This window comes from Leifsonia sp. NPDC102414 (genome assembly GCF_044765685.1).
Classification (GTDB): Bacteria; Actinomycetota; Actinomycetes; order Actinomycetales; family Microbacteriaceae; genus Leifsonia.
Map to the genome: position 1 here is coordinate 786,569 of NZ_JBIWKN010000002.1, position 94,610 is coordinate 881,178.

The 94,610-nt window shown below is 69.7% G+C and carries 96 protein-coding genes and 1 tRNA gene; 46 read left to right on the forward strand and 51 right to left on the reverse strand.

The features are described 5' to 3' along the window. Positions 1-982: LPXTG cell wall anchor domain-containing protein (locus ACIRCZ_RS12250; protein ID WP_402853384.1), on the forward strand; the 982-nt coding region annotated here is incomplete at its 5' end. A gap of 24 nt (positions 983-1,006) precedes the next feature. Here the strand turns inward: ACIRCZ_RS12250 and ACIRCZ_RS12255 are convergent. The 7 genes from ACIRCZ_RS12255 to ACIRCZ_RS12285 form a co-directional block, all read right to left on the reverse strand. After that, positions 1,007-2,002, reverse strand: a complete 996-nt coding sequence (locus ACIRCZ_RS12255) for an ROK family protein (RefSeq protein WP_055896844.1) — start codon at positions 2,000-2,002, stop codon at positions 1,007-1,009. Next, entirely contained in the window at positions 1,999-2,751 is a 753-nt protein-coding gene (locus ACIRCZ_RS12260) for a copper homeostasis protein CutC (RefSeq protein ID WP_402853388.1), read from the reverse strand. Before ACIRCZ_RS12260 ends, ACIRCZ_RS12255 begins: the two co-directional genes overlap by 4 nt. Then, positions 2,748-3,770 (reverse strand): asparaginase, encoded by a 1,023-nt coding sequence (locus ACIRCZ_RS12265; RefSeq protein WP_402853391.1) that lies wholly within the window; start codon positions 3,768-3,770, stop codon positions 2,748-2,750. The genes ACIRCZ_RS12260 and ACIRCZ_RS12265 overlap by 4 nt, the downstream gene beginning before the upstream one ends. Next, entirely contained in the window at positions 3,763-4,701 is a 939-nt protein-coding gene (locus ACIRCZ_RS12270) for an amino acid ABC transporter permease (RefSeq protein WP_402853394.1), read from the reverse strand. The genes ACIRCZ_RS12265 and ACIRCZ_RS12270 overlap by 8 nt, the downstream gene beginning before the upstream one ends. Further along, entirely contained in the window at positions 4,698-5,342 is a 645-nt protein-coding gene (locus ACIRCZ_RS12275; RefSeq protein ID WP_402853397.1) for an amino acid ABC transporter permease, read from the reverse strand. The genes ACIRCZ_RS12270 and ACIRCZ_RS12275 overlap by 4 nt, the downstream gene beginning before the upstream one ends. A 159-nt stretch (positions 5,343-5,501) precedes the next feature. Beyond that, positions 5,502-6,446: a glutamate ABC transporter substrate-binding protein gene (locus tag ACIRCZ_RS12280; protein ID WP_055896832.1), complete on the reverse strand. Its 945-nt coding sequence runs from the start codon at positions 6,444-6,446 to the stop codon at positions 5,502-5,504. Positions 6,447-6,516: 70 nt separating this feature from the next. Further along, positions 6,517-7,245 (reverse strand): amino acid ABC transporter ATP-binding protein, encoded by a 729-nt coding sequence (locus tag ACIRCZ_RS12285; RefSeq protein ID WP_157480470.1) that lies wholly within the window; start codon positions 7,243-7,245, stop codon positions 6,517-6,519. Between the two features lie 204 nt (positions 7,246-7,449). Between ACIRCZ_RS12285 and ACIRCZ_RS12290 the strand changes: the two genes are divergently transcribed. Together ACIRCZ_RS12290 and ACIRCZ_RS12295 are read left to right on the forward strand one after the other, a co-directional pair. Continuing rightward, positions 7,450-8,631 carry an ROK family transcriptional regulator gene (locus tag ACIRCZ_RS12290; RefSeq protein ID WP_055896827.1) on the forward strand — a complete coding sequence of 394 codons (1,182 nt, stop codon included), beginning with the start codon at positions 7,450-7,452 and terminating at the stop codon, positions 8,629-8,631. Next, positions 8,628-9,536 carry a Gfo/Idh/MocA family protein gene (locus ACIRCZ_RS12295; protein WP_402853401.1) on the forward strand — a complete coding sequence of 303 codons (909 nt, stop codon included), beginning with the start codon at positions 8,628-8,630 and terminating at the stop codon, positions 9,534-9,536. Before ACIRCZ_RS12290 ends, ACIRCZ_RS12295 begins: the two co-directional genes overlap by 4 nt. Here the strand turns inward: ACIRCZ_RS12295 and ACIRCZ_RS12300 are convergent. Continuing rightward, positions 9,533-10,075, reverse strand: a complete 543-nt coding sequence (locus ACIRCZ_RS12300) for a pyridoxamine 5'-phosphate oxidase family protein (RefSeq protein ID WP_402853404.1) — start codon at positions 10,073-10,075, stop codon at positions 9,533-9,535. The genes ACIRCZ_RS12295 and ACIRCZ_RS12300 overlap by 4 nt on opposite strands. Positions 10,076-10,174: 99 nt before the next feature. Between ACIRCZ_RS12300 and ACIRCZ_RS12305 the strand changes: the two genes are divergently transcribed. Next, entirely contained in the window at positions 10,175-10,543 is a 369-nt protein-coding gene (locus ACIRCZ_RS12305) for an META domain-containing protein (RefSeq protein WP_402853407.1), read from the forward strand. A 22-nt stretch (positions 10,544-10,565) separates the two neighbouring features. On the opposite strand, the gene ACIRCZ_RS12310 is transcribed toward ACIRCZ_RS12305, so the two are convergent. From ACIRCZ_RS12310 to ACIRCZ_RS12345, 8 genes are all read right to left on the reverse strand, one after another. Next, entirely contained in the window at positions 10,566-10,829 is a 264-nt protein-coding gene (locus ACIRCZ_RS12310) for a hypothetical protein (protein WP_055896818.1), read from the reverse strand. 64 nt (positions 10,830-10,893) lie between these two features. Beyond that, positions 10,894-11,958: an NAD(P)/FAD-dependent oxidoreductase gene (locus ACIRCZ_RS12315; RefSeq protein WP_055896815.1), complete on the reverse strand. Its 1,065-nt coding sequence runs from the start codon at positions 11,956-11,958 to the stop codon at positions 10,894-10,896. Beyond that, positions 11,955-12,479, reverse strand: a complete 525-nt coding sequence (locus ACIRCZ_RS12320; protein ID WP_402853412.1) for an isoprenylcysteine carboxyl methyltransferase family protein — start codon at positions 12,477-12,479, stop codon at positions 11,955-11,957. The genes ACIRCZ_RS12315 and ACIRCZ_RS12320 overlap by 4 nt, the downstream gene beginning before the upstream one ends. Beyond that, positions 12,476-13,630: a type III polyketide synthase gene (locus tag ACIRCZ_RS12325; protein ID WP_402853415.1), complete on the reverse strand. Its 1,155-nt coding sequence runs from the start codon at positions 13,628-13,630 to the stop codon at positions 12,476-12,478. The genes ACIRCZ_RS12320 and ACIRCZ_RS12325 overlap by 4 nt, the downstream gene beginning before the upstream one ends. A 67-nt stretch (positions 13,631-13,697) precedes the next feature. Then, positions 13,698-14,495, reverse strand: a complete 798-nt coding sequence (locus tag ACIRCZ_RS12330; protein WP_402853418.1) for an ABC transporter ATP-binding protein — start codon at positions 14,493-14,495, stop codon at positions 13,698-13,700. An 87-nt stretch (positions 14,496-14,582) separates the two neighbouring features. After that, entirely contained in the window at positions 14,583-14,987 is a 405-nt protein-coding gene (locus tag ACIRCZ_RS12335; protein ID WP_402853421.1) for a RidA family protein, read from the reverse strand. Continuing rightward, a complete protein-coding gene (locus ACIRCZ_RS12340; RefSeq protein WP_402853424.1) occupies positions 14,980-15,792 on the reverse strand; it encodes an IclR family transcriptional regulator in 813 nt (270 codons plus the stop codon). The genes ACIRCZ_RS12335 and ACIRCZ_RS12340 overlap by 8 nt, the downstream gene beginning before the upstream one ends. Then, positions 15,774-16,859 (reverse strand): sugar kinase, encoded by a 1,086-nt coding sequence (locus tag ACIRCZ_RS12345; RefSeq protein WP_402853427.1) that lies wholly within the window; start codon positions 16,857-16,859, stop codon positions 15,774-15,776. Before ACIRCZ_RS12345 ends, ACIRCZ_RS12340 begins: the two co-directional genes overlap by 19 nt. Positions 16,860-16,924: 65 nt before the next feature. On the opposite strand from ACIRCZ_RS12345, the gene ACIRCZ_RS12350 reads away from it, so the two are divergent. The 4 genes from ACIRCZ_RS12350 to ACIRCZ_RS12365 are packed head-to-tail and all read left to right on the forward strand — an operon-like array spanning position 16,925 to position 21,123. Continuing rightward, a complete protein-coding gene (locus ACIRCZ_RS12350) occupies positions 16,925-18,190 on the forward strand; it encodes an alanine racemase (RefSeq protein ID WP_402853430.1) in 1,266 nt (421 codons plus the stop codon). 28 nt (positions 18,191-18,218) lie between these two features. After that, positions 18,219-18,884 (forward strand): bifunctional 4-hydroxy-2-oxoglutarate aldolase/2-dehydro-3-deoxy-phosphogluconate aldolase, encoded by a 666-nt coding sequence (locus ACIRCZ_RS12355; RefSeq protein ID WP_402853433.1) that lies wholly within the window; start codon positions 18,219-18,221, stop codon positions 18,882-18,884. Further along, the gene (locus ACIRCZ_RS12360) at positions 18,881-20,494 is read left to right on the forward strand and encodes an amidohydrolase family protein (protein WP_402853436.1); all 1,614 of its coding nucleotides are present in this window, start codon (positions 18,881-18,883) and stop codon (positions 20,492-20,494) included. Before ACIRCZ_RS12355 ends, ACIRCZ_RS12360 begins: the two co-directional genes overlap by 4 nt. Further along, positions 20,491-21,123, forward strand: coding sequence for an RBBP9/YdeN family alpha/beta hydrolase (locus ACIRCZ_RS12365; protein WP_402853439.1), 633 nt, complete (start codon positions 20,491-20,493; stop codon positions 21,121-21,123). Before ACIRCZ_RS12360 ends, ACIRCZ_RS12365 begins: the two co-directional genes overlap by 4 nt. A 3-nt stretch (positions 21,124-21,126) precedes the next feature. Here ACIRCZ_RS12365 and ACIRCZ_RS12370 read toward each other — a convergent pair whose 3' ends face one another. The 6 genes from ACIRCZ_RS12370 to ACIRCZ_RS12395 form a co-directional block, all read right to left on the reverse strand. Then, positions 21,127-22,287, reverse strand: a complete 1,161-nt coding sequence (locus ACIRCZ_RS12370) for a mannitol-1-phosphate 5-dehydrogenase (protein ID WP_402853442.1) — start codon at positions 22,285-22,287, stop codon at positions 21,127-21,129. A gap of 13 nt (positions 22,288-22,300) precedes the next feature. Beyond that, on the reverse strand, positions 22,301-22,738 hold the full coding sequence (locus ACIRCZ_RS12375) for a PTS sugar transporter subunit IIA (RefSeq protein ID WP_402853445.1): 438 nt from the start codon (positions 22,736-22,738) through the stop codon (positions 22,301-22,303). Further along, on the reverse strand, positions 22,735-24,348 hold the full coding sequence (locus tag ACIRCZ_RS12380) for a PTS mannitol transporter subunit IICB (RefSeq protein WP_055896790.1): 1,614 nt from the start codon (positions 24,346-24,348) through the stop codon (positions 22,735-22,737). Before ACIRCZ_RS12380 ends, ACIRCZ_RS12375 begins: the two co-directional genes overlap by 4 nt. A 24-nt stretch (positions 24,349-24,372) precedes the next feature. Continuing rightward, the gene (gene ptsP, locus ACIRCZ_RS12385) at positions 24,373-25,980 is read right to left on the reverse strand and encodes a phosphoenolpyruvate--protein phosphotransferase (protein ID WP_402853629.1); all 1,608 of its coding nucleotides are present in this window, start codon (positions 25,978-25,980) and stop codon (positions 24,373-24,375) included. An 80-nt stretch (positions 25,981-26,060) separates the two neighbouring features. Further along, complete coding sequence (locus ACIRCZ_RS12390; protein ID WP_055896787.1) at positions 26,061-26,327, reverse strand: HPr family phosphocarrier protein; 267 nt, start codon at positions 26,325-26,327, stop codon at positions 26,061-26,063. 45 nt (positions 26,328-26,372) lie between these two features. Beyond that, a complete protein-coding gene (locus ACIRCZ_RS12395) occupies positions 26,373-26,681 on the reverse strand; it encodes a PTS sugar transporter subunit IIB (protein WP_055896783.1) in 309 nt (102 codons plus the stop codon). Positions 26,682-26,846: 165 nt separating this feature from the next. Between ACIRCZ_RS12395 and ACIRCZ_RS12400 the strand changes: the two genes are divergently transcribed. Continuing rightward, positions 26,847-28,775, forward strand: a complete 1,929-nt coding sequence (locus ACIRCZ_RS12400; protein WP_402853450.1) for a BglG family transcription antiterminator — start codon at positions 26,847-26,849, stop codon at positions 28,773-28,775. Between the two features lie 108 nt (positions 28,776-28,883). Here the strand turns inward: ACIRCZ_RS12400 and ACIRCZ_RS12405 are convergent, their stop codons facing one another. From ACIRCZ_RS12405 to nucS, 4 genes are all read right to left on the reverse strand, one after another. After that, positions 28,884-29,294 carry a hypothetical protein gene (locus ACIRCZ_RS12405; protein ID WP_055896780.1) on the reverse strand — a complete coding sequence of 137 codons (411 nt, stop codon included), beginning with the start codon at positions 29,292-29,294 and terminating at the stop codon, positions 28,884-28,886. A gap of 98 nt (positions 29,295-29,392) precedes the next feature. Beyond that, positions 29,393-30,070: an HAD hydrolase-like protein gene (locus ACIRCZ_RS12410; RefSeq protein ID WP_402853453.1), complete on the reverse strand. Its 678-nt coding sequence runs from the start codon at positions 30,068-30,070 to the stop codon at positions 29,393-29,395. Positions 30,071-30,107: 37 nt separating this feature from the next. Continuing rightward, the gene (locus ACIRCZ_RS12415) at positions 30,108-30,530 is read right to left on the reverse strand and encodes an SseB family protein (protein ID WP_402853456.1); all 423 of its coding nucleotides are present in this window, start codon (positions 30,528-30,530) and stop codon (positions 30,108-30,110) included. Next, on the reverse strand, positions 30,530-31,225 hold the full coding sequence (gene nucS / locus ACIRCZ_RS12420) for an endonuclease NucS (RefSeq protein WP_402853459.1): 696 nt from the start codon (positions 31,223-31,225) through the stop codon (positions 30,530-30,532). The genes ACIRCZ_RS12415 and nucS overlap by 1 nt, the downstream gene beginning before the upstream one ends. 33 nt (positions 31,226-31,258) lie before the next feature. On the opposite strand from nucS, the gene ACIRCZ_RS12425 reads away from it, so the two are divergent. Continuing rightward, positions 31,259-32,338, forward strand: coding sequence for a lactonase family protein (locus ACIRCZ_RS12425; RefSeq protein WP_402853462.1), 1,080 nt, complete (start codon positions 31,259-31,261; stop codon positions 32,336-32,338). A gap of 46 nt (positions 32,339-32,384) precedes the next feature. Beyond that, the gene (locus tag ACIRCZ_RS12430; protein ID WP_402853465.1) at positions 32,385-32,684 is read left to right on the forward strand and encodes a hypothetical protein; all 300 of its coding nucleotides are present in this window, start codon (positions 32,385-32,387) and stop codon (positions 32,682-32,684) included. Between the two features lies 1 nt (position 32,685). On the opposite strand, the gene ACIRCZ_RS12435 is transcribed toward ACIRCZ_RS12430, so the two are convergent. After that, positions 32,686-34,080: an MFS transporter gene (locus ACIRCZ_RS12435; RefSeq protein WP_402853468.1), complete on the reverse strand. Its 1,395-nt coding sequence runs from the start codon at positions 34,078-34,080 to the stop codon at positions 32,686-32,688. 121 nt (positions 34,081-34,201) lie between these two features. Between ACIRCZ_RS12435 and ACIRCZ_RS12440 the strand changes: the two genes are divergently transcribed. Both ACIRCZ_RS12440 and ACIRCZ_RS12445 read left to right on the forward strand, forming a co-directional pair. Continuing rightward, complete coding sequence (locus tag ACIRCZ_RS12440; RefSeq protein WP_402853632.1) at positions 34,202-35,281, forward strand: LacI family DNA-binding transcriptional regulator; 1,080 nt, start codon at positions 34,202-34,204, stop codon at positions 35,279-35,281. 41 nt (positions 35,282-35,322) lie between these two features. Next, the gene (locus ACIRCZ_RS12445; RefSeq protein WP_055896762.1) at positions 35,323-36,531 is read left to right on the forward strand and encodes an amidohydrolase; all 1,209 of its coding nucleotides are present in this window, start codon (positions 35,323-35,325) and stop codon (positions 36,529-36,531) included. A 13-nt stretch (positions 36,532-36,544) separates the two neighbouring features. Here the strand turns inward: ACIRCZ_RS12445 and ACIRCZ_RS12450 are convergent, their stop codons facing one another. Both ACIRCZ_RS12450 and ACIRCZ_RS12455 read right to left on the reverse strand, forming a co-directional pair. Further along, the gene (locus tag ACIRCZ_RS12450) at positions 36,545-37,873 is read right to left on the reverse strand and encodes an MATE family efflux transporter (RefSeq protein WP_235500523.1); all 1,329 of its coding nucleotides are present in this window, start codon (positions 37,871-37,873) and stop codon (positions 36,545-36,547) included. A gap of 29 nt (positions 37,874-37,902) precedes the next feature. Next, positions 37,903-38,568 (reverse strand): SDR family oxidoreductase, encoded by a 666-nt coding sequence (locus tag ACIRCZ_RS12455; protein ID WP_082581499.1) that lies wholly within the window; start codon positions 38,566-38,568, stop codon positions 37,903-37,905. A gap of 92 nt (positions 38,569-38,660) precedes the next feature. On the opposite strand from ACIRCZ_RS12455, the gene ACIRCZ_RS12460 reads away from it, so the two are divergent. The 7 genes from ACIRCZ_RS12460 (at position 38,661) to ACIRCZ_RS12490 (ending at position 45,863) form a co-directional block, all read left to right on the forward strand. Continuing rightward, positions 38,661-39,584 carry an ABC transporter ATP-binding protein gene (locus ACIRCZ_RS12460; protein WP_055896758.1) on the forward strand — a complete coding sequence of 308 codons (924 nt, stop codon included), beginning with the start codon at positions 38,661-38,663 and terminating at the stop codon, positions 39,582-39,584. Next, positions 39,581-41,293, forward strand: a complete 1,713-nt coding sequence (locus ACIRCZ_RS12465) for an ABC transporter permease (protein ID WP_402853474.1) — start codon at positions 39,581-39,583, stop codon at positions 41,291-41,293. The genes ACIRCZ_RS12460 and ACIRCZ_RS12465 overlap by 4 nt, the downstream gene beginning before the upstream one ends. Positions 41,294-41,349: 56 nt before the next feature. Next, positions 41,350-41,820: a GbsR/MarR family transcriptional regulator gene (locus ACIRCZ_RS12470; protein WP_055896752.1), complete on the forward strand. Its 471-nt coding sequence runs from the start codon at positions 41,350-41,352 to the stop codon at positions 41,818-41,820. Positions 41,821-42,048: 228 nt separating this feature from the next. Then, on the forward strand, positions 42,049-42,288 hold the full coding sequence (locus tag ACIRCZ_RS12475; RefSeq protein ID WP_055896749.1) for a hypothetical protein: 240 nt from the start codon (positions 42,049-42,051) through the stop codon (positions 42,286-42,288). Between the two features lie 122 nt (positions 42,289-42,410). Continuing rightward, the gene (locus ACIRCZ_RS12480) at positions 42,411-42,818 is read left to right on the forward strand and encodes a hypothetical protein (protein ID WP_402853479.1); all 408 of its coding nucleotides are present in this window, start codon (positions 42,411-42,413) and stop codon (positions 42,816-42,818) included. A 9-nt stretch (positions 42,819-42,827) separates the two neighbouring features. Next, positions 42,828-44,798, forward strand: coding sequence for a M13 family metallopeptidase (locus tag ACIRCZ_RS12485; protein ID WP_402853482.1), 1,971 nt, complete (start codon positions 42,828-42,830; stop codon positions 44,796-44,798). 156 nt (positions 44,799-44,954) lie between these two features. Next, a complete protein-coding gene (locus tag ACIRCZ_RS12490; protein ID WP_055896740.1) occupies positions 44,955-45,863 on the forward strand; it encodes a serine hydrolase in 909 nt (302 codons plus the stop codon). Between the two features lie 3 nt (positions 45,864-45,866). On the opposite strand, the gene ACIRCZ_RS12495 is transcribed toward ACIRCZ_RS12490, so the two are convergent. From ACIRCZ_RS12495 to ACIRCZ_RS12505, 3 genes are read right to left on the reverse strand one after another with little or no spacing between them, the layout of a single operon-like run. Then, positions 45,867-46,928 carry an NAD-dependent epimerase/dehydratase family protein gene (locus tag ACIRCZ_RS12495; protein ID WP_402853486.1) on the reverse strand — a complete coding sequence of 354 codons (1,062 nt, stop codon included), beginning with the start codon at positions 46,926-46,928 and terminating at the stop codon, positions 45,867-45,869. Positions 46,929-46,948: 20 nt separating this feature from the next. After that, positions 46,949-49,510, reverse strand: coding sequence for a phosphatidylglycerol lysyltransferase domain-containing protein (locus tag ACIRCZ_RS12500; protein ID WP_402853489.1), 2,562 nt, complete (start codon positions 49,508-49,510; stop codon positions 46,949-46,951). An 11-nt stretch (positions 49,511-49,521) separates the two neighbouring features. After that, positions 49,522-50,808, reverse strand: a complete 1,287-nt coding sequence (locus ACIRCZ_RS12505) for an alpha/beta hydrolase (RefSeq protein WP_402853492.1) — start codon at positions 50,806-50,808, stop codon at positions 49,522-49,524. A gap of 105 nt (positions 50,809-50,913) precedes the next feature. Between ACIRCZ_RS12505 and ACIRCZ_RS12510 the strand changes: the two genes are divergently transcribed. Further along, positions 50,914-51,558 (forward strand): trimeric intracellular cation channel family protein, encoded by a 645-nt coding sequence (locus ACIRCZ_RS12510; protein WP_402853495.1) that lies wholly within the window; start codon positions 50,914-50,916, stop codon positions 51,556-51,558. Between the two features lie 59 nt (positions 51,559-51,617). Here the strand turns inward: ACIRCZ_RS12510 and ACIRCZ_RS12515 are convergent. The 4 genes from ACIRCZ_RS12515 to ACIRCZ_RS12530 form a co-directional block, all read right to left on the reverse strand. Continuing rightward, positions 51,618-51,692 (reverse strand) — tRNA-Gly (locus tag ACIRCZ_RS12515). A 67-nt stretch (positions 51,693-51,759) separates the two neighbouring features. After that, positions 51,760-53,148, reverse strand: coding sequence for a glycine--tRNA ligase (locus ACIRCZ_RS12520; protein ID WP_055896728.1), 1,389 nt, complete (start codon positions 53,146-53,148; stop codon positions 51,760-51,762). Between the two features lie 108 nt (positions 53,149-53,256). Continuing rightward, positions 53,257-53,865 (reverse strand): GNAT family N-acetyltransferase, encoded by a 609-nt coding sequence (locus tag ACIRCZ_RS12525; protein WP_055896726.1) that lies wholly within the window; start codon positions 53,863-53,865, stop codon positions 53,257-53,259. 23 nt (positions 53,866-53,888) lie between these two features. Further along, complete coding sequence (locus ACIRCZ_RS12530) at positions 53,889-55,190, reverse strand: glutamyl-tRNA reductase (RefSeq protein WP_402853500.1); 1,302 nt, start codon at positions 55,188-55,190, stop codon at positions 53,889-53,891. Between the two features lie 98 nt (positions 55,191-55,288). Here ACIRCZ_RS12530 and hemE point away from each other — a divergent pair, with 98 nt between their 5' ends. From hemE to hemL, 11 genes are all read left to right on the forward strand, one after another. Beyond that, positions 55,289-56,413 (forward strand): uroporphyrinogen decarboxylase, encoded by a 1,125-nt coding sequence (gene hemE / locus ACIRCZ_RS12535; RefSeq protein ID WP_402853503.1) that lies wholly within the window; start codon positions 55,289-55,291, stop codon positions 56,411-56,413. After that, positions 56,410-58,011, forward strand: a complete 1,602-nt coding sequence (locus ACIRCZ_RS12540) for a protoporphyrinogen/coproporphyrinogen oxidase (RefSeq protein WP_402853506.1) — start codon at positions 56,410-56,412, stop codon at positions 58,009-58,011. Before hemE ends, ACIRCZ_RS12540 begins: the two co-directional genes overlap by 4 nt. 15 nt (positions 58,012-58,026) lie before the next feature. Continuing rightward, positions 58,027-58,353, forward strand: coding sequence for a hypothetical protein (locus tag ACIRCZ_RS12545; protein WP_402853509.1), 327 nt, complete (start codon positions 58,027-58,029; stop codon positions 58,351-58,353). Positions 58,354-58,378: 25 nt separating this feature from the next. Further along, positions 58,379-58,789, forward strand: a complete 411-nt coding sequence (locus ACIRCZ_RS12550) for a phage holin family protein (RefSeq protein ID WP_402853512.1) — start codon at positions 58,379-58,381, stop codon at positions 58,787-58,789. Next, a complete protein-coding gene (locus ACIRCZ_RS12555; RefSeq protein WP_055896706.1) occupies positions 58,779-58,994 on the forward strand; it encodes a DUF3618 domain-containing protein in 216 nt (71 codons plus the stop codon). The genes ACIRCZ_RS12550 and ACIRCZ_RS12555 overlap by 11 nt, the downstream gene beginning before the upstream one ends. Before the next feature lie 51 nt (positions 58,995-59,045). Then, positions 59,046-59,792, forward strand: a complete 747-nt coding sequence (gene hemQ / locus ACIRCZ_RS12560; RefSeq protein ID WP_055896703.1) for a hydrogen peroxide-dependent heme synthase — start codon at positions 59,046-59,048, stop codon at positions 59,790-59,792. After that, positions 59,789-60,970, forward strand: coding sequence for a ferrochelatase (locus ACIRCZ_RS12565; RefSeq protein ID WP_402853516.1), 1,182 nt, complete (start codon positions 59,789-59,791; stop codon positions 60,968-60,970). Before hemQ ends, ACIRCZ_RS12565 begins: the two co-directional genes overlap by 4 nt. Next, a complete protein-coding gene (gene hemC / locus ACIRCZ_RS12570; protein WP_402853519.1) occupies positions 60,967-61,968 on the forward strand; it encodes a hydroxymethylbilane synthase in 1,002 nt (333 codons plus the stop codon). Before ACIRCZ_RS12565 ends, hemC begins: the two co-directional genes overlap by 4 nt. Beyond that, a complete protein-coding gene (locus ACIRCZ_RS12575; protein WP_402853522.1) occupies positions 61,965-62,765 on the forward strand; it encodes a uroporphyrinogen-III synthase in 801 nt (266 codons plus the stop codon). The genes hemC and ACIRCZ_RS12575 overlap by 4 nt, the downstream gene beginning before the upstream one ends. A gap of 128 nt (positions 62,766-62,893) precedes the next feature. Beyond that, positions 62,894-63,868 carry a porphobilinogen synthase gene (hemB, locus tag ACIRCZ_RS12580; RefSeq protein WP_402853635.1) on the forward strand — a complete coding sequence of 325 codons (975 nt, stop codon included), beginning with the start codon at positions 62,894-62,896 and terminating at the stop codon, positions 63,866-63,868. Further along, positions 63,865-65,205 (forward strand): glutamate-1-semialdehyde 2,1-aminomutase, encoded by a 1,341-nt coding sequence (gene hemL / locus ACIRCZ_RS12585; protein WP_055898787.1) that lies wholly within the window; start codon positions 63,865-63,867, stop codon positions 65,203-65,205. Before hemB ends, hemL begins: the two co-directional genes overlap by 4 nt. Positions 65,206-65,266: 61 nt before the next feature. Here the strand turns inward: hemL and ACIRCZ_RS12590 are convergent, their stop codons facing one another. The 6 genes from ACIRCZ_RS12590 to ACIRCZ_RS12615 form a co-directional block, all read right to left on the reverse strand. Further along, entirely contained in the window at positions 65,267-66,055 is a 789-nt protein-coding gene (locus tag ACIRCZ_RS12590; RefSeq protein ID WP_402853527.1) for an alpha/beta fold hydrolase, read from the reverse strand. 69 nt (positions 66,056-66,124) lie between these two features. Next, the gene (locus tag ACIRCZ_RS12595) at positions 66,125-66,361 is read right to left on the reverse strand and encodes a hypothetical protein (protein WP_055898784.1); all 237 of its coding nucleotides are present in this window, start codon (positions 66,359-66,361) and stop codon (positions 66,125-66,127) included. 100 nt (positions 66,362-66,461) lie between these two features. Then, complete coding sequence (locus ACIRCZ_RS12600; RefSeq protein ID WP_055896686.1) at positions 66,462-67,712, reverse strand: sugar ABC transporter permease; 1,251 nt, start codon at positions 67,710-67,712, stop codon at positions 66,462-66,464. Beyond that, the gene (locus tag ACIRCZ_RS12605; RefSeq protein ID WP_055898780.1) at positions 67,709-68,542 is read right to left on the reverse strand and encodes an ATP-binding cassette domain-containing protein; all 834 of its coding nucleotides are present in this window, start codon (positions 68,540-68,542) and stop codon (positions 67,709-67,711) included. Before ACIRCZ_RS12605 ends, ACIRCZ_RS12600 begins: the two co-directional genes overlap by 4 nt. A 129-nt stretch (positions 68,543-68,671) precedes the next feature. After that, positions 68,672-69,784 carry a sugar ABC transporter substrate-binding protein gene (locus tag ACIRCZ_RS12610; RefSeq protein ID WP_055896683.1) on the reverse strand — a complete coding sequence of 371 codons (1,113 nt, stop codon included), beginning with the start codon at positions 69,782-69,784 and terminating at the stop codon, positions 68,672-68,674. 148 nt (positions 69,785-69,932) lie between these two features. Further along, on the reverse strand, positions 69,933-71,114 hold the full coding sequence (locus ACIRCZ_RS12615; RefSeq protein ID WP_055896680.1) for an ROK family transcriptional regulator: 1,182 nt from the start codon (positions 71,112-71,114) through the stop codon (positions 69,933-69,935). Between the two features lie 122 nt (positions 71,115-71,236). Between ACIRCZ_RS12615 and ACIRCZ_RS12620 the strand changes: the two genes are divergently transcribed. Then, positions 71,237-71,623 carry a hypothetical protein gene (locus ACIRCZ_RS12620; RefSeq protein WP_055896678.1) on the forward strand — a complete coding sequence of 129 codons (387 nt, stop codon included), beginning with the start codon at positions 71,237-71,239 and terminating at the stop codon, positions 71,621-71,623. Positions 71,624-71,646: 23 nt separating this feature from the next. Here ACIRCZ_RS12620 and ACIRCZ_RS12625 read toward each other — a convergent pair whose 3' ends face one another. Beyond that, positions 71,647-72,027 (reverse strand): DUF1304 domain-containing protein, encoded by a 381-nt coding sequence (locus ACIRCZ_RS12625; RefSeq protein ID WP_055898777.1) that lies wholly within the window; start codon positions 72,025-72,027, stop codon positions 71,647-71,649. A 24-nt stretch (positions 72,028-72,051) separates the two neighbouring features. Between ACIRCZ_RS12625 and ACIRCZ_RS12630 the strand changes: the two genes are divergently transcribed. Continuing rightward, positions 72,052-73,272: an FAD-dependent oxidoreductase gene (locus ACIRCZ_RS12630; RefSeq protein WP_402853533.1), complete on the forward strand. Its 1,221-nt coding sequence runs from the start codon at positions 72,052-72,054 to the stop codon at positions 73,270-73,272. A 31-nt stretch (positions 73,273-73,303) separates the two neighbouring features. Here ACIRCZ_RS12630 and ACIRCZ_RS12635 read toward each other — a convergent pair whose 3' ends face one another. Genes ACIRCZ_RS12635 through ACIRCZ_RS12645 form a run of 3 tightly spaced genes read right to left on the reverse strand, consistent with a single transcriptional unit; the run spans position 73,304 to position 75,573 of the window. After that, positions 73,304-73,684, reverse strand: coding sequence for a DUF1304 domain-containing protein (locus tag ACIRCZ_RS12635; RefSeq protein WP_055896675.1), 381 nt, complete (start codon positions 73,682-73,684; stop codon positions 73,304-73,306). 36 nt (positions 73,685-73,720) lie between these two features. Continuing rightward, positions 73,721-74,743, reverse strand: coding sequence for an MDR family oxidoreductase (locus ACIRCZ_RS12640; RefSeq protein WP_402853536.1), 1,023 nt, complete (start codon positions 74,741-74,743; stop codon positions 73,721-73,723). A gap of 53 nt (positions 74,744-74,796) precedes the next feature. Then, positions 74,797-75,573: an isocitrate lyase/phosphoenolpyruvate mutase family protein gene (locus ACIRCZ_RS12645; RefSeq protein WP_402853539.1), complete on the reverse strand. Its 777-nt coding sequence runs from the start codon at positions 75,571-75,573 to the stop codon at positions 74,797-74,799. A 199-nt stretch (positions 75,574-75,772) separates the two neighbouring features. Here ACIRCZ_RS12645 and ACIRCZ_RS12650 point away from each other — a divergent pair, with 199 nt between their 5' ends. Then, on the forward strand, positions 75,773-77,308 hold the full coding sequence (locus ACIRCZ_RS12650) for an LssY C-terminal domain-containing protein (RefSeq protein ID WP_402853542.1): 1,536 nt from the start codon (positions 75,773-75,775) through the stop codon (positions 77,306-77,308). Here ACIRCZ_RS12650 and ACIRCZ_RS12655 read toward each other — a convergent pair. Continuing rightward, positions 77,301-78,881 carry a Na+/H+ antiporter gene (locus tag ACIRCZ_RS12655; RefSeq protein ID WP_402853544.1) on the reverse strand — a complete coding sequence of 527 codons (1,581 nt, stop codon included), beginning with the start codon at positions 78,879-78,881 and terminating at the stop codon, positions 77,301-77,303. The two genes, ACIRCZ_RS12650 and ACIRCZ_RS12655, sit on opposite strands and share 8 nt — an antisense overlap. 136 nt (positions 78,882-79,017) lie before the next feature. Continuing rightward, positions 79,018-79,923 (reverse strand): rhodanese-related sulfurtransferase, encoded by a 906-nt coding sequence (locus tag ACIRCZ_RS12660; RefSeq protein ID WP_402853547.1) that lies wholly within the window; start codon positions 79,921-79,923, stop codon positions 79,018-79,020. 93 nt (positions 79,924-80,016) lie between these two features. Here ACIRCZ_RS12660 and ACIRCZ_RS12665 point away from each other — a divergent pair, with 93 nt between their 5' ends. Together ACIRCZ_RS12665 and ACIRCZ_RS12670 are read left to right on the forward strand one after the other, a co-directional pair. Next, positions 80,017-80,811 (forward strand): polyprenol monophosphomannose synthase, encoded by a 795-nt coding sequence (locus tag ACIRCZ_RS12665; RefSeq protein WP_402853550.1) that lies wholly within the window; start codon positions 80,017-80,019, stop codon positions 80,809-80,811. Positions 80,812-80,830: 19 nt separating this feature from the next. After that, on the forward strand, positions 80,831-81,364 hold the full coding sequence (locus ACIRCZ_RS12670; protein WP_402853553.1) for a YbhB/YbcL family Raf kinase inhibitor-like protein: 534 nt from the start codon (positions 80,831-80,833) through the stop codon (positions 81,362-81,364). Positions 81,365-81,443: 79 nt separating this feature from the next. On the opposite strand, the gene ACIRCZ_RS12675 is transcribed toward ACIRCZ_RS12670, so the two are convergent. Next, positions 81,444-82,082 carry a LysE family translocator gene (locus tag ACIRCZ_RS12675; protein WP_402853556.1) on the reverse strand — a complete coding sequence of 213 codons (639 nt, stop codon included), beginning with the start codon at positions 82,080-82,082 and terminating at the stop codon, positions 81,444-81,446. A gap of 50 nt (positions 82,083-82,132) precedes the next feature. Between ACIRCZ_RS12675 and ACIRCZ_RS12680 the strand changes: the two genes are divergently transcribed. From ACIRCZ_RS12680 to ACIRCZ_RS12690, 3 genes are read left to right on the forward strand one after another with little or no spacing between them, the layout of a single operon-like run. Then, positions 82,133-83,698, forward strand: coding sequence for an MmgE/PrpD family protein (locus ACIRCZ_RS12680; protein ID WP_402853559.1), 1,566 nt, complete (start codon positions 82,133-82,135; stop codon positions 83,696-83,698). After that, the gene (prpB, locus tag ACIRCZ_RS12685) at positions 83,698-84,597 is read left to right on the forward strand and encodes a methylisocitrate lyase (RefSeq protein ID WP_402853562.1); all 900 of its coding nucleotides are present in this window, start codon (positions 83,698-83,700) and stop codon (positions 84,595-84,597) included. The genes ACIRCZ_RS12680 and prpB overlap by 1 nt, the downstream gene beginning before the upstream one ends. A gap of 33 nt (positions 84,598-84,630) precedes the next feature. Continuing rightward, positions 84,631-85,761 (forward strand): bifunctional 2-methylcitrate synthase/citrate synthase, encoded by a 1,131-nt coding sequence (locus ACIRCZ_RS12690; RefSeq protein ID WP_402853565.1) that lies wholly within the window; start codon positions 84,631-84,633, stop codon positions 85,759-85,761. Between the two features lie 21 nt (positions 85,762-85,782). Here ACIRCZ_RS12690 and ACIRCZ_RS12695 read toward each other — a convergent pair whose 3' ends face one another. After that, positions 85,783-86,970 (reverse strand): acetyl-CoA C-acetyltransferase, encoded by a 1,188-nt coding sequence (locus ACIRCZ_RS12695; RefSeq protein ID WP_402853568.1) that lies wholly within the window; start codon positions 86,968-86,970, stop codon positions 85,783-85,785. A gap of 195 nt (positions 86,971-87,165) precedes the next feature. Here ACIRCZ_RS12695 and ACIRCZ_RS12700 point away from each other — a divergent pair, with 195 nt between their 5' ends. Continuing rightward, positions 87,166-87,918 (forward strand): RadC family protein, encoded by a 753-nt coding sequence (locus tag ACIRCZ_RS12700; protein ID WP_162255981.1) that lies wholly within the window; start codon positions 87,166-87,168, stop codon positions 87,916-87,918. Here ACIRCZ_RS12700 and aspS read toward each other — a convergent pair. Beyond that, entirely contained in the window at positions 87,848-89,161 is a 1,314-nt protein-coding gene (gene aspS / locus ACIRCZ_RS12705) for an aspartate--tRNA(Asn) ligase (RefSeq protein WP_402853639.1), read from the reverse strand. The genes ACIRCZ_RS12700 and aspS overlap by 71 nt on opposite strands. A gap of 121 nt (positions 89,162-89,282) precedes the next feature. Between aspS and ACIRCZ_RS12710 the strand changes: the two genes are divergently transcribed. From ACIRCZ_RS12710 to ccsB, 5 genes are read left to right on the forward strand one after another with little or no spacing between them, the layout of a single operon-like run. Next, positions 89,283-90,065 carry a histidine phosphatase family protein gene (locus ACIRCZ_RS12710; RefSeq protein ID WP_402853573.1) on the forward strand — a complete coding sequence of 261 codons (783 nt, stop codon included), beginning with the start codon at positions 89,283-89,285 and terminating at the stop codon, positions 90,063-90,065. Beyond that, entirely contained in the window at positions 90,062-90,670 is a 609-nt protein-coding gene (locus ACIRCZ_RS12715) for a TlpA disulfide reductase family protein (RefSeq protein ID WP_055896641.1), read from the forward strand. Before ACIRCZ_RS12710 ends, ACIRCZ_RS12715 begins: the two co-directional genes overlap by 4 nt. A 1-nt stretch (position 90,671) precedes the next feature. After that, positions 90,672-91,412 carry a cytochrome c biogenesis CcdA family protein gene (locus ACIRCZ_RS12720; RefSeq protein WP_402853577.1) on the forward strand — a complete coding sequence of 247 codons (741 nt, stop codon included), beginning with the start codon at positions 90,672-90,674 and terminating at the stop codon, positions 91,410-91,412. Beyond that, positions 91,396-93,021 (forward strand): cytochrome c biogenesis protein ResB, encoded by a 1,626-nt coding sequence (locus tag ACIRCZ_RS12725; RefSeq protein WP_402853580.1) that lies wholly within the window; start codon positions 91,396-91,398, stop codon positions 93,019-93,021. The genes ACIRCZ_RS12720 and ACIRCZ_RS12725 overlap by 17 nt, the downstream gene beginning before the upstream one ends. A 9-nt stretch (positions 93,022-93,030) precedes the next feature. Further along, positions 93,031-94,101 (forward strand): c-type cytochrome biogenesis protein CcsB, encoded by a 1,071-nt coding sequence (gene ccsB / locus ACIRCZ_RS12730; protein WP_235500520.1) that lies wholly within the window; start codon positions 93,031-93,033, stop codon positions 94,099-94,101. The last annotated feature ends 509 nt before the right edge of the window (positions 94,102-94,610 follow it).

Sequence of the window (94,610 nt, forward strand, 5' to 3'; positions counted from 1 at the left end):
GACCGCTCCGGCAGCGGGAACCCCCGCGGGTTCTGGCGCGACGACGACGGGCGCGGACGGTATCGCGTCGGGCATCCAGGCGCCGATCGGCGCTGCTGTGCCGGTGACGGCCGGTGGCAACGCGGTCAGCGTCCTCGGCGACTCGACGTCGTCGGGTTCGAAGACGACTGCTCCTGCCGCCGGAACCTCGACGGGTTCTGGTGCGACCACCACCGGCGCGAACGGTATCGCGTCGGGCATCCAAGCGCCGATCGGCGCTGCCGTGCCGGTGACGGCCGGCGGCAACGCGGTCAGCGTTCTCGGTGACTCGACCTCGACTGGTTCGACCGCGACTGCTCCAGCAGCCGGGTCGAGCGGCGGCGGTTCCGCGCCGACGACCACGGGGGACAACGGGGTGCTCTCGGGCATCCAGCTCCCCATCGGCGCCGGCGTGCCGGTGACCGCTGGTGGGAATGCGGTGAGCGTTGTGGGCGACAGTTCGTCCAGCGGCGCCGCGACCACGGGTGGAAGCGCCGGGTCTGCGGGATCCCCGTCGACCAGCGGTGACGGTGGCCTGCTCGGGGGCATCCAGCTTCCGGTCGGGCTGGGCATCCCGATGACCGTCGGCGGCAACGCCATCAGCGTCATCGGTGACAGCGGCACCACCGGCGCCACCACGACGCCGACCACGCCGACGACGCCGACCACGCCGACGACGCCGACCACTCCGACGACGCCGACCACCCCGACGACACCGGCCAACCCCGGCACCCCGTCGACCCCCGGTGGCGGCACCGACGGCACCACCACAGCGGCCGACCCCGGCTCCGTCGCCGCCCTCGCCGACGGCGACGCAACGGCGGCCGGGATGCTCGCATCCACCGGCTCCGACGTCTCGGGTCTCGGGGCGCTCGCGGCACTGCTGGCGCTGCTGGGTGTCGTGCTGCTGTTCGCCCGCCGCAACCGTGAGGCTGCAGCGGTGCGGCACCACCGCATCCACTGAGCCCGGCGGGGTTCGAGGAGCTGCCTATTCGGCCAGAACGGGCCGCTTCTCGAACCTCTCGGCCCAGGATGCGGGCAGGTCGCTTCGGCCTGCAGCACGGAACGCGAGGATGGCGGCGCCGGTTCGTCCGGCGTCGCCTCCGAGCTCGCTGCGCACCACGAGCGGGCGCGAACGCCAGGCGAGGCCGTCGCTCATGCGCTCGGTGAGAGGGACCATGAGGGCGTCGCCTGCGCGGGAGAACCCGCCGCCGAGGACGATCACGCCTGGGTCCAGGAGGAGGGTCATGATGTTGAGGCCCTGAGCGAGCACGTCGACGGCTTGCGACCAGACGCGGTCGGCTGTCGGGTCCGTGCCCAGCCGCGCGACGATCTCGCGCGAGCTGAGGTCGCTCCCGCCCGCCGCCGCGTACCGTCGTGCCAGGCCGGCTCCCGACACGTACACCTCCAGGCAGCCGCGCTGGCCGCAGGTGCACTCCTCGCCGCCTGGGATGACCGGGATGTGGCCGAACTCGCCGGCGGCGCCAGTCGCGCCGGTCACCGTGCCGCCCGCTGTGATGAGCGCGGCCGCGACACCGGTGCCGATCGGGACGAGCACGAAGTCGTCGAAGCCGCGTGCGGCGCCGATCAGACGTTCGGCGATCCCGGCCGCACGCACGTCGTGGCCGAGGGCGACGGGCATGTCGAGGGCGGCACGGATGGTGTCCAGGAGGGGAACGTCCCGCCAGTCCAGGTTGGAGGCGTAGAGCACGATCCCGCGCTCCTCGTCAACGATGCCGGGGGTGACGACCCCGGCGCCGATCACGTCGCATCCCGCGTCGGCGGCCAGGTCGCGCAGGTCGTGGAACAGCGAGACCAGGGCCGCCACCACGTCTGCGGACGGGGTGGGCCTGGTCAGCTCGGCGACCGCGTCGCCCGATGCGGACACGACGGCGCCCTTCATGGCGGTGCCGCCGAGGTCGACGGCGAGAACGGCACGATCGCGGACGACCCCGGCGACAGGCTCAGCAGTGGATGCGCTCATGCCGCCACCCGCGCAAGCTCCGCCACCACAGCGGCCACGGCGGCGGAGGACGTCACCATGCGGTACCCGGAGTCGTACACGCTCGGCTCTGCGCCGGCGGCACGGGCAGCGCTCGGCTGCGCTTCGCCGGCCCGGAGGTGCACCTCTGTCACACCGGTGCGGCGCACCAGCTCGGCCACGTTCGCGGCGCGGACGCCGCCACCGGCGAGGATCGTCACCCGGCCGCGCGACCGCACCACCAGCTCGGCGAGCTTCTCCGAGCCGTCGGCGGCGGTCGTCACGCCGCCAGAGGTGAGCACCCTGTCGATTCCGAGTCCGATGAGGTCGTCCAGCGCCGCAGGGAGGTCAGGGGTCTGGTCGAACGCCTTGTGGAACGTGACGGGTGCGTCGCCGCATGCCGCGCGCAGGCGCGAGGCGGCTGCGACGTCGATCGTGCTGTCCGGACGGAGTGCGCCGATCACGAAGCCGAGCGGCACACCGGCGGGGTTGGGCAGCTCGCGGATCGCGCGGATGTCGTCGGCCATCGCCGCCACCTCGGGCTCGCTGTAGACGAAGTCGCCTCCGCGCTGGCGCACCAGCACGTTGACCCCCATTGCGGTCACCTGACGGAGCGCCGCCGCGACCGTGCCGAGCGACGGCGTGATGCCGCCCTCGCTGAGGGCAGCGCACAGTTCGATGCGATCGGCTCCTCCGCGTTCGGCGGCTGCGACGCCGTCGAGGTCGTCCAGGCAGATTTCGAGCAGGGTCACGCGACGCGCTCCAGCGCCGCCGCCAGGTCGCTGCCGACGCCGATCGAGCCGACAGGCACGCCTCCGCCGAGCACGGGCAGGGCGGTGAGCGTCGTCGCGCCGGAGATGTCGGTGCCGAGGGCTTCCAGCACGCGCAGGGCGAGCAGGGTGGTGGCGCGCGGGCTGCCGTCGACGATCTTCATCGAGACGGCCGTGCCGTCGGCCGCTGCGACGCCGATGACACCCTCAGCGCCTCCCTTGGCAAGCGCGCCGGGCACGGTCTCCATCAGGGTCGAGTTCTGGTGGCCGGAGCCGCCGACGTAGAACGGGTGCTCCCGCATCGCGGCCGCGACCTGCGCGGCGGGGGTGCCCGGCTCTGCCTGCACGAGCGCGCGGAAGGACTGGGCGACGCCGCGCACGGTCGTTCCGAAGAGCGGAGCGCCGCAGCCGTCGATCGCGTCCCACTCCACGGGGACCCCTGTCAGCTCGGCCATCGTGGCGCGGACGTGCTGCTGCAGGGGATGCGCGGTGTCCAGGTAGTCGTGTGTCGACCAGCCGTTCACGGCGCAGGCCAGCAGCATCGCGGCGTGCTTGCCCGAGCAGTTCATCCGCACGCGAGCGCGCGGCTCGCCGGCGCGGACCAGCCGCTCGAACGTGCCCTCGTCTTCCGGACGGTCGACGGGGCAGCCGAGCGCCGATTCGTCGAGGCCGGCGCGCTCGAGGATCCCGCGCACGACCCGCACGTGTTCGTCCTCTCCCGTGTGACTGCCGGCGGCGATGGCCAGCTCTTCGCCCGCGAGCGGGGCGCCTGCGGTGAGGCACGCCAGCGCCTGCAGCGGCTTGACCGTCGAGCGGGGCAGGATGACCGCATCCGGAGTGCCGAGCTCGAGCACGGTGGCGCCGGACGGGTCGACGGCGACGAGGCTGCCGAAGTGGCGGCTCTCGATCAGGCCGGAGCGCGTGACAGTGGCCAGCTCGGCGAGCGAGGCGACGGCTGGGGCGACTGCAGGGGTGGCAGCGGGGGCGGGTGACTCAGACATTCGCGGCTTTCGTATCGATGGCGGGGAGGCCGGGCAGCGCCGGCTGGGTCGAAGGGCGTCGGCGGGAGCCGCGTTGCAGACGAGACGCCAGAGCGGAGAGGCTGCCGTTGACCACCAGGTAGATGACCGTCACGGCGATGTAGGTCGGGATCAGCAGGTGCAGGAACGACGCGAGCACCTGACCACGGTAGAGCAGCTCGGTGAAGGCCACGATGTAGCCGAGCGACGTGTCCTTCAGCAGGCTGACGAGCTGGGTGATGAGCGACGGGGCCACATTGCGGAAGGCCTGCGGGAGCACCACGAAGCGCATGGCCTGGGCCCCGCGCATCCCGAGGCTGAGTGCCGCCTCGCGCTGGCCGCGCGGGAGGCTGCCGACGCCGGCGCGCACGATCTCGGCGAAGACGGCGGAGTTGGCGATGGTCAGCGGCACGACCAGCTTCCACAGGGTCGGCAGGTTGATGCCGATCTGGGGGAGGCCGAACAGCATCAGGTAGATCATCAGCAGCACGGGGATGGTGCGCGCGATCTCGATGTACGCGGAGCAGATCCAGCGCAGCCAGCGCTGGTTGCTCATCCGACCGAGGCCGAGGAGCACGCCGAGTGCGCCGCCGAGGACGGCGACGATGGCAGCGGCTTCGAGCGTTCCGAGGAGGCCGACCAGCAGGTACTGCCAGATCGCCCAGTCGGTGAACGGCTGCCAGCGCTCCGGCGCGAACTGCCCGTGCGATGCGAACTGCCAGAGGCCGATGCCGATGACGACGATGAAGACGACGCTGCTGACGACGGAGCCGATCAGGATGTTCCTGCGGCCGCGCGGCCCCGGCTGGTCGTAGATGAACGAGGCGGCGTACGTGCGCTTCTTCCCGCGCTTGGCGCGAGCTGCTCGGGCGGGCCTGGCCGCCGGGCGGTCGGGGATGAGCTGATCCGTCATCGGACGATCGCCACCTTTCGTTCGACCCAGCCGGCCGCGAGGCCGATCGCGAGCGCGATGGCCATGTAGATGAGGCCGGCGCCGGAGAAGATCAGGATGGGCTGCGCGGCGATGAGGTTGATCTTGTTGACCTCTGCGGTGAGCTCGACGACGCCGATCGCAGCGGCGAGAGCCGTGTTCATCGCGAGCGCGATCATCACGTTCCCGATCGGCTGCACGACGGCGCGCAGCGCCTGGGGGATGACCACGAACCGCAGCGACTGCGCCAGCGTGAAGCCGAGAGCTCTGGATGCTTCGACCTGGCCGACCGAGACCGTGTTGACGCCGGAGCGCACGGCTTCTGCGACGTACGCGGCCTCGTAGACGGTGAGCACGATGATGGCGGTGGGGGTCAGGGGGAGGAGGAGGCCGGCGTCCGGGAGTGCGAACACGGCGAGCAGCAGCAGCGCGAGCAGCGGGACGTTGATGAAGAACTGCACGTACAGGAAGGCTGCTGCGCGCAGGATCGAGATGGGGCTGACCCGCGCGACCGTCACGAGAACGCCGAGCACGATCGAGCAGACACCGGCGATGAGCGCCATCATCAGCGTCGTGCCGAGCGCCTGGACGATCGGTCCGAGGTTGTCGATCAGGGGATTCATTGCTCACTCACTGCACGTGGCTACGGGAAGGGGAGATGGTGGGGTGGTGCGAAGGACCTGTTGGTCGGGATGCGCGCGGGCATGTGTGGTCGCGCCGCGCGCATCCCGAGTCGAAGGAGCCCCGAGCCGGGGGAGCAGGGGGCTCCGGTCATGGGCCGGTCAGGAACCGGGGACGGAACCGATCTCCGGCGGGGTCGGGATGGCGGAGTCTGTCACGGTGCCGAGCGTGGTCTTCCACGCCTTGCCCCACTGGCCGCCCTTCTGGATGGTCTTCAGCCAGTCGTTGATGAACGACTTGAAGTCCGAGTCGCCGTGCTGGAGGCCGATGCCGTACGGCTCCTTGGTGAACGGCTCGCCGACGACCTTGATCTGCTTCTCGCTGGCAGCGTCGCTGGCCAGGAGGGTGTAGTCCTGCACGTATGCGTCGCCGCGGCCCTGGATGAGCGCCTGCACGGCGGCGGGGTCGGTCGCGAACGCGGTGACCTTCGCCTTCGGGGCGACCTTCGGCACCTCGGTGACGGCGGGCGTGTTGGCTCCGACGATGACGTTCTTGCCGTCGATGTCCTTGACGCTCTTGATCGTGGTGTTGTCGCTCTTGACGGCGACGGCCAGGCCGGACTCGAAGTACGGGCCGGCGAAGTCGATCTGCGTCGCGCGCTCCTCGGTGATCGTGTACGTGTTGAAGACCACGTCGACGGTGCCGTTCTGCAGCATCGCCTCACGCGTCTCCGACGCCGGGGGCACGATCTCCACGTTCGGCTTGCCCAGGATGTACGTGGCGAGCAGCTTGGCGAGGTCGGCGTCGAAGCCGGTCACCTGGTCGGGGTTCGTCGGGTCCTGCTGCGACAGCAGCGGTGCGTCGAGAGCTTCGGCGACGATCAGCTTGCCGCGCTTCTTGATCTTCTCCATCGTGGAGCCGGGGATGATGAGCGAGGCCTTCGCGACAGGGGCGTCGGTGAAGGGCGAGTCGGCGCTGGACGAGCTGGAGCTCGCGCTCGAGCCGGGGAGGCTGGTGGTGCCGGAGCAGCCGGTGACGACGAGCGTCACGGCGGCCAGCAGGATTCCGGCGGCCGTTGCCTTCCTGCGGGTAATGCTGCGGATCATGTGGTGCGTCCTTTCCAATGGGGGCGATCGGGGATGCGATCGGGTGGTGCAGGGCGAAGCCTTCCGTTCGCTAGTGCGAGAGGACGGAAGCGAGGAACGACTTGGCGCGCTCGGAGCGCGGCGAGTCGAAGAATTCGGCTGGGGTGGCCTGCTCGACGATCTGACCGCGGTCCATGAAGACCACGCGATCGGCGGCGCGGCGGGCGAAGCCCATCTCGTGCGTGACGACGATCATCGTCATGCCCTCCTTGGCGAGCGAGGTCATCACGTCCAGCACCTCGCCGACCATCTCGGGGTCGAGGGCGCTCGTCGGCTCGTCGAAGAGCATGACCTTGGGGTGCATGGCGAGGGCTCGCGCGATGGCGGCGCGCTGCTGCTGGCCGCCGGAGAGCTGGGCGGGGTGGGCGTGCGCCTTGTCGGCGATGCCGACGCGGTCGAGCAGGACCATCGCCTCCTTCTCCGCTTCCGCCTTCTTCGTGCCGCGCACCTTGATCGGGGCGAGCGTCACGTTGTCGAGGATCGTGCGGTGGGCGAAGAGGTTGAACGACTGGAAGACCATGCCGACGTCCGCGCGGAGGCGGGCGAGGCCGGCGCCCTCGACGGGGAGCAGTTCGCCGTCGACGCGGATCTCGCCGGAGTCGATGGTTTCGAGGCGGTTGATCGAGCGGCACAGCGTCGACTTGCCAGAGCCGGACGGGCCGACCACGACCACGACCTCCTGGGGGTGCACGTCCAGGTCGATGTTCTGGAGAACGTGCAGCTCGCCGAAGTGCTTGTCGACGGCGCGCAGGCTCACCATGAGCTGCTGGTCGGTTGCTGCGGTCATGCGGGTTCCTCGCGTCGTCATTGATCTGGCCTGGTCGAGCGGCCGGTGGTCCGGGTTGCGGAAAGCGTACTAAGTGAACCTAGTTTTGCGCAATATTGGAATTACTTAATGCGAAATCGAAGAAAGTCGGTACAGTATCCTCAACTCACACGTGTTCAGAGGAGAGCGAGCTGCGCCATGACCAGCACCATCGACGCACACCAGCTCCACGGCTCGAACGCCGGGGCGATCCTCGACCTGATTCGTTCTGGACACTCGCGCTCCCGCGCCGAGATCGCCCGCAGCACCGGGCTGTCGCCGTCCACGGTCGCCCAGCGCATCGACGCCCTGATCGCCTCCGGCTACATCCGTGAGGCGGGGGAGGGCGTCTCCCAGGGCGGCCGCCGCCCGCGCACCCTCGAAGTCGACCCGAGCAGCGGTGTCGTCTGCTCCGTCGACCTCGGCTCCCACCATGCCACGTTCGGCCTCATCGACCTCTCCGGGCGTCTCATCGCCGTGCGCAACGAGAACATGGACATCGGCCAGGGACCGCAGCGCATCCTGCGCTGGATCATGACCGTCGCCGACGCGCTCGTCGCCGAGCACGCCGAAGCGGGCCAGCGCCTGCGCGGCTACGGGATCGGCCTGCCTGGCCCCGTCGACTCCACGACCGGCCGCATGGTTTCGCCGTCGAGGATGCCAGGCTGGAACGGCGTGGACGTCGCCGCGGCCATGACAGAGCTGAGTGGCCTTCCCGCCGCCACGGACAACGACGCCAACCTGATGGCGCTCGGCGAGCACGACGCCCTCGGCGACGACGTGCAGCACCTCGTCTTCGTCAAGGCCGGATCGAGCATCGGCTGCGGCGTGATCGCGCTCGGCGGGCTCTACCACGGCTACCACGGCATGGCGGGGGACATCAGCCACGTCAGCGTGCCTGGCGCACCACCCGTGCTGTGCTCTTGCGGTCGCACCGGCTGCCTGGATGCGGTGGCGGGGGGAGCAGCGATCGTGCAGGCCCTGCGCGACGCCGGGGTGGAGGTCGCTGACACGAGCGAGGTGCTCGCGCTGGCCAGGGATGCGCATCCACTGGCCACCCAGATGCTGCGCGAAGCAGGCAGCAGGGTCGGCGGCGTGCTCGCGACGATCATGAACTTCTTCAACCCGCAGCGGCTCGTGCTCGGAGGGATCCTCGGCGAGGCGGAGGCGTTCGTCGCCGGCGTGCGCTCGGCGATCTACTTCGAGTGCCTGCCGATGGTGACGGACAACCTCGACATCGCCGTGTCGGTGACGAAGGACAGGGCGGGCATCCGCGGTGCAGGGCGGCTGGTGCTGGACAAGCTGTTCGACGCCGCCGAGATCAACCGCGTGGTGCGGTGAGCCACCCATCGCACGGTGTCGCGATCGTCGGCGCAGGGCGGATGGCGGAGGCGCACGCCCGTGGCTGGCTCGCGCTCGGCGTCCGGGTGCGCGCCGTGGTGTCGCCGCGTCGCCGCCCGTCGCTGCCTGCCGCACCGGATGCGCGCTGGGACACCACCCTCGACGAAGCGCTGACCGATCCTGCCGTCACCATCGTGTCGGTCTGCACCCCGACCCCGACGCATGCAGAGCTCGCGATCCGCGCGCTGGAGGCGGGCAGGAACGTGCTGCTGGAGAAGCCGATCGCGCTGACCGTCGAGGATGCGCGCGCCGTCGCCGCTGCCGCCGACCGCGCGCCCGGCGTGCTGATGGTGGCGCAGGTCGTGCGGTTCTTCCCCGCGTACGCTGAGCTCGCCGAGCGGGTGGCCGCCGGAGGGATCGGGCGGGTGCGCGCGCTGCGCGCCACGCGGCTCACGTCGTCGCCGCACCGGCCGGACTGGCTCGCGGACGAGGAGCAGTCCGGTGGCATGGTGGTCGACTTCGCGATCCACGACTTCGACCAGGCCAACCTGCACTTCGGGGAGCCGGTGGCGGTGACGGCCGTGCGAACCCCTGGCGGATACGGAGCGCCCGTGACGACCACGATCGAGTACCGCGACGGCGGGGTGGCGACCGTGCTCAGCGTCGCCGACCTGCCGGAGGGCTTCGCCTTCAGCACCAGCCTCGACCTGGTCGGCACGGACGGCGTGGATGCGCTGCAGCCGGCCGAGGGCGAGCCGTTCGTCGCGCAGGCGCGCTACTTCCTCGACTGCGTCACAGAGGGCAGCCCGCCGGACCGCTGCCCGACGAGCGCCGCCGTGGATGCGCTCAGGGTCGCGCTGGCGGCGCGGAAGTCGCTGCGCGCATCCACGAGGGTCGTGCTCTAGAGCTCGACGGTCTTGTTCTCGCCGATGTCCGGCGGCGTGTGGGTGACGGCCGCCTTGGCGATCTTGAACACCTTGACGATGCCGGGCTCGTGCGACGCCCAGAACTCCGCCGACTCCGCGCTGACGTGCAGGAGCGCGACGGCTGGATCGTCCTTGCCCTCCGGGAACCACGCCTCCATCGACGGGCTCCACAGCTCGTCCACCTTGTCTCTGTCGTGGACGAGCTCGGCCGTGCCGGCCAGCGACAGGTAGCCCTTTCCCGTGTCGTACGAGACGTTCACCTGGGGATGCGCGTGGATGTCGGCGACCTTCGGGCTCGGGTCCTGGGTGAAGAACCACAGGTCGCCGTCGAACTCGGCCTTCTGGGTGGCGAGCGGCCGGGAGTGCAGGGCGCCGGACGCGGTCTGCGTGGTGAGGAGCGCCACGCGGGACGCCGAGATGAGGCCGGAGATGGTGGCGAGGTCGTCGTCGTGGGTGCTCGTGCTGTCTGTGCTCGTGCTGTCTGTGCTCGTGCTGTCTGTGCTCGTGCTGTCTGTCATTGCCGTCACGCTACCCTCGCGTCGGCGGGATGCAATCGGATGTCGAAATGAGATTATGCATGCATTCCGGTCGTGACCGATCGCCGCTAGGTTTTAGCCATGAAGACCGCCAGGCTCGTCCGCCCCGCCATCGCCATCGCTGCCGCCGTCGTGCTGGCGGCCCTCTCCGGATGCTCGTCGTCCGGGTCGTCCTTCACCGGTTCCTGGGGTGAGGACACCGCTGGACAGCCGTCGCTCACCATCGAGTCGGACGGAACGTTCCACGGAAACGACGGCTGCAACGACATGAGCGGCAAGGGCACGATCTCGGGAGACACCTTCACGTTCGGGCCGTTCGCCTCCACCCTGAAGGCCTGCGAGGGCGTCACGCCGTGGCTCAACCTCGCACACACCGCCAAGGTCGACGGCGACACCCTCACGGTCTACAAGAACGGCGGCGACAAGCTCGGAACCCTCGCTAAGCGCTGACGCACTGGCGCGCTCCCGGCGGCTAAAAGCCGATCGGGCGGCCAGGCGGGAGCGGATCGTCGCGGCCCGTGAACGGGACGCCGTCGTTGTAGATCGCCTCGCGCCGCCCGATCTCGGTGAGGAGCGCCTTATTGAGCATCTCCGACCAGCTGCTGTCCTTCTCCTCGAACGACGTCGAGCGGTAGACGGCCCGTGCCCGGCTGCGCAGCTCCTCCGGGAGATAGAACGTGATCGTCGTGCGGCGCGACAGCCCGCTGCCCTGGACGGGCTGGTTCGCTTCACCCATCTGGCTCCCGGGACATACCGCATCTGATCACTGAACGTGTCACATACTACGGCACACGCCCTCGCTACCGCGACAGCCGTTCGACGATGGAACCGAAAAGCTGGGGGCGGGCGGTGGCGGCAGGCACGATCCTGCCGCGCATCGGCGAGCGGGCCGCCGTCACCAGGCCGGACGTGAGCATGCGGAAGTCGCGCGTCGTCGTCCGCCACGCCCGCTCGTACCGCGCAGGGTCCGCGGCCACCACCGCAGCGACCGCGGCGCGTGCCTGGGCGAAGCCGACGCGCATCCCCTCGCCGGTGAGGGCGTCCACATAGCCGGAGGCGTCTCCGGCCAGCAGCAGGCGGCCGGCGGTGCGCGCCTTCGTGCGCTGCAGCAGCGGGCCGGCCCCGCGCACGGAGCTGACCGCCTCAACGCCGCGCAGCCGCTCGGCGAGCTGCGGGATGCGCGCGAGTGCCGCATCCTGGTCGAGCGGCCGATGGCCGAGCACGGCGACGCCGACGAGGTTGTCGTCCACCGGGGTCACGTACGCCTCGACGTCCGCCGCCCAGTGCACCTCGACGAGGTCCGTCCACGGCGCGATCGCGTAGTGGCGGCGCACCCCGAAGCGGCGGCGCGCATCCCGCTGCGGGCGGCCGTCGAGACCGGCGAGACGGCGGAGCGGGGAGTGAAGTCCGTCTGCCGCGATCAGCCACGGGGCCGTGCGTCTGCCACCCGTGGGATGCGCGGCGTCCGTCGCGAGGATCACCGACACCTCGTCCGTCCCGTTCTCCAGCCCGACGACGCGCGCCCGCTCGACGGTCGCCCCGAGTTCGCGCGCCCGCGTCGCGAGCGCCTGCTGCAGTGTGGTCCGGCGCACGCCGCGCCCCGGCCGCTCCGAGAACTGGTGCTCCACCCGCCTCGTGCCGTCCAGGTAGGCGATCCCGGCCAGCGGATGCCCGGCAGGGTCGACCCCCATCACGTGCAGGGCGGCGAGCGCGCCGGGCATCAAGCCCTCACCGCACGCCTTGTCGATCGGGTCGTCCCTGGCTTCGATCACCAGCACGGCTATCCCGGCCAGCCGCGCCTCGATCGCGCACGCCAGTCCCACCGGGCCTGCCCCGACGACGATCAGGCCGGGCGCGGCGTTCATGCTCGCGCTGGCTCCACCGACGCCAGCGCGCGGTTCTCGCAGGGGATGCGCACCGCCAGCAGCAGCACGGCGTTCAGCACCGTGAACGCGATGGCCGTGATCCACGCGGTGTGCACGAGCGGGAGCGCGAACCCCTCCACCACCACCGCGATGTAGTTCGGGTGCTTCAGCCAGCGGTACGGCCCGCGCGTGACGAGCGGCAGGTCGCGCACGATGATGACGCGGGTGTTCCAGCGTGGTCCGAGGGCGGCGATGCACCACCAGCGCAGGCCCTGGCTGGCCAGCACGAGCACCAGCATCGGCCACCCCAGCCACGGGATGAACGGACGGCCGCCCCACCACACCTCGGCCAGGCAGGCCAGTAGCAGCCCGGTGTGCAGCGCCACCATCGGCGGGAAGTGCCCCTTGCCGTATTCGACGCCGCCGCGCGCGAACGACCAGGCCGCGTTGCGCGACGACACGATCAGCTCGGCGATGCGCTCGCCGCCGGTGGCGAGCACCAGGATCGTGTACAGGATCACGCGGCGGTGCCCATCGCCGTGCCGTCGTCCTCCGGGTCGAGAGCCGCGCCGTCGAGAGCCGCGCGGTCGTGCGACTCCGCGCTCCCGTCCGCCCAGTGCAGCAGCACCAGTTCGGCGGTCACGCCTGGGCCGAGCGCGAAGAGCAGGCCGTTCGTGCCCGGCGCCTGGTGCGCATCCATCAGCTCGGCGAGCACGTGCAGCACCGCGGCAGACGACAGGTTGCCGACCCGTGCCAGCGAGCGCCAGCTCGCGTCGAGGGCGCCGTCCGGCAGGTCGAGTGCCCTGGCGAACGCTTCGAGCACCTTCGGGCCGCCCGGGTGCGCCGCCCAGGCTCCGACGTCGGCGATCGTCAGGTCGTGCGCGGCCAGGAGTCCTTCTGCATCGGAGGCGAAGTTGCGGTCGATGACCTCGGGCACGCCGGCGCTGAGCACGATGCGGAAGCCGGTGCCTCCGATGTCCCAGCCGATCACATCCGCGGTGTCGGGGTAGATGCGGCTGCGGGTGTCGACGATCTCCGGGCCGGGGAGGCCGAGCTGCTTGGCGCGGTTGTCGCCGACCATGATCACCGCTGCCGCCCCATCGCCGAACAGGCCGCTCGCGACGATGTTCGCCATCGAGTCGTCGCTGGCCTGCACGGTGAGCGAGCAGAGCTCGACCGAGAGCAGCACGGCGACTTCGTTCGGGTGGCCGGTGAGGTAGTCGTGGACGCGGGCGATCCCGGCTGCGCCGGCGACGCAGCCCAGCCCGAAGCTCGGCAGCCGTTTGACGTCGGTGCGCAGGCCGAGCCGCTGCACCAGCTGCGCGTCGATCGACGGCGCGGCGATGCCGGTCACCGAGGTGAAGAGGAGGAAGTCCACGTCCGTCGGCTGCAGGCCGGCCGCAGCGAGCGCACCGGTGAGGGCGCGCTCGGCGAGGGTGGTGCCCTCGGCGATGAAGAAGTCGTTGGACTCCTGGAACGACGCGATCGAACTGTACTGTTCGAGCGGCATCACGAGATTGCGCGTCTCCACCCCACTGGATGCGTGGATGCGACGCATGACCGCCTGACGCCCTGGATCGGCGGTGATCATCGCGAGCAGAGCCGCGGTGATCTCGCCCTGGCTGTAACTCCGGTCGGGCACGACCGGAGCCACCGACACGATGCGGCTCACATGCGAAACGTACCACCGTGCGACGGCGGCGCGACCCCGGCGGGGACGATTCCCATGTTGGCCGGTCTCAGCCCCTGTTCCTCGCGGTTCTGACGGCCCAGCGGCCGTCGGTGCGGGTCAGCTCCAGCGGGTAGTCGAGCGTCTCGGAGATGAGCTCGCTGGTGAGCACGTCGTCGGCGGCGCCCTGCGCGACGATGCGGCCGTCGCGGAGCAGCATGGCGTGCGTCGTGGTCGCGGGAAGCTCCTCGAGGTGGTGCGTCACCAGCACGCTCGCCAGGTCGGGATGCTGGGCGCGCAGCCCGTCGATCCGGTCGAGCAGGTGCTCCCTGGCCGCGATGTCGAGCCCGGTGCTCGGCTCGTCCAGCAGCAGCAGGTGCGGGTCGGGCAGGAGGGCGCGGGCGATGAGGGCGCGGCCGCGCTCGCCCTGCGAGAGGACGGGCCAGACCGCGTCGGCGAGGTCGTGCATCCCGAGCAACTGGATGAGCTCGTCCGCTCTGCGCTCCTGCTCCTCGGTCGGCTCCCAGCGCATCATGCGCTCTGTGGTGCCGGTGGCTCCGGTGAGCACCACGTCTCGCACGGTCAGGGGCGAGCGCACCTCGTGCCGCGGGTTGACGTGACCGATCAGGCCGCGCAGCTCGCGCAGGTCGACGCGCCCGAGGCGGCGGCCGAGCACCTCCACTGTTCCCCTGGTGGGATGCACGACGGCGCCGAGCATGCTGAGGATCGTGCTCTTGCCTGCGCCGTTCGAGCCGATCAGCGCCCAGTGCTCTCCGGCGTGCACGCGCATCCCGATCCCGTCGAGGATCGTCCGTCCTCCGCGCACGAAGCCGACACCGTCCACCTGCAGCACCACGCGCTCTTCCACGCGTCTATCGTTCCATGCCCCGGCGGACCCCGATCGGCGCGAGCCGGGATTTGTGCACGCGAAGCGGGGAGCGGCGAGGGGCCAGGGTCAGGCGAGGACGGCGAGCGCGTCGATCTCGACGAGCATCTCGGCGCGGGGGAGGCCGGTGAAGACGGTGGTGCGGGCGGGGAGGACGCCGGATGCGACGCGCGGCGTGACGAACGCGCCGAATGCCTCGTTCATGATCGCGAAGTCCTCGCGCTTGGTCAGGTAGACGCGGAGCATCATCACGTCGTCGAAGGTCGCGCCTCCCGCGGCGAGGATCGCCTCCACGTTCTGCAGCGTGCGGGTGGTCTGCGCCGCCACGTCGTCCGGGAAGAGGTACGCGTTGGTCGCCGGGTCGACGGGGCCCTGGCCGGAGACCTGCAGGAACGGTCCGCGCTGCACCCCCTGAGAGAAGGTGTGCGCTGGGGCGGGAGCGTCCGACGTGACGATGGCGGTGCGGTCAGTCATGGGTGTCCTTTCGAGACGGTGGGGATGCGGGAGGAAGGAAGGGGGCGTCGCCGGCGAAGCCGAGCTGGGCGGAGATGCGGGCTGTGGCGTCGTGCAGCGCAGGCAGCAGCCCGAGCACGCCCTCGTACGGCAGCACGACGTTCGGCACGGACACGGACACCGCAGCGGCGATCCGCCCGTCCGCGCCGAACACCGGCGCGCCGACGCAGTTCATGAACGTCTCGTGCTCCTCGTGGTCCTGCGCCCAGCCGCGCGCTGCGCTGCGCCGCACTTCTTCGACGAGCTCGGCCGCCGAGCCGATCGTGTTGCCGGTGAACCGTTCGTAGTCGACCGCGGATGCGATGCGCGCCAGCTCTGCGTCGTCCAGCCCGCCGAGCAGCACCTTCGCGACTGCCGTCGCGTGCAGCGCGGCAGGGAGCCCGACGCGTGAGTACATCCGCAGCGGCTGCCTGGACTCGACTTTGTCGATGTACGTCACCGTCCCCGCGTCGTACGCGGCGAGGTGCACGGTCTGGCCGGTGTCAGCGCCGAGGGCGCGCAGGACGGGCGAGGCGACGCCGCGCACATCCCGCGAGTCGAGGGAGGTCTGGGCGAGCTGGAAGACCGCCGACCCCACGTGGTAGCGGTACTCGGCGTCGCGGGTGACGTAACCGTGCTCCTCCAGCGTCCTGAGCAGCCGCAGCACGGTGGTCTTGTGCACGCCGACCGCGTCCGCGAGCGCGTCGAGACTGCCTGTGCCGTTCGCGACGAGGTCGAGCAGCTCGAGGGCGCGGGAGAGCGACTGGCTCACGTGGCCGACCGCCACGGGATCTCGCCGGGGTGAACGCGCCAGCGCGACCAGGTGTCGTCGTCTGCGTCCGCGATCAGGGCGCGCTCTCGTGCATCCGGGACCGTCAGAGGGCGGTCGCCGTGCCCGATCAGGGTCAGCGCGGCCAGCGCGTGGCCGATCCGCAGGCACGTGGCGGCGTCGCGGCCCTCCGCGAGCCCGGCCAGGTATCCCGCGGCGAAGGCGTCGCCGGCGCCGACAGGCTCGACGACCTCCACGGTCAGGCACGGCACGTGGATCTCCTCGCCGTCCCGCAGGTAGCTGGATGCGCGGCGCGCGTCGTCCTTGAGCACCACCCGTTCGAGCAGGGGATGCGCGTCGAACAACCGCTGCGGGTCGCTGTGCCCGAAGTGCCTCTCGGCTTCGTCTGCGCCGAGGAACAGCGTGTCCGCCTGGCCGACGAGCGCGTCGAGCGGCGCGGTGTCCCTGCCCTGCCAGAGCCGCGGCCGGTGGTTGAGGTCGACGCTGATCGTGGTCTGCTCGCCGGTGAGTTCGCGAAGAGCGGAGACTGCCTCGGCGGCGCTTGCGGAAATGGCGGCCGTGATGCCGCTGGTGTGCACGATCGCCGCGTCGCGCAGGATGCTCGCGGCCGGTTCGGCAGTGAGACTGTCGCGGCCGATGGCGGAGGCCGCGGAGCCGCGGCGGTAGTAGTGCATCCGCGTGCCTGCGCCGTCCGGGCCGTTGGTGGTCTCCTTGACGTAGATGCCGGTGGGGCGGTCGTCGTCGGTGTCGACCGCCGACAGGTCGAGCCCGGCGTCGGAGGCGGTGGCGCGGATGCGCTCGCCGAAGCCGTCATCGCCGAGGCGGGAGATCCAGGCGGTCGGCAGCCCCATCCGCGCCAGGGAGGTGGCGACGTTGAACTCCGCGCCGCCGACGTCGGAGCCGAAGGTCTCCGCCTCGGCGAGCGGGCGGTGGGCTTCCGGGTAGAGGACGACCATGGCCTCGCCGATCGTCACCAGTGCGCCCACTCGCTCCTCTTCTCGGTCTCGTGCCGACGGCTGCAGCCGCTCCTGCTGCTGCGGGGTTCCGTCGGGGATGGTCGTCATGCTAGAACAGAGGCAACAGTTTACGCAATCAGCGTTGCGCTATATGCAACGCGCGAAGGAGTCGTGTGCTCGCCAGCAAGGCCGTGCCGCTCGCATACGCGGTGGAGGACATCACGGCGCTCCCCGACCGCCGGCCCCCGCTGATCGGCTTCCCCACACCGCTCGTCACGGTGAGTGAGGCCGCTGTGCAGCACAACCTCGCCACGATGGCCGCCTGGTGCGCCTCTGCAGGCGTCGGCATCGCGCCGCACGGCAAGACGACCATGAACCGCGAACTCTGGCAGCGCCAGCTCGACGCCGGTGCCTGGGGCATCACGGTCGCGACCCCGTGGCAGCTCTCGGTCGCCGTCGAGTGGGGCGTCCCGCGCATCATGCTCGCCAACGCGCTGGTGCAGCCTGACGCACTCCGGTACGTGGCGCCGCACGCCGAACGGGTGCTGGTGTGGGCGGACTCGGTGCGCGCGGTGCAGATCATGGACACGGTGCTGGCAGAGACGGCGGAGCACGCCGCGCCGGCCGCGCAGTCCAGGCTCGGCGTCCTCATCGAGCTCGGCGCGCCCGGCGGCCGCACAGGGGCGCGCACCGTGGAGGACGCACTGGCCGTTGCGAAGGAGGTCGCCGCATCCACCGGCCTGCGGCTGGCCGGTGTCGCCGGCTACGAGGGCGCGCTCGCTCACGACGGATCAGACGCGGCGCTCGCCGTGGTGCGCTCCTACCTGCAGCGGATGCTCGACCTGCACGACGCCATCGACGGCGCAGGGCTCTACCAGGGCGACGCCCCCGTGATCCTGACCGCGGGCGGCAGCGCATACTTCGACGTCGTGGCCGAGGTGCTCGCGCCCCGCCGCGACCTCGCAGGCGAGCGAGGGAGGCCGGTCGACGTGCTGCTGCGCTCCGGCGCGTACATCACGCACGACGACGGCTTCTACAGCGGCATCACGCCGCTCCGCCGAGGGCCGGGAGAGGAGTTCCGCTCCGCGATCCACGGCTGGGCCACGGTCGTGTCCCGCCCGGAGCCCTGGCTGGTCCTGGTGGATGCAGGCAAGCGCGACTTCCCGTACGACGAGGGCCTCCCGGTGCCGCAGGCGCTGCGCCGGTTCGGCGAGCACACGGCGACGCCGTTCGACGGCGCCGTCGCCACGGCGATGAACGACCAGCACACCTTCGTTCGCGTGCCGGAGTCGGCCGTGGTGGAGGTGGGTGACGTGATCCGGTTCGGCCTGTCGCACCCGTGCACCACGTTCGACAAGTGGCGGGCGCTTCCGGTGGTGGACGACGTGACGGCGGAGACGCCGCAGGTCATCGGCCTGCTGGAGACGGCCTTCGGATGACGACCACCCCCGCACCCCCAGGAGCAAGATGAACGACACCGACCCCGCCCTCCTCAGCACTCTGCGCGCCGACCGCGCCCTCACCGTGGTGCGCGCCCCGCGCATCGACGACCCGGCCGCCCTGTGCGCAGCTCTGGTCTCCGGGGGGATCCGCACGGTCGAGTTCACCTTCACGACCCCCGGCGTCGAGCAGATCGTGGCAGAGGCCGTCGCCGTTGCGGCCGCCGCGGCCGAGCAGGGAGGCGCAGCCGCGCTGGTCGGCGCCGGCACCGTCACCGACGAGGCCAAGGCGGAGGCCGCCATCGCCGCGGGCGCCCGCTTCATCGTGACGCCAGGACTGCACGACGGCGTCGCAGCGATCTGCCGGGAGGCGGGCATCCCGTTCCTCCTCGGAGCGCTCAGCCCCAGCGAGGTGATGCGCGCGGTCGAGGCCGGCGCCGCCGCCGTGAAGATCTTCCCCGCCTCGCTGGTCGGCCCCGGCTACCTGAAAGACCTGGCCGGTCCCTTCCCCGGCGTTCCCTTCGTTCCGTCGGGCGGGCTGCACGCCGACAACGCCGCCGCGTGGGTGCAGGCGGGCGCGCTCGCCGTCACCGCTGGATCGAGCGTCGTGTCTGCGGCGGCCATCGAGGCGGCCGATTGGTCAGCGGTCACCGACCGCGCCGCCGCGTTCGTGGCGGCGGCGAAGGGATCGTGAGCCGCGCATCCAGCGCAGTGCGGCCCACGCTGCTGCGTGGCGGCCTGGTGCTCGACGGCACCGGTCGCCCAGGCCGGCGCGCTGACGTGCTGCTGCAGGGCGACAGGATCGCGGCGGTGGGCGAGCACCTCGACACCACCGGCGTCCGCATCGTCGACGCGGACGGGCTCGCCGTCGCCCCCGGCTTCATCGACATGCACGCGCACTCGGACCTCGCCGTCCTCTCCAACAGCGCACATCTCGCCAAGGTCTCCCAGGGCGTCACCACCGAGGTCGTCGGCCAGGACGGCCTCTCATACGCGCCGACTACCGACGAGACGATGCCGGTCCTCCTCGAACAGCTCGCCGGCTGGAACGGCGTCCCCGACCTCGAATACTCCTGGCGTAGCGTGGCCGGCTACCTGGCGGCCGTGGATGCGCGGGGCCCGGCCGCCAACGTCGCCTACCTCATCCCGCAGGGCTCCGTCCGCATGGCCGTGGTCGGCAACGAGCGCCGCCCGGCCACCCCGGACGAAGTCGACCGGATGCGCGCCATCGTTGCCCAGGGGATGCGCGATGGAGCGTTCGGCCTGTCCTCCGGCCTCACCTACGTGCCGGGGATGTTCGCGGACACCGCAGAGCTCGCCGCCCTCTGCGCCGTGGTCGCCCGGCACGGCGGCTTCTACGCGCCGCACCAGCGGTCGTACGGCGCCGGCGCGCTCGACGCGTACGCCGAGGTGATCGACATCGCCCGCAGCTCCGGGTGCGCGCTGCACCTCACGCACGCCACCATGAACTTCGGCGTCAACCGGGGCCGCGCGTCCGAGCTGGTCGCGCTGATCGACAGCGCACTCGCGGACGGCGTCGACATCACGCTCGACACCTACCCGTACCTGGCCGGGTCCACCACGCTCTCTGCGCTGCTGCCGAGCTGGGCGGCGGTCGGCGGTCCGGAGGCCACCATCGCCCGCCTCGGCGACCAGGAGGTGCAGGCGCGGGTCGCCCACGAGCTCGAGGTGGTCGGCACGGACGGCTGCCACGGCGTCCCCGTCGACTGGGCGACCATCGAGATCTCCGGCGTTCGCGACCAGGCGTTGGCCTCCGCGGTCGGCTGTAGCATCTCCGCCATCGCCGCCGACCGGGGCGCCCCGCCATCGTCTGTGTATCTGGAACTGCTCGTCGCCGACCGGCTGGGCACGAGCATCCTGCAGCATGTCGGCGACGAGCAGAACGTCCGCACGATGATGCGCCACCAGCGCCACACCGGGGGAAGCGACGGGATCCTGGTCGGCGCCAAGCCGCACCCGCGGTCGTGGGGCACCTTCCCGCGCTACCTCGGCCACTACGTGCGCGAGGAGGGGGTGCTGACGCTGGAGGACGCGATCGTGCACCTGTCGGCTCGCCCGGCTGCGCGCCTCGGCCTGACGGACAGGGGCAGGATCGCCCCCGGCCTCACGGCCGACCTGGTGCTGTTCGACCCCGCCACCGTCGCCGACCGCGCGACGTACGCCGACCCTCGGCAGCAGGCGGCGGGCATCCCATGGGTGTTCGTGGCAGGACGCCCTGTGCTGGCCGACGGGATGCGCACGGACGAGACGCCGGGCCGCGCGTTGCGTAGAGTCGCGGTGTGAGCAGCGAGACACCTCAGACCCGGACGACTCAGTCCGGCCGCCGCGCCTTCCTCATCCTGCACGGCTGGGACAACTTCCGTCCTCCCGGCCACTGGCAGCACGAACTCGCCTCCGCTCTGCGGTCGCGCGGCGAACGGGTGGTGTACCCGCAGCTCCCGGATGCGGCGCACCCCGACGTGGCGGCGTGGCAGGCCGCGGTGGCCGCGGCGCTGGAGGAGGCGGCGGACGGCGACGACGGCGGCGACGACACCGGCCGCGTCCGTGTCACCGTGCTCGCGCACAGCCTGTCCTGCCTGCTCTGGCTCGGAGCGCGCCCGCCGGAGGACACCGTCGAGCGCGTGCTGCTCGTCGCCCCGCCGGCGCCGTCCTTCATCGCCGACGAGCCGGAGATCGCCGCGTTCGCCGCCCTGCCGCTGACCGCCCCTGGCACACCGGCCCAGATCGCCGCCTCGGACGCAGACCCGTTCTGCCCGGAGGGGGCGCAGGCCGTGTTCGGCGCGCCGCTGGGGATCCCGGTCACAATCATCCCGGGCGGCGGACACCTGGAGCGCACGGCCGGATACGGAGAGTGGCCGTCGGTTCTCGACTGGTGTCTCGATCCGACGGCCACTCTCGTGCCCAATGCGTGAGGTCTAGCGCCGCGACTCCTGTGCCGCCAGCACCGTCGCCACCAGCGGCGCGAAGAGCGGCTCGCCCTCTGCGACGCCGGTGATCTCCGTCACGATGTCCTCGGCCGTCGCCTCGCGCAGGAGCTGCTGCAGCTCGACGCTCTGGGTGTCGTCGGGCACGTCGAACCGCAGCGCGGCGCCGACCGCCGTCAGCAGCGCCTCCGGGATGCCGCCCGTGTACTGCACATAGTCGGCGGCCGGGCCGATGAACCGGTCGTTCCTGCCGAGCTTGCGCAGCGGCTCGCGGCCGACGCGCGTCACCTCGTCGACCAGGTACGGGTTTGTGAACCTGTCCAGGATCTTCGCCCGGTACGCCGCCAGATCGGCGGGGTCGAGGCCGTGCTTGGCGACGAGCGCCGCCGACGTCTCCGTCAGCGCGGCCTCCGCGGCGGAGCGCACGGACGGGATCGCGATGGCCTCGCTGATCGTCGTCGCGCCGGCCAGGAAGCCGGTGTACGCCACCGTCGCGTGGCCGGTGTTCACCGTGAACAGCTTGCGCTCGATGTACGGCGCGAGCGAGTCCACGAAGTGTGCGCCGGGGATGCTCGGCTCCGCGCCCGCGAACGGGCTGCGGTCGACCACCCACTCGTAGAACGCCTCGACGGTCACGTCGATGCCCGCATCCGGGTCCTGGGCGGGCACGATGCGGTCGACAGCGGTATTGGCGAAGATCGCCTTGGCTGCCAGCGCATCCCTGGTCTCGTCGTCCGGCAGGCCGTCGAACAGTTCGGCGGCGAGCAGGTCGGTCGCGCCGATCGCGTTCTCGCAGGCCAGCACGGCCAGGCGCGGCGCATCGTCTGCGCGCGCGGCGAGCCCGGCCGCGATCACCGGAGCCACGAAGCGCAGGATGCGCGGTCCGACCGCCGTGGTGACGATGTCGGCGGTCGCGATCTCCGCGATCAGGGCCGCCTCGTCCTGTGCGCTGTTGATGGCGCGGAAGCCGTCGACCACCGTCGTCTTCGAGGTCTCGCCCACCTCGTGCACCCGGTAAGAGTCAGCGGCGGCGAGAGCGTCGATCAGTTCGGCGTTGACGTCCGCGAAGACCACCTCGTACCCGGCCTCGTGGAGCAGGAGCCCCACGAAGCCGCGGCCGATGTTCCCTGCGCCGAAGTGAACGGCTTTCATTCGTTCGCCCGCCCTACTCATTCACGTCGGCGAGGAGCGCGAACATGGCGTCCGCATCCGGTGCGTCGAGCAGCTTCTGCACGTCGTCCTCCTCCGAGAAGAGGATCGCGATCTTGGACAGGATCTCCAGGTGCTCGTTGTTCTGACCGGCGATGCCGACCACGAACCGCACCTCCTCGCCGCCCCAGTCGAGCGGCGAGGAGTAGCGGACGAACGACAGTGCCGACCGCTTGATCTCGTCCTTGGACTCGTTGGTGCCGTGCGGGATCGCGAGGCCGTTGCCCATGAACGTGGACACGGTGTTCTCACGGTCCTGCATCGAGTCGACGTACGCGGGCTCGACGGCTCCTGCGCTCACCAGCAGCGCGCCCGCCTCGCGGATGGCGTCCTCCCGTGAGGTCGCGGAACCCGCGGCCACGACGTTCGCCCGGTCGAGAATGGTGTCGGTCATTTGTTCGCTTCCTCCGGTGTTTTCTGCTGCGCCTTCACGAGGTCGACGACCTCGTCGTAGCGCGGGCTGTTCATGAAGTTGTCGACGGAGACGTGCTGCGAGTCAGGCGACTGGCCCTTCGCCCTGTCGGTCAGCTCGCGCTGGGTGATCACCAGGTCGGCGGTGCCGTCGAGGTTGCTGATCGCCTGATTCGTGACGGTCACACCGTCGATTCCGGCCTTCTTGATCTTGTTGCGGAGGACGGATGCGCCCATCGCGCTCGACCCCATCCCCGCGTCGCAGGCGAAGACGATGTTGCGCACGAGCCGCGAGGTGGCGTCGCCCTGGGCGTCGCCGGTGTCGTGCTCACCCTCGTTGACGAGACTCTGCAGCACGCTCGACTCCTTGCCCTTGTTGGCCTGGGTCGCGGCGACGGCGGCGGTCATGTCGCCGGCGTTGCCCGCGGCGAGGTCGCGCTTGCGGCTCGCCCGCAGGATCACCGAGCAGACGATGAACGACACCGCAGCGGCACCCACGACCGAGAGTACGACGCCGACGAGGCTCGGGCCAGGGGTCTGCAGCAGCACGGCGATGATCGAGCCGGGGGAGGCAGGGGCACGGAGGCCGGTCTGGAAGGCGGCGTTGATCGCGACACCGGTCATGCCGCCCGCGATGGCGCCGACGATGAGGATCGGCTTCATCAGCACGTACGGGAAGTAGATCTCGTGGATGCCACCGAAGAACTGGATGATGATGGCGCCGGGGGCGCTCGCGCGGGCGACGCCGAGACCGAAGAACGAGTACGCGGCGAGGATGCCGAGGCCGGGGCCGGGGTTCGCCTCCAGCAGGAACAGGATCGACTTGCCGGTCTGCTGCGCCTGTTCGATGCCGAGCGGCGTGAGCACGCCGTGGTTGATGGCGTTGTTCAGGAACAGCACCTTGCCTGGCTCGATCAGGATGCTCGCGAGCGGCAGCAGGTGCAGCGAGACCAGCCAGTTCACGGCGTTGCCGAGCACGCTGCTCAGCCATTCGACGACCGGGGCTATGCCGAAGAACGCGCCGATCGACAACAGCATGCCGACGATGCCGGCAGAGAAGTTGTTGACCAGCATTTCGAATCCGGCCTTGATCTTGCCGTCCCAGATGCGGTCGACCTGCTTGATCACCCAGGCGCTCAGCGGTCCCATGATCATCGCGCCGATGAACATCGGGATGTTGCTGCCGACGATCACGCCCATGGTTGCGATCGAGCCGACGACGCCGCCGCGGACGCCGTAGACCATGCGGCCACCGGTGTTCGCGATGAGCAGAGGCAGCAGGTACGTGATCATCGGCCCGACGAGGCCGACGTACTGCTGGAAGGTGTGACCACCCGCGTCCTGGGCGAGCACGGTTGCCGCGCCCTGCCAGCCGATCTTGGCCTGGTCGCCGAAGCCGCCCAGGATGCCGCTGATCGCCCAGTTGGTGCTCTGCAGCCAACCGGTCGCGATGAACAGGGCCGTGATGAACCCCCACGCGATGAATGCGGGGATGTTCGGCATGACCATGTTCGAGAGGAAGGTACCGAAGCGCTGCACGTGAACGCGTGCGCCGCCCGGCTTCCGTGTCGTCGTCTCTGACGCCGTGGACATTGTGGTGCCTCGTTTCTGTCGGGGTTACTGAGGGGGATGCCCGGAGATCGCGGCCGTGACCGCATCCCGGGCCTCTGCCGCGCCGTCGGCGGCAATGGCGACCTCGGCCAGGTGCTTCGCCTGGTCGAGGGTGAAACGCTTGATGGACATCCGCACGTCGGCGATTGCCGACGGCGACATGGACAGAGTCGTGGCGCCCAGGCCGACGAGCACCACCGCGAGCAGCGGGTCCGCAGCGGCCTCGCCGCAGATGCCGACCGGCTTGCCGTGCTCGCGTCCGGCTGCGCCGACCTCGCCGATCAGGCGGAGGACGGCCGGGTGCCATGGGTCCTGGAACCCGGCGACGGAGCCGAGCAGGCGGTCGGCGGCGAGTGTGTACTGGGTGAGGTCGTTGGTGCCGATGGATGCGAACGCGGCCTCGCGCAGGATGCGGTCCGCCGTCAGCGCAGCGGAGGGGATCTCGACCATCACGCCGACCGTCTTGAGGCCGAACTCGGTGGCGAGCTGAACGAAGTAGCGCGTCTCCTCCACGGTGGCGACCATCGGGGCCATGACCCACAGGTCGGCGTCGGTGGCAGCGTCGGCCTCCGCGAGAGCGGTGAGCTGTTCGCGCAACAGGTCCTCGTTGGCGCGGAGCGCCCTGAGGCCGCGCAGACCGAGCGCCGGGTTGTCCTCGTGCGCGTCGTTGAGGAACTCGAGCGGCTTGTCGGCGCCGGCGTCGAGCACGCGCGCCACGACCTTCTGGCCGGGGAACGCCGACAGCAGCCGGATGTACTCCGCGCGCTGCTCCTCGACGGTCGGAGCCATGCGCTGGTCGAGGAAGAGGAACTCGGTGCGGAACAGTCCGACACCCTCGGCTCCCGCATCCACGGCCTTCTGGGCTCCGTCTGCCGAGCCGAGGTTGGCGAGCAGCGGGATGGCGGTACCGTCGGCGAGGGCGCCGGGCTCGACGCCGCCGGAGAGGGCGGCAGCGCGTTCGGCGATGCGGCTCTCCGCGTCCGCGCGCTGGGCGGCGTCCGGGGCGACGGAGACGGTTCCGGATGCGGCGTCGACGATGAGCTCTGTGCCGTCCGCGAGCGTGTCCGCCCCCGCGACACCGACGACGGCGACGATGGCCTTCTCGCGCGCCAGGATCGCAGTGTGCGACGTCGGGCCGCCTTCGCGGGTGACCAGGCCGAGCACCTTGGTCAGGTCGAGCAGGGCGGTGTCGGCCGGGGCCAGGTCGTGGGCGACGAGGATGTACGGGGTGTCCGACTCGGGAACGCCGGGGGCAGGGCGGCCGGAGAGCGCGGCGATGACACGCTGGGCGACGTCGTCGAGGTCGGTGGCGCGCTCGCCCATGTATCCGCCGAGGCCGATGAGCATGTCGCGGAAGACCGCGAAACCCTCGAACACGGCTCGCTCTGCGGTCTTGCCCGTTCCGATGCGGTCGGAGACGTCGGAGGCGAGAGTGGAGTCCTCCGCCATCATCGACTGCGCTTCGAGCACATCCGCCGCTGTGCCAGTCACCTTCGCTGCGCGTCCGCGAAGGTCGTCGGCGACGACGGAGACGGCGGACGCGAACCGGGCGCGCTCCTCGTCGGGGGTGCTGGAGCTGGGTGTGTCTGCCGGCTCAGGGAGTGGGTCGGACATCCGGAGCACGCGGCCGATCGCGGTGCCCTGGCCGATGCCCGCCCCGGTGAGGACGGTGGTCTCTGTGGTGTCGGCCATGATCAGGCGTCGTGGTCCGTGGCGATGATCTCGGCCAGGTCGTCGAGCACGGCCTCGCCGTTCGACGCGTCCGTGGTGAGGACGATCTTGTCGCCGTGGTCGATGCCGAGGGAGATGACGCCGAGGATGCTGCCGGCGTCGACGGTCTTGCCGCCCTCCTTGGTCAGCTTCACCGAAGCGCCCGACTTGCCGACCGCCTCCACGAACAGCTTCGCCGGGCGCGCGTGCAGCCCGTGGGTCGAACCGACAGTGATGATCCGCTCAGCCATGATTGTGTGCTCCTTCGATGTGGCTCGGGAACCCTTCCCGGCTTCTCATAGTGCCGCTGCCTTCGCGCCGAGCGCCAGGTCGAGCGCCACGGCGCCGTCGATCGCTGCGGGGGAGACCGCTGGGAGGACGGCGACGGCGGCGCCGGATGCGGCGGCGAGCTCACGCAGGGCTGGGAGCTCGGACGAGAGGTGCGCGCCGACGAGGATCACGTCGACGTCCGCGAACGTCTCGAGCTGGCTGGCGCTCCCCGCGACCGCTGTCACGTCGACGCTGCGGGCGGCAGCTGCGTTGCGCAGCTTCAGGGCGACGAACGTGCTGGACGCGCCCGCGCCGCAGACGACGAGGATCTTCATTGATCTGCCTTGCCTTTCGAGATGGTGCGGATGGAGCTTCTTCGATGCTGGTCCGCATCCCGTCGGCGTTCCAGCAGCGTTTCTTCCTCCCGTGCGGAAAGATCGCGGGGGAGCCGTCGCAGGAGACGCGGGAGGTGGTTGACTCGTCAGGGAAAGGTGGTCGCTGTGGCTCTCTCGGCGAAGCAGACGAGAATGCTCGACATTCTCGCGCGCCGTGCTGCCTGGGTAACCGCCGCTGAACTCGCGAGCGAGCTCGGCGTGACGACTCGCAGCATCCGCAGCTATACGGCAGCGCTGAAAGAACTGGTGGAGTCCGGCGCGAACGGCTACCGCCTCGATCGCGACGCATACGACCGCTGGCTGGAAAAGGTGGAGGCAGGCGCAGGCGCCGGCTTCGGCGCAGGGTCGGGCGACACGGCAGATTCACCGCAGGAACGGCTCGTCTTCCTCGTGCGCCGCCTGTTGGACGAGCCGGACGGCATCGACGTCTACGAGACCGCGGAGAGCCTGTTCGTCAGCGACTCCACCATCGAGTCCGACCTGACCAGGATGCGCGGCCTCCTCGCCGACACCGAGCTCACGCTCGCCAGGCACGGCCCCGTCGTGCAGCTCGCCGGCCCGGAGATCGCCAGGCGCAAGCTGCTCAGCCGCCTGTTCCGCGACGAGATGCGGCAGGGCGTCGTCGACATCGCGCGGATCCAGGAGGCGTTCGACTCCCAGGGGCTCGCGAGCTTCAAGTCCGATCTGGTCGAGATGCTGGATGCGCGCGGGTTCTTCGTCAACGAATACGGCATCAACGACGTGCTCCTGCACATGGCCGTGGCCCTCGACCGCGTCGCGAAGGATCGCGTGCTGCCTGCCACGGCCGACCCGGAGGTGAACGAGACCATCCAGACCCTCGCCGACGACCTCGGCACCCTCGTGGCCGAGCACTTCGACGTCGTTCTCGATCCGACAGAGCTGCGCTACCTGGCCATCCTGCTGCGCACCAGGGTGATCGCGCCTGGCGCGGGCAGCGACACCGTCGCCGAGTTCGTGAGCGAGGACGACCTCGCGGTGGTGCGCGGGATCGTGGCACGCGCATCCACCGAGTACCTGGTCGACCTCCGCGACGAGAACTTCATCGTGCGCCTCACCCTGCACGTGCAGAACCTGGTGGCGCGCGCCCACGAGAAGTCGTATTCGCGCAACCCGCTCACCCGGTCGATCAAGAGCTCGTACCCGATGATCTACGAGCTGGCGGTCTACATCGCCAGCCGGTTGCAGGCCGCAGAGGACATCGTGGTCAACGACGACGAGATCGCATACATCGCGATGCACGTCGGCGCATACCTGGAGCAGCAGTCCCGGCGACGGGATGCGGTCACCTGCGCGGTCATCTGCCCCAACTACTACGACATGCACATCCTGCTCAGGGAGCGGCTGGAGAGCGCGCTCGGCGACGAGCTCGACGTCACCGCCGTGATCACCTCCACCGAGGCCGACTGGGATGCGATCGACGCCGACCTGGTGCTCAGCACCATCGACCCGCGCGGGCGGCGCGAGAACACGGTGATCGTGCAGCCGTTCCTCACCGAGACCGACATCGAGCACACCAGGCAGGCCATCGCGCGCATCCGGCGGCAGCGCAGGAGGGCGCGGATCAAGAACGACCTGCTCGAGTACTTCGACGATGGCCTGTTCCTGCGCAACTTCTACGCCCGCGACCCGATCTCGATGATCAGGGCGCTCGGCGACCGGATGATCGCGGCGGAGGCGATCGACCAGGACTACGTCGACAAGACCATCGAGCGCGAGCACATGTCTTCCACGGCGTTCACCGACTCGCTCGCCGTGCCGCACGCCATGACCATGAGCGCCAAGCGCACGGCCATCGCGATCGTCGTCAACGACACCGCGATGGACTGGGGGGATGCGCGGGTCAACGTGATCGCGTTCATCGCCTTCGACACGGGCGGGCGCGCGTCGTTCCAGACGGTCTTCGACCAGTTCGTCGAGGTCTTCTCCGACCGCGACGCCGTCCTCGGCCTCATCCGGCGCGCCGACAGCTTCGCCGCCTTCATCGACGAGCTCGTCCGCATCATCGACTCGTAGGCACCGGCCCGCTGTGCCCCCGCTTAACGCGATCGAGCCCAGGTGCTCTCACTTCACGAACGCGTCGTGAGGCGAGAGACGTGGGCTCGATGGCTGCGCGGGTGGGCGCTAGTTGGCGGTGACGGTATACGTGACCGAGACGCCTGGGGTGCCGATGGCGACCGTGTACTTGTCGTTGGTGTAGACGGCCTTGCTGTCCGTTGCACCGGACTGGGCGGTGTACCCGGCCTTCTCGAGGGCGGCCTTCGCGTCGGCGAAGCCGGTCTTGCTCTTCGGCTGGACCGTGACGGACCAGCCGTTGGCCTCGTCGCCGCGGGCGACGAGCACGATCCCGTCGACGAGCGGGACGTCGTTCTTCGGGAAGCTCGCGGGGAGCGTTGCCGAAGCTGCGGCGGTCTCGGAGGCCGACGGGGTGGAGGACGAGTCGTTCCCGCTGCCGCTTGCGCAGCCTGCGAGGGAACCGATGGTGAGGGCCGCCGCGATGACGGCCGGAACGAGCATTTTCTTGCGTGACTGCATATCTGTTTCCTAGTGCTGTATCTGTATCCGGAATTGCAAACAATCAGCTTACTCGCGCACGCTGACACCGGATCTGCCCACAGCAGACGGGGAAGACGCTAGCCGAGCAGGAGCGCGCTGAGCTGGTCGCTCGAGTGCACGACGGCGATGGCGCCCGCGGCCTCTGCCGGGGATCCGTATCCCCACTCGACCAGGATCGTCGGCAGGCCGTTCTCGCCTGCGCCCTCGACGTCGAACGCCCTGTCGCCCACCATGACGGTGTGCGCCAGGTCGACGCCCTGCGCTGTCAGGCGGCGCAGCGCCTCGGCGACGACGTCTGCCTTCGCGCTCAGCGTCTCGTCCTCCGACGCGCCGGTGATGACGTCGAAGTACTGGGCGAGGTCGAAGTGCTCGAGGATGCGCGTGGCCTGCAGCTCCGGCTTGCTGGTCGCGACGGCCAGCGGGATGCCCGCGGCGTGCAGCCGGGTCAGCAGCCCGCGGACGCCGGGGAACACGGCAGAGTCGAACGCGCCGTGCTCGTGGTAGTCGGCGCGGTAGATCGTGAGAGCGTCGCGCGCCTCCTGCTCGGTCATGCCGGCGAACTGCTGCAGCGAGTCGAGCAGCGGAGGGCCGACGTATTCGACGAGCTGGGCGGGGGAGGGCACGGGCATGCCGAGCTTCTCGAACGTGGTGGCGAGCGAGGAGGTGATGCCGGGTGCGGAGTCTGTGAGTGTGCCGTCGAGGTCGAAGAGGACGCAGGTCCAGGTGCGAGTGACGGTGGTGGTCGGGTTGGTCATAGCTGTCCTATGGTATGTGAGGTGTTTCAGAAACGTCTCAGTGCTCGCTGAGAGCTGACTCGATGTGCGACCGCGCGACCACCATGGTCTGCTCGGCGCCGGGGTTGAACTGCACGGCGACGAACTCGGCCGAGCGGATGAAGCCGAGGGCCTCCACGGCCGGCACGATCACGGCCTGCACCTGCGTCCGGGCGCCCTCCTCGGTCGCGCCGACCGCATCCCGGAGCGCCTTCATCGACGTGAACAGAGGCAGCACGGGCTCGCCGGCGGTGGAGGTGAGGGTGCGCAGGCGGGTGTCCTGCGGGGTGGAGCCGGTGACGTCGACGACCAGGCCGCCCTTCGTCGAGGCGGCGAGGAGCGCATCCAGGTGTTCGAGGGTCGGCTCTGCCGCGATGGCGGCCAGCGCCTTGCGGACGGCGACGTTCTCGTAGCTCTGCGGGAACCGGGGGGACGCGGCCATCAGAACAGCCTGCTGTCGCTGTCGTCGAGCCCGCGCATCGCGTCGTAGTCGAGCACCAGGCATCGGATGCCGCGGTCCTCGGCGAGGGTGCGCGCTTGCGGCTTGATCTCCTGCGCCGCGAAAACGCCCTGCACGGGAGCGAGGTGCGGGTCGCGGTTCATCAGCTCGAGGTAGCGGGTGAGCTGCTCGACGCCGTCGATGTCTCCGCGTCGCTTCAGTTCGACGGCGACCGCGCCGCCCTGCGCATCCCTGGCCAGGATGTCGACGGGGCCGATCGCGGTCATGTACTCGCGGCGGACGAGGGTGTGGCCGTCGCCGAGAAGGTGGATCTGCTCGGCGAGGAGCTTCTGCAGGTGGGCTTCGACGCCGTCCTTCTGCAGGCCGGGATCGACGCCGAGGTCGTGCGCAGTGTCGTGCAGGATCTCGTGGATGGAGACCACGAGCATGTCGGCGGTCTTGGCCTGGCTGACCTTCCAGACCTCGGTGACGCCCGCCTCCCGTTGGGCGTCGTCCGGTTCGAGGATGCTGAGTGTGCACGGCGGGCTCATCCAGTTGAGCGGCTTGTACGAGCCGCCGTCGGAGTGGACGAGGAGGCTGCCGTCCGACTTGAGCATGAGGAGCCGGTTCGCGAGCGGCAGGTGAGCGCTCAAGCGACCGGCGTAATCGACGGAGCAATGGGCAATGACGAGACGCACCGGATCATCCTACGGCGCTGGCAGGATGGGCACATGACCCGCCAACTCCTCATCGGCACGTATACCGAAATCCTTCCGCACGTCTCCGGTCGCGCCCGCGGCATCCTGCAGGCAGAGTTCGACGGCACGACCGTGCGGGATGCGCGCGTCGTCGCCGAGGTCGCCAACCCGTCGTGGGTCGCGGCGACGGCGGACGGGTCGCGCGTGTACGCGGTGAGCGAGACGGAGCCGGACGGGGCGATCGTGGCGTTCGCCCGCGCGGGTGGTGACGGCGCGGGTGGTGACGGTGCGGCCGGTGACGGTGCGCTTGTCGAGCTCTCGTCCGAGTCGTCCGGCGGCGCTGCGCCGGCGCACCTGGCGCTGCACCCGTCGGAGCGCTTCCTCGCCACCGGCACATACGGCGGCGGCTCGATCTCGGTGTTCGCGCTCGCCGAGGACGGTTCGCTGGCCGCGCGCACGGCGTTCGTGCAGCACGAGGGCAGCGGGCCGGACGCGGACAGGCAGGAGGGCCCGCACGTCCACCAGCTGAGCTTCGACCCGACCACCGGCGACCTCGTGGTGGTCGACCTCGGCCTCGGCGACGTGCGCTGGTACGCGTTCGGCGACGACGGCTCGCTGACGCCGCGCCCTGAAGCGACGATCGTGCTCGGCGCTGCCGGCCCCCGGCACATCGTGTTCGCTCCGGATGCGCGGCACGCGTTCGTGGCGAACGAACTGGACAGCACGATCGACGTGCTGCGCCGCGACGGCGGCCGCTTCGTGGTCGCGTCGTCGACGTCGACCAGGCCGGAGGGCGCATCCGGTGTCAACAGCCCAGCCGCGGTGCGGGTGACCGACGACGGCCGCACGGTCTTCGTCACGAACCGCGGCGACGACACGGTCGCGGTGTTCGCGTTCGATGGCCCCTCGGCCTCGCTGACCCTGGTGGATGCGGTCCCCACGCAGGGCCGAACGCCGCGCGACCTCGTGGTCGCCCCCGGCGGGTCGCGCGTGCTCACCGCGAACCAGGACAGCGGCGACGTCACCGTGTTCGCCTTCGACCAGCAGTCGCGGGCGCTCACGTTCCTGTCGACCGCGCCCGTCCCCACGCCGGTGTCGCTGCACTTCGTCTAGCCCGGCGCCGGCGCGTGGCTGGAAAGATGCGGCTATCGTCGCGACGATGGAACGCGTGCCCTTCAACCTCAGACCCGCGGGGTTGGTCGCGCTCTTCATCGTCCGGTCGTTCCTGCTGTGGGTGCTGGTCCCCGTCGCCGGCGCTGTCTGGGTGCTCGGCGGCCCGGCGCTCTGGCGCAGGGGAAGCATGCGCAGGTTTGTCCGCTGGGTGGACTACAACTCCTCGGCCGCGCTCTGTCGCACGCTGCTCCGGCCGTTCGCTCGCGCATCGTACCCGGAGTGGGCGCCGCCGCGCTCCATCCGAACGTTCCGGACTCCGATCTCCTTCACGCTCGAGTTCGCCTGACTCACCGCATGATTCGTGCCGAACGTGCGGTTGCTGACGCTCCCACCGCGCCTTTCGCACGACTCGTGCGACTCGCGCGACTCGCGCCACGCGTGGCGACGGTCGTTCGTGCGAAAGGTGCGGTCACGTTGGCCGCGACCGCACGTTGCGCACGACGCGTGCGCGCCGCTGGCTTCGCGACCGGCCGCACAGCGCCAGCCGCCGCGAACGCCGCGATCAGGAGCACGAGCACCAGGTAGAGCGCGTTGAGCAGGCCGAACTCCTTGCCGAGGAAGCCGATGACCGGCGGTCCCACCAGGAAGGCGCAGTAGCCGATGATCGCCACAGCCGACACGCGCGCTGCGGGGTTGGCCGCGCCCTCGGAGGCGGCGGACATCCCGAGCGGGAAGCCGAGCGAGACGCCGAAGCCCCAGAGCACCGTGCCGATGATGACCACCCAGAGCGGTCCGCCGAGGATGAAGATGAGGAGCCCTGCCGCGCCGAGGCCGCCGGTGATCCGGATGGCGAGGACGCGTCCGATCCGGTCGACCAGCGGGCCGCCGAGCACGCGGCCCAGGGTCATCGCGGCCACGAAGAAGCCGAACACCAGTGCGCCCGTCGAGTTGCTCTGGCCGTGTCCGTCGACCACCGCGAGGGAGATCCAGTCGTTGGCCGAGCCCTCTCCGAACGCCATGCCGAGCATCACGACGCCGATGAGGATGAGGCGCCAGTCCGCCCAGACGGCCAGGTTCTCGCGCATCCGCTGGCGGAACGGAACGGCGGGCGTGTTCGCGACCTCGTCGCCGAGCTCGGCTTCGCGTGGGACGAAACGGACGGCGATGACGATGGCGACCGCGATCACCACGGCCGTCACGATCAGGTGCCACGAGACGTCGATCCCGAGGGCGGCCGCCGCTGCTCCGAAGCCGGCGCCGATGACCGTGCCGAGGCTGAAGCAGGCGTGCATCAGCGGCATCAGGGTCTTGCCGATCTCGCGCTCGACGGCCGTGCCTTCGACGTTCATCATCACGTCGACCATCCCGTTGCCGAAGCCGAGGAGGATGAGGCCGATCGCCACCAGCGGCACCGAGTGGGCGATGGATGCGCCGACGCCGATGAGCACCATGCCGGCCGACACGATGAACAGGCCGCCCACCATGCCCTTGTGCGGGCCGAACCGGACGAGCAGCGGGGACGCGGCGACGAGGCCGACGATCGCTCCGGCCGACAGCCCGAGGATGAGCAGCCCGACAGCGGACGGGTCCTTGCCCAGTCCGAGGCCGTCGCGCACGCCGGGGATGCGGGCGACCCAGCTGGCCATTGCGAGCCCGCTGAGGATGAAGATGACGAACACCGCATTGCGCCACGCGTGCAGTTCGCGGCGGCTTCTGGTGCTGGTCGGGGTCGTCTGCGACATCGGCTGAATCCTGCTGTTTGAGTGGGCGAAAAGGGTGTCGAATCGTTTCGATCGAAACGATTCGACTAAGCTACCACATGTGAACGACACGAGCACGACCCCCGAGGTGGAGAAGTCAGACGTGGAGAAGCCCGACGCGGAGCAGGACGCGGCCGCCGTCGTCCGCCCGACGCTCGCCGCGGTCGCCCGCCTGGCCGGCGTCTCCAACTCCACCGCCTCCCTCGCCTTCAGCGGCACAGGCCCCGTCTCCGACGCCACCCGCGACCGCGTCCTCGCCGCTGCCAAGCAGCTCAACTACGCCGGCCCCGACCCGCGCGCCAGATCGCTGCGCCGCGGCCGCTCCGGCATCGTCGGCGTCGTCATGGAGGAGCGCGTCGGCGACGCCTTCCGCGACCCGATCAAGATCGCCCTCCTCGACGGCATCTCCGAGGAGATCGCCGCGATCGACGCCGGGCTGCTCATCCTCACCGACGCGGGGGAGGCCGCCCAGCGCATCGAGGACGCGCCGATGGATGCGGTGGTCCTCATCGGCTGCAGCCCCCGCCTCGACGAGTCGGTCGCCATGCTCCGCCAGCGCGGCATCCCGCTGGTCGCGATCGAGGGCGACCCGGCAGACGAGGTCCTGACCATCGCTCAGGACAACCGCGAGGCCACCCGCGTCGCCGCCCAGCACCTCGCCGACCTCGGCCACACGGACGTCGCCGTCGTCACCCTCTCCCTCACCCGCGACCGCTCGCGCGGCTCGCTCACCGCCGAGCGCGTGGCAGCGGGAAGCTCGAACACCACCATCGAGCGCCTGGCCGGCGTCCGCGACGTGTTCCCGGAAGCCGGTGGGTTCATCACCCGCGGATCGTTCGTGGAGGAGGGCCGCATCGCCGGTCACGCCCTGATGGACGACCCTGCGAAGCGCCCGACCGCGATCATCGCGCAGAGCGACCTGCTCGCCGCCGGCGTGATCCGCGCCGCGGAGGAGGCCGGTCTGGAGGTGCCGGCCGACGTCAGCGTCGTCGGCTTCGACGGCGCCCGCGTCGACGGCCTCTGGCCGTACGACCTGACCACCCTCGTGCAGCCCGCTGTCGACAAGGGCAGGGCGGCAGGCGCGGCGATCGTCGACATGCTCGAGGGCAGAGTCGCGCATCCGGCGACCTTCACGAGCGTGTTCCACCTGGGCAACACCACGGCGGCGCCGCGCACCGCGTGAGTCGGGCGGTGCAGGCGCGCGTCGCGCATAGGCTGGGCATCATGGATCTCGAAGCCCTGTACCGCGACCTGCACAGCCACCCGGAGCTCTCCTTCTCCGAACACCGCACCTCCGGCATCGTCGCCGACGAGCTGACCAGGCTCGGCGTCGAGGTCGTGACCGGCATCGGCGGCACCGGTGTCGCCGGCGTGTTCCGCAACGGAGACGGCGCCACTGTGCTGCTGCGCGCCGACATGGATGCGCTGCCCGTGCTCGAAGACACCGGCCTCGACTGGGCGTCCACCCAGACCGGCGTCGATCACACCGGCGCGACGGTCCCCGTCATGCACGCGTGCGGTCACGACATCCACATCACCTGCCTGCTCGGCGCCGTCGAGCGCCTCGTCGCCGATCGCGATGCATGGTCCGGCACCCTGGTGGCCGTCTTCCAGCCGGGAGAGGAGCACGGAGGAGGCGCCCAGGTGATGATCGAGGACGGCCTCTACGACAAGGTGCCGACGCCGGACATCGTGCTCGGCCAGCACGTCACCCCTCTCCCTGCCGGGATGCTCGGCGCCCACTCCGGCGCGGCGATGGCCGCCGTCGACACCATGGAGGTCACCCTCCACGGCCGCGGCGGGCACGGCTCGCGCCCGGAGACGACCATCGACCCCGTCGTGATGGCAGCGGCGACCGTCATGCGGCTCCAGACCGTCGTGTCCCGTGAGGTGGCGGCGCAGGACACGTCCGTCGTGACGGTCGGGTCGCTGCACGCCGGCACCGCGAACAACATCATCGCCGCAGACGCGACCCTCGGGATCAGCGTCCGCAGCTTCAACGAGGAGGTGCGCGACAGGGTGCTCTCGTCGGTCGAGCGGATCATCGCGGCCGAGGCGACGGCATCCGGTGCCGTCGTGGCGCCCGACGTGGTCTACGGCGAGCGGTACCCGGTCACGGTGAACGAGCCGGAGGCGACGGCGCGGGTGAACGCGGCATTCGCTGCGGAGTTCGGCGAGGACCGCATCTTCGACCCCGGCGCGCTCTCCGGCAGCGAGGACGTCGGCAACCTGGCGACGGCGGCCGGTGTTCCGCTGGTCTACTGGATGCTCGGCGGAGGCGACCCGCAGAAGGTCGCGGCGGCCATGGCGGCGGGAACGGCGGAGACGGACATCCCGTCGAACCACTCGCCGCACTTCGCTCCGCTGGCGCAGCCGACGATCGGCACGGGCGTGCGCGCCCTCGTGGTCGCCGCGCGGTCCTGGCTCGGCTGACCCCGCGCGCCGCTCAGGCGCCAGCGCGCATCCACCTGTCGCCGCGCGCCCGCAGGCCGAGCGTGACCGCCCGCGCGCCGATGTAGCCGAACGCGAACGCCGCCGTCAGCCAGGCCAACCCGGCGACGTCGTGGCTTCCCCACGCCACGACGGCCGCCGCGAGCGGAACGAACACCGCGACGTTCACCAGCCCGGTCAGCGCGAGGTAGCGCGCGTCGCCCGCCCCGATCAGCACGCCGTCGAGCACGAACACGTACCCGCCCAGCGGCGCTCCGACGCCGATGATCGCCAGCGCGGGCGGCAGCAGCGCGGCCACCGTCGCATCGCCAGTGAACAGCCCGGCAGCGACCGGGCTGGTCAGCAGCACCACCCCGCCGAGCACCACCCCGGCGCCGATGCCCCACTGGATGCACCGCCTCAGCACAGCGCGCACCCCGGCCAGGTCACCGGCCCCGAGCCCCTTGCCGACCAGGGCCTGCGCGGCGATGGCCAGTGCATCCAGTGCGAAAGCCACGGTCGCGAACACCGTCATCGCCACCTGGAACGCGGCGAGCTCGTCGGGCCCGAGCCTGGTCGCGGCGAATACAGCGAGCAGCATCGCCGCACGCAGGCTGGCCGTGCGCAGCAGCAGCCAGCCGCCCGATCTGGCCGTGCTGGTGAGTCCGGTGTGGTGCGGCAGCAGCGGTGCGCCGACCGTGCGCGCGTTCACCGCGACGATCACGAGATAGACCGCGGCCATCGCCCACTGCGCGACGACCGTCCCGACCGCCGACCCCGCGATCCCGAGCCCTGCGACATAGATGAACAGGTAATTCAGCACGATGTTGACCGCGAACCCGGCGACGGCGACCACGAGCGGCGTCTTCGTGTCCTGCAGCCCGCGCAGCAGACCGGTCGCCGCGAACACGAGCAGCATCGCGGGCAGCCCGAGCATCGAGATCTCCAGGTAGCGCGTCGCCGCCTCCGACACGGCAGTGGATGCGCCGAACAGGCTCACCAGCGCCGGGGACGCGAACCAGCCGCCCACCGCCAGCACGATGCCGAGCCCGAGCGCCAGCCAGCAGCCGTCGACCCCGGACGCCACCGCGCCGCGCAGGTCCCCTGCGCCGAGGCGGCGGGCGACGGCGGGCGTCGTGCTGTACGCGAGGAACACCATCAGGCCGACGATCGTCTGCAGGATCGCGCTGGCGATCCCCAGCCCGGCGAGGGGCGCGACGCCGAGGTGCCCGACCATCGCGGAGTCGGCGAGCAGGAAGACGGGCTCGGCGACCAGCGCGCCCAGCGCGGGCACGGCGAGGCGCAGGATGTCCCGGTCGACCGGGCGGGCGGTGGATTGCTTCACGACGCACCAACGCTATCGCGGGCCTCCGCTCAGAAGCGCGCCGAGAAACCGCCGTCGGTGTGCAGGAGCTGCCCGGACACCCAGCGTCCTTCGTCCGAGACCAGGAAGGACACGACGGCCGCGATGTCGGCCGGGGTGCCGAGGCGTCCGAGCGGATGCGCGGGGGTGAGCGTCTCCCGGAGCTCGTCGTCCATCCAGCCGGTGTCGATGGGGCCGGGGTTGACGGCGTTCGCCGAGATGCCGAGCGGGCCGAGCTCTCGTGCTGCGGAGATGACGATGCGGTCCAGTGCACCCTTGGATGCGCCGTACGGCAGGTTGCCCGTCGTGTGGTCGCTGGTGAGTGCGACGATCGCCCCGCCGCCCGGTGCGACCTGGCGTGCGAAGGCGGCGATCAGGAGGAGGCTCGCCCTGGCGTTGACGGCGACGTGCCTGTCGAAGCTGTCGGCGGTCGTGTCGAGGATTCCCGACTCGACGTCGTGGGCGTGGCTGAGGATCAGCGCCCCGATCGGCCCGCGCTCGGCGGTGACGGCGGCGATCAGCTCGCCGGGCCCGGTCGCGGTGGATAGATCGCAGGGATAGTCGGTGTCGGCGAGATCGCTGGTGGCGACCTCCCAGCCGTCGGCGCGCAGCCGCGGCACGATCCCGGCCGCGATGCCGTCGGCGCGCGCAGCGCCGGTGATGAGAGCGAGGGGCACGCAACGACCATAGGGCATCCGCGCGCGACACCCCGTAAGAATTCCGTTAGGAATATTCAGAAATTACTGAAACAAGCGTAGAGTCACGCTTCATGGACACAGTCATTGAGGCTACCGGCCTCGAAAAGCGGTTCGGTCGGGTGCGTGCGCTCGACGGTCTCGACCTCTCCGTCACAGCGGGCGAGGTGCACGGATTCCTCGGGCCGAACGGCGCGGGGAAGTCCACGACCATCCGCATCCTGCTCGGCCTCGCCAAGGCGAGCGGCGGCAGGGCCACCCTGTTCGGCCGCGAGCCGTGGAAGGACGCCGTCGAACTCCACCGGCGCATCGCGTACGTGCCGGGCGACGTGAACCTCTGGCCCAACCTGTCCGGGGGAGAGGCCATCGACCTCATCGCCAGGCTCCGCGGCGGCACGGCGGACAAGGCCGTGTACGCCGAACGCAAGAAGCGTCTCGTCGACGTCTTCCAGCTCGACCCCACCAAGAAGGGCCGCGCGTACTCGAAGGGCAACAGGCAGAAGGTCGCGCTCGTCGCCGCCTTCGCCACCCCGGCCGACCTCTACATCCTGGACGAGCCGACCAGCGGCCTCGACCCGCTGATGGAGGCGACCTTCAACAGCGAGATCGCCCGCGTCGCCCGCGACGGGGCCACCGTGCTGCTGTCGAGCCACATCCTCTCCGAGGTCGAACAGCTCTGCGACAGGGTGAGCATCATCCGCGCGGGCAGGACCGTCGAGTCCGGCACCCTCACCGAGCTCCGCCACCTCACCCGCACCGAGGTCTCGTTCGTCGCGGACGGGGTGTCGGATGCGCAGCTCGCGCGCATCCCGAACGCCCACGACCTGCACACCGCAGACGGGCGGGTGCGGTTCACCGCGGACAGCGACAAGCTGTCCGGCGTGCTCTCCGCGCTCGCCGAGCTGGACACGCAGGGCCTCACCGTCGCACCTCCGTCGCTGGAGGAGCTGTTCCTGCGCCACTACGGCGACGAGCTCACGGGGGCGAACGAACGATGACCACCGCAACGCAGTCCACCGGCCGCTCGGCCGGACCTGCGACGCACCAGCACACCGCGGCGCGCCGCGACCAGGGCAGAGGCCGCACCCTCGCGGTGCTGCTGCGCCAGCGCATCCGGCGCGACCGCTGGCAGCTGCTCATCTGGATCGTCGGCATCGCCATGCTCGCCGCGTTCTCCGCCGCCAGCATCAGCAACACCTACGGGGATGCGAAGGGTCGCGTCGAGCTGATGCAGCTCGCCATCGCCAACCCGGCCATCCTGATGCTGCGCGGTCTCCCACAGGGCACCGGCCTCGCCGCCGTGACGTTCTTCGAGATCTTCACCTTCCTCGCCCTGCTGGCCGGGCTCATGTCGACCTTCCTCGCTGTGCGGCACTCCCGCGCGGAGGAGGAGACCGGCCGGGCGGAGCTGGTCGCGTCGACCCCGGCCGCGCGCATCCTGCCGACCGTCGCCACGCTCATCCACGGGGTGCTGGCGAACGTGGTGCTCGCCGTCGCGACCGGCCTCGGCTTCATCGCGGCAGGGCTGCCCGTGGCTGGATCGTTCGCGGCCGGTGCGGCCGTCGGTGGTGCAGGCATCTCGTTCCTCGCCGTCGGCCTGCTGCTGTCGCAGCTGATGATGACCTCGCGCGGGGCGAACGGCTTCGCCTCGGCCGTCGTGGTGCTCGCCTACCTGCTGCGCGGCATCGGAGACGCCACAGGCACGGTCACCGGCGACGGCGCCCACATGGTGAGCGCGTGGCCCACCTGGCTGAGCCCGATCGGCTGGGGCGAGCAGTTCGACCCGTACGGCGCGAACGACTGGCGGCCGCTGCTGCTGCAGCTCGGGCTCGCCGTCGTGCTCATGGCCGTGGTGTTCGCGCTGCAGTCCGTCCGCGACAGCGGCGCGGGGCTGATCGCCGAGCGCCCAGGACGACGGGATGCGCGGGCGATGCTCGCCGGACCGCTCGGCCTGGCCTGGCGGCTGCAGTGGCCGACCATCCTCGGCTGGACGGTCGGCGGTCTGTTCACCGGCCTGCTCGCCGGAGCCCTCGGCAGCGTGGTCAGCTCGTCGATCGCCAACGACCCGAGCCTGGGCAGCATCCGGAAGGCGCTCGGGGAGATCGGCGCCGGCGGCTCTGGGCCGTTGACGCAGATCTTCATCTCGGCGATCTTCTCCATCGTCGGCGTGCTCGCCGCCGCGTGCGCGACGCAGGCGGTCATCCGGTTGCGCCAGGAGGAAGCCGGGGGCGCTGCAGAGGTGCTGATGTCCACGCCGCTCTCGCGGGTGCGCTGGCTGCTGCAGTTCCTCCTTGTCGGGGTGATCGCGATCGTGCTGGTGCTCGTCGCCGCCGCTCTCGCATCCGGCCTCGCCGCGGTGGGAGCGGGGGAGGACGCCGCGCGCATCGGCGACTCGTTCGCCGCTGCTGCCGCCCAGTTGCCTGTCGCCCTCGTCTATCTGGGGGTGCTCGCGCTGGTGTTCGTCGTGCTGCCGGGCTGGACCATCCCGCTCGGCTGGACGCTGCTCGGCCTCGGCGCGTTCGTCGGCATCTTCGGCGGCCTGATCGGGCTGCCGACCTGGGTGCACGACCTGTCGCCGTTCGCGCACTCGCCCGTGGTCGTCGGCACCCCGGACTGGACGGGCGGCTACTGGATGCTCGGCATCGCCGTCATCGCGACGGCGGCGGCGACGCTGCTCATCCGCCGCAGGGACTTCGCGATCGGGTGACGCGGATGTTCTGCCGATGCGGGCCATCGAGCTCGCGGAAATGAAAGGATAGGCCGGTGGCGAAAGACGAGCGGGCACTGAACGATGTGCTCGAGCACGCCGCCGCCGTCCTCACCTCCGCCGGCTTCCCGAAGATGCCCGCCAGGGTCCTGATGGCCCTCACCGTCACCGAGCAGCAGGGGATGACCGCCGCCGAGCTCGCCGACCGCCTCTCCGCGAGCCCGGCCGGCATCTCCGGAGCCGTCCGCTACCTGCAGACCATCGGCATCGTCCGCCGCGTCTCCCAGTCGGCGAGCCGGCGCGACCGCTACGAACTGCCGAGCGACTGGTACGCCTCCATGACGAGGCAGTCCCCGATCTACGCCGTGCTCGCCGCCCAGGCCGACGCCGGCATCGCCGCCGTCGACGACCCTGACTCGCTGGCGACAGAGCGCCTGCGCGACATGGCTGGCTTCTACCGCTTCCTCGAGAAGCGCCTGCCAGAGCTGCTGGACGAGTGGGAACAGATCCGCGCGGCCCGCTCCTGACCGACTCCCAGCCGCATCCGCTACACTGGACGCGGAACACACCGTTTCGTTCGGCTTGACGCCCCTCTCATCGTCGCCGCGAAACCGGGCCGAACCAGCCCGTTCCCACCGCGGACCACCTGTCCGCCACCGCCCATCGCGAGGCCGCTCATCCCGAGCACCGGTCGCGAACGTCACACGTCGACGCGTGACGGCGGATCAACCACACGCTTTGAAAGAAGTACCGCAATGATGAACACAGCAACTCTCGGAATCCGTTTCGATTCCCTCGACCCCATCGCCGAAGCCTGGACCCCGTCCGAGCTCGACACGCTGCCGGCCGGCAGCCGCATCCTCGCCCCGTACCCGGAGCATGACGGCCGCGGCGACATCCTCGTCCGCCACAACGACGGCCTCTGGCACCGCGACCTGTTCGCGCCCATCCCGTCCGACGCCCTCGTCGCCTTCCCCATCCGCATCCTCGGCTGAGCCACGAGACACCAGTGACTGCGCCGCCGCCCGGCGCGTCGGCGACAGATACTGGTATCTCGCCGGGGGCCACGCGCGTCGCAGGGCGGCGAGACCCGCCAGGGTGGGATGCTGAAAGCACCATGCGTTTCACCACACCAGTACAGAAGACGCTCGTCGTCGTCGTGCTGCTCGCCGTCAACGCCGGGCTGGCGCTGCTGCTCAACGCGCTGCGCTGGGAGCCGGGCTCCATCGCGCTGTCGATACTGCAGCTCGCCGGGTGGTATCTCGCCAGCCGGCTCTTCCGCGGACCGGGCGAGCCGGTCGCCGCTGCGCGGCCGTGGTGGCGGATGACGTCGCGCCCGCCGCTCAGCGGTGTGCTCGGTGCAGGCTACCTGCTCATGGCGCTCGTCAACACCGTGCTGTCGATGGTCGGCTACGGCAGCGCATCCGGCACCGTCTCCGTGCTGGTCGAGCTGGTGCTCGCCGCCCTGTTCCTCACCACGTTTGTCAGACTCAGGGCTCTCGGCACCGCACCGCGAACCCCGTAGGCTGGCGGAATGACCCTGACTTCCGGCATCGAAACCTCCGAACTCGATCCCGCCGTCCGGCCGCAGGACGACCTGTTCCGGCACGTGAACGGCAAGTGGATCGACCGCATCGAGATCCCTGGCGACAAGGCGCGCTGGGGCTCCTTCATGATTTTGGCGGAGGAGGCCGAAGCGGCCGTCCGCGAGATCATCGAGGCAGCCCAGAATGCGCAGGAGGGCACAGAGGAACGCAAGTTCGGCGACCTGTTCGCGAGCTTCATGGACGAGGACCGCATCGAGGCCCTCGGCGTCACACCGATCGAGAGCCAGCTCGCGTTCGCGAGCGCCGCCGACAGCATCCCGAGCCTGCTGGAGACCATCGGCAAACTGGAGCGCCACGGCCTCGCCGGGTTCTACCAGCTCTTCGTCGACAACGACCCAGGCAACCCGGAGCGCTACCTCGTCTTCGTGGAACAGTCGGGCATCTCGCTGCCTGACGAATCGTACTTCCGCGAGGAGACCTTCGCCCCGATCCGCGAGGCGTTCGTCGCGCACATCCAGCGGATGTTCGAGCTCGCCGGGTTCCAGGACGCACCGGAGCGCGCCCAGCGCGTCTTCGACCTGGAGACGCAGATCGCCGCGCAGCACTGGGACAACGTGAAGTCTCGCGACTCCGAGAAGACCTACAACCTGTTCGACTGGGCGGACGCGGAGGCGCTGTTCGCCGGCGACGCTAAAGATGGCGCGGACCTCGGCATCTGGCAGAAGGCGCTCGGCGCACCGGACGGCGCCCTCGCCGAGGTCGTGCTGCGGCAGCCGTCGTTCACCTCCGGTCTCGCCGGTCTCCTCACCGAGGATCGCCTCGAGGCTTGGAAGGACTGGCTGGCCTGGCAGATCATCCACGGTGCGGCCCCGTACCTGTCCGGTGACTTCGTCGAGGCCAACTTCGACTTCTACGGTCGCACGCTCACCGGCACGCCGCAGATGCGCGCCAGGTGGAAGCGCGGCGTCTCCCTGGTGGAGGGCGCGATGGGCGAGGCCGTCGGCCGCATCTACGTCGAGAAGCACTTCCCTCCCACGGCCAAGCAGGCGATGGATGCGCTGGTCGGCAACCTCATCGAGGCGTACCGCCAGAGCATCCAGACCCTCGAGTGGATGGGCGAGGACACCCGCAACCGCGCCCTCGACAAGCTGGAGAAGTTCACCCCGAAGATCGGATACCCGGTCAAGTGGCGCGACTACTCCGCGCTGGCGGTCGACCCGACCGACCTGCTCGCCAACGTGCGCGCCACGAGCCTGTTCGAGTTCAACCGCGAGCTGGGCAAGATCGGCAAGCCGCTGGACCGCGACGAGTGGTTCATGACGCCGCAGACCATCAACGCCTACTACAACCCCGGCTTCAACGAGATCGTGTTCCCCGCGGCCATCCTGCAGTTCCCGTTCTTCGACGAGACACGGGATGCGGCGGCCAACTACGGCGCGATCGGCGCGGTCATCGGGCACGAGATCGGCCACGGCTTCGACGACCAGGGATCCAAGTTCGACGGGGACGGCCGCCTGCAGGACTGGTGGACCGCCGCCGACCGCGCGGCGTTCGAGGAGCGCACCAGCAGCCTGATCGAGCAGTACAACGCTCTGGCTCCCGCGCAGGTTCCCGACCACCACGTCAACGGCGCTCTCACCATCGGCGAGAACATCGGCGACCTCGGCGGTCTCGGCATCGCCTGGAAGGCGTACCTGCTGTCGCTGAACGGCGAGGAGCCTCCCGTGATCGACGGCCTCACCGGCGCTGAGCGGTTCTTCCTGTCCTGGGCGCAGGCCTGGCAGCAGAAGGGCCGCGACGAGGAGGTCATCCGCCTGCTGGCGATCGACCCGCACTCGCCGAACGAGTTCCGCTGCAACCAGATCGTCCGCAACATCGACGGCTTCTACGACACGTTCGGCGTGTCGGAGGGCGACGCCCTGTGGCTCGCGCCCGAGCAGCGCGTCACCATCTGGTAGCCAAGGCACGGTCCCCGCGGAGAGGGTGCGCGACGCTCCTCTCCGCGGGGTAACATCGAGCGTGTTGTGCCCGGGGCGACCCACCCGTCGGCACGCGCGCGGCCCCGGAGGACCGCACCCGAAACACCCGACTCGGACGAAGGACCACCCATCCCCGTGACGATCCAGACCCAGGATTCCGAACGCCGCAGCAGGCACGCTTCGTCTCGTCGTGGACGCCATCGGGGAGCAAGCGCCCCGGAGGATTTCAGTCGCGGTTTCGCCGTCCTCGGCCAGCTCGCGCTCGGCGGCGTGCAGGTGTCTGCGCGTGCGACCGACCTGACCACGGGTGCTGTGCTGTTCTCCGTCGACGACCACGTGGTGATGCCGACGGCCAGCATCGGCAAGGTCCTCCTCCTGGTGGAGGTCGCCGCCCGCTTGCAGTCCGGCGAACTGAGCCCGCTCGCGCTCCTCGACCGTTCCCCTCAGGATGCGGTCGGCAGCTCCGGCATCTGGCAGCACCTCGCCGTCCCCGCGCTCCCCGTGGCCGACCTCGCCGCGCTGGTCGGCGCGACCAGCGACAACCTGGCCACCAACGTCCTGCTCCGCCGAGTCGGCCTGGAGGCCGTCAGCGCCCGCACGGAGGCCCTCGGCCTCACCCGCACAGCGCTGCTCGACCTGGTGCGCGACCACCGCGGCCCCGACGACGCTCCGCAGCTCTCCGTCGGCAGCGCCAACGAGCTCACCTGGCTGTTCTCCGCTCTCGCCCGCGGCGAGATCGTCGACGCTCAGACCAGCCAGCGCGTGATCTCCTGGCTGTCCCTGAACAGCGACTTCTCCCTGGTCTCCAGCGCGTTCGGCCTCGACCCGCACGCGCACCGCAACGCCGAGCACGGCATCCTGCTGGTCAACAAGACCGGCGTCGACCGCGGCGTCCGAAGCGAGGTCGGCGTGCTCCGCGGCCCACGTGCCGGTGTCACATACGCGGTCTCGATGTACTTCGACGACGCGAGCCTCGCCGCCCGCCTCTCCGTCATCGACGGGATGCGCACGGTCGGCGCCGACCTGCTGGAGTACGTGTTCTAGCGGCTACCGCCCCGCCACATACGCATCCTCCGCCGCATAGTCGAACCACCCGTCCGCCGTCGCCCGCTCGGCGAGCGTCGGGAACACCCTCTCCCAGCCTTCGTCGCGGCGTTCGGCGGCGTGCGCCTCGCGCACCGCCCAGTCGATCGCCGCCCGAACGGAGTCGGCGTACGTCACCGGCGCCCGATAACCGAGGTCCACGGTCGCGCGCGCCATGCTGAGGACCAGTGGATGCGCGACTGTCCACGGCGTCGAGCCCAGGCCGTCAACGGGCGGGCCGGGGAAGGTGACGATCTCCACCTCCCTGTCGAGCGCGTCGAAGACCGTTGCGGCGATCTCCGCCACGCTCAGGTTGTCGTCGTCCACGGCGTTCAGCACGCGCGCGCCCGGCTGCTCTGCGCACAGGGCGACGAGCTCGGCGATGTTCACCGTTGACGATGTGCTGAACCGGTTGGCCCCGTCGTCGGAGAGCACGACGACCTCGCGGCGGTCCAGCGCCCGCTTGATGAAGAACCATTCGCGCAGCGCAGGGCTGAACGGCCCGTGGATCGCGCCTGGACGCAGGATGCTCACCGGCAGGTCGGCCGTGGCGAGCAGGCGTCGCTCCATCGCCGCCTTGAGCGGAGAGTATGTGCGTTTGCGGTTGTCGACGGTGGGATCGTCCTCGCGCAGCGGGATCGGGTAGTCGGGGAAGTCGTCCGGCCCCGTCACGATGTCGAGGTAGCCGCCGTTGCGGCCGGTGTACACCGAGCCGGTCGAGATGACGACGAGGGAGCCGATGTCGCCGGCGAGGCGGGCGAGCTGGTCGGCGTGCTTCGGCTCGTACGCGACGGTATCGAGCACGAGATCGTGGCCGCGCGCCTTGGCGAGGAGCGCATCCGTGTCGTCGCGGTCGAGGCGGATGGTGGTGACGTCGAGGTCGGCGAGCGCCGCATCCCCCGAGTGCGTGCCGCGGTGGGCGACGAGAACCGACCAGCCGTCGGCGGCGAGGCGGCGGGCGGCGGCGGCGCCGATCTGCCCAGTGCCTCCGATGATCATGGCGGTGCGGGTGGTGTCGGCCTGCATGGCACCAACCTACGCCAGCCTCACTTCATCAGCGTCCTGGCGAGTGCGAGGTATTCGCGCGCGTGCGCATCCGGCAGATATGCCTTGCCGATCGCGCTCCCGATCGCAGGCAGCGCGACAGGGTCGGGGTACGCCATGTAGATCGTCTCGTACGTCGGGTTGAACTTGCTCTTGAACTTGAACAGGGAGGCGAAGCCGTACGCGGGCTCCAGGGTGCGGCCGAGGAACCCGAGCAGGCGGTCCATCGTGGTCGGGTCGGCGGGGGGTGCGCCGTCCGAGACCGGCTTCGTGGCGAGCGGAGCCCCGGACAGGCTCAGCACCTCGACCCCTTCGCCCTGCATCCGGAGGGCGGCGGACGCGATGATGAACTCCATGATGCCCGGGATGGATGCGTCGCCTCTGCGCATGAAGTCGATCGTGTAGCCCACCACCTTCCCGTCGCGGTAGCTGGGCAGCCAGCTCGTGATCGCCTGCAGCCCCCCGTCGGGGTCGAGCGCCAGGTAGAGCGCCACATCCGGGTCTTTCAGCTCGGCGAGGGCGCCGAGGGTGAAGCCCATCTCCGGCAGCTCCTTCTCAGACACCCACTGCTCGCTCATCGCCGTGATCTGGGTGGCGAGGATCGGCGGCAGATCGTCCCAGGTGGTCCAGAGCGTGGAGATGTTCTCCTTGATCCCGCGGTTGTGCGCCTGCCGCACCTTCTGCCACGGCTTGCCGGCCATGTCGAAGGTCTGTGGGTGCATCAGCGTCTCCTCGCCGACGGACATGTACTGCCAGCCGAGGGCGTCGAACACCGGCAGGTACTCGCCGTGCACGCTGTAGAACACCGGCACCCAGCTGTTGGCGTCGCAGAACGAGACGAACTCGGCGATCGTCCGCTCCGCGCGTTCCGGCGAGCAGACCGGGTCGGAGAGGGTGATCGCGATGCCGTTGATGACCCGGTATGCGACGGCGGCGTCCCTGTCCTCGCTGAACCAGTAGACGTTGCCTGGCCAGGTGCCCATGAAGCCGAGCGTCCCGCCTCCGCCGCGCTTCAGCAGCTCGCGGAAGTGCAGCTCGTCGCCGACCGTGCGGCCGGTTGCCGTCGCCCGGTACAGCTGAAGCGTAGCGAGCACGAACACGGCCCAGAACACCGGACCGACCCACTGGTAAAGGATGCTGACGAACGGCACTGTGGGCACGATCACGGTCCCGGTGATCGACTCGAACCCGGAGGGCACGAACCGGCGCAGGGTCGACGCGAACACGTCCCCGATGGTGGCGTCCGGCACGAACTCGGTGAGCGACGCCAGGCCGGCGATCAGGTAGGCGACGGCCAGGATCACGAACGCGCTCACGATGATGATCGCGAAGCGGACGATGGCGGCGCGCGGCGCCCGGATCTGGAACTGCCGCCTGGTGATGAGCAACAGGACGATCGAGGCCACGGGCACTACGAACGCGGCGAGCACCCAGAACAGCAGCTCGATCGCGGGCGCGAGGTCTTTGATGTCGTTGGCGTCGATCGTCAGGTTGCCGCCCGGGAGCGCCGTGAACGGCAGAACGATCATCGCGACGTTGACCACGATGCCCAGGATGAGGGCGAACCTGCGCCCCCGTCGCAGCCCGATCGCGGTCACGATCAACAGCACCAGCGGCAGGAAGCTGAGCAGCAGAGGACCGACGCCGTCGACCGAGACGAGGGCGAGGTCGAGGCGGCAGTTCGCGGTGAAGTTCTTGTCGCACTGGTCGAGCACGGTCTGCGTCGCCACCTGCTGGTGCTCGAACAGCGCGCTGATGAACGAGAACGGGCCGAGGCCGCCTGGCGGCAGCAGGGCGACCAGGGGGCCGAACGCCGTGATGGCGATGAGCGCGGCGACCAGGTTCCTGGTCTCCGCGTGTGAGCTGCGCCGGATTCGCTTCATCGAGCCCGGCCGGAGGATCGTGCCGAGCGCCAGCCCGAGCAGCGCCGCGATCAGGCGGTAGACGTTGTTCTGGTCGCCGTTGTAGAGCACGAACATCATCACGACAGCGAAGGTCAGCAGCCGGATGCGCCGCCGCCACAGTGCCGAGGCGAAGGCGCTCGCCGTGATCAGCGCCCCGATGATCCCGATGGTGGGGTCGAGGGTGAAGTCGAATTCGGTGCTCGTTGCCCAGATCTCCCCGATGGATGCGGCCGCCCACTGCCCGAGGACACCGATCGTGATCCCGACCACCCCGGTCACCAGGAACGCGATCACCGCGCGCAGCGTCCCGATCAGGCGTTCGGAGGCCGCGAACAGGGTGAGAGCGAGGATCACCACGACGATGAGCTGCGCTGGATCCTCCGGCACGAACAGAGCCGTGAAGGGCGTCCACCAGAAGCCGGCCTGGATCGTGGAGGTGACGCCGGCGGCCCACACCAGCGAGTCGCCGCCGATCGTCGCCGGCATCCACATCGTGCTGGTGAGGATCGAGGTGACGAGCACGATGACCACGAGGGCGATGCTCGCCGGTGCGACGCGTGCGTACCGGCCGACCGCCACCCAGAACGGCGCAGGCGGCTTGCGCTTGGCAGGGGTCGGCGCATCCGGAGCCGTCTGCCGCTGTGTGTCGGTGGTGCTCATCGTCTCCTCCGTCACGGTCTGCTCAACCCGAGGACAGGGTAAAGGATCTGGAAGTCTTTCGTCAGGCCGCCGTTGAGCGCATCCACCACGTGGCCTGCGCCGGGGACGACGTAGTACGTGGTCTTCATGCCGGCGGCTTCGGCCGCCTTGGCGTTGCGCTCGACGCCTGGCACGAAGGTCGGGTCGTTGCCGCCGACCGTGAACACCGCCGTCATCGACGAGTACCGTCCAGGGTTGGCCGCGAGGATCGAGGTGGGCTTCGCCGCGTCGAACGCCGCGGTGCTGCCACCGAACACCTGCGCGATCGTCTGCTTCTGGATCTCGACGCCTGGATACTCGTCCCCGGAGACGACGAGCAGATTCCCGTACTGGTCGGGATGCTCTGCCGCGTACTTGAACGCGCACGCCCCGCCGTTGGAGTAGCCGCCGATGGTCCAGGATGCGGGGGACTGAAGCACGTTGAGGTGCGTCCTGATCCACGCGGGGACGTCTTTGGTGATGTAGGTCTCCGCCGCGCCGAACGTGCTGGAGTCTGCGCAGGCCGGATCGCCCTTCGTGCCGATCTGGTCGGCGACGACCACGATCGGCGCCAGCCCCTGGTGCTGGGCGGCGAACTGATCGAGCACGCCGCCGATGTACTCGGGGTCCGGGTTGCCCGGGTATCCCATCATGAAGATCACGACGGGCAGCCGCGGCGGGTTGTTCACCAGGGCCGCCGGCGGCAGGTAGATGCCGGCCGGGCGGGCGTCGAACCCGCTGGACGGGATCACCTGGGTGCCCTGCTTGCCGGTCTTCGGCATGTCGGCCGGCGGCTTCCAGGTCTCGTAGAGCGGACGTGTCGGGTCGGGAGACGCCGTGTTGACGGGGTGGTCGATGTCGATCTTCTTGGCCGTGCTGATGCCGAACAGCGACCCAAGCGTCGGATCCAGGCCGTAGTACGCGTTGACGCCGAGCGTGCCGGTGATGGCGAAGATCACGATGCCGATCAGGGCGAGCACCTTCCGCCACCAGTGCGACGCCCACAGATTCACGAGCGCCAGCCCGAGGGCGGCGAACGTCCCCATCAGCCAGAACGCCACCTGCCGGGGCAGCGGCGTGCCGAACACGTCGAGCGCGTTGACCACGAGGAACAGGCCGACGGCGACGACCGCGCCCCCGAGCATCCCGATCAGGGCGGTCAGAATCCACCGCGTCGTCGGCCTGCGGATGAGCAGGTAGATGAAGAAGGCCGCACTGGCCACCAGGAAGGTCCAGTAGACCGGCCCGTCGATGATGCGTATCCCCCACAGGAGGTCCATCGCGTCTCCCCGTGCTCCCTGTGCGTCTCCTCAGGCGCGTGGCACCACCCTAGCGGCCGAGCCGGAAATGCAGGTATTGATTCGGGCATCTGCTAGACCAGAGCCATGCAGGCCGCAGCCACCGCATCCCGCCGCAGGACAGGCTCCGTACTGTTCGACGCCGTGGACATCGCCGCGACCGGTCTCTTCGCGATCGAGGGGGCGACAGCGGGGGCAGCGGCCGGACTCGACCTCCTCGGCGTGCTCGTGGTCGGCTTCTCCACGGCGCTCGTCGGTGGGGTCATCCGCGACCTGCTGCTGGGGGATGCGCCACCTGCCGCCCTCCGCTCGCCCGTGCGCATCATCGTGGCGCTCGCCGGATCGGTGCTGGCGTTCGTGCTCGCGGCGGCGTCCGTCGACATCCCGGCTGCCGTCCTCACGACACTGGATGCGGCGGCGCTCGCGCTCTTCGCCGTGACCGGCGCCGACAAGGCGCTGCGGCACGGCTCCAACCTGTGGGTGGTGGTGATGCTCGGCACGATCACCGGTGTCGGCGGCGGCGTGGTCAGGGATGTACTGCTCAACCGGGTGCCGTTCGTGCTGACGTCGAGCGTCTACGCGACAGCGGCGGCGGCCGGCGCCCTCGTGTTCGGGCTGCTCGGGCGGGCGAGGGTGCCGGCGCTCGCCGCGATGACCGCGGGGTTCGCTGTGTGCTTCGTGCTGCGCATCCTGGCCGTCGTGTTCGGCTGGCAGCTTCCGCACCTCGGCTGACGCGCGCGGACCCGGCACGAAAAAAACCGCCGCGGCGTGAGCCGCGGCGGGGAAGAGGGTGGAGCGAGTGGCAGGAGTTGAACACTGCATCGCCGACCGGGAAGGCCGGCATCCTAACGTTGGAAGACGCTCGCATGTGCTGTTGTGGGGACGACCATAGCAATGGCCGTCCCCACAGCGCAAGCGTTAATACTGCGCGCTCTAGATCTCTTTGAGGCGCTTCGCCAGGTACTCGTCGAGCTGGTCGATCGGGATGCGCTCCTGCTGCATCGTGTCGCGGTCGCGAACCGTCACGGCGTTGTCCTCGAGCGAGTCGAAGTCGACCGTGACGCAGAGCGGCGTGCCGATCTCGTCCTGGCGGCGGTAGCGGCGGCCGATCGCACCGGAGTCGTCGAAGTCCACGTTGCGGCGCTTGCGCAGGTGGTCGGCGAGCGAGCGGGCCAGGGGCGACAGGGCCTCGTTGCGCGAGAGCGGGAGCACGGCGACCTTGACGGGCGCGAGGCGCGGGTCGAGGCGCAGGACCGTGCGCTTGTCGGTCTTGCCCTTGGCGTTCGGCACCTCCTCCTCGTCGTACGCGTCGACCAGGAACGCCATGAGAGCGCGGGTGAGACCGAACGACGGCTCGATCACGAACGGAACGTAGCGCTCGTTCTTGTTCTGGTCGAAGTAGCTCAGGTCTTTGCCCGAGTTCTCGATGTGCGTCTTGAGGTCGTAGTCGGTGCGGTTGGCGACGCCCATCAGCTCGCCCCACTCGCTTCCGGTGAAGTTGAACTTGTACTCGATGTCGACCGTGCGCTTCGAGTAGTGCGCCAGCTTGTCCTTGGGGTGCTCGAACCAGCGGATGTTCTCCGGCGTCATGCCGAGGTCGATGAACCAGTTCCAGCAGAGGTCCATCCAGGTCTGCTGCCACTCCTCGTCCGTGCCGGGCTCGACGAAGAACTCGATCTCCATCTGCTCGAACTCGCGGGTGCGGAAGATGAAGTTTCCCGGCGTGATCTCGTTGCGGAACGCCTTGCCGATCTGGCCGATGCCGAACGGCGGCTTCTTGCGCGCGGTCTGCAGCACGGCGGCGAAGTCGGTGAAGATGCCCTGCGCCGTCTCCGGGCGGAGGTAGTGCACACCGGACTCGTCGTCGACGACACCGAGGTAGGTCTTCATCAGGCCGGAGAACTGGCGGATCTCGGTCCATTGACCGATCTTGTCCGGGTGGTCGGGGTCGGCGATGTCGGCGAGTCCGTTCACGGGCGGGTGGCCGTGCTCTGCCTCGTACGCCTCGAACAGGTGGTCGGCGCGGTAGCGCTTGTGGGTGATGAGCGACTCGGTGAGCGGATCGCTGAACACCTTGACGTGGCCGGAGGCCTCCCACACGGCGGTCGGCAGGATGACAGCGGAGTCGAGGCCGACCATGTCGCCGCGGCCGCGCACGAAGGTGTTCCACCACTCGCGCTTGATGTTTTCTTTGAGCTCGACGCCGAGGGGCCCGTAGTCCCACGCGGAGCGGGTTCCGCCGTAGATGTCGCCGGAGGGGAACACGAAGCCGCGGTGCTGCGCCAGCGTGATTACCGAATCGAGTCGTGACTGTTCAGCCAATGGTGCTCCCTGTGTCCTGCGAGTTGTGGGGTGTTCCGGGACGCTGCCCGCCCCACAATCCTACCGACCAAGCCCTGGATGCACCGATGGATGCGCGGCCGGATGCGCTCAGCGCGCCCGGTACTCCGAGTCGAGCAGGCCGTAGATGGCCGTGTCGCCCCACTCGCCCTTGAAGATCTCGTTCTCTCTGAGCAGGGCCTCCTGCCGCATCCCGAGTCGTTCGCAGAGCCGCGCGGACGCCTCGTTGCGCGGGTCGAGCTGCGCGAAGACGCGGTGCGCACCCAGCGTGCCGAAGCAGATCTCGAGGACGCGCTCCGCGGCCTCCGTCGCGTATCCGCGGCCGTGCACGGCGGGGTGGAACACCCAGCCGATCTCGACCTGCCCGTGCTCCCTGCTCTTGAGGAAGATGCTCATGTCGCCGACCACGCGGCCGTGGCCGCCCTCCGGGTCCGGCAGTTCGACCGCATAGACGAGCCCGTCGCCGTCCTCGGCCAGATGGTTCATCGCGAGCCGCTTCTTGAGGTGCTTGGCCGACTCCTCGTGGTCGTGCACCTCCCAGTAGAGGTAGCGCACCACGTCTTTGCGCTTCTGATACTCGTGCACATCGTCGAGGTCGCCGGTGTTGAGGGGGCGAAGCAGCAGCCGCTCTGTGCGCAATTCCTCTGCGGCGTACGGCAGCCCTGTCGCGCCGTGGGGGTCGTCAGCCTCGTCGCTCACGTGTCCTCCTGTTCGGTGATGGGTCAGGATGCGGCGCTCTCGTCGCCGACAGCGCGCAGGCGCCGCTCGGCGACGGGACCGATGTCGAGTCCGTAGAGGGCGTTCGCCGCGTCGACGAACGACTGAGCCTCCCCGGTGCGGGCCAGCTCGCGGGCGCGCACGGACGGGGTGTGCAGCAGCACGCCGGCGAGGTGGCGCAGCGCCGCCTCCGTCTGCTCGCTGGAGTCTCCGCGGCCGCGAGCGCGCTCGATCTCCGCGTCCAGGATGTCGAAGATGTGGCCGCGCAGCGCGACGAGTGCGGGGGTGACGGCCTGCTCGGCCGACTGTGCGGCGAACTCGGCTGCTGCCTCGCCGACGATGCTCCGCGCATCCTCTGCTGCGTTGAGCTCTTCGAGGGGCGCGTGCCTGCTGATGGTCTCGAGGTCGAGCAGCTCCGCTCCGTGCAGTTCGGCGACGGCGGGGTCGACGTTGCGGGGGAGGCCCAGGTCGATGATGAGGCGGCGCTCGACCGCCTCGGGGCGCAGCAGCGCCTGCGCGAGCTGCGGCTTGGTGAGGATGGGGTCGGTGGCGATGCTGCAGGTGACGACGAGGTCGCTGGAGGCCAGCGCATCCATCAGGTAGCCGGGCTCGACAGGCTCGATCGCGTGCGAGACGGCGAACTTGGCCGCGCGGCCGGACGGCGAGAACACGCGGACGTCCGTCACGCCGCGGTCGCGCAGGGCGGCGAGGCTGGCTCCCGCGTACGCGCCAGTGCCGACGAGGAGCACGCTGGTCGCGGCCCAGTCGGTCACGCGGCTCTCCGCTAGGTCGAGGGCCAAGCGCACCATCGAGCGCCCTGCCGTGGTGATGCCGGTGCGGTTCTTCACCCCGCGAGAGGTGCGGGACGCGCCCTGGAACAGTCGTTCGAGCTCGCTGGTGACCGTCCCGGATGCGCGCGCGGCCTCGAGCGAGCGGCGCACCTGACCGGCGATCTCACCCTCGCCGACGACGACGGATTCGAGCCCGCTCGACACCGCGAACAGGTGCTCGGCGACGCCGTGGTCGCAGATCACGGTGCTGGACGCGCGCAGCTCGTCCGCGTCGATCCCGGATGCGGCGCTCACCGCCTCGATGACGGTCTCTGCTGACACGGCACGGGCGGCGGGAAGCGGCTCGTCGATGTCGAGGTACGCCTCGAACCGGTTGCAGGTGGCCAGGACGACGGACCCGCTGATGACTTCGCTGTGCTCCGCGAGTGCGGCGGTGACGGCCGGAGCGTTTCGCTCGAGCCGTTCCAGAAGGTCGAAGTCCGCAGTGCGGTGACTCGACGAGAAGCACAGAAGCACGCCAGAGAGCCTACGCTCGCCGCGGCCGAACCTCGAATCGGCGACCGCTCAGGACGGGCGCTCAGGTTGGATTCCCTGCACTTTGGCAGAATCAAGGGGTGAACACCCTCGACCCGTCCCATCCGCTCGCCGCAGGGCGCACCGCATCCAACCGCCTCGTCCGCGCATATCAGGGCGAGCGGCAGGAGGTGACGCCCGTCTGGTTCATGCGCCAGGCGGGTCGCTCTCTTCCCGAATACCGCGAGCTGCGGGTCGGCACCCGCATGCTCGACGCCTGCCTCGACCCTGCGCTCGCCAGCGAGATCACCCTGCAGCCCGTGCGCCGTCACGGCGTCGACGCCGGCATCTTCTTCAGCGACATCGTCATCCCGCTGCGCCTCGCCGGCGTGGATGTGGACATCGTGCCTGGCAAGGGCCCGGTGCTCGGCAGCCCGGTCCGTACCTCCGCCGATGTCGACAGGCTCACCGCGATCGACCCTGCCTCGCTCGACGCCGAGGTGTTCTCGCCCATCGTCGAGGCCGTGCGCCTCACCATCGCCGAGCTGGGCGACACCCCGTTGATCGGCTTTGCAGGAGCCCCGTTCACCCTCGCGGCCTACCTGGTGGAGGGCGGCCCGTCCAAGGACCACATCCGCGCCCGCACGCTGATGCACGCCGACCCTGCTGCGTGGGCGAAGCTCATGGCGTGGACGGCGGACGTCACCGGCGCGTTCCTCCGCGCCCAGGTGCTCGCCGGCGCGAGCGCCGCCCAGCTCTTCGACTCGTGGGCGGGTTCGCTCTCGCTGCACGATTACACGGAGCACGTCGCTCCCGCTTCCACCAGGGCGCTGTCGCACGTGCGCGACCTCACGTACGAGGCGTCGAGTGTGGATGCGGACGGCGGCGAGACGCAGATCCGCAACGTCCCGGTCGTGCACTTCGGCGTCGGCACGGGCGAGCTGCTGAAGGCGATGCACGAGGTCGGGGCCGACGTGGTCGGCGTCGACTACCGCATCCCGCTGGACGAGGCGAGCCGCAGGCTGGGACACGTGGTGCCGATCCAGGGCAACATCGACCCCGCCGTGCTCGACGCACCGTGGGAGGTGCTGGAGGCGCACGTCGTCGACGTGCTGGAGCGCGGCGTCGATGCGCCTGCGCACGTCCTCAACCTCGGCCACGGCGTGCCGCCGGAGACCGACCCCGCCGTGCTCACCCGCCTGGTCGAGTTCGTCCACAGCCGATGAGCGACCTGCCTGGCACAGACAGCAGCGCCGACGAGATCCGTCGCGCCGTCGAGGCGCCCCCGACGCGCGTCGTGGTGATCGGCGGCGGCATGGCCGGACTCGTCGCCGCTCGCGATTGCGCCAGGCCCGGCTTCGCCGTGACGCTGCTCGAAGCCTCCGACGCGTTCGGCGGCTCTGTCGCGTCGCTCGACGTCGGCGGCATCACGGTCGACGCCGGCGCGGAGAGCTTCGCGACGCGCGGAGGGCACGTCGCCGCGCTGATCGACGAGCTCGGACTCACCGAAGACGTCGTCCGGCCGAACCCGGCGGGTGCGTGGGTGCGCTACGGCTCGCGCACGGTGCCGCTGCCGAAGGCCGGGCTGCTCGGCATCCCGAGCTCGCCGCTCGCCACCGACGTCGTGGCGGCGATCGGCTGGGGTGGCGCGCTCCGCGCCTACCTGGACAGGCTCATGCCGGTGCTGACCATCGGCAAGGAGAAGCGCCTCGGCGTCCTCGTGCGCAAGCGCATGGGCCAGAAGGTGCTCGACCGGCTCGTCGCTCCCGTCGCGACCGGCGTGTACTCTGCCCAGCCGGACGACCTCGACGTGGATGTCGTCGCCCCCGGACTCAACACCGCCCTCACCAGGCACGGCTCGCTCTCCGGAGCGGTGGGCGAGTTGCGCGCCAACGCGAAGGCCGGCAGTGCGGTCGGCGGCATCGCGGGCGGGATGTGGCGACTGCCGGCTGCGCTCGCGGACGCCATCGCGGAACACGGCGGCGTGCTCCGCACCGGGGCGCAGGTCGTCGCGGTGGAGCCCTGGACGCCACAGGAGCCCGCCGAGGAGGCCGAGGCGACCGAGGCGATCGGCGCCACCGACGCGGTCGCGGCCACAGTGGATGCGGTCACCGCCTCCGCCCCCGACCCGACGGCCGATCTCCCCGCCCGCTGGACCGTCCGCCTCGCAAGCGGGGAAGAACTCCCGGCCGACGTGGTCATCCTCGCCGCCCCTGCTTCCGCATCCCTCGGCCTGCTGGCCACAGCCTCGCCGGACCTGGCGCCGCTCGCCGCTCTCGACTGGCCGCCCGCGTCGAGCGTCGAGCTGGTCACGCTCATCCTCACCGACGAACGTCTCGCAGCGGCGCCGCGCGGCACGGGCGTCCTCGTCTCCGACGCGGAGAGCTCGGACGTCCGCGCGAAGGCCATGACGCACTCGACCGCGAAGTGGGCCTGGCTGGCGGAGGCAGCAGGGCCGGGGAGGCACGTCGTCCGCCTCTCGTACGGCAGAGCGGGAAAGACGTCGGAGACCGCCGACCTCGACGACGACGCGCTGCGCACCATCGCCGTGGCGGACGCCGCCACCCTCCTGGACATTCCGCTGACGGAATCCGAGGTCGACGCGTTCGCCCGCACGCGCTGGACCAACGCCCTTCCGTACGCCGCCCTCGGCGAGGGCGAGCGAATCGCCCGGGTTCGCGATGCCGCAGCGGAGGTCGAGGGTCTGGAGGTCACCGGCTCCTGGCTGACCGGCACCGGTCTCGCATCCGTGATCCCGGATGCGCGCAGCTCGGCCGAGCGGGCAAGGGGTCTACGCTGGAAGGCACTGACCGAGAACCTTTGACGAACGGGGTGCGCAATGCGCGGAAAGCTTCTCTTCATCGCCGGAGCTGGTGTGGGGTACGTCCTGGGCACGAGGGCCGGCAGGAAGCGCTACGAGCAGATCAAGGCCGCTGCAGCGAAAGTGTGGGAATCCGACGGCATCCAGAAGCAGGTGACCGCTGTCGAGGACTTCGTCGCCGCCAAGGCAGGCGAGGTGCCTGGCGCCGTGATCGACGGGGCCAAGAAGCTCATCGCGACCGCCAATCAGCGTCGCCAGGAGTCCAAGGCGCCCGTCCCGGCTCCCGCCGCGGATGCAGCGCTGAAGGCAGCGGACGGCTCCGCAACGGACGCAGGTCAGGTTTGAGCGAAGCAGGAGTACGGTGACGGGTATGACTGACGACGAACGCGCACGCTCGCGATCGCTGTTCGCGCTGATCGCCGACCTGCCGCGGCTGCTCATCGAGCTGCTGAAGGCCGAATTCGCCCATCTGAAGGCGGAGTTCGCGGAGAAGGCCAAATATGCCGGTGTCGGCATAGGCCTGTTCGCTGTGGCAGCCGGCTTCGTCTTCTTCGCGCTCGGCACCCTGGTCGCCGCGGCGGTCCTGGGGCTGGCCGTCGTGCTCCCTGGCTGGCTGGCGGCGCTGATCGTGTTCGTGGCCCTGCTCCTCCTTGCCGGTGTGCTCGCGCTGTTCGGCGTCGCATCGTTCAAGAAGATGAACGGCGTCGCCCCGAGCCAGACGATCGACAGCATCAAGGAGGACACAGAGGCGTTCAAGGGGATGGGCAAGTATGACAACTGACACCAGCGACGTGCAGCGGGCCCGCAACGAGCTCGCAGCGACGCTCGACGCCATCGAGTACAAGCTCAACGTCCCCAAGCGCACCGCGGAACGCGTCGAGCGCCTCCGCACGGACAACCCGCTCGCGCTGATCGGCATCGCCGTGGCGGCCGCCGCTGCGGTCGCCGGAGTGGTCTGGCTGATCGTCCGCTCCGTCTCGAAGTGAGCTGCCGACGCGGTTTTGGCTCTCACAGGTTTGAGAGGGAGACTGTGAGGTATGACTAACCCGGCTGCCGCACCGGCAGATTCGAGCGCCCCCCACGAAACACCGGCACCATCCGACGCCGACTCGCCCAGCGGCTTCACCCTCTGGGCTGTCCTGCGTCGCGACCCGTCCCGCCCCGACGACCTCGACGGCACCGACGTGCCACGGGCGGTCAAGGAACTCGAGGGCGTCATCGCCGACCTCGAGCTGCAGAACGTGACCACCCGCGGTCTCTACGACGTCTCCGGCCTCCGCGCCGACGCCGACGTCATGATCTGGATCCACGGACCGGAGGCGCACACCCTGCAGTGGGCGCTGCGCCAGCTCCGCCGCACCCAGCTTCTCAAGGCGCTGCTCCCCACCTGGAACGCCATGGGCGTCCACCGCGACGCCGAGTTCAACAAGTCGCACGTCCCCGGCTTCCTGCGCGGCAAGGAGGCGAAGGAGTGGCTCACCGTCTACCCGTTCGTCCGCAGCTACGAGTGGTATCTGCTCCCGGATGAGGAGCGCGGCAGGATGCTCTCGGAGCACGGCCGCAAGGGAGCAGCGTTCCGCTCCGTCCTCGCCAACACGGTCGCGTCGTTCGCGCTCGGCGACTACGAGTGGATCCTTCCGCTCGAGTCCGACGAGCTGACCGACCTCGTCGACCTGATGCGCGACCTGCGCCAGACGGATGCGCGCCTGCACGTCCGTGAGGAAGTTCCCTTCTTCACCGGTCGCCGGGTGCAGCCCGCCGAGCTCGTGGAGGTCCTGCAGTGACCGACGTCGACACCACGGCGCGCGTCCTCGGCGCCACCCCGGCAGCCGCAGCCGGCCCTGAGCACGTCACGGAGCCCGTCGCATACGACGCGATCCTTCTCGCCGGGTTCGGCGGTCCAGAGGGCCAGGACGATGTCATCCCGTTCCTCCGCAACGTCACCCGCGGCCGCGGCATCCCGGAGGAGCGCCTCGAGGAGGTCGCGCACCACTACCGTCACTTCGGCGGCGTGAGCCCGATCAACGACCAGAACCGCGAACTGAAGGCGGCGCTGGAGGCGGAACTCGCATCCCGTGGCATCGACCTGCCCGTGCTGTGGGGCAACCGCAACTGGGATCCGTATCTCAAGGACGCCCTGAACGAGGCGAACGAGCGCGGACTCACGAAGATCATCGCCATCGCGACGAGCGCGTACTCGTCGTATTCGAGCTGCCGCCAGTACCGCGAGGACTTCGCGATCGCGCTGGAGGAGACCGGCCTCGACGGCGTCATCCAGATCGACAAGGTGCGCCAGTTCTTCGACCACCCCGGCTTCGTCGAGCCGTTCATCGAGGGCGTGCGCAACGGCCTGGCCGAGATCGAGCAAAAGGTCCCTGGCATCGACCCGGCCACCGAGGTGGAGATCCTGTTCTCGACCCACTCCATCCCCTCTGTCGACGCCGCCAAGTCCGGGCCGGCGGAGCGCGGGTTCGGAGAGGGCGGCGCGTACGCCGCGCAGCACCTGGCCGTGGCCGAGGTCGTCGCACAGGCGGCGACGGACGGCGTGGTGAAGTGGCAGCTCGTCTACCAGTCCCGCTCCGGCCCTCCGTCGATGCCCTGGCTGGAGCCCGACATCAACGACGCCATCGCCGAGCTGCCCGCCAAGGGCGTCCGCGCGGTCATCATCGTGCCGCTCGGTTTCGTCAGCGACCACATGGAAGTGCTCTGGGACCTCGACAACGAGGCCATGGAGTCCAGCGAGGAGAACGGCCTCGTCGCCGTCCGCGTCCCGACGCCCGGCACGCATCACGCATACGTGAAGGGGCTCGTCGACCTCGTGCTCGAACGCCGCGACGGCGTCCCGGTCGATCAGCGCCCTGCGATGACGTCGCTCGGCCCCTGGTACGACGTGTGCCGTCCGGGATGCTGCGAGAACGCCAGACTCGGTTTCAAACCGGCCGCCGCAGGACTCGCGCCGTGACCGGCACCGTGAGCCGCGCATCCGGAGCCGTCGAGCGTCGCGACGGGGTGCTGCGCGTCGGCACCCGCGGGAGCGCTCTCGCTGTCGCGCAGACCACCGTCGTCGCCAACGCCATCGCCAAGGCGACGGGTAGCGACGTCGAGCTGATCACCGTGACGACCCACGGAGACACCTCCAGGGACTCGCTCTCCGAGCTCGGCGGCACCGGCGTCTTCGCCAGCGCTCTCCGGGATGCTCTGCTCGCTGACGAGTGCGACCTCATCGTCCACTCGCTCAAAGACCTGCCCACCGCACCGGTGCAGGGCCTCGTCATCGGCGCTGTGCCGAAGCGGGCGGATGCGCGCGACACGCTCTGCGCGCGCGACGGGCTCACCCTCGATGAGCTGCCGGACGGCGCGCGCGTCGGAACAGGCTCCCCGCGTCGCGTCGCGCAGCTCAAGGCGCGGCGTCCCGACCTCGACGTCGTGGACATCCGCGGCAACGTCGACACCAGGCTCGGCCGCGTAGCGGATGGCGACCTCGACGCCGTGGTGCTCGCCGCCGCCGGTCTGGCCAGGCTCGGCCGCTCCGACGCCGTCACCGACTTCTTCCCGCTGTCGAACGTTCCGACTGCGCCCGGCCAGGGCGCTCTCGCGATCGAGGTCCGCTCGGCGGACGAGAAGGGCAGAGGGCCGATCGCCACCGCCCTCTCCGCCGTCGACCACGTCACCACCCACGCCTGCGTCACCGCGGAGCGGCACGTGCTCGCTGGGCTCGAAGCCGGATGCGCGGCTCCGATCGGCGCGACCGCTATCGTGGACGACGGACTGCTCTTCCTCACCGCCACGGTCTACCGCCCGGACGGGTCGGAGCAGCTGACCGCATCCCATGCCGCCACCCCGGAATCGATGAGCGCGCGACACCTCGACGAGGCGGCACGCGACGTCGGCCAACGGGTGGTGGACGAACTGCTCGGCGCGGGGGCCGCCGACCTTGCACCGCTCGGGAGCACGCGATGACCACCCCTTCCGCTTCTGCGAAACCGCTCGCCGGCTGGCGCGTCCTCGTGCCGCGTGGCGGGCCCTGGGGCGACTCCGTCGCTGCCGACCTGCGGTCGAAGGGCGCATCTCCGATCGTCGCCGCGATGATCAACTTCGCGCCGACAGCGGATGCGCCCGCCCTCGAGGCCGCGCTCACCCGCCTGGCCGCCGGTGAGTTCGACTGGATGACCGTGACGAGCGCGACCACCGTGGATGTGCTGAGCGCGCAGCGGGTCGTCGTCCCGCCGACCACCAGGGTCGCCGCCGTCGGTGAGACCACCGCGGCCGCTCTGGTCGCCGCCGGCTACAAGGTCGACCTGGTGCCGTCCGAGGACAACTCCGCCCGCGGCCTGCTCGCCGAGTGGGAGGCAGCGACCGCAGGGGTCGTTCCGCTCCGCGTGCTGACGCTGCGCTCCGAGATCGCGAAGCCGCTCCTCACCGAGGGCCTGAAGCGCATCGGCCACGATGTCGAGTCGGTCGTCGCATACCGGACCATCGGCGTCGCCGTGCCGGAGAACGTGGTGCGGGATGTTGCTGACGGCCTCGTGCAGGCCATCCTCGTCACGTCCGGCTCTGTGGCAGAGCAGGTCCAGAAGCAGCTCGGCCCCATTCCGGAGTCGACGCTGGTGGCCGCGATCGGCCCGCAGACCGCCCGCGACGCCCGCGAGTTCGGCCTCCGCGTCGACGTGATCGCCGCCGAGCGCACCGCCGCCTCCCTCATCGACTCCCTCGTCGCCGCCTCCACCTCCGACCCGTCCACCTCCGACCCCTCATAATCGAGTCCGGACTTCTTCAGGCGACACGCCGACTCCAGCACTGAACAACTCCGGGCTCGATGATTTCGGGCGATCGGAAGCTGGGAAGGGGCTCAGTCGGGGGCGCGTAGGCTTGTGGGGTGAGTGACGTGACGCATCCTGTTGTCCGACCACGACGCCTCCGGCAGTCTCCTGCCCTGCGCCGTCTGACCGCCGAGACTCGGTTGCACCCCGGTGAGCTCATCCTCCCGATGTTCGTGCGGGAAGGCCTCCGTGAGGCGCTGCCCATCCAGTCGATGCCTGGCGTCGTCCAGCACAGCATCGACTCGCTGAAGCGCGCTGCGACCGAGGCCGCTGAGGCCGGTGTCGGCGGCGTCATGCTCTTCGGCGTTCCGGAGACCAGGGACGCGACAGGCTCCGCCGCGACCGACCCTGACGGCATCCTCAACGTGGCCACCACCGCACTGGCCGCCGAGGTCGGCGACGCGCTCGTCGTGCAGACCGACCTGTGCCTCGACGAGTTCACCGACCACGGCCACTGCGGCGTCCTGGGTGCGCACGGTCACGTCGACAACGACGCCACCCTCCTCCGCTACCGAGACATGGCCGTCGCCCAGGCGGAAGCGGGCTCGCACCTCCTTGGTCTGAGCGGGATGATGGACGGCCAGGTCGCCGCCGTGCGCGACGCGCTCGACACCGCAGGCCACACCGAGACCGTCATCCTCGCGTACGCGGCCAAGTACGCCTCCGCCTTCTACGGCCCGTTCCGCGAAGCCGTCGACTCCCAGCTCTCCGGCGACCGCCGCGCGTACCAGCAGGACCCGGCCAATCGCCGCGAGGGGCTGCGCGAGGCGCGCCTCGACCTGGAGGAGGGCGCGGACATCCTCATGGTCAAACCCGCCCTCAGCTACCTGGATGTGCTGAGCGACGTCGCCGCGATCAGCGACGTGCCGGTCTGGGCGTACCAGGTGTCCGGCGAGTACGCAATGGTCGAGGCAGCAGCGGCGAACGGCTGGGTCGACCGCCGTCGCATCGTCGAGGAGACGCTGATCGGCGCACGCAGGGCGGGAGCAGACGCCGTCATGACCTACTGGGCGACCGAGGTCGCGAGGTGGCTGCGATGAGCGACGCACAGGCGCTGGCGGACGGCGCGGCGATCGGCGACGTGAACCTCGCCCAGTTCGAGCGCGCCCAGCGCGTGATCCCCGGCGGCGTCAACTCCCCGGTCCGCGCCTTCCGCTCCGTGGGAGGCACGCCCCGGTTCATGGTGTCCGCCAGCGGTCCGTACATCACGGATGCGCAGGGCAGGGAGTACGTGGACCTCGTGGCGTCCTGGGGTCCTGCGATTCTGGGGCACGCGCATCCACAGGTCGTCGCAGCGGTGCAGGCCGCCGCTGCGCGCGGGCTCTCGTTCGGAGCGTCGACGCCAGCGGAGACCGAGCTGGCCGAGGCCGTGCTGGCCCGCGTGCCGTTCGTCGAGAAGCTGCGACTCGTCTCGACGGGCACAGAGGCGACCATGACCGCCATCCGCCTCGCCCGCGGCTTCACCGGCCGCCCGCTGCTGATCAAGTTCGCCGGGCATTACCACGGCCACTCGGACAGCCTGCTCGCCGAGGCGGGCTCCGGCCTCGCGACGCTCGCCCTGCCAGGCTCCGCCGGTGTCACGGAGGCGACCGCCGCGCAGACGCTCGTGCTCCCGTACAACGACCTGGATGCGGTCCGCGCCGTCTTCGAGACGCACGGCCCGGACATCGCCGCCGTCATCACCGAAGCGGCCGCCGCGAACATGGGCGTCGTCGCCCCGGACCCCGGCTTCAACGCCGCCCTGACCGACCTGGCCCACGAGTTCGGCGCTCTGCTCATCCTGGACGAGGTGCTGACCGGCTTCCGCGTGAGCGAGGCGGGCTTCTGGGGCCTCGACCGCGGCTACACGCCCGACCTCGTGACGTTCGGCAAGGTCATCGGCGGCGGGATGCCCCTCGCGGCTCTTGGCGGACGCGCGGAGCTGATGGACTTCCTCGCGCCGACCGGCCCGGTGTATCAGGCGGGAACGCTGTCCGGGAACCCGGTGGCGGTGGCCGCGGGGCTCGCCACGCTGTCGCTGGCCGACGACGCGGTCTACGACAGGCTCGACCGTGTCGCGGAGACGGTGTCGTCCGCGGTGTCGGATGCGCTCGGCTCCGCCGGCGTCGCGCACCGGGTGCAGCGCGCAGGCAATCTGTTCAGCTTCGTCTTCGGCGACTTCGCCGAGGCCCCGCGCACGTACGCCGAGGTGCAGCGCCAGGAGGCGTACCGCTATCGCGACTTCTTCCACGCCATGCTCGACGCCGGAGTCTCGTTGCCGCCGAGCGTCTTCGAGGCGTGGTTCGTGACAGCCGCCCACGACGACGCGGCGGTCGACCGCATCCTGTCGGCGCTCCCGGCTGCTGCCGCGGCGGCCGCTGCCGCACGCCCGGCCTAGCCGGGCTAGCCGGCCTAGCCGGACTAGCCGGACTAGCCGGACTAGCCGGGCACCTCGGGGCTCACACGCTGTGGAGGAACCGGGTGATGTGGGCGGCGGCCACGTCCGGAGCAACATCGTGCGTCTGGCCCTCCGCCACCTCGAAGACTGCCCCGGGGATGGCTGCCGCCAGCTCTCTGGCGCCGTACTGCATGAAGCCGGCGCTCGCACCGCCCGCCAGCGTCAGCACGGGGATGCGCACCTCGGCCACCACCTCGGATGGCACAGCGCTGTCACCCATCGCCGCGTCGTCGTAGGCGAGCGTCGGCGCGATCGCCTCGAGCCCTGCCCAGGCGGGTGAGCCGCGCATCCCGTCGATGGCCGCCGGCGGCATCCCGACCCGCGCAAGGAACAGTGCGACGGCGTCTCCGCGTCGCCCCTCCGCGAGCGCAGCGGCCAGGTCGGCCGTGTACTGCCGTGCGCCGTCCCGCGCACCCTCCGGCATGAGCGGCGGCTCGTAGAGCACGATGCCCGCGATCCGTTCCGGGCCGAGCGCCGCAGCGGCGCGGAGCAGCAGCATCGCGCCGGACGACATCCCGAACGCGTATGCCGGAGCGCCGACGGCCGCGATCAGCGCGTCGATGTCCTCGATCTCGCGCTCGACGGCGAACGGCAGAGTGTCCGTGCTCTCGCCGCGCCCGCGTCTGTCGTACGCGACAGCGGTGACGTCGCCCGACAGCGCGTCCGCCAGCCTGCTCGCCGATCCTCCAGCGCGGGATGCGGTCGCTCCGTCCACCAGGAGAAGCGTCGGTCCGCTGCCGACAGCTTCATATCCGATGGTGGTCCCGTCCGCAGAACTCGTGGTGCTCATCCGCTTCTCCTCCGCATCCTCGCTGCGGGACCGGTGACGCACGGCGGCGACGTCCTCCCGCGGCCGCTGTCACACGTCGGCGTCCGCCGCCGCTCTCTGCACGGACTCGACGAACGAGTACGTCGCCTCGTCCGGCCAACCGTCCGCATCCACCAGCGCGAACACGTCGAAGGTGAGCTGGCCTCCGCCACCGGCCGGTCGCCGCAGCGTGCGCGGCGGGGCGTCGGAGGCCGCACGCACCGTGACCGTCTGCGGCGGGGCATTCCGTCGCAGCAGTCTGGCGTGGAAGGTGGTCGTGCGGGTCACAAGCTCCACCATCTCACACACCGCGCCGCGCGGTCAGCCCTCGTGCGAAACGTGCGGTCGCGAGCGCTGCGACCACACGTTTCGCACGACTCGTGCCCCGCTAGGCCTGGCCGTGCGAGGCGCGAGAGCGCCGCGACAGCGAGTCGATGATGACCGCGAGCAACAGCACCGCGCCGGTGATCATGAAGCGGATCGACGAGTCCAGGTTCAGGAGCGTGAGGCCGCTGGAGATCGACTGGATGACCAGGATGCCGAGCAGGGCTGACCACGCGCTTCCGCGTCCGCCGAAGAGGCTGGTCCCGCCGATGACCGCCGCGGCGATCGCGTTCAGGTTGGTGTCCGTCCCTCCGCTGCCCGCGCTCACCGACGCCAGCCTGGCAGCGGCGAGCAGCCCGCCGACCGCGGCGAACGTGGAGCACAGAATGAACACCGAGATGTAGACCCTGTTGACCTTGATACCGGCGCGGCGAGCCGCCTCGACCGAGCCGCCGACCGCGAAGACCGAGCGGCCCCAGCGGGTGCGGGTGAGGAAGAAGTTCATCACGACGACCAGGATCACGAAGAACAGGAACATCGCGCCCGTTCCTCGGTCGGTGGACAGGTACCAGACGCTGATCCCGAGGGCCAGCAGCAGGAGCACGGCCTTCACGAGCATGACCGTCATGGACCCCTGCGAGAGCCCGGCCTTGCGGCGGCGCTCTGAACGACGCCAGTCGGAGAGGAACATCCCGACCGCGGCGATCACGACCAGGGCGTACGCGGCCCACGGCGGAAGGAAGGTCTGTTGCGCGAACTGCACGATCCAGGAGTCGAACGGGATGTTGATGGAACTGTTCGGCCCGAGCACCCAGAGCTGAAGCCCGAGGAAGCCGAGCAGGCCGGCGAGCGTGATGACGAACGACGGCACCCCGAACCGGGTGAAGAGGATGCCGTAGAGGAATCCGACCAGGACGCCGGCGAGGATCGCGCCGATCACGGCCACGATGAGCGGCCAGTGCAGCTGCGTCAGCCCGACGCCCATGATCGCGGCAGCCAGACCGCTGACCGATCCGACGGACAGGTCGATCTGGCCGAGCAGCAGCACCAGCACGATGCCGATGGAGATGGTGCCCACCGCCGCGCACTGCAGCGTGAGGTTCACCAGGTTGTTCGCGGAGAGGAAGTTCGGGTTCAGGATCTGGAACACCGCCCAGATCACGATGAGGCCGACCACCACAGGGAGCGAGCCGAGGTCGCCGCCGCGCACGCGCAGCCCGAACGACTTGACAGCGCCGCCCAGTCCCTCGTTGCGGATGAGGCGTTCGTCCTGCAGGTCGGCAGCGACCTCCGCGGGCGTCTCTGTCTTGGTCATGCGTCCGCACTCCGTTCGGTGAGCTGCTCTACTTCTTCGTTGAGGCGCTCGGCACGGCGCGCGACGACGTTGTCCGTCGCGCCCGTGATGGCCGAGATGATCTCCTCGTAGCTGACGTCCGGCACGCGGAAGGTGCCGTTGTTGCGGCCGAGGCGCAGCACGGCGACGCGGTCGGCCACCGCCTGCACGTCCGCCATGTTGTGGCTGATCAGCACCACGCCGAGCCCGCGCTCGCGCAGCCGCTCGATCAGGTTGAGCACCTCGGCGGTCTGGGCGACGCCGAGGGCGGCCGTCGGCTCGTCGAGGATGACCACGCGCGGCTCGCCGATCAGGGAGCGCGCGATGGCGACGGTCTGCCGCTGGCCTCCGGAGAGGGATGCGACGGCGATCCGCACCGACGGGATGCGCGCGGAGAGCTGCCGGAGCAGGCTCCACGAGCGCTTCTCCATCTCTTCCTCGTCGAGCGTGCCGTGGGTGATCTCGCGGCCGAGGAAGAGGTTGGAGACCACATCCAGGTTGTCGCAGAGCGCGAGGTCCTGGAACACGGTCGCGATGCCGAGCTCCCGCGACGCCGACGGCGACGGGATGCTGACCCTGTCGCCGTCGAACGTCACGGTTCCCGCATCCTGTGGATGCACGCCGGCGAGGATCTTGACGAGCGTCGACTTGCCTGCGCCGTTGTCGCCGACGATCGCGACGACCTCACCTGGGTAGACATCGAGGTCGATGTCGGTGAGGGCTTGGACGGCGCCGAAGCCTTTCGAGATCCCACGGAGGGAGAGGACGGGTTGGCGCGTCGACCGTTCGGGTTCAGCGACGGCGGATTCCATCGTCACGGCGTTCTCCTTTGAGCTGGAAGGCGGTGCTTGTACTGCGTGTATTCGTCTGTGAAAAGGGTAGAGCGGAATCGGCCTGGCCGGGGGATGCGAGGTGCGCATCCCCCGGCCAGGCCCAGGAGGTTACTTGATGCCGTACTTGTCGCACGCTGCCTTGTAGTCGGCGGTGCAGATCTTCGCGGCGGAGTCGGAACCGTAGAACTCGTCCTTGACGACCGTGCTCTCGATGTTGTCCGTCGTGACGGCGACCGGGGTCAGCAGGAACGACTGGATGGCTGCGCCACCCGCCGTGTTGACCGTGGTGTCACCCTTCGGCTTCTTGCCGTTGACGAGGTCGATGGCCAGCTGGGCCGCCTTCTCCGCCTCGGGCTGGATCGCCTTGTAGACCGTCATGTACTGGTCGCCGGCGAGGATGCGCTGGATGCCCGCGAGCTCTGCATCCTGACCGGTGACCGGCGGGATCGGGCTCACGTTGGCGGCCTTGAGGGCGGCGATGGCGCCACCGCCCGTTCCGTCATTGGCGGCGTAGACGCCCTTGATCTGGCTGCCGAACTGCGTGATCTGACCTGACACCCAGTTCTGGGCCTGTGCAGGGTCCCATCCTGGTGTGTCGTATTCGGCGAGCACCTTGTAGCCGCTGGAGTCGATGACGCTGTGCGCGCCCTTCTTGAAGAGGGTCGCGTTGTTGTCGGTAGGCGAGCCGTTGACCATCAGGATGCCTGCGCCCGATGCGACGCCGTCCTTCTTGAGCTTGTCGACCAGCGCGGTGGCCTGCAGCTGCCCGACCTTCTCGTTGTCGAACGAGATGTAGTAGCTGCTGTCCGGGCTGTTGATCAGGCGGTCGTAGGAGATGACGGGCACGTTCTTCGCCTTGGCCTCTCCGACGATGGATGCTGCTGCCTCACCGTCGAACGGGTCGAGGACGAGGACCTTGACGCCCTGGGTCAGCATCGACTCCGCCTGCTGCTGCTGCTTGCTCGCGTCGCCGTCGGCGTTCGCGTAGAGCACCTTGCAGCCGGAGCAGAGGTCCTTGATCTTCGCTTCGAAGAATGGCTTGTCCGCCGCTTCGTACCTCGCGGTGACGGAGTCGGGGAGGAGGAGGCCGATCTGGGCTGTGCTGGCTCCCGCGGTTGAGCTGGAGGAGCTGCCAGACCCGTTGGAACACGCCGTGAGTGTTCCGGCTGTGAGCAGGATCGCGGCCGTCGCGATGACCGCTCTCGTGGTGGCGATCTTCATTGAAAAACCTCCGATTCGAGACCGCCATCGTTGGCGGCTGGGTTGAGTGTTGCAGGTGGGTGACTTGTCGTCAAGAGTTGAAGCCAATGGATTCGATAACGAATAGACACGCATTCGGGGGAGGGGGCGAGCGTGTCTGAGCGCGCGTTCAGACAGCCGCGTCCGTCGGGGTGATGTTCACGCAGTCGACGGCATATGCAACCGCCCCGAGAGTTGCGGCGCGGGTGCCGAGCTGACCCTGCACGATGTCCGGCATCAGATCCTCGTTCACGATGATCGAACGCTCCACCGCGTGCCGCATCGGGCCGAGCAGCAGTTCGCCTGCTCTGGCCAGCTCGCCGCCGACGATCACCCGTTCCGGATCGACCAGGTTGCACAGGTTGGCGGTCGCGATGCCGATGTGCTTGCCCGCGTCGGCGATGGCCCGGATGCATCGTGCATCCCCTGCCATCGCCTGGATGACCACATCGCCCAGTTTGAGGCTGCCCAGGTGGTCGCGCAGCTCGTCGAGGATCGCCGGTCCGCCCGCGATGGCCTCCAAGCAGCCGCGGTTGCCGCACCGGCAGAGCGGTCCGTTCTCGCGGATCGTCGTGTGCCCGAACTCGCCCGCGACGCCGTTGAACCCGCGGTACACCTGCCCGTTCAGAATGAGGCCGGCGCCGATCCCGTCGCCGAGATCGAGCGTGATCGTGTTGCGCTTGCCTCGGCCGGCGCCCAGCCTGGACTCCGCGAGCGCGGTGAGATTGGCGGCGTTGTCGATGAAGACGGGTCGCTTGAGCCTGCGCTCCATCACCTCTGCCACCTGAACGCCGTCCCAGCCACGCATGATGCCGCTGCGCGCGATCGTCCCGCTCGCCCTGTCGAGGGGCGCGGGGAGCGCGATGCCGACGGCGAGCACCTCGTCGCGGCCCGCATCCACGGATTCGAGCATGTCGGTGAGCAGGAGGGAGACCTTGTCGAGCTCGTTGTCGGCGCGGTGGTCCTTGGCGAGCGGCATGTGGTTCTCCGCGACGACCGTGTGCGCCACGTCCGCGAGTGCGATCCGCATGTGTCTGGTGGAGAAGTGCACGCCGACCACCAGGCCGAGCGCGTGCGCCAGAGTGACGTGCTGGGCGCGGCGGCCGCTGCGGATGCTCTGGGCGGTATGCAGGACGCCGGAGGTCGACAGTTCCTTGACGATGTTCGACACGGTCGCGGGGGAGAGCCCGGTCGCGCCGGCCAGCTCGACCTGCGTCAGCCCTCCGTGCTTCTTGATGGCGTCGACGATCCGCGCCCGGTTGGCTTCACGAAGTGAAGTCTGCGAACCCGGTGTCCGCCGCTGCGTTGCCACGATGAGCAGAATACATGGCCCGTGGACGAGGGGTGATGGTGTGTGGAAACCACCGACCGAAGGGTTATCTCTTTGTGAGGATTCCGCCCGCACGATCCGGTGCCCGCTGGCAGGATAGAAGCATGGCCGATATGCACGTTCACCCCGACCGACTTGAGATCCACCTCACGCCGGCGGAGAGGGTGCTTGCGCTCAAGCGCGACGACCTCGTCGTCCCGAGGGAGAGCATCCGGTCGGTGGCGATCACGGAAGACCCGTGGATCTGGATTCGCGGCATCCGCGCGCCAGGTGCGGCCGTGCCGCTGACGCTCTCCGTCGGAACCTGGAAGTTCCACGGCGGCAAGGACTTCCTGCTCATCAAGGGCAAGCAGCGCGCGGCGGTCGTGATCGATCTCGAGGGCGAGGAGTACTCGCGCATCATCGTCTCCACCCCGCACGCCACGAAGCTCGTCGAGGCGCTGCGGGTCGACGCCACCGGCACGCCCGCCCCCGGCGAGACCACGCTCTAGCCGCACACGGTGCGGCGGCCTCGCTACGCGATCACGAGCAGAATCAGCCCGGCAAGCGGCAGCACGCCCTGGACGAGGGCGGCCCGCACGTAGGCGCGCCCTGTCGTGACGAGGACAACGGCGGCCAGCACCATGCACACCGCGCAGAAGAACACGATCCCGAACCCCACCTCGCGCAGCGTCGTCCAGTAGAGCACCAGACCGACCGCAGCGCCGCCGGCCAGGAACAGGTTGTAGAACCCCTGGTTGTACGCCATCGCCCGCACAGTGTCCGCATCCCGCTGGTTCGCGACGCCGAATCGGCGCCACACCCCTGGCGACGACCAGAGCACGCTCTCCATCGCGAAGAACACCAGGTGCACGATGGCAGCCGCGGCGATCAGTATGGAACCGATGATGGCCATGCGAGTGAGCATACGCTGAGCACTATGCAAGCCGTCCAGAGTTCCTGTGTGATCGCCGGAGGCGGTCCAGCCGGCATGATGCTCGGCCTCATCCTCGCGAGGGCCGGGCTCGACGTGGTGGTGCTGGAGAAGCATGCCGACTTCTTCCGCGACTTCCGCGGCGACACCATCCACCCGTCCACGATCACCGTCCTCGGCGAGCTCGGGCTGCGCGATCGATTCCTCGGCCTTCCGCACACGACCATCCACACCCTGGATGCGGTGATCAACGGCACCAGGCTGCATCCCATCGACTTCGGGATGCTGCCCCCGCCGGACGACTTCCTGGTCATGGCGCCGCAGTGGGACTTCCTCGACTTCCTCGCGGAGGAGGCGGCTGCGCTGCCCGGCTTCCAGCTGCGGATGCAGACAGAGGCGGTCGGCCTCATCCAGGAGGGCGGCGTGGTGCGCGGCGTGATCGCACGCGGCCCTGACGGAGACGTCGAGCTCCGAGCCTCCCTGACCGTGGCGGCGGACGGCCGCGATTCGATCCTCCGGGATGCGGCAGGCCTGCGCCCTCGGCGCTTCGGCGTACCGATCGACGTGCTCTGGTTCCGCGTGCCCAAGCCCGCGGTGGTGCCGCCGAGCACGCTCGCGTACATCGACCAGCGCTCGATGGTGATCACGATCGACAGGGGCGAGTACTTCCAGACCGGCATGATCATCGAGAAGGGTGGATTCGACGCCCTGAAGCAGGCCGGGCTGCCGCACTTCCACCGGGTGCTCGGCGAGGTGGCGCCCGTGCTCGCGCCCGTGGCAGACGCCATCGCCTCCTGGGACGACGTCAAGCTGCTCTCCGTGCAGATCAACCGCCTCGACCGCTGGTTCCGCTCGGGGTTCCTCGCGATCGGCGATGCCGCCCACGCGATGTCGCCCGCGTTCGGGGTCGGTGTGAACTACGCGGTGCAGGATGCGGTCGCGACCGCGAACGCCGTCGCGGCGCCCCTCCGCTCCGGGCAGGTGGACCTGCGCGTGCTCGCCGCCGTGCAGGAGCGACGCCTCCCTCCGGTGGCGCGGATGCAGCGGCTGCAGCTGTCTGCGCACGAGTTCATCGGACGCCCGGGCGGGGCCGCGCGGCTGTCGGACCCGCTTCCCGCCCCGTTGCGCGGGCTGCTCGCGGCGGCGATGCCCGTCGCGCGCAGGGTCAGCGCGCGGGTGATCGGCCGCGGCTTCCTTCCGGAGCACGTGGCGCCGGAGCTGCGGTGACGGCTGCGGCTGCTGTTCGTGTCCGCTGCGGCTAGGACAGCAGCATCAGGATGAACCCGAGCAGCGGAAGGACGCCCTGGATGAGCGCCGGCCGGATGTAGCCGCGCCCGGTCGTGACGAGCACGACAGACGCCGCGAACATGCTCGCGGTGCTGAACAGGATGAGCGCGAGCCCTGCGTCGTGCATCCCGACCCCGTAGAGGATCAGCCCGACGATGGCCCCGATGGCGAGGAACAGGTTGTAGAACCCCTGGTTGTACGCCATCGGCCTAGTGGTGTCCGCTGCCTCCTGCGACGCGACGCCGAACCGCTTCCACACCGCCGGCCGCGTCCAGCCCACGCTCTCCATCACGAAGATGGCGATGTGCAGTGCTGCCGCAAGGGTGACGACCACGGTCGCGAGGACGATCATGCGGTCAGCATAACGGGCGGCTTGGTTCCGGCCTGGTCAGGCGCGCACATCCACCACGGTCCGGCCGTGCAGCCGCCCTGCCAGCAGCTCCTCTGCCGCGCCGATGGTCTCTGCCAGCGGGATGAACGCCGTCATCGCCGCCAGCGCCTCGGTGTCGAGGTCGGTCGCCAGCCTCCGCCAGGCCGTCTCCCGCAGCGCGATCGGCGCCTCGACGGAGTTGATGCCGACGAGCGTCACGCCGCGCAGGATGAACGGCATCACTGTGGCGGGCAGGTCGGAGCCCTGGGCGAGCCCGCAGGCCGTGACCGTGCCGCCGTAGGTCGTCTGCGCGAGCGCGTTGGCGAGCGTGTGGCTGCCGACCGCATCCACCACCCCCGCCCAGCGCTGCCGCTGCAAAGGCTTGCCGGGGTCGCTGAGCTCTGCCCTGTCGATGATCGCGCTCGCCCCGAGATCGGTCAGGTACTCTGCCTGTTCCTCCGGCCGCCCGGTGGATGCGGTAACCGGGTAGCCCAGTTTCGCCAGCAGCGCGACGGCGACAGACCCGACCCCGCCCGCGGCCCCTGTCACGAGCACGCTCGACCCTGCATCGGCGACCGCCTGCGGGTCGAGCCCGTTCCGTTCCAGCGCGAGCACCGACAGCATCGCGGTGAATCCGGCCGTCCCGATGGCGGCTGCCTGCTCGCTGCTCAGCACGTCGGGCACCCGCACCAGCGCATCTCCGCGCACCCGCGCACGCTCCGCCAGCCCGCCGTGATGCGACTCGCCGATGCCGTCGCCGTTCAGCACCACCCGGTCTCCCGGCCGCCACCGTTCGTCCGTGGACTCCTCGACCACCCCGACCAGGTCGATGCCCGGAATGAGGGGCGTGGTTCTCGCAACCCCCGGCCGCCCGCCGATGGCGAGCGCATCCTTGAAGTTGAGGTCGGAGTACTCGACGGCGACCGTCACATCCCCCGCCATCAGAAAGGCATCCGTCACCCGCCGAACCTCCGCGGTGTGCGTGACGATCCGCCCCGACTCGGTCTCCTGCTCGATCACGATGGCCCGGAAGTCAGTCATGCGCTTCACCATACGCCGCCACGCGGATGCCCTGCCCGGCTCGCCCTCGTGCGCTAGTTCAGCACCCGTACCCCGTCGGGAAGCACCCCGCCCGCGTACAGCGCGCTCGCCGCATCCTGCAGCGCCGTCAGTGCGAGGCGCTGCGTCCACGGACCGTACGAAACGCGCGCCACCTCCAGCTCCTGCAGCCGGCCGGGGGCGACAGACCCCGGCACCCCGATCACGCTCAGCTTCCGCGGCCCGAGCCCGCCGACGAGCTGCTCGATCACCGTCGCGTCCAGCAGCCCGGGCACGAAGACGCAGGTGGCTCCTTCGTCGAGGAACGCCCGTCCTCGTTCGATCGCCTCCCGCGCCTTCTCTGCGATGGGTCGCGGGTCCTCTCCGAGGAACACGTCCGTGCGCGCATTCAGCGCGAACGGCACGCCCTCGGCTTCCGCCCCCGCGACCGCCGCGCGCACGGCGGCGACCGCCTGGTCGAACGGCCGGTGCGCGTCTTCGAGGTTCGCCCCGACCGCCCCGACCCCGATCGCCCGCCGAATCGTGCTGCCAGGGTCGCCGTACCCGCCTTCCAGGTCGGCGCTGACGGGCAGGTCGGTCGCCTCCACGATGCGACCGATGGCCGCGATCATCAACTCGAGCGGGATCCGCTCACCGTCCTCGTACCCGTGCGACGCCGCGATCGAATGGCTCGCCGTCGCAAGGGCGCGAGTCTCGGGAAGCGCGGCGATCGTGCGCGCGCTCACCGCATCCCACACGTTGACGACCTGCAACAGCTCTGGTGCTTCGTGCAGCCGCCGCAGTTCGGCGCCGCGCTCGTCGATTTCAGTCACCCTGTCACCATACGACCGACCCCCGCGGCAATCGACCCCGCCCAATCGTTCGTTCCCGCCTCTGCCGCCCCGCCCGCTTCTGCCGCCCCGCCCGCTTCCGCCGCCCGCCCGGGAGCGTCCACCTCGACCATCCACCCACGCCCCAACTCCGGTCGCGTCTACCCCTGACGCCCTCGCGCGGCGGTTCTAGGATGAGCGCATGGCCGAGACGACGGTGACCAAGACCAGGTCGACGACGGCCCGTCGCCGATCGGTCAATGTCGTCGTCGACAACCTGTTCTTCGTCTTCGGTGGCGCCGCGGCGGTCTGGCTGGCGTGGATCGTTTTGACCGAGAGCTTCTCCTGGGGCTGGTTCCTCATCGCGTTCTTCGTGCTGTTCTGGGTGGTGGTCGCGTATCTGGTGCTTCCGCGCCTGCACCGCATCCTCACGTCGATCTACGTGCCCGACTACTTCATCGGCAGGGCGCGCACCAGCGACGGCCTGCTCGGCGACCCGATCAACCTGGCCGTGCTCGGCACCGAGGCGCAGCTCGACAGGGCGATGACAGAGGCAGGCTGGACCAGGGCCGACGAGGTGACCCTGCGCACGAGCTGGGGGATCATCGCATCCACGCTCTTGCGTCGCAGCTACGACGAGGCCCCCGTGAGCCCGCTGTTCCTGTTCGGCCACCAGCAGGACGTCGCGTACCAGCAGGAGGTCCGCGGCAACCCGTCGAAACGCCACCACGTGCGGTTCTGGCGCTGCCCGGAGGGGTGGCTGCTGCCCGGAGGACACGACGCGGACTGGATGGCCGCCGGCACGTTCGACCGCTCCGTCGGCTTCTCCCTGTTCACGCTGCAGATCACGCACAAGATCGACGCGAACACCGACATCGAACGCGACCACATCGTCTCGACCCTGATGGATGCGCGGATCGGCGTGGACGTGGACGTCATCGAGGACTTCTCCACCGGCTACCACTCCCGCAACGGCGGAGGCGACAGCATCGAGACAGACGGAAACCTGCCGGTGATCGACGTTCGCCCGGTGGCCGTGGATGCGGCTGCGATCGCCGTCGCCGACCAGGCGGATGCGCGCCGCGCGGCCAGGGCTCAGCTGCGGCCCGTGCCGACCTCGCTCGGCTTCCTGCTCATGCTGCTGCGCACTGTGGCGGGCGCCGTGTTCGTCGCGCTGACCGTGATCGACTGGCGGGCTTTCGTCCAGGCGCAGGTGGATGACCCCACCATCGCCCTCACCCCTGCCGAGAAGTCGATCGTGCAGGTGGCTCTTGCGGTGGTGATGATCCTGTTCGCCATCGGCCTGCTGTTCTACCTGCTCCTTGCGGTCCTGGTCTTCCGCGGCAGCAACTGGGCCCGCATCGCGTCGATGTCCTACAGCTCCCTCCTCGTCATCGTGGCCGCCATCGACTTCTTCAACGGCGGCCCCCAGGTCACCCTCCACAACAATCTGCTCGGTCTCCCTCTCGACATCCTGGTCGTCCTCGCCCTGTCCTCTCAGCGCTCCCGTCTCTGGGCCCGCCGCCCGCGCCGGCGCACCCGGCCGGGCGATCGCGCGGCGGTCGCGTCGGCAACCGCTGCCACCGGCGCAACCGATCCCGCCACCGCCACCTCCGCCGCCACCACCGGCGGCGCCGCAACCGACGACGAGAGTGTCGCAGCGGATGCCACCGAAGCACCAGGCCGGTCGTCGCCCCCTCCTGCATCGGCGCCACCGACCTCAGCCCCTCCTACATAAGCCCCTTCTTCGGTCCAGACGACTTCAGCGCAGACTCCTCCGCATCCAGGAACGCCAGCACCGAACGCACCGCCAGCTCCTGATACCGCCCTTCCGCCCGCGCCTCCAACACCGCCTGCCGCTCGGCCCTGATCATCGAGCGCCGCAGCTTCTGGTACTCGACGGGAACGTCCTCGTCCTCCTTCGGCGACGGGTTCTCGAGCGCGTCGGCGAGGAAGACCGCGTTGACCCGCAGGCGCTGCACCACTCGCTCGTCTTCGTCGCCCGTCACCTGCGAGTCGAGGTGTTCCAGCCCGGCCGTCTGGGCTTCGGCGAGGAGCCGCTGCATTTCGCTCGCCTCCTGCGCGAAGTCGGGAGGCGGGAGCTTCAGCCGGCGGATCACCCAGGGCAGCGCGAGCCCCTCCAGCAGCGTGCCGACCACGACCACGAACGCCAGGAACTGCAGGAACTCCTTGTGCGGTGTCGCGTCAGGCAGCAGGAACACGGCCGCGAGCGTCACCACCCCGCGGATGCCCGCGAACGACACCGCGATCCCGGTCGGCCAGTTCCAGCCGCGTTCCCTGAGACGCTGGGGCCCGTAGCGGTACAGCGCCGTCGTGAGCACCATCCAGACGAACCGCGCGAGCGAGATCGCGAGCAGCACGACCACGCTGATGACCACCGTCTGCCCCACGGTGATCCCGGACTTGAACGCTCCAGCGAGGATGCCGGACAGTTCCAGCCCGATGAACAGGAACACCGCGTTCTCCAGCAGGAACTGGATCGTGCGCCAGTTGATCGACTCCGCGATCCGCGCCTCGGCCGTCTGGATGGTCGGCGACCGGTAGCCGAGGTACAGCCCGGACACCACGACAGCCAGGATGCCGGACCCGTGCAGGAACTGCGCGGGGATGAACGCGAGGTACGGGGTGATGAGCCCGAGCGACGTGTCCAGCACCGGCGCGCGGAGCTGCTTGCGGATGATGGCCAGCACCCAGCCCACCCCGAGCCCGACCGCGACGCCCACCACCACCGCGAGCACGAAGTCGCCCGCGATGGCCCACGGATTCACGACGCTCACGATCGCGGCGATGGTCGCGTTCAGCGCCACGAGTGCGGTGGCGTCGTTGAGCAGGCTCTCGCCCTCGAGCACAGTGACGAGACGTCTGGGGAGGTGCAGCCGCCCGGCGATCGCCGTCACTGCCACCGTGTCCGTCGGCGCCACCACCGCCCCGAACGCGAATGCCGCCGCGAGCGTGAGCGATGGCACGACCCACCAGGTGGCGAACCCGACCACGATCACCGTGAACACCACCAGCCCCACCGAGAGCAGCAGGATGCCGTCTCGCCTGGCACGCACATCCACGAAGGACGTCTGGATGGACGCGGCGAACAGCAGCGGCGGCAGCAGCCCGTACAGCACGAGCTCCGGTTCCAGTTCGATGTGCGGAACGCCGGGGATGAACGACACCACAGCCCCGACGACCACCAGCACCACCGGCGCCGACCAGCCGACACGGCGCGACAGACCCGTGACCGTGACCGTGACGAGAACGAACGACACGATCCAGACGATTGTTGCCACCGGATCCATGCTGTTCATGATGGCCGCAACGCGCGCGGGGCGGCAATGGTTCCCGGAAGGCTGTGGAGAACTCGTCCGCTAGGAGCGAAGTGGAGGGATCGGCCAGGGCAGAACCCGCATCAACCCGCCGTCGCACCCCTCGCCGTCACACCGCCGAAGCCGCACCCTCGCCGTGCACCGCGCAGTACACCGCACCCTCCGCCTCGCACACCACGAGCTGCTCCCTGCACGAGGCATCCGCGCAGTTCCGCATCCGCTCCGTCGCGTCGCCGCACACCACGCAGTGCCCGATCACCGCCGTGTGGTCACTGAACTGCACCGACTGCCGCTGATCGAACACGTAGAGCGACCCTTCCCACAGCCCGTCGTCCCCGAACGTCTCCCCGTACCGCACCACGCCGCCGTCGAGCTGGTACACCTCGCCGAACCCGCGGGACCGCATCAGCCCGGACAGCACCTCGCAGCGCACGCCGCCCGTGCAATAGGTCACGACCGGCTTGTCCTTGAGGTGGTCGTACTTCCCGCTGTCGAGTTCCGCCACGAAGTCGCGCGTGGTCGACACATCCGGCACCACGGCGTCTTTGAAGCGCCCGATCTCCGCCTCGAAGCGATTGCGTCCGTCGAAGAACACCACGTCGTCCCTGGCCTCGATCAGCGCGTGCAGCGACGCAGGGTCGAGACGCTCTCCGCCGCCGACCACCCCCGATCCGTCCACCACCAGCTCGGAAGGGGCTCCGAAGCTCACGATCTCGTCGCGCACCTTCACAGACAGCCGAGGGAAGTCGAGGCTCAGCCCGTCCTCGTCGAAGCCGGTGCCCTCGCTCCACTTCACGTCGAGGTTCTTGAATGCCGGGTAGTCCTTGGTCTTCCTCAGGTACTTCTTCAACGCGTCGAGTTCCCCGCCGAGCGTGCCGTTCATCCCGTCGCCCGACAGCAGGATGCGCCCGCGCAGCCCGAGCGACTCGCAGAGGTCGCGCTGCCACAGCCGCACGGCGTCGGGGTCGGCGAGGGGCGTGAAGACGTAGTAGAGGAGGACTTTCGGCACGGGCACCGCACCATGCTAGGCCGCGCCGCCTGTGCGCTCTCTCAGTTCTCCCGGCCGATCGGTTTCCTTTCATTCACCAACATCGGCGATGCTTGTGGGGTGAGCACCCTGGTCATCATCCCGACCTACGACGAGCGAGAGAACGTCGAGTCGATCGTCGGACGCGTCCGCGCGGCCACCCCCGAGGTGGATGTGCTCGTCGTCGACGACAACTCCCCGGACGGCACGGGGGCGCTCGCCGACGCGCTCGCCGCATCCGATCCGCGCATCCACGTGATGCACAGGGCGGGCAAGGAGGGCCTCGGGGCCGCATACCGCGACGGGATGCGGTGGGCGCTGGACGCCGGGTACGACCGCATCGTCGAGATGGATGCGGACGGCTCGCACCAGCCGGAGCAGCTGCACCGCCTGCTGGAAGCCCTGCGCGACACGACAGGCAGCCCCAGCGCCTCCGCCCCGGCACGCGGCGCCGACGTGGTCCTCGGCTCCCGGTGGGTTCCTGGCGGCGGTGTCGTGAACTGGCCGGCCCGCCGTCGTTTCCTGTCCCGCGGCGGCAGCGCGTACTCGCGCATCGCTCTCGGTGTTCCTGCCAAGGACGTCACCGGCGGCTATCGCGCGTTCACCGCAGATGCTCTCCGCAGCATTCACTTCGCCGACGTGGAGAGCCAGGGCTACTGCTTCCAGATCGACATGCTGCGCAGGGCGTACCGCGCAGGCCTGAGCATCGCCGAGGTGCCGATCACGTTCGTGGAGCGCGAGCACGGCGCATCCAAGATGAGCGGCGGCATCGTCCGCGAAGCCATGTGGCGCGTGACCGTCTGGGGCGTCACCGGCCTCCCGCAGCGCTTCCGCCGAACCCCGGTTCCCGTGCCGGTCAAGTCGCACGCGGGCTGACGGGCGTAGCGTTGTCCGCATGACCGTCGTAGATCCTCTGGAGCGCTTCGGCGCTGTTCCTCAATTCACCGTCACCAGCGACGACGTCGCCCAGGACACCCCGTTGGCCGCGGCCCAGTGGGGCGCCGGCGGAGGGGGAGGGGACATCTCCCCGCAGCTGTCCTGGTCCGGCTTCCCCGCGGAGACCAGGAGTTTCGCCGTCACCATCCACGATCCGGATGCGCCGACCGGCTCCGGCTTCTGGCACTGGGCCGTGTACAACATCCCCGCTGACGTCACGTCGCTCGAGGCGAACGCGGGAGCGGAGGGCGGCGCGAACCTGCCGCAGGGCGCTGCGATGCTCTCGAACGAGCTGGGCTCGAAGAGCTTCACCGGCGCTGGGCCGCCTCCCGGAACCGGCACCCACCACTACAACGTGATCGTGCACGCCCTGGACGTCGACCACCTCGACCTCGACCCGGCGTCGACCCCCGCCGTCCTCGGCTTCAACGCGCACTTCCACTCGCTCGCCCGCGCCGTCGTCACCCCCGTCGCGACCGCAGGCGACATCTAGCCCGCACGAGTCGTGCGAAGCGCGCGGTCAGCCGCGTCGCGACCGCGCGTTTCGCGCGATCCGGCGCCGGACGCGAGCCTCAGTGCTTGCTCCCCGTCAGTGCCAGCACCCCGCCCAGCCCGATCATCATCACGCCGCCGGCGGCGCCCAGCCGCTCGACGCGCTTCGGCGACCGCCCGAACCAGGCGCGCGCGGTCCCAGCGATCAGCGCCCACACGCTGTCGCACGCGAGCGCGAGCACGAGGAACACCGCGCCGAGCTCGAACATCTGCAGCGGGATGCTCCCCACGCCGTAGTCGACGAACTGGGGGAGCACCGCCACGAAGAACACCAGCGTCTTCGGGTTGGTCAGCCCCACCACGAACCCTTCCGACAGGATGCGCATCCGGGACCGTGCCGGCGGCGTCGCCTCGTGCGTCACGGCCGTGTGCCTGCGGTGCCTGATCGCCTGGATGCCGAGGTAGACCAGGTAAGCGGCGCCGGCGAACTTGATGATCGTGAACACCACCACCGATTGCGCCACCACCGCTCCGACCCCGAGCGCCACGGCGATCACCAGCGGCAGCATCCCGAGCGCGTTGCCGAGCACGCTCAGCAGCCCGCCGGCGCGCCCGAGCGACAGCGACCGCCCGATGACGAACAGCACGCTCGGCCCCGGAATGACGATCAGGGCAATGGATGCGATCGAGAACGCGAGCAGCGAGGGTCCAGGAACCATGCGCACAGCGTAGCGCCGCGTCCCCCGCTCCGGGGAGGTAGGTTCGATACGTGAAGCTCCACAACGTTCGTGTGCACAGAAGCGAAGAGAATCTCGCCCGTCAGGATCAGCTCGCCTGGAAGATCGCGGAGGTCGCGGCCGACCCCGTCGACGTCTCAGCGGAGGTCACCGAGATGGTGATCAACCGCGTGATCGACAATGCAGCCGTAGCCGCCGCGTCGCTCACCCGCCGTCCGGTGGTGTCCGCGCGGTCGCAGGCACTGGCGCATCCACTGCCCGTCCGGGAGCTGGAGGAACTGACCGGCGGCCACACGCAGGACGGGGCGACCGTTTTCGGCGAGCCTGCCTCCCTCCGCGTCAGCCCGGAGTGGGCGGCGTGGGCGAACGGCGTCGCCGTGCGCGAGCTCGACTACCACGACACCTTCCTCGCCGCCGAGTACTCGCACCCGGGCGACAACATCCCGCCGATCACCGCGGTCGCCCAGCACGCAGCGCGCGCGTTCGGGCTGTCAGGGCGCGAGCTGGTCCGCGGCATCGCCACAGGCTACGAGATCCAGATCGACCTCGCCAAGGCGATCAGCCTGCACGCACACAAGATCGACCACGTCGCGCACCTCGGCCCGTCCGCCGCCGCGGGCATCGGCACTCTCCTCGGCCTCTCGCCGGAGGTGATCTTCCAGGCCGTCGGCCAGGCGCTGCACACCACCACGGCCACCCGCCAGTCGCGCAAGGGCGAGATCTCCAGCTGGAAGGCGCACGCTCCCGCGTTCGCCGGCAAGATGGCCGTCGAGGCGATCGACAGGGCGATGCGCGGCGAGACCAGCCCCACCCCGATCTACGAGGGCGAGGACGGCGTGATCGCCTGGCTGCTCGACGGTAAGGATGCACGATACGACGTCCCGCTGCCCGAGCAGGGGGAGGCCAAGCGCGCCATCCTGGACTCGTACACCAAGGAGCACTCGGCCGAGTATCAGGCGCAGGCGTGGATCGACCTCGCCCGCAAGCTGCACCGTGAGCACCCGGAGGCGGCCGACCCTTCGCGGGTGGAGAGCATCGTCATCCACACGTCGCACCACACGCACTTCGTGATCGGTTCCGGCGCGAACGACCCGCAGAAGTACGACCCGACGGCCTCGCGCGAGACCCTCGACCACTCCATCCCGTACATCTTCACGGTCGCGCTGCAGGACGGCGGCTGGCACCACGTCGACTCCTACCTCCCGTCGCGCGCCCAGCGTCCGGAGACCGTCGAGCTGTGGGGCAAGGTGACCACGACCGAAGACCCGGAGTGGACCCGCAGGTACCACTCCATCGACCCGGCGGAGAAGGCGTTCGGCGGTCGTGTGGAGATCCGCATGGCGGACGGCAGCGTCATCACCGACGAGATCGCCGTCGCAGACGCGCATCCACTCGGCGCGCGGCCGTTCGCACGCGCCGACTACGTCGCCAAATTCCGGATGCTCGCCGCCGACGTCCTCGAACCGGCCGAGATCGACCGTTTCCTCGATGTCGCAGAGCGGCTTCCGTCGCTGACGGCCGCCGAGCTCGGCGGCCTCACCATCACCGCCAAGCCGGGCCTGCTCGCGAGCGTTCCGACCCCGAAGGGACTCTTCTGATGCTGTACTCCTCCGTCCCGGCGCACGAGAAGCGCGCCGCCTTCCGTGCCCGCCTCGCATCCGGTGAGCTTGTCAGGATGCCCGGCGCGTTCAACCCGCTGAGCGCCAGGCTGATCGAGCGCAAGGGCTTCGAGGGCGTCTACATCTCCGGCGCCGTGCTCAGCGCCGATCTCGGCCTTCCAGACATCGGCCTCACCACGCTGACCGAGGTCGCCGGCCGCTCGGCCCAGATCGCGCGCATGACCGATCTGCCGGCGCTGGTCGACGCAGACACCGGTTTCGGCGAACCGATGAACGTCGCCCGCACCGTGCAGACTTTGGAGGACGCCGATGTCGCGGGGCTGCACATCGAGGATCAGGTCAACCCGAAGCGCTGCGGGCACCTCGACGGCAAGCAGGTCGTCGACGAGAACACCGCGCTCAAGCGCATCCGGGCCGCAGCGGACGCCCGCCGCGACCCGAACCTGCTCATCATGGCGCGCACCGACATCCGCGCGGTCGACGGCCTGGATGCGGCGATCGACCGCGCGAAGGCCCTGGTGGATGCGGGCGCCGATGCGATCTTCCCCGAGGCGATGCGCGACCTCGGTGAGTTCGAGGCCGTCCGCAACGCGATCGACGTCCCGATGCTCGCGAACATGACCGAGTTCGGAAAGAGCGACCTGTTCACGGTCGACCAGCTCCGCGACGTCGGCGTGAACATCGTCATCTGGCCGGTCTCGCTGCTGCGCCTGGCGATGGGCGCCGCCGAGCGCGGCCTCGACCAGCTGCTCGACACCGGCAGCCTCGAACCCAAGCTCGGCGAAATGCAGCATCGCGCCGACCTCTACGAACTGATTGACTACGAGGGCTACAACGCGTTCGACACGTCCGTGTTCAATTTCGAGGTCAAGCGCTAAGAGCGCGCGACCGGCAGCAGCGAAGGAGCAGCAATGACCGACCCCGAGATCCACAAGGGCCTCGCCGGTGTGGTGGTCGACACCACCGCAATTTCGAGCGTCAACCCCGAGACGAATTCGCTGCTCTACCGGGGATATCCGGTGCAGGAGCTCGCCGCGAACTGCTCGTTCGAGGAGGTCGCCTTCCTTCTCTGGCACGGCGAACTGCCCGCCGACGACGAGCTCGCCACGTTCGCGACCCTTGAGCGCTCGATGAGAGCGCTCGACGAGCGCACCAAGCGCGCCATCGACGACATCCCGGTGGCCGCGCACCCGATGGATGTGGTGCGCACGGCGGTCAGCCACCTCGGCAGCCTCGACGACACGCTCGGGCAGACGGACGGCATCCTCGACCCCGACCTGAACCTCGGGCGCGCCGTGTACCTGCTGGCCCAGCTGCCGACCATCGTCGCCTACGACCAGCGCCGCCGCCGCGGCCTGGAGCCCGTCGAGCCGCGCGACGACCTCGACTATTCCAGCAACTTCCTCTGGATGACGTTCGGCGAGCTCCCGGACGACGTGGTGGTGGATGCGTTCCGCGTCTCGCTGGTGCTGTACGCCGAGCACTCGTTCAACGCCTCGACGTTCACGGCGCGGGTGATCGCATCCACACTGTCGGACGTGTACTCGGCCGTCACCGGTGCGATCGGCGCGCTCAAGGGCCCGCTGCACGGCGGCGCGAACGAGGCCGTGATGCACGCCTTCGACGAGATCGAGGTGGCCGGCCGCGCGGAGGAGTGGCTGGACGACGCCCTCTCCGCCAAGCGCAAGATCATGGGCTTCGGGCACCGCGTGTACAAGAACGGCGACTCCCGCGTGCCCACCATGAAGGCCGCGCTGGAAAAGCTGGCGGAGCACTACGACCGCAAGGACATGCTCGACCTCTACAACGCCCTCGAGGCTGCGATGAACGAGCGCAAGAACATCAAGCCCAACCTCGACTACCCGTCGGGCCCCGCATACAACCTGATGGGCTTCGACACGGCGACGTTCACCCCTCTCTTCGCGGCGGCCCGCGTCACCGGCTGGACGGCGCACGTCTTCGAGCAGTACGCGTCCAACTCCCTCATCCGCCCGCTCTCCCTCTACAACGGGGCGGAGGAGCGCCACCTCCCGAACGACTGACCTTCGTCGGGCAGGGCCGCGCTAGCGCCACAGCAGCAGCGCTTCGCCCTGCCCGCCGCCTCCGCACAGGGCCACCGCCGCCTTGCCGCTCCCGCGCCGTGCCAACTCGTGCGCGGCCGTCCCGGCCAGCCGGGCTCCGGATGCGCCGATCGGGTGTCCGAGCGCGATCGCGCCTCCGTGGATGTTCACCCGCACCGCATCCAGCCCCAGGTCGGCCATCGACTGCAGCGCGACAGCGGCGAACGCCTCGTTGATCTCCACGAAGTCCAGCTCGTCGACCGACCACTCTGCGCGGCCGAGGGCGGCAGCGATGGCGTTCGACGGCTGAGAGTGCAGCGAGTTGTCCGGCCCGGCCACCTGACCGGACGCACCGACCACCGCCAGCCACTCCAGCCCGAGCCGTTCCGCGTTCTCGCGGCTGGTCAGCACCAGCGCCGCGGCGCCGTCGCTCAGGGGCGACGAGTTGCCCGCCGTGAGCGTGCCTCCCTCCGCGAAGCTCGGGCGCAGCCCGGCCAGCGTCTCCGCCGTCGAGTTCGGTCGCACCCCTTCGTCCGCGCTCACGACGACAGGATCGCCCTTCCGCTGCGGGAGGCTCACCGGCGCGATCTCGTCGTCGAACACTCCGGAGGCGGCTGCCGCACCGGCACGCTGGTGCGATGACGCGGCGAACACATCCTGCGCCTCGCGCGTGAGTCCGAGCTTCGAGGTGTATCCCTCGGTGGATGCGCCCATCGAGATCCCGTCGAACGCATCCGTCAGCCCGTCGTGCGCGGCAGAGTCGAGCGCAGCGATCGAGCCGTACGTCCAGCCTTTCCGCGAACCGGGGAGCACGTGCGGCGCGTTCGTCATCGACTCCTGGCCACCCGCGACCACCACTGTCGCCTCGCCCGCGCGGATCAGCCGTGCCGCGTCGATCACCGCCGCCAGCCCGGAGAGGCACACCTTATTGATCGTCACCGCCGGCACGTTCCAGCCGATGCCGGCAGCGATGGCCGTCTGTCGCGCCGGGTTCTGGCCGGCCCCCGCCTGCAGCACCTGTCCGAAGATCACCGCGTCCACCGCATCCGCGCCGACGCCGGACTCGTCCAGCGCCCTGCGCAGCGCGACGGCGCCCAATTGCACCGCGGTCTGGGTGGCGAGAGCCCCCAGGATCTTGCCCTGCGGAGTGCGGGCGGCGGACAGGATGACGACGTCCTGCGGACTGGTCATGGCGACTCCTTCGTTGCCTTCGTGTGGCTTCTCTGCCGCGGCATGGCCGCGGCGCTGTCCGGCTTGTGGCCGGATTCTCTCCCATTGTCACACCGGCGCGCCGGGTCGACGTCTCGCCGTTGTCCACATCCTTCGGTTATCCACAGATTCGGGAGGGGACCCGTGGGGGTCTCTGCCCGCTTCTACCTTTGGCTCATGTCCGACGAGGAAGACGAGGAGTCACTAGCGAATGTTCCCCACCACGACAGACCGCGCGAGCGGATGCGGCGCATCGGCGTCGGGTCCCTCACCGACGACGAAGTGCTCGCCCTGGTGCTCGGCTCCGGCCAGTCCGGCCGGAGCGTGCTCGCGCTCTCCCGTTCGATCCTCCGGCGCACAGGAGGTTTCCCCGGCCTCGCGACGATGGACTTCGCGCGGCTCGAGAACCTGCCAGGGGTCGGGCCGGCCACGGCGGGCAGGCTCGTGGCCATCACAGAGATCTGGCGGCGCGCCGGAGCGTCGTCGTCGTGGACCAGGCTGGTCGACCACGAGGCCGTCGCTCGCCTCGTCCGCCCCGAACTGCTGCACAGAGACGGCGAACGCTTCGTCGTCGTTGTCGCGGATCGCGCCTCGCGCCCGCTCGAACTCGTGCTCGTCCGCGATGGAGGAGTCGACGACGTCTCCGTCCAGCCCGCAGATGTCCTGCAGGCCGTCCTCACGAGAGGCGGCCGGTCGTTTGCCGTCGCCCACAACCACCCTGGCGGCACGCTCGAGCCGAGCGTCGCCGACCTCATGCTCACCCGCCGCCTCGATCAGGCGGCGGCCACCATCGGTCTGCGCTTCCTCGGGCACATCCTGGTCGCGGGCGACCACTGGATGGCCATGCCCGCGCCAGGCGCTACGGCAGGAGGCGCGTCGGGCCGCGGAAGAGGTAGGTCGTCTCGCGCAGGTTCGACAGGTGCAGCATGAGCATCAGCACGCGAGCGAGGCCCATCCCGAACCCGCCGTGCGGCGGCACGCCGTAGCGGAAGAAGTCGAGGTAGAAGCCGAGCTCCTCCGGGTCGAGGCCCTTGTCGCGCGCCTGCTCCTCGAGCACCTCGATGCGGTGCTCGCGCTGTGCGCCCGTCGAGATCTCCACACCGTTGAAGATGAGGTCGTAGCTGTTGGTGAGCGACGCGTCGCCCTCGTGGCGCATGTGGTAGAACGGCCGGATGCTCGACGCGTAGTCCGTCAGGAACACGAACTCGTGCCCGTACGTCTCCTTCACGTACGCCGAGATCTGGCGCTCGCCCTCCGGGTCCATGTCGTCGTCGTGACGCGGCACCTCGTAGCCGCGCTCGGCAACGATCCGCTTCGCCTCGGCCAACGGGATGCGCGGGAACGGCGTGGTGGGAACCGTCACCTCCACGTCGAACAGCTCTTTGATCTGCTCGCCGTGCTTCTCCTTCACGGCGGTGAAGCCGGCGACGATGAGGTTCTCGTGCAGCTGCATCACGTCTTCGTGGCTGTCGATCCAGCTCACCTCCGCGTCCACGCTGGTGAACTCGGTGGCGTGACGGCTGGTGAAGCTGGGGTCTGCGCGGAACGCAGGGCCGATCTCGAAGACCTTGCCGAATCCGGCCGACTGCGCCATCTGCTTGAAGAACTGGGGGCTCTGCGACAGGTATGCCGTGGTGTCAAAGTACTCGACCTCGAAGAGCTCGGCGCGCGATTCGCTCGGGCTGGCCATCAGCTTCGGGGTGTGGATCTCGACGAAGTCGTTGTCGATCCAGTACTGACGCAGCGCGTGCTCGAAGGTGGTCTGGATGCGGAAGATCAGGTTGTTCTTCGGCTCGCGCAGGTCGAGGAAGCGCCAGTCCATGCGCTTGTCGATGCCGCTGTCCGCCGCGATCGGCGTCTCGGGGACCGCCGACGTCTCCACCTCGAGGGTCGACAGCTTGATCTCGATGCCGCCGAGCTTCACCCGCTCGTCGTGCTTGAGCTCGCCGGTGGCGCGCACGAAGGTGCCCTGGGAGAGTCCGGAGATGGTGGTGGCCGGCTCGTCGGCGATCACCGCGCCGTCTGCGTCGACGTTGCGCGGATTCACGAGCTGAACGGCGCCGCTCTCGTCGCGGAGGACGACGAACTGCACCTTCTTCTGGTCGCGTACCGTCTCCACCCAGCCGGCTACGCTCACGGGGCCGTCGGGGGAAGCGGCCAGGTCCTTGATCAATACTCGTGCGGTCACGAGCCACAAGCCTACCGTCCGCCACTACAGGCCGGGCGGCCCGTCCAGGGGCCTCCCGTGCCAGCGCTCAGTGAATTCAAGGGAAACGCCTCCGTAGACTGGTCGCGTGGTAGCAAGCCAGGTTCACCTCGTCCGTCACGGAGAGGTGTTCAACCCCGACGGCATCCTGTACGGCAGGCTGCCGGGCTTCGGCCTCTCCAAACTCGGTCACAGAATGGCCGCTGCGGCAGCGGACGAACTGATCGGGCGCGAACGCCCGATCTCCGCGCTTCTGGCGTCCCCTCTCCAGCGCACGCGCGAATCGGCGGCGCCGATCGCATCGGCGTTCGACCTGGATGCACGGATCGAAGACCGCATCATCGAGCCGACCAATCACTTCGAGGGCACCGTCATGTCCAGGGCGCTGAAGAAGCCCGTCAACTGGCCGTTCCTCATCAACCCGGCCCGGCCGAGCTGGGGCGAAGCGTATTCGCGCATCGAGAAGCGGATGCTCGCGGCCATCGACGACGCGTTCGACTCCGTCGAGTCCGGCGATGTGGTCCTGGTCAGTCATCAGCTTCCGATCTGGGTCACGCATCTGTCCGTCGCCGGCGAGCGCTTCTGGCACGACCCGCGCAAGCGGCGCTGCGCCCTGTCGAGCATCACAACGTTCGAGCGGACCATCGTGGAGCCGGAGGAACAGCCCGCCGCGTCTCCCCGAGCCGAGCAGGCGCATCCCGAGCAGGCACATCCCGAGCGGGCGCACCCTGATTCTGCGCACCCCGAGCAGGCGCACACCGAATCTGCTCACCCCGAGAACGGAGCGCCCGTCGTGCGCATCATCGAGGTCGGCTACGTCGAACCGGCGGCCGAGCTGAATTCCACCGCGACCGATGTGGGGGCCGTGTGAACCGCCGTTCCCGCTTCCTCCTCCCGCTCGCGGCCGTCGCGGCGTCCGCCGCTCTGGTCCTCAGCGGATGCACGTCCTCCGACGGCCTCGCCGAGCAGTACCGCGCCGGTACAGGCCAGAACTACATCGCTGGCGACGGCACCGTCAGCGAGTTCGCGGCGGACAACCGCGGGGCGGCGGTCGACTTCAGCGGCACGCTCGCAGACGGCACCCCTGTCTCCTCGAAGGACTACGCGGGAGACGTGCTCGTCGTCAACTTCTGGTACGCGGGATGCCCGCCGTGCCGGGTCGAGGCTCCGTTCCTCGAGTCGCTGTACCAGAAGTACAAGGGCAAGGGCGTCGACTTCCTCGGGGTGAACCTCTACGACACCGAGAGCACCGCAGCGAGCTTCGAGAAGGACAAGGGCGTCACATACCCGTCCGTCCTCGATCGCGACACCGGCTCCGTGCTGCTCGCCTTCAGCAAGACCGTTCCGCCGAAGGCGACGCCGACCACGCTCGTCATCGACAAGAAGGGCAGGGTCGCCGCGCGCATCCTCGGTGCCCTTCCCGACGCCAGCACGCTGAACTCGCTCATCTCCGACGCCGTCGCCGAGACACACTGACGTGGGCGGAGTCGGAGAGATCGTCTTCAGCGGCCAGCTGCTTTTCGCGCTGCCGGTCGCCGTCCTCGCCGGTCTCGTCTCGTTCGCGTCGCCGTGCGTGCTGCCGCTCGTGCCGGGCTACCTCGCATACGTCGGCGGATTCACCGACCTGGGCGCCAAGCGCGACCGCTCGCGCCTGCTCACCGGCGTCTCCCTCTTCATCCTCGGCTTCGCCATCGTGTTCATCGCGTACGGAGCGGCGTTCGGCGCTCTGGGACTGTGGCTCGTCCGGTGGCAGGAGGTCGTCATCCGCATCCTGGGCGTCCTCGTCATTGCGATGGGCCTCGTCTTCATCGGCCAGTTCTCGTTCCTGCAGCGCACCATCAAGCCCACCTGGCGTCCTGCGACCGGCCTCATCGGCGCGCCGCTGCTCGGCATCGTCTTCGGCCTCGGCTGGACGCCGTGCATCGGCCCGACCCTCGCCGCGATCAGCGCTCTCAGCGTCGGAAGCGGGTCGCCGTGGCGCGGCGCCCTGCTCGGCCTCTTCTACTGCATCGGCCTCGGCATCCCGTTCCTTGTCGTCGCCCTCGGCTTCGACTGGGTCGCCGGGTCCGTCGCCTTCCTCAAGCGGCACATCCGTGTCATCAACATCATCGGCGGCGTTCTGCTCGTCATCATCGGCATCCTCATGGCCTCCGGCATCTGGAGCCAGCTCATGTCCCAATTCCTGGCGGTGATACAAGGTTTTGAGCCGGCCCTCTGACCACATCGATTCGGCGCCTCCGCGGCACCAGCCTGAGATCGAGCAGCCCAAGCTCGGTTTCGTCGGCTGGCTGCGGTGGTTCTGGCGACAGCTCACGAGCATGCGCACAGCGCTGTTCCTCCTGCTGCTGCTCGCCATCGCCGCCGTACCTGGTTCGCTCGTCCCGCAGCGGAGCTCCGACCCGAACGGCGTCACCAAGTACTTCACCGACCACCCGGACATCGCGCCGTTCCTCGACAAGATCCAGGCGTTCGACGTCTATACGTCAGTGTGGTTCTCCGCGATCTACCTCCTGCTCTTCGCATCCCTCATCGGCTGCATCATCCCGCGCACCAAGCACCACTTCGACGCACTGCGGGCCAAGCCGCCGAAGACGCCGGTGCGTCTCACCAGGATGGCGGGCTTCCAGGCGCGAACGCTTCCGGTCGACCTGCGCGAGAACGGTCCTGAGCCGATCGCCGCTGCGCGCGACCTCCTCAAGAAGTCCGGCTATCGCGTCGCCGTCTATCAGGATGCACGCTCCACGTCGGTCTCGGCCGAGCGCGGCTACCTCCGCGAGACAGGCAACCTCGTCTTCCACACGGCGCTCGTCGGCGTGCTCCTCGCGATCGGCCTCGGCGGCGGGTTCGGCTTCACAGGCCAGAAGGTCGTCGTCGAGGGTCAGAGCTTCGTGAACAGCCTGCCGTCGTACAACTCGTTCAACCCGGGCCGGTTCTTCAGCGACTCCACGCTGCAGCCGTTCTCGATCAAGGTCGACAAGCTCGACGTCGCGTACGAGACCAAGAACGACAACGCCATCGGCCAGCCGCTCGACTACACGGCCCACGTCACGACCACTGGCCCAGGCGACACCTCCAGCTCGACCACGATCAAGGTCAACGAACCTCTCGCCATCGGGGGCACGAACGTCTATCTCCTCGGCAACGGCTATGCGCCGACCATCACCGTGCGCGACCCCGACGGCAAGGTCGCCTTCACCGACACCATCCCGTTCCTCCCTCAGGATGCGCGGCTCACGTCGCTCGGCTTCGTGAAGGTCCCGGACGGCCTGAAGCAGCAGGTCGGGATGATCGGCTTCTTCTACCCGACCGTCGGAGACAGCTCGACGGCGAAGGGCGCACTCACCTCTACCTTCCCCGGCTTGAACGACCCGCTGCTCAGCCTCAACGTCTATGTCGGTGACCTCGGGGTCGACAGCGGCGTTCCGCAGTCGGTCTACAGCCTCAACACCGACACGCTCAAGCAGCTCGCCGGGCCGCCGACCAAGACCAAGGCGCTGCAGCTCCGTCCTGGCGAGACGGTGGAGCTCCCGAACGGTCTCGGCACCGTCAGCCTCGACGGTGTGAAGCGCTACGCATCTCTCGACGTGCACCACGACCCGGCACAGGGCTGGGTCCTGACCTTCGCGGTGCTGATCTTCGCCGGCCTGCTTGTGGCGCTCTTCGTGCCGCGGCGTAGGCTCTGGGTGAAAGCCATCGAGAACGAGGACGGCTCGCTCACCCTCGAGTACGCCGGCCTCGCACGAGGCGAGGACCCGAACCTCGCCGCCGCCGTGCAGTCCATCGCCGACGATCACGCCGACGCCCTCACCCGCCCCCGAAACACTTAGGCTTGCATCGTGACCGAAACCCTCGCTCAGCTATCGACCGTGTTCATCTACGCGGCCATGGGAATGTATGCGGCGGCGTTCATCGCGTTCGCCCTCGATTTGTCGCGAAGAGGCGCGCGGGCGACGGCCGTCGAGGCCTCCACCGTCCCGAGTGCGGTCGCACGTCGAACGCAGGCCGCTGCTCCAGCCAGGTCGACGACCGCGACGATCACGGCTGAGGGATCGGGCGGATCAGGCGGACGAGGAGGAACCTCCACCCTCGGCAGGATCTCGGCGAGGATCAGCGACAGGGTCGAGGACGACCTGCTCTACGGCTCCGACTCGTCTGCGTCGATCCGCTGGGCATTCGTGCTCACCATCATCGGATTCGCTTTCCACCTCGTGGCGACCGTCCTCCGCGGCATCGCGGCCGACAGGGTGCCGTGGGCCAACATGTGGGAGTTCTCGATGACGGGGACCCTCGTCATCGTCGGGGTCTTCCTCGCGGTCAACCTCAAGTGGGACATCAAGTACCTCGGCACCTTCGTGATGGGTCTGGTGCTCGTCCTGCAGGGGATCGCGCTGCTGCGGTACTACGTTCCCGTCGTGCCGTTGCAGCCGGCGCTCCAGTCGTACTGGCTGGTCATCCACATCATCGTCGCCGTGCTCGGCACAGCGTTTTTCGCCCTCGGCTTCGCCCTGTCCGGCCTGCAGCTGTTGCAGGTCAGGCGCGAGCGGCAGGTTGCAGAGTCCCAACCGCAGCAGTTCAAGTTCCTGGCGACCCTTCCCACGTCGACAGCTCTGGAGAACCTCGCATACCGGGTGAACATCGTCGGCTTCATCGCCTGGACGTTCACGCTGATCGCCGGAGCGATCTGGGCCGAGAAGGCCTGGGGCCGGTACTGGGGCTGGGACACCAAGGAAGTCTGGACGTTCATCATCTGGGTGATCTACGCCGGCTACATCCACGCCCGAGCGACCCGCGGATGGCGCGGCTCGCGTTCTGCGTGGCTCGCGATCATCGGCTTCGCCGCCGTTCTCTTCAACTTCGGCATCGTCAACGTCTTCTTCAAGGGACTCCACGCATACTCCGGTCTCTAGGCCGCTTCGCGCCTCTGCACCATCTGCGAACACCCCGCTGATCCGACCGTCCGCCCCGCGCGACGGTCCGGCTCGCGGGGTGTTCTGCGTCTCCGAGGGAGGCCACGCGCGCTGCCGAACGAGCGACACGCCCGAGATGCAGGCGCGATTTGCGACGTCACCGAGACGTCCGTAAAGTACTTACTTGTCACCCCAAAGGTGCGGGAGAGCGGAACTGCTCCCCGGCCTCAAGCGGGACCAACTCCTAAACTTATCGGTAACTTGAACTTGTTCAAGCGTGCCCATTCGGCTTAGGATGGTAACCCCTCACTCTTCGAGCTGGTTTTGTTGCTCGGCTCGCGTGTTCGGTCGCATCGTCATGATGCACTGAGGATCGCGAATCGGCCGAGTTGACATTCAGATTGAAAGTGGTAAGGTTGACAGGTTGCCCCATTTTGACCGTGTGATGCGGGATGGTGGGAGCGTCCGATCCTTGAGAACTCAACAGCGTGCACAATGTCAAATGCCAA

What these genes read in the sequence shown, in the direction of transcription:
- ACIRCZ_RS12255 (WP_055896844.1), bottom strand. Translation starts at nt 2,002, where the DNA reads ATGAGCGCATCCACTGCTGAGCCTGTCGCCGGGGTCGTCCGCGATCGT.
- ACIRCZ_RS12265 (WP_402853391.1), bottom strand. Translation starts at nt 3,770, where the DNA reads ATGTCTGAGTCACCCGCCCCCGCTGCCACCCCTGCAGTCGCCCCAGCC.
- ACIRCZ_RS12270 (WP_402853394.1), bottom strand. Translation starts at nt 4,701, where the DNA reads ATGACGGATCAGCTCATCCCCGACCGCCCGGCGGCCAGGCCCGCCCGA.
- ACIRCZ_RS12275 (WP_402853397.1), bottom strand. Translation starts at nt 5,342, where the DNA reads ATGAATCCCCTGATCGACAACCTCGGACCGATCGTCCAGGCGCTCGGC.
- ACIRCZ_RS12280 (WP_055896832.1), bottom strand. Translation starts at nt 6,446, where the DNA reads ATGATCCGCAGCATTACCCGCAGGAAGGCAACGGCCGCCGGAATCCTG.
- ACIRCZ_RS12285 (WP_157480470.1), bottom strand. Translation starts at nt 7,245, where the DNA reads ATGGTGAGCCTGCGCGCCGTCGACAAGCACTTCGGCGAGCTGCACGTT.
- ACIRCZ_RS12290 (WP_055896827.1), top strand. Translation starts at nt 7,450, where the DNA reads ATGACCAGCACCATCGACGCACACCAGCTCCACGGCTCGAACGCCGGG.
- ACIRCZ_RS12300 (WP_402853404.1), bottom strand. Translation starts at nt 10,075, where the DNA reads ATGACAGACAGCACGAGCACAGACAGCACGAGCACAGACAGCACGAGC.
- ACIRCZ_RS12305 (WP_402853407.1), top strand. Translation starts at nt 10,175, where the DNA reads ATGAAGACCGCCAGGCTCGTCCGCCCCGCCATCGCCATCGCTGCCGCC.
- ACIRCZ_RS12310 (WP_055896818.1), bottom strand. Translation starts at nt 10,829, where the DNA reads ATGGGTGAAGCGAACCAGCCCGTCCAGGGCAGCGGGCTGTCGCGCCGC.
- ACIRCZ_RS12315 (WP_055896815.1), bottom strand. Translation starts at nt 11,958, where the DNA reads ATGAACGCCGCGCCCGGCCTGATCGTCGTCGGGGCAGGCCCGGTGGGA.
- ACIRCZ_RS12335 (WP_402853421.1), bottom strand. Translation starts at nt 14,987, where the DNA reads ATGACTGACCGCACCGCCATCGTCACGTCGGACGCTCCCGCCCCAGCG.
- ACIRCZ_RS12345 (WP_402853427.1), bottom strand. Translation starts at nt 16,859, where the DNA reads ATGACGACCATCCCCGACGGAACCCCGCAGCAGCAGGAGCGGCTGCAG.
- ACIRCZ_RS12355 (WP_402853433.1), top strand. Translation starts at nt 18,219, where the DNA reads ATGAACGACACCGACCCCGCCCTCCTCAGCACTCTGCGCGCCGACCGC.
- ACIRCZ_RS12370 (WP_402853442.1), bottom strand. Translation starts at nt 22,287, where the DNA reads ATGAAAGCCGTTCACTTCGGCGCAGGGAACATCGGCCGCGGCTTCGTG.
- ACIRCZ_RS12375 (WP_402853445.1), bottom strand. Translation starts at nt 22,738, where the DNA reads ATGACCGACACCATTCTCGACCGGGCGAACGTCGTGGCCGCGGGTTCC.
- ACIRCZ_RS12380 (WP_055896790.1), bottom strand. Translation starts at nt 24,348, where the DNA reads ATGTCCACGGCGTCAGAGACGACGACACGGAAGCCGGGCGGCGCACGC.
- ptsP (WP_402853629.1), bottom strand. Translation starts at nt 25,980, where the DNA reads ATGTCCGACCCACTCCCTGAGCCGGCAGACACACCCAGCTCCAGCACC.
- ACIRCZ_RS12390 (WP_055896787.1), bottom strand. Translation starts at nt 26,327, where the DNA reads ATGGCTGAGCGGATCATCACTGTCGGTTCGACCCACGGGCTGCACGCG.
- ACIRCZ_RS12395 (WP_055896783.1), bottom strand. Translation starts at nt 26,681, where the DNA reads ATGAAGATCCTCGTCGTCTGCGGCGCGGGCGCGTCCAGCACGTTCGTC.
- ACIRCZ_RS12405 (WP_055896780.1), bottom strand. Translation starts at nt 29,294, where the DNA reads ATGCAGTCACGCAAGAAAATGCTCGTTCCGGCCGTCATCGCGGCGGCC.
- ACIRCZ_RS12410 (WP_402853453.1), bottom strand. Translation starts at nt 30,070, where the DNA reads ATGACCAACCCGACCACCACCGTCACTCGCACCTGGACCTGCGTCCTC.
- ACIRCZ_RS12415 (WP_402853456.1), bottom strand. Translation starts at nt 30,530, where the DNA reads ATGGCCGCGTCCCCCCGGTTCCCGCAGAGCTACGAGAACGTCGCCGTC.
- ACIRCZ_RS12425 (WP_402853462.1), top strand. Translation starts at nt 31,259, where the DNA reads ATGACCCGCCAACTCCTCATCGGCACGTATACCGAAATCCTTCCGCAC.
- ACIRCZ_RS12430 (WP_402853465.1), top strand. Translation starts at nt 32,385, where the DNA reads ATGGAACGCGTGCCCTTCAACCTCAGACCCGCGGGGTTGGTCGCGCTC.
- ACIRCZ_RS12435 (WP_402853468.1), bottom strand. Translation starts at nt 34,080, where the DNA reads ATGTCGCAGACGACCCCGACCAGCACCAGAAGCCGCCGCGAACTGCAC.
- ACIRCZ_RS12445 (WP_055896762.1), top strand. Translation starts at nt 35,323, where the DNA reads ATGGATCTCGAAGCCCTGTACCGCGACCTGCACAGCCACCCGGAGCTC.
- ACIRCZ_RS12460 (WP_055896758.1), top strand. Translation starts at nt 38,661, where the DNA reads ATGGACACAGTCATTGAGGCTACCGGCCTCGAAAAGCGGTTCGGTCGG.
- ACIRCZ_RS12465 (WP_402853474.1), top strand. Translation starts at nt 39,581, where the DNA reads ATGACCACCGCAACGCAGTCCACCGGCCGCTCGGCCGGACCTGCGACG.
- ACIRCZ_RS12475 (WP_055896749.1), top strand. Translation starts at nt 42,049, where the DNA reads ATGATGAACACAGCAACTCTCGGAATCCGTTTCGATTCCCTCGACCCC.
- ACIRCZ_RS12480 (WP_402853479.1), top strand. Translation starts at nt 42,411, where the DNA reads ATGCGTTTCACCACACCAGTACAGAAGACGCTCGTCGTCGTCGTGCTG.
- ACIRCZ_RS12485 (WP_402853482.1), top strand. Translation starts at nt 42,828, where the DNA reads ATGACCCTGACTTCCGGCATCGAAACCTCCGAACTCGATCCCGCCGTC.
- ACIRCZ_RS12495 (WP_402853486.1), bottom strand. Translation starts at nt 46,928, where the DNA reads ATGCAGGCCGACACCACCCGCACCGCCATGATCATCGGAGGCACTGGG.
- ACIRCZ_RS12500 (WP_402853489.1), bottom strand. Translation starts at nt 49,510, where the DNA reads ATGAGCACCACCGACACACAGCGGCAGACGGCTCCGGATGCGCCGACC.
- ACIRCZ_RS12505 (WP_402853492.1), bottom strand. Translation starts at nt 50,808, where the DNA reads ATGGACCTCCTGTGGGGGATACGCATCATCGACGGGCCGGTCTACTGG.
- ACIRCZ_RS12510 (WP_402853495.1), top strand. Translation starts at nt 50,914, where the DNA reads ATGCAGGCCGCAGCCACCGCATCCCGCCGCAGGACAGGCTCCGTACTG.
- ACIRCZ_RS12540 (WP_402853506.1), top strand. Translation starts at nt 56,410, where the DNA reads ATGAGCGACCTGCCTGGCACAGACAGCAGCGCCGACGAGATCCGTCGC.
- ACIRCZ_RS12545 (WP_402853509.1), top strand. Translation starts at nt 58,027, where the DNA reads ATGCGCGGAAAGCTTCTCTTCATCGCCGGAGCTGGTGTGGGGTACGTC.
- ACIRCZ_RS12550 (WP_402853512.1), top strand. Translation starts at nt 58,379, where the DNA reads ATGACTGACGACGAACGCGCACGCTCGCGATCGCTGTTCGCGCTGATC.
- ACIRCZ_RS12555 (WP_055896706.1), top strand. Translation starts at nt 58,779, where the DNA reads ATGACAACTGACACCAGCGACGTGCAGCGGGCCCGCAACGAGCTCGCA.
- hemQ (WP_055896703.1), top strand. Translation starts at nt 59,046, where the DNA reads ATGACTAACCCGGCTGCCGCACCGGCAGATTCGAGCGCCCCCCACGAA.
- ACIRCZ_RS12575 (WP_402853522.1), top strand. Translation starts at nt 61,965, where the DNA reads ATGACCACCCCTTCCGCTTCTGCGAAACCGCTCGCCGGCTGGCGCGTC.
- hemL (WP_055898787.1), top strand. Translation starts at nt 63,865, where the DNA reads ATGAGCGACGCACAGGCGCTGGCGGACGGCGCGGCGATCGGCGACGTG.
- ACIRCZ_RS12590 (WP_402853527.1), bottom strand. Translation starts at nt 66,055, where the DNA reads ATGAGCACCACGAGTTCTGCGGACGGGACCACCATCGGATATGAAGCT.
- ACIRCZ_RS12600 (WP_055896686.1), bottom strand. Translation starts at nt 67,712, where the DNA reads ATGACCAAGACAGAGACGCCCGCGGAGGTCGCTGCCGACCTGCAGGAC.
- ACIRCZ_RS12605 (WP_055898780.1), bottom strand. Translation starts at nt 68,542, where the DNA reads ATGGAATCCGCCGTCGCTGAACCCGAACGGTCGACGCGCCAACCCGTC.
- ACIRCZ_RS12610 (WP_055896683.1), bottom strand. Translation starts at nt 69,784, where the DNA reads ATGAAGATCGCCACCACGAGAGCGGTCATCGCGACGGCCGCGATCCTG.
- ACIRCZ_RS12620 (WP_055896678.1), top strand. Translation starts at nt 71,237, where the DNA reads ATGGCCGATATGCACGTTCACCCCGACCGACTTGAGATCCACCTCACG.
- ACIRCZ_RS12625 (WP_055898777.1), bottom strand. Translation starts at nt 72,027, where the DNA reads ATGGCCATCATCGGTTCCATACTGATCGCCGCGGCTGCCATCGTGCAC.
- ACIRCZ_RS12630 (WP_402853533.1), top strand. Translation starts at nt 72,052, where the DNA reads ATGCAAGCCGTCCAGAGTTCCTGTGTGATCGCCGGAGGCGGTCCAGCC.
- ACIRCZ_RS12635 (WP_055896675.1), bottom strand. Translation starts at nt 73,684, where the DNA reads ATGATCGTCCTCGCGACCGTGGTCGTCACCCTTGCGGCAGCACTGCAC.
- ACIRCZ_RS12640 (WP_402853536.1), bottom strand. Translation starts at nt 74,743, where the DNA reads ATGACTGACTTCCGGGCCATCGTGATCGAGCAGGAGACCGAGTCGGGG.
- ACIRCZ_RS12650 (WP_402853542.1), top strand. Translation starts at nt 75,773, where the DNA reads ATGGCCGAGACGACGGTGACCAAGACCAGGTCGACGACGGCCCGTCGC.
- ACIRCZ_RS12655 (WP_402853544.1), bottom strand. Translation starts at nt 78,881, where the DNA reads ATGGATCCGGTGGCAACAATCGTCTGGATCGTGTCGTTCGTTCTCGTC.
- ACIRCZ_RS12670 (WP_402853553.1), top strand. Translation starts at nt 80,831, where the DNA reads ATGACCGTCGTAGATCCTCTGGAGCGCTTCGGCGCTGTTCCTCAATTC.
- ACIRCZ_RS12675 (WP_402853556.1), bottom strand. Translation starts at nt 82,082, where the DNA reads ATGGTTCCTGGACCCTCGCTGCTCGCGTTCTCGATCGCATCCATTGCC.
- prpB (WP_402853562.1), top strand. Translation starts at nt 83,698, where the DNA reads ATGCTGTACTCCTCCGTCCCGGCGCACGAGAAGCGCGCCGCCTTCCGT.
- ACIRCZ_RS12690 (WP_402853565.1), top strand. Translation starts at nt 84,631, where the DNA reads ATGACCGACCCCGAGATCCACAAGGGCCTCGCCGGTGTGGTGGTCGAC.
- ACIRCZ_RS12695 (WP_402853568.1), bottom strand. Translation starts at nt 86,970, where the DNA reads ATGACCAGTCCGCAGGACGTCGTCATCCTGTCCGCCGCCCGCACTCCG.
- ACIRCZ_RS12700 (WP_162255981.1), top strand. Translation starts at nt 87,166, where the DNA reads ATGTCCGACGAGGAAGACGAGGAGTCACTAGCGAATGTTCCCCACCAC.